This window comes from Mesorhizobium sp. WSM4312 (assembly GCF_002294875.1).
Lineage (GTDB): Bacteria > Pseudomonadota > Alphaproteobacteria > Rhizobiales > Rhizobiaceae > Mesorhizobium.
Genome location: NZ_NSFU01000014.1, coordinates 1 through 111980 on the forward strand (window position 1 = coordinate 1; position 111980 = coordinate 111980).

General features: G+C 64.1%; 109 protein-coding genes, 1 pseudogene and 1 riboswitch (1 of these 111 running past the window's edge). Of the genes and pseudogenes, 45 read left to right on the forward strand and 65 right to left on the reverse strand.

Annotated elements, in window-relative coordinates; translation table 11 throughout:
• A pseudogene (locus CK228_RS23180) lies at positions 1-184 on the reverse strand (rhizopine-binding protein); the annotation flags it as partial.
• Between the two features lie 295 nt (positions 185-479).
• Complete coding sequence (locus tag CK228_RS23185) at positions 480-1511, reverse strand: LacI family DNA-binding transcriptional regulator (protein ID WP_095789480.1); 1032 nt, start codon at positions 1509-1511, stop codon at positions 480-482.
• Between the two features lie 166 nt (positions 1512-1677).
• On the opposite strand from CK228_RS23185, the gene CK228_RS23190 reads away from it, so the two are divergent.
• Genes CK228_RS23190 through CK228_RS23200 form a run of 3 tightly spaced genes read left to right on the forward strand, consistent with a single transcriptional unit; the run spans position 1678 to position 4352 of the window.
• Positions 1678-2769: a fatty acid desaturase family protein gene (locus CK228_RS23190; protein WP_095789481.1), complete on the forward strand. Its 1092-nt coding sequence runs from the start codon at positions 1678-1680 to the stop codon at positions 2767-2769.
• 33 nt (positions 2770-2802) lie between these two features.
• Positions 2803-3117, forward strand: coding sequence for a MocE family 2Fe-2S type ferredoxin (locus CK228_RS23195; protein WP_095771483.1), 315 nt, complete (start codon positions 2803-2805; stop codon positions 3115-3117).
• The gene (locus tag CK228_RS23200; protein WP_179296020.1) at positions 3114-4352 is read left to right on the forward strand and encodes an FAD-dependent oxidoreductase; all 1239 of its coding nucleotides are present in this window, start codon (positions 3114-3116) and stop codon (positions 4350-4352) included. The genes CK228_RS23195 and CK228_RS23200 overlap by 4 nt, the downstream gene beginning before the upstream one ends.
• A gap of 6 nt (positions 4353-4358) precedes the next feature.
• Here the strand turns inward: CK228_RS23200 and CK228_RS23205 are convergent, their stop codons facing one another.
• The 6 genes from CK228_RS23205 to hslV all read right to left on the reverse strand — a co-directional run bounded on the left by CK228_RS23205 (position 4359) and on the right by hslV (position 9677).
• On the reverse strand, positions 4359-5285 hold the full coding sequence (locus tag CK228_RS23205) for a DUF1402 family protein (RefSeq protein ID WP_245438101.1): 927 nt from the start codon (positions 5283-5285) through the stop codon (positions 4359-4361).
• 214 nt (positions 5286-5499) lie between these two features.
• Positions 5500-6810 (reverse strand): ATP-dependent protease ATPase subunit HslU, encoded by a 1311-nt coding sequence (gene hslU / locus CK228_RS23210; protein ID WP_095771485.1) that lies wholly within the window; start codon positions 6808-6810, stop codon positions 5500-5502.
• Positions 6811-6814: 4 nt separating this feature from the next.
• Positions 6815-7414, reverse strand: coding sequence for a DUF2585 domain-containing protein (locus tag CK228_RS23215; protein ID WP_095771486.1), 600 nt, complete (start codon positions 7412-7414; stop codon positions 6815-6817).
• A gap of 49 nt (positions 7415-7463) precedes the next feature.
• Entirely contained in the window at positions 7464-8624 is a 1161-nt protein-coding gene (locus CK228_RS23220) for a hypothetical protein (protein ID WP_179296021.1), read from the reverse strand.
• Complete coding sequence (locus tag CK228_RS23225) at positions 8621-9136, reverse strand: GNAT family N-acetyltransferase (protein ID WP_095789381.1); 516 nt, start codon at positions 9134-9136, stop codon at positions 8621-8623. The genes CK228_RS23220 and CK228_RS23225 overlap by 4 nt, the downstream gene beginning before the upstream one ends.
• Positions 9126-9677: an ATP-dependent protease subunit HslV gene (gene hslV, locus CK228_RS23230; protein WP_095771488.1), complete on the reverse strand. Its 552-nt coding sequence runs from the start codon at positions 9675-9677 to the stop codon at positions 9126-9128. The genes CK228_RS23225 and hslV overlap by 11 nt, the downstream gene beginning before the upstream one ends.
• Positions 9678-9914: 237 nt before the next feature.
• Between hslV and hisB the strand changes: the two genes are divergently transcribed.
• From hisB to coaA, 8 genes are read left to right on the forward strand one after another with little or no spacing between them, the layout of a single operon-like run.
• On the forward strand, positions 9915-10514 hold the full coding sequence (gene hisB, locus CK228_RS23235; RefSeq protein WP_095789382.1) for an imidazoleglycerol-phosphate dehydratase HisB: 600 nt from the start codon (positions 9915-9917) through the stop codon (positions 10512-10514).
• A gap of 3 nt (positions 10515-10517) precedes the next feature.
• Positions 10518-10994 (forward strand): DUF2628 domain-containing protein, encoded by a 477-nt coding sequence (locus CK228_RS23240; protein WP_095789383.1) that lies wholly within the window; start codon positions 10518-10520, stop codon positions 10992-10994.
• Position 10995: 1 nt separating this feature from the next.
• Positions 10996-11646 (forward strand): imidazole glycerol phosphate synthase subunit HisH, encoded by a 651-nt coding sequence (hisH, locus tag CK228_RS23245; RefSeq protein WP_095789384.1) that lies wholly within the window; start codon positions 10996-10998, stop codon positions 11644-11646.
• A 26-nt stretch (positions 11647-11672) separates the two neighbouring features.
• Positions 11673-12422: a 1-(5-phosphoribosyl)-5-[(5-phosphoribosylamino)methylideneamino]imidazole-4-carboxamide isomerase gene (hisA, locus tag CK228_RS23250; RefSeq protein ID WP_095789385.1), complete on the forward strand. Its 750-nt coding sequence runs from the start codon at positions 11673-11675 to the stop codon at positions 12420-12422.
• Complete coding sequence (locus CK228_RS23255; RefSeq protein ID WP_095789386.1) at positions 12419-13255, forward strand: arginase family protein; 837 nt, start codon at positions 12419-12421, stop codon at positions 13253-13255. The genes hisA and CK228_RS23255 overlap by 4 nt, the downstream gene beginning before the upstream one ends.
• Positions 13252-14046 (forward strand): imidazole glycerol phosphate synthase subunit HisF, encoded by a 795-nt coding sequence (gene hisF, locus CK228_RS23260; RefSeq protein WP_179296026.1) that lies wholly within the window; start codon positions 13252-13254, stop codon positions 14044-14046. Before CK228_RS23255 ends, hisF begins: the two co-directional genes overlap by 4 nt.
• 35 nt (positions 14047-14081) lie before the next feature.
• Complete coding sequence (locus tag CK228_RS23265; RefSeq protein WP_095771495.1) at positions 14082-14405, forward strand: phosphoribosyl-ATP diphosphatase; 324 nt, start codon at positions 14082-14084, stop codon at positions 14403-14405.
• A gap of 24 nt (positions 14406-14429) precedes the next feature.
• Entirely contained in the window at positions 14430-15389 is a 960-nt protein-coding gene (coaA, locus tag CK228_RS23270) for a type I pantothenate kinase (RefSeq protein ID WP_095771496.1), read from the forward strand.
• A 75-nt stretch (positions 15390-15464) separates the two neighbouring features.
• On the opposite strand, the gene CK228_RS23275 is transcribed toward coaA, so the two are convergent.
• The 4 genes from CK228_RS23275 to CK228_RS23290 form a co-directional block, all read right to left on the reverse strand.
• Positions 15465-17009: a DegQ family serine endoprotease gene (locus tag CK228_RS23275; RefSeq protein WP_095789387.1), complete on the reverse strand. Its 1545-nt coding sequence runs from the start codon at positions 17007-17009 to the stop codon at positions 15465-15467.
• Between the two features lie 199 nt (positions 17010-17208).
• On the reverse strand, positions 17209-17925 hold the full coding sequence (locus CK228_RS23280) for an MBL fold metallo-hydrolase (protein ID WP_095789388.1): 717 nt from the start codon (positions 17923-17925) through the stop codon (positions 17209-17211).
• Positions 17925-19091, reverse strand: a complete 1167-nt coding sequence (locus CK228_RS23285; RefSeq protein WP_095789389.1) for a diphosphate--fructose-6-phosphate 1-phosphotransferase — start codon at positions 19089-19091, stop codon at positions 17925-17927. The genes CK228_RS23280 and CK228_RS23285 overlap by 1 nt, the downstream gene beginning before the upstream one ends.
• Before the next feature lie 165 nt (positions 19092-19256).
• The gene (locus CK228_RS23290) at positions 19257-20024 is read right to left on the reverse strand and encodes a L,D-transpeptidase (RefSeq protein ID WP_095789390.1); all 768 of its coding nucleotides are present in this window, start codon (positions 20022-20024) and stop codon (positions 19257-19259) included.
• A 229-nt stretch (positions 20025-20253) separates the two neighbouring features.
• On the opposite strand from CK228_RS23290, the gene CK228_RS36345 reads away from it, so the two are divergent.
• Both CK228_RS36345 and CK228_RS23300 read left to right on the forward strand, forming a co-directional pair.
• Complete coding sequence (locus CK228_RS36345; RefSeq protein ID WP_095771501.1) at positions 20254-20376, forward strand: hypothetical protein; 123 nt, start codon at positions 20254-20256, stop codon at positions 20374-20376.
• A gap of 156 nt (positions 20377-20532) precedes the next feature.
• Positions 20533-21156, forward strand: a complete 624-nt coding sequence (locus tag CK228_RS23300; RefSeq protein ID WP_095771502.1) for a LysE family translocator — start codon at positions 20533-20535, stop codon at positions 21154-21156.
• A 36-nt stretch (positions 21157-21192) separates the two neighbouring features.
• Here CK228_RS23300 and CK228_RS23305 read toward each other — a convergent pair whose 3' ends face one another.
• Positions 21193-24039: an autotransporter outer membrane beta-barrel domain-containing protein gene (locus tag CK228_RS23305; protein WP_095789391.1), complete on the reverse strand. Its 2847-nt coding sequence runs from the start codon at positions 24037-24039 to the stop codon at positions 21193-21195.
• A 228-nt stretch (positions 24040-24267) separates the two neighbouring features.
• Between CK228_RS23305 and CK228_RS23310 the strand changes: the two genes are divergently transcribed.
• Both CK228_RS23310 and xylB read left to right on the forward strand, forming a co-directional pair.
• Positions 24268-25590: a tetratricopeptide repeat protein gene (locus CK228_RS23310; RefSeq protein ID WP_095771504.1), complete on the forward strand. Its 1323-nt coding sequence runs from the start codon at positions 24268-24270 to the stop codon at positions 25588-25590.
• Between the two features lie 82 nt (positions 25591-25672).
• Positions 25673-27127 (forward strand): xylulokinase, encoded by a 1455-nt coding sequence (xylB, locus tag CK228_RS23315; protein ID WP_095789392.1) that lies wholly within the window; start codon positions 25673-25675, stop codon positions 27125-27127.
• A gap of 32 nt (positions 27128-27159) precedes the next feature.
• On the opposite strand, the gene CK228_RS23320 is transcribed toward xylB, so the two are convergent.
• The gene (locus tag CK228_RS23320) at positions 27160-27522 is read right to left on the reverse strand and encodes a nuclear transport factor 2 family protein (RefSeq protein ID WP_095789393.1); all 363 of its coding nucleotides are present in this window, start codon (positions 27520-27522) and stop codon (positions 27160-27162) included.
• Between the two features lie 113 nt (positions 27523-27635).
• Between CK228_RS23320 and xylA the strand changes: the two genes are divergently transcribed.
• On the forward strand, positions 27636-28961 hold the full coding sequence (xylA, locus tag CK228_RS23325) for a xylose isomerase (protein WP_038651459.1): 1326 nt from the start codon (positions 27636-27638) through the stop codon (positions 28959-28961).
• A 420-nt stretch (positions 28962-29381) separates the two neighbouring features.
• A complete protein-coding gene (locus CK228_RS23330) occupies positions 29382-29585 on the forward strand; it encodes a hypothetical protein (RefSeq protein ID WP_095771507.1) in 204 nt (67 codons plus the stop codon).
• A gap of 15 nt (positions 29586-29600) precedes the next feature.
• Here the strand turns inward: CK228_RS23330 and CK228_RS23335 are convergent, their stop codons facing one another.
• Positions 29601-30581 carry a GlxA family transcriptional regulator gene (locus tag CK228_RS23335; protein WP_095771508.1) on the reverse strand — a complete coding sequence of 327 codons (981 nt, stop codon included), beginning with the start codon at positions 30579-30581 and terminating at the stop codon, positions 29601-29603.
• A gap of 136 nt (positions 30582-30717) precedes the next feature.
• Here CK228_RS23335 and CK228_RS23340 point away from each other — a divergent pair, with 136 nt between their 5' ends.
• The 7 genes from CK228_RS23340 (at position 30718) to CK228_RS23370 (ending at position 38534) form a co-directional block, all read left to right on the forward strand.
• The gene (locus CK228_RS23340) at positions 30718-31641 is read left to right on the forward strand and encodes a 3-keto-5-aminohexanoate cleavage protein (protein ID WP_095771917.1); all 924 of its coding nucleotides are present in this window, start codon (positions 30718-30720) and stop codon (positions 31639-31641) included.
• Positions 31642-31654: 13 nt separating this feature from the next.
• Positions 31655-32287, forward strand: a complete 633-nt coding sequence (locus tag CK228_RS23345; protein WP_095771509.1) for an HD domain-containing protein — start codon at positions 31655-31657, stop codon at positions 32285-32287.
• The gene (locus CK228_RS23350; protein ID WP_027061900.1) at positions 32284-33378 is read left to right on the forward strand and encodes a carnitine 3-dehydrogenase; all 1095 of its coding nucleotides are present in this window, start codon (positions 32284-32286) and stop codon (positions 33376-33378) included. The genes CK228_RS23345 and CK228_RS23350 overlap by 4 nt, the downstream gene beginning before the upstream one ends.
• 4 nt (positions 33379-33382) lie before the next feature.
• Positions 33383-34546 carry an acyl-CoA dehydrogenase gene (locus CK228_RS23355; protein WP_095771511.1) on the forward strand — a complete coding sequence of 388 codons (1164 nt, stop codon included), beginning with the start codon at positions 33383-33385 and terminating at the stop codon, positions 34544-34546.
• Between the two features lie 83 nt (positions 34547-34629).
• Complete coding sequence (locus CK228_RS23360) at positions 34630-36708, forward strand: acetate--CoA ligase family protein (protein ID WP_095789394.1); 2079 nt, start codon at positions 34630-34632, stop codon at positions 36706-36708.
• Positions 36701-37483: a carnitinyl-CoA dehydratase gene (locus tag CK228_RS23365; RefSeq protein WP_095771512.1), complete on the forward strand. Its 783-nt coding sequence runs from the start codon at positions 36701-36703 to the stop codon at positions 37481-37483. Before CK228_RS23360 ends, CK228_RS23365 begins: the two co-directional genes overlap by 8 nt.
• A 112-nt stretch (positions 37484-37595) precedes the next feature.
• Complete coding sequence (locus CK228_RS23370) at positions 37596-38534, forward strand: alpha/beta hydrolase (protein WP_095771513.1); 939 nt, start codon at positions 37596-37598, stop codon at positions 38532-38534.
• Between the two features lie 39 nt (positions 38535-38573).
• On the opposite strand, the gene CK228_RS23375 is transcribed toward CK228_RS23370, so the two are convergent.
• The 5 genes from CK228_RS23375 to CK228_RS23395 form a co-directional block, all read right to left on the reverse strand.
• On the reverse strand, positions 38574-40232 hold the full coding sequence (locus CK228_RS23375) for an FAD-binding dehydrogenase (RefSeq protein ID WP_095789395.1): 1659 nt from the start codon (positions 40230-40232) through the stop codon (positions 38574-38576).
• A gap of 40 nt (positions 40233-40272) precedes the next feature.
• Positions 40273-41259, reverse strand: coding sequence for a Gfo/Idh/MocA family oxidoreductase (locus CK228_RS23380; RefSeq protein WP_095771515.1), 987 nt, complete (start codon positions 41257-41259; stop codon positions 40273-40275).
• A gap of 80 nt (positions 41260-41339) precedes the next feature.
• Positions 41340-41915 (reverse strand): YceI family protein, encoded by a 576-nt coding sequence (locus tag CK228_RS23385; protein ID WP_095789396.1) that lies wholly within the window; start codon positions 41913-41915, stop codon positions 41340-41342.
• Between the two features lie 68 nt (positions 41916-41983).
• Positions 41984-42553, reverse strand: coding sequence for a cytochrome b (locus CK228_RS23390; RefSeq protein ID WP_095789397.1), 570 nt, complete (start codon positions 42551-42553; stop codon positions 41984-41986).
• Positions 42554-42624: 71 nt separating this feature from the next.
• Positions 42625-43515, reverse strand: a complete 891-nt coding sequence (locus tag CK228_RS23395; RefSeq protein ID WP_095789398.1) for a LysR family transcriptional regulator — start codon at positions 43513-43515, stop codon at positions 42625-42627.
• 96 nt (positions 43516-43611) lie between these two features.
• Here CK228_RS23395 and CK228_RS23400 point away from each other — a divergent pair, with 96 nt between their 5' ends.
• Positions 43612-44607 (forward strand): aldo/keto reductase, encoded by a 996-nt coding sequence (locus CK228_RS23400; protein ID WP_095789399.1) that lies wholly within the window; start codon positions 43612-43614, stop codon positions 44605-44607.
• A 264-nt stretch (positions 44608-44871) separates the two neighbouring features.
• On the opposite strand, the gene CK228_RS23405 is transcribed toward CK228_RS23400, so the two are convergent.
• The 7 genes from CK228_RS23405 to CK228_RS23435 form a co-directional block, all read right to left on the reverse strand.
• Positions 44872-45474, reverse strand: a complete 603-nt coding sequence (locus tag CK228_RS23405) for a nucleotidyltransferase family protein (RefSeq protein WP_095789400.1) — start codon at positions 45472-45474, stop codon at positions 44872-44874.
• Between the two features lie 94 nt (positions 45475-45568).
• A complete protein-coding gene (gene pheT, locus CK228_RS23410; RefSeq protein WP_095789401.1) occupies positions 45569-47977 on the reverse strand; it encodes a phenylalanine--tRNA ligase subunit beta in 2409 nt (802 codons plus the stop codon).
• The gene (locus CK228_RS23415) at positions 47974-48396 is read right to left on the reverse strand and encodes a GFA family protein (RefSeq protein WP_095789402.1); all 423 of its coding nucleotides are present in this window, start codon (positions 48394-48396) and stop codon (positions 47974-47976) included. The genes pheT and CK228_RS23415 overlap by 4 nt, the downstream gene beginning before the upstream one ends.
• On the reverse strand, positions 48393-49490 hold the full coding sequence (pheS, locus tag CK228_RS23420) for a phenylalanine--tRNA ligase subunit alpha (RefSeq protein WP_095789403.1): 1098 nt from the start codon (positions 49488-49490) through the stop codon (positions 48393-48395). Before pheS ends, CK228_RS23415 begins: the two co-directional genes overlap by 4 nt.
• Before the next feature lie 147 nt (positions 49491-49637).
• Positions 49638-50039 carry a 50S ribosomal protein L20 gene (rplT, locus tag CK228_RS23425; protein WP_006201247.1) on the reverse strand — a complete coding sequence of 134 codons (402 nt, stop codon included), beginning with the start codon at positions 50037-50039 and terminating at the stop codon, positions 49638-49640.
• Positions 50040-50131: 92 nt separating this feature from the next.
• The gene (gene rpmI / locus CK228_RS23430; protein WP_006201248.1) at positions 50132-50335 is read right to left on the reverse strand and encodes a 50S ribosomal protein L35; all 204 of its coding nucleotides are present in this window, start codon (positions 50333-50335) and stop codon (positions 50132-50134) included.
• 181 nt (positions 50336-50516) lie between these two features.
• Positions 50517-51143, reverse strand: a complete 627-nt coding sequence (locus CK228_RS23435) for an isoprenylcysteine carboxylmethyltransferase family protein (RefSeq protein ID WP_095792089.1) — start codon at positions 51141-51143, stop codon at positions 50517-50519.
• A 68-nt stretch (positions 51144-51211) separates the two neighbouring features.
• Here CK228_RS23435 and CK228_RS36350 point away from each other — a divergent pair, with 68 nt between their 5' ends.
• Positions 51212-51337 (forward strand): hypothetical protein, encoded by a 126-nt coding sequence (locus CK228_RS36350; protein WP_262928143.1) that lies wholly within the window; start codon positions 51212-51214, stop codon positions 51335-51337.
• A 26-nt stretch (positions 51338-51363) separates the two neighbouring features.
• On the opposite strand, the gene infC is transcribed toward CK228_RS36350, so the two are convergent.
• Entirely contained in the window at positions 51364-51900 is a 537-nt protein-coding gene (gene infC / locus CK228_RS23440) for a translation initiation factor IF-3 (protein WP_010912915.1), read from the reverse strand.
• A 220-nt stretch (positions 51901-52120) separates the two neighbouring features.
• Between infC and CK228_RS23445 the strand changes: the two genes are divergently transcribed.
• From CK228_RS23445 to CK228_RS23460, 4 genes are all read left to right on the forward strand, one after another.
• Positions 52121-52906 (forward strand): alpha/beta hydrolase, encoded by a 786-nt coding sequence (locus CK228_RS23445; protein WP_095789404.1) that lies wholly within the window; start codon positions 52121-52123, stop codon positions 52904-52906.
• Positions 52907-52908: 2 nt separating this feature from the next.
• Complete coding sequence (locus CK228_RS23450) at positions 52909-54051, forward strand: benzoate/H(+) symporter BenE family transporter (RefSeq protein WP_095789405.1); 1143 nt, start codon at positions 52909-52911, stop codon at positions 54049-54051.
• Positions 54052-54168: 117 nt separating this feature from the next.
• A complete protein-coding gene (locus CK228_RS23455; RefSeq protein WP_027047647.1) occupies positions 54169-54651 on the forward strand; it encodes a DUF2852 domain-containing protein in 483 nt (160 codons plus the stop codon).
• A gap of 202 nt (positions 54652-54853) precedes the next feature.
• Positions 54854-55612, forward strand: a complete 759-nt coding sequence (locus tag CK228_RS23460; RefSeq protein WP_095789406.1) for a M48 family metallopeptidase — start codon at positions 54854-54856, stop codon at positions 55610-55612.
• A 111-nt stretch (positions 55613-55723) separates the two neighbouring features.
• Here the strand turns inward: CK228_RS23460 and CK228_RS23465 are convergent, their stop codons facing one another.
• A complete protein-coding gene (locus tag CK228_RS23465; RefSeq protein WP_095771527.1) occupies positions 55724-55942 on the reverse strand; it encodes a hypothetical protein in 219 nt (72 codons plus the stop codon).
• A gap of 125 nt (positions 55943-56067) precedes the next feature.
• On the opposite strand from CK228_RS23465, the gene CK228_RS23470 reads away from it, so the two are divergent.
• The 6 genes from CK228_RS23470 (at position 56068) to CK228_RS23495 (ending at position 61979) form a co-directional block, all read left to right on the forward strand.
• On the forward strand, positions 56068-56727 hold the full coding sequence (locus tag CK228_RS23470; RefSeq protein ID WP_095771528.1) for a phosphoribosylanthranilate isomerase: 660 nt from the start codon (positions 56068-56070) through the stop codon (positions 56725-56727).
• 153 nt (positions 56728-56880) lie between these two features.
• Entirely contained in the window at positions 56881-58101 is a 1221-nt protein-coding gene (gene trpB, locus CK228_RS23475) for a tryptophan synthase subunit beta (RefSeq protein WP_095771529.1), read from the forward strand.
• 62 nt (positions 58102-58163) lie between these two features.
• On the forward strand, positions 58164-59003 hold the full coding sequence (trpA, locus tag CK228_RS23480) for a tryptophan synthase subunit alpha (RefSeq protein WP_095789407.1): 840 nt from the start codon (positions 58164-58166) through the stop codon (positions 59001-59003).
• 95 nt (positions 59004-59098) lie between these two features.
• The gene (accD, locus tag CK228_RS23485; RefSeq protein ID WP_095789408.1) at positions 59099-60025 is read left to right on the forward strand and encodes an acetyl-CoA carboxylase, carboxyltransferase subunit beta; all 927 of its coding nucleotides are present in this window, start codon (positions 59099-59101) and stop codon (positions 60023-60025) included.
• A gap of 178 nt (positions 60026-60203) precedes the next feature.
• On the forward strand, positions 60204-61529 hold the full coding sequence (locus CK228_RS23490; RefSeq protein ID WP_095789409.1) for a folylpolyglutamate synthase/dihydrofolate synthase family protein: 1326 nt from the start codon (positions 60204-60206) through the stop codon (positions 61527-61529).
• A gap of 30 nt (positions 61530-61559) precedes the next feature.
• Positions 61560-61979, forward strand: coding sequence for a VOC family protein (locus tag CK228_RS23495; RefSeq protein WP_095789410.1), 420 nt, complete (start codon positions 61560-61562; stop codon positions 61977-61979).
• Positions 61980-61989: 10 nt separating this feature from the next.
• Here CK228_RS23495 and CK228_RS23500 read toward each other — a convergent pair whose 3' ends face one another.
• The 15 genes from CK228_RS23500 to CK228_RS23570 form a co-directional block, all read right to left on the reverse strand.
• Entirely contained in the window at positions 61990-62403 is a 414-nt protein-coding gene (locus CK228_RS23500; protein ID WP_095771533.1) for a type II toxin-antitoxin system VapC family toxin, read from the reverse strand.
• The gene (locus CK228_RS23505; RefSeq protein WP_095771534.1) at positions 62400-62648 is read right to left on the reverse strand and encodes a type II toxin-antitoxin system VapB family antitoxin; all 249 of its coding nucleotides are present in this window, start codon (positions 62646-62648) and stop codon (positions 62400-62402) included. Before CK228_RS23505 ends, CK228_RS23500 begins: the two co-directional genes overlap by 4 nt.
• 95 nt (positions 62649-62743) lie before the next feature.
• A complete protein-coding gene (locus CK228_RS23510) occupies positions 62744-63025 on the reverse strand; it encodes a cupin domain-containing protein (RefSeq protein ID WP_019862676.1) in 282 nt (93 codons plus the stop codon).
• Between the two features lie 135 nt (positions 63026-63160).
• On the reverse strand, positions 63161-63484 hold the full coding sequence (gene trxA, locus CK228_RS23515) for a thioredoxin (protein ID WP_095771535.1): 324 nt from the start codon (positions 63482-63484) through the stop codon (positions 63161-63163).
• A 76-nt stretch (positions 63485-63560) separates the two neighbouring features.
• The gene (gene addA / locus CK228_RS23520) at positions 63561-67073 is read right to left on the reverse strand and encodes a double-strand break repair helicase AddA (protein WP_095789411.1); all 3513 of its coding nucleotides are present in this window, start codon (positions 67071-67073) and stop codon (positions 63561-63563) included.
• The gene (addB, locus tag CK228_RS23525) at positions 67070-70204 is read right to left on the reverse strand and encodes a double-strand break repair protein AddB (protein WP_095789412.1); all 3135 of its coding nucleotides are present in this window, start codon (positions 70202-70204) and stop codon (positions 67070-67072) included. The genes addA and addB overlap by 4 nt, the downstream gene beginning before the upstream one ends.
• A complete protein-coding gene (locus CK228_RS23530; RefSeq protein ID WP_280951040.1) occupies positions 70201-70926 on the reverse strand; it encodes a nucleotidyltransferase family protein in 726 nt (241 codons plus the stop codon). The genes addB and CK228_RS23530 overlap by 4 nt, the downstream gene beginning before the upstream one ends.
• Positions 70923-72434, reverse strand: coding sequence for a tRNA (adenosine(37)-N6)-threonylcarbamoyltransferase complex ATPase subunit type 1 TsaE (gene tsaE / locus CK228_RS23535; RefSeq protein ID WP_095789413.1), 1512 nt, complete (start codon positions 72432-72434; stop codon positions 70923-70925). The genes CK228_RS23530 and tsaE overlap by 4 nt, the downstream gene beginning before the upstream one ends.
• Positions 72435-72442: 8 nt before the next feature.
• On the reverse strand, positions 72443-74998 hold the full coding sequence (locus CK228_RS23540; protein ID WP_095789414.1) for a PAS domain-containing sensor histidine kinase: 2556 nt from the start codon (positions 74996-74998) through the stop codon (positions 72443-72445).
• Positions 74999-75196: 198 nt separating this feature from the next.
• Positions 75197-76597 (reverse strand): adenosylhomocysteinase, encoded by a 1401-nt coding sequence (gene ahcY / locus CK228_RS23545; RefSeq protein ID WP_010912937.1) that lies wholly within the window; start codon positions 76595-76597, stop codon positions 75197-75199.
• A 181-nt stretch (positions 76598-76778) separates the two neighbouring features.
• Positions 76779-77075: an HPr family phosphocarrier protein gene (locus CK228_RS23550; RefSeq protein WP_095771540.1), complete on the reverse strand. Its 297-nt coding sequence runs from the start codon at positions 77073-77075 to the stop codon at positions 76779-76781.
• Positions 77072-77473, reverse strand: coding sequence for a PTS sugar transporter subunit IIA (locus tag CK228_RS23555; RefSeq protein WP_010912939.1), 402 nt, complete (start codon positions 77471-77473; stop codon positions 77072-77074). The genes CK228_RS23550 and CK228_RS23555 overlap by 4 nt, the downstream gene beginning before the upstream one ends.
• Positions 77474-77637: 164 nt before the next feature.
• Positions 77638-78099, reverse strand: a complete 462-nt coding sequence (locus CK228_RS23560) for a serine kinase (RefSeq protein ID WP_095771541.1) — start codon at positions 78097-78099, stop codon at positions 77638-77640.
• Positions 78100-78119: 20 nt separating this feature from the next.
• Entirely contained in the window at positions 78120-79904 is a 1785-nt protein-coding gene (locus CK228_RS23565; RefSeq protein ID WP_095771542.1) for a sensor histidine kinase, read from the reverse strand.
• A gap of 130 nt (positions 79905-80034) precedes the next feature.
• Entirely contained in the window at positions 80035-80736 is a 702-nt protein-coding gene (locus tag CK228_RS23570; protein ID WP_010912942.1) for a response regulator transcription factor, read from the reverse strand.
• Positions 80737-81079: 343 nt separating this feature from the next.
• Here CK228_RS23570 and CK228_RS23575 point away from each other — a divergent pair, with 343 nt between their 5' ends.
• The 3 genes from CK228_RS23575 (at position 81080) to CK228_RS23585 (ending at position 83929) form a co-directional block, all read left to right on the forward strand.
• Complete coding sequence (locus CK228_RS23575; protein WP_095789415.1) at positions 81080-82690, forward strand: phosphoenolpyruvate carboxykinase; 1611 nt, start codon at positions 81080-81082, stop codon at positions 82688-82690.
• 81 nt (positions 82691-82771) lie between these two features.
• On the forward strand, positions 82772-83209 hold the full coding sequence (gene arfB, locus CK228_RS23580; protein ID WP_095771544.1) for an alternative ribosome rescue aminoacyl-tRNA hydrolase ArfB: 438 nt from the start codon (positions 82772-82774) through the stop codon (positions 83207-83209).
• A 90-nt stretch (positions 83210-83299) separates the two neighbouring features.
• The gene (locus CK228_RS23585) at positions 83300-83929 is read left to right on the forward strand and encodes an alpha-ketoglutarate-dependent dioxygenase AlkB (RefSeq protein WP_095789416.1); all 630 of its coding nucleotides are present in this window, start codon (positions 83300-83302) and stop codon (positions 83927-83929) included.
• A gap of 95 nt (positions 83930-84024) precedes the next feature.
• Here CK228_RS23585 and CK228_RS23590 read toward each other — a convergent pair whose 3' ends face one another.
• Positions 84025-85119, reverse strand: a complete 1095-nt coding sequence (locus tag CK228_RS23590; protein WP_095789483.1) for a hybrid-cluster NAD(P)-dependent oxidoreductase — start codon at positions 85117-85119, stop codon at positions 84025-84027.
• A gap of 20 nt (positions 85120-85139) precedes the next feature.
• Entirely contained in the window at positions 85140-86387 is a 1248-nt protein-coding gene (locus CK228_RS23595) for an aromatic ring-hydroxylating dioxygenase subunit alpha (RefSeq protein WP_095789417.1), read from the reverse strand.
• 113 nt (positions 86388-86500) lie between these two features.
• A riboswitch (cobalamin riboswitch) is annotated at positions 86501-86702 on the reverse strand.
• A 493-nt stretch (positions 86703-87195) separates the two neighbouring features.
• Between CK228_RS23595 and CK228_RS23600 the strand changes: the two genes are divergently transcribed.
• From CK228_RS23600 to CK228_RS23610, 3 genes are all read left to right on the forward strand, one after another.
• The gene (locus CK228_RS23600; protein ID WP_095789418.1) at positions 87196-87393 is read left to right on the forward strand and encodes a DUF680 domain-containing protein; all 198 of its coding nucleotides are present in this window, start codon (positions 87196-87198) and stop codon (positions 87391-87393) included.
• Positions 87394-87465: 72 nt separating this feature from the next.
• The gene (locus tag CK228_RS23605; protein WP_095771548.1) at positions 87466-87669 is read left to right on the forward strand and encodes a DUF680 domain-containing protein; all 204 of its coding nucleotides are present in this window, start codon (positions 87466-87468) and stop codon (positions 87667-87669) included.
• A gap of 67 nt (positions 87670-87736) precedes the next feature.
• Positions 87737-87988: a DUF680 domain-containing protein gene (locus CK228_RS23610; protein ID WP_095771549.1), complete on the forward strand. Its 252-nt coding sequence runs from the start codon at positions 87737-87739 to the stop codon at positions 87986-87988.
• An 84-nt stretch (positions 87989-88072) separates the two neighbouring features.
• On the opposite strand, the gene ugpC is transcribed toward CK228_RS23610, so the two are convergent.
• The 5 genes from ugpC to CK228_RS23635 form a co-directional block, all read right to left on the reverse strand.
• Positions 88073-89185, reverse strand: a complete 1113-nt coding sequence (gene ugpC / locus CK228_RS23615; RefSeq protein ID WP_095789419.1) for a sn-glycerol-3-phosphate ABC transporter ATP-binding protein UgpC — start codon at positions 89183-89185, stop codon at positions 88073-88075.
• 31 nt (positions 89186-89216) lie between these two features.
• Complete coding sequence (locus CK228_RS23620; RefSeq protein WP_095771551.1) at positions 89217-90881, reverse strand: alpha-glucosidase family protein; 1665 nt, start codon at positions 90879-90881, stop codon at positions 89217-89219.
• 4 nt (positions 90882-90885) lie between these two features.
• Complete coding sequence (locus CK228_RS23625; RefSeq protein WP_095771552.1) at positions 90886-92040, reverse strand: carbohydrate ABC transporter permease; 1155 nt, start codon at positions 92038-92040, stop codon at positions 90886-90888.
• Position 92041: 1 nt separating this feature from the next.
• Positions 92042-93055: a sugar ABC transporter permease gene (locus tag CK228_RS23630; RefSeq protein WP_095771553.1), complete on the reverse strand. Its 1014-nt coding sequence runs from the start codon at positions 93053-93055 to the stop codon at positions 92042-92044.
• A 177-nt stretch (positions 93056-93232) separates the two neighbouring features.
• Positions 93233-94588 (reverse strand): ABC transporter substrate-binding protein, encoded by a 1356-nt coding sequence (locus CK228_RS23635; RefSeq protein ID WP_095771554.1) that lies wholly within the window; start codon positions 94586-94588, stop codon positions 93233-93235.
• A 361-nt stretch (positions 94589-94949) separates the two neighbouring features.
• Here CK228_RS23635 and CK228_RS23640 point away from each other — a divergent pair, with 361 nt between their 5' ends.
• Both CK228_RS23640 and CK228_RS23645 read left to right on the forward strand, forming a co-directional pair.
• Positions 94950-95972 carry a substrate-binding domain-containing protein gene (locus CK228_RS23640; RefSeq protein WP_095789484.1) on the forward strand — a complete coding sequence of 341 codons (1023 nt, stop codon included), beginning with the start codon at positions 94950-94952 and terminating at the stop codon, positions 95970-95972.
• 106 nt (positions 95973-96078) lie between these two features.
• Entirely contained in the window at positions 96079-96453 is a 375-nt protein-coding gene (locus CK228_RS23645) for an avidin/streptavidin family protein (protein WP_095771555.1), read from the forward strand.
• Between the two features lie 43 nt (positions 96454-96496).
• Here the strand turns inward: CK228_RS23645 and CK228_RS23650 are convergent, their stop codons facing one another.
• The 14 genes from CK228_RS23650 to puuE all read right to left on the reverse strand — a co-directional run bounded on the left by CK228_RS23650 (position 96497) and on the right by puuE (position 111503).
• Positions 96497-97936: a S8 family serine peptidase gene (locus tag CK228_RS23650; RefSeq protein ID WP_095789420.1), complete on the reverse strand. Its 1440-nt coding sequence runs from the start codon at positions 97934-97936 to the stop codon at positions 96497-96499.
• A complete protein-coding gene (locus tag CK228_RS23655) occupies positions 97926-98594 on the reverse strand; it encodes an anti-sigma factor (RefSeq protein ID WP_095789421.1) in 669 nt (222 codons plus the stop codon). Before CK228_RS23655 ends, CK228_RS23650 begins: the two co-directional genes overlap by 11 nt.
• Positions 98591-99157 (reverse strand): sigma-70 family RNA polymerase sigma factor, encoded by a 567-nt coding sequence (locus CK228_RS23660; RefSeq protein WP_095789485.1) that lies wholly within the window; start codon positions 99155-99157, stop codon positions 98591-98593. Before CK228_RS23660 ends, CK228_RS23655 begins: the two co-directional genes overlap by 4 nt.
• A 278-nt stretch (positions 99158-99435) precedes the next feature.
• Complete coding sequence (locus CK228_RS23665; RefSeq protein WP_095789486.1) at positions 99436-100275, reverse strand: alkaline phosphatase family protein; 840 nt, start codon at positions 100273-100275, stop codon at positions 99436-99438.
• 65 nt (positions 100276-100340) lie between these two features.
• On the reverse strand, positions 100341-102011 hold the full coding sequence (locus CK228_RS23670; RefSeq protein WP_095789422.1) for an ABC transporter ATP-binding protein: 1671 nt from the start codon (positions 102009-102011) through the stop codon (positions 100341-100343).
• The gene (locus tag CK228_RS23675; RefSeq protein WP_095789423.1) at positions 102011-102835 is read right to left on the reverse strand and encodes an ABC transporter permease; all 825 of its coding nucleotides are present in this window, start codon (positions 102833-102835) and stop codon (positions 102011-102013) included. The genes CK228_RS23670 and CK228_RS23675 overlap by 1 nt, the downstream gene beginning before the upstream one ends.
• Positions 102836-102845: 10 nt before the next feature.
• Positions 102846-103805 (reverse strand): ABC transporter permease, encoded by a 960-nt coding sequence (locus CK228_RS23680; protein ID WP_095771558.1) that lies wholly within the window; start codon positions 103803-103805, stop codon positions 102846-102848.
• 16 nt (positions 103806-103821) lie between these two features.
• Complete coding sequence (locus CK228_RS23685; protein ID WP_095789424.1) at positions 103822-105408, reverse strand: ABC transporter substrate-binding protein; 1587 nt, start codon at positions 105406-105408, stop codon at positions 103822-103824.
• Between the two features lie 154 nt (positions 105409-105562).
• Positions 105563-107548 (reverse strand): CocE/NonD family hydrolase, encoded by a 1986-nt coding sequence (locus CK228_RS23690; RefSeq protein ID WP_095789425.1) that lies wholly within the window; start codon positions 107546-107548, stop codon positions 105563-105565.
• 80 nt (positions 107549-107628) lie between these two features.
• Positions 107629-108042, reverse strand: coding sequence for a type II toxin-antitoxin system MqsA family antitoxin (locus tag CK228_RS23695; RefSeq protein ID WP_095789426.1), 414 nt, complete (start codon positions 108040-108042; stop codon positions 107629-107631).
• 71 nt (positions 108043-108113) lie between these two features.
• Positions 108114-108707: a nucleoside deaminase gene (locus CK228_RS23700; RefSeq protein ID WP_095789427.1), complete on the reverse strand. Its 594-nt coding sequence runs from the start codon at positions 108705-108707 to the stop codon at positions 108114-108116.
• A 15-nt stretch (positions 108708-108722) separates the two neighbouring features.
• A complete protein-coding gene (locus CK228_RS23705) occupies positions 108723-109214 on the reverse strand; it encodes an ureidoglycolate lyase (RefSeq protein ID WP_095771562.1) in 492 nt (163 codons plus the stop codon).
• A complete protein-coding gene (locus CK228_RS23710; protein WP_095771563.1) occupies positions 109211-110074 on the reverse strand; it encodes a bifunctional allantoicase/(S)-ureidoglycine aminohydrolase in 864 nt (287 codons plus the stop codon). The genes CK228_RS23705 and CK228_RS23710 overlap by 4 nt, the downstream gene beginning before the upstream one ends.
• Positions 110075-110084: 10 nt before the next feature.
• Positions 110085-111503, reverse strand: coding sequence for an allantoinase PuuE (puuE, locus tag CK228_RS23715; protein WP_095789428.1), 1419 nt, complete (start codon positions 111501-111503; stop codon positions 110085-110087).
• A 183-nt stretch (positions 111504-111686) separates the two neighbouring features.
• Here puuE and uraH point away from each other — a divergent pair, with 183 nt between their 5' ends.
• Positions 111687-111980, forward strand: the 5' portion of a protein-coding gene (gene uraH, locus CK228_RS23720) for a hydroxyisourate hydrolase (RefSeq protein ID WP_095771565.1). 81 nt of this gene lie beyond the right edge of the window; only the first 294 of its 375 coding nucleotides appear in the window; the start codon lies at positions 111687-111689; the stop codon falls past the right edge of the window.

Consider the following 111980-nt stretch of genomic DNA (forward strand, 5'->3'; position numbering starts at 1 on the left):
CGTTCTGTGCGTCTTCGACCTGCAGTTCGACGCCGCTCATGCCCTTGGCCTGCGCGATCATGCCGTTGCGCAGCACGGTGAGGAAGTTGTCGTCGAACTTGGCCATCGATACGCCGATCTTGGCGGCAAAAGCCGATGAACTCATCAGCGCCGCGAAGGCGACGCCCAAAAGCAGTTTCTTCATTGTATCTCTCCTCCACTTTTGGTGTCCGGTTGCACCGATTTATCCGGAATCCCCGATCTCCCCGGGGAATCTCTCCCTGATATCGCTTCGCTCCGTGGGCATTCCCTGCTTGGGCTGGAACCCAACCCTCTGTCTGAAACAGACGTTCCGGAACGAAAGAACCAAAATGTACAGTGGGTGAAATATTTATTCCATTCCAGCGGAACGTCAAGGGCGATTCCGCGGCCTGCCGCCGGATTTTCGGATCGCTCTGATGGATTCTATCATTCTGGCGGTTGCTCCCGCCCGGGAAAGCTCAGATATTTTCCGGCAGATAGATGTCGAAGGGCAGGAAGGTCTGGCCAGGCGCGTTGGCCGCGCCGGTTTCGATGGCATGCACCATCCGATCGACCAACTCGCGGCACAGAGCGGCCAGCGGCGTCGAGATCACCATGGTGAGGATGTTGTCGGCGAGTGCCGCGCGCGACTCGGCGTTGATCTCGTTGCAGACCACCACCGGCATATTTACGGGCCTTGCTGCCCGCAGCGCCGAGACCGCGCCTTCCATGCCGCCGCCCGCGACGTAGCAGCCGACAAGATCCGGATAGCGCGCCAGAAGATCGATCATCGCATCATGGGTTACCTGGTTCGCTTCCAGGTTGACCAGCGTTTCCAGCACGCTGAAGTCGGGTGCATGCTCGCGAAAGAAAGAGCGGAAGCCGATCTCGCGCAATTCGTGGCCATGGAAGCGATGGCTGCCGACGAAGAGGGCGACTTTGCCGGGCTGCCGCGCTGCTTTGGCGATCATCCAGGCCGCGGTACGACCGACCTTGCGGTTGTCGAGGCCGACATAGCCCTCGCGGATACCGGCGGCAAAGTCGGACAGCAGCGAGAAGACCGGTTGTCCCCGCGCCTTCAACGCCTCGACGGCCGCCGTCAGGGTCGGGTGGTCCGGGCCGACAACGGCGATGGCCCTCGATTTCGCCGCCAGCTTGCGCATCTGGGCGGCGATCTCGTCGGGGACCAGGGAACTGGCGAAGTCGATGGTTGCGGCGCCGCGGAACCTCTGCGACTGCGACACCGCCAGTTCGAGCTCCGCTGCGAAATCGCCGTAGAAGACATCGTTGCCTCGCAAAAGCAGGAAGCCGAGCCGGTACTCCGGCAGTTCATGGCGCATCCGCTGCTTGATCAGGCCGGCCGCATGGTAGCCGATCTCGGTCGCGGTCTCATAGACGCGCCGCGCGGTCTCCTCGCGCACCGGCAGGCGATTGTTGAGTACGCGGTCCACCGTGGCGACGCTGACGCCGGAGATGCGCGCCAGATCGGATATAGTCGGCCGTTTCGCCATGATCGTCCTCGTTCCACTGCCGAGCATTGATACATCATTCTGATAGGAAATGATAGAAACTATCTTTGTGAGATTGAGTCTATCACGAGCAAACGGTATTTTCAGGCTGGAAGGCATATGGGCAACCGGCATTCGCTTGGACGAGTGCCTTGCCGAGGAGGCAATCATGACCACTGCGCCGTCCCGGCGGGACTACAGCCTGATCGGCCGCGACGCCAAACTCGCCGTGGAAAACGGCCTGTCGGCGGCCGAGTGGTATCACACCGACGTGCCCCGCAAGCAGATGAAGGAGCTGATGCAGCGCTCCGACGGGCCGGCGATCCGCGACACCGCGATCTGGCTCGCCGCGCTCATCGCCAGCGGCGCCGGCGGCGCCTGGTTCTGGGGCAGTTGGTGGTGCGTGCCGTTCTTCTTCGTCTATGGCGTCCTCTACGGTTCATCGACGGATTCCCGCTGGCACGAATGCGGGCACGGCACGGCGTTCCGGACGCAGTGGATGAATGATGCGATCTATCAGATCGCCTGCTTCATGATCATGCGCAATCCGGTGACCTGGCGCTGGAGCCACACGCGCCACCACACCGACACCATCATCGTCGGCCGCGACCCCGAAATCTCGGTCATGCGGCCGCCGGACCTGGTGCGCGCGCTCCTCGGCTTTGTCGGTGTCCTCGACGCCTGGCATGCGATGTCGGACATGCTGCGCAACGCCGCCGGCAACATCAGCGCCGCCGAAAAGACCTTCATTCCCGAGCAGGAACAGGGCAAGGCGATCCGCATCGCCCGCATCTGGACGGCGATCTATGCCGCAACCATCGGCTTGGCGCTCTATTCCGGCTCGTTCCTGCCTTTGATGCTGGTCGGCCTGCCCAGGCTCTATGGCGCCTGGCATCACGTCATGGTCGGTCTGCTGCAGCATGGCGGCCTGGCCGACAATGTCATCGATCACCGGCTGAACAGCCGTACCGTCTACATGAACCCGATCAGCCGCTTCATCTACTGGAACATGAACTATCATGTCGAGCATCACATGTTCCCGATGGTGCCCTACCATGCGCTGCCGAAGCTGCACGAACTGATCAAGCACGATCTGCCGGCGCCGACACCGTCGATCCTGGCCGGCTACCGCGAGATGATCCCGGTCTTCCTGCGCCAGTTGCGCAACGAGGACTATTTCCTCAAGCGTGAACTGCCGCCGACCGCCCGGCCGTACCGCGAGGAATTCCACAGCGATGCCGTCGCCGCCGCAGCGGAATGATCGCGGCGAATCCATTTTTACGGGGAGGACCGAATGAGCGACTGGGTCGAGGCCTGTGCTGCCGACGACATCGATGAAGAGGATGTGATGCGCTTCGATCATGGCGGGCGCACCTTCGCCATCTATCGCAGCCCAGACGACGAATATTTCGCCACGGACGGGCTTTGCACGCATGAGAAGGTACACCTCGCCGACGGTCTGGTGATGGACGACATCATCGAATGCCCCAAGCACAATGGCCGCTTCAACTACAAGACCGGCGCGGCCAGGGGCGCCCCGGTCTGCGTCAACCTGAAAACCTATCCGGTCAAGGTCGACGCCGGCAAAGTCCTCGTTCAGGTCGGATGATGGGGATGGCGCGGGGAATGGTCATCATCGGCGCCGGCGAATGCGGCGGGCGGGCAGCTCTCACGCTGCGCGATCTCGGTTATGAGGGGCCGGTGACGCTGGTCGGCGACGAACCGCATCTGCCCTACGAGCGCCCGCCTCTGTCCAAGGAGGCGATGGCCAGCGATGCGCCCGAAATCAAGGCGATCGCCAGCGACGCGGTGCTGGCCGAGAAGTCGATCCGGCATACCCATTCCGTCCAGGCCGTGGCGATCGATCGTGTGGCGCATAGGGTGCGCCTGTCCAACGGTTCGGTACTGCCATACGACAAGCTCCTGCTGGCCACCGGCTCGGCCCCGCGCAAACTGCCGATGCCGGGCCTTGGCGCGCGCTGCGTGTATCTCAGAACCTTCGCCGATGCGCTGGCCATTCGCGCCCATCTCAGCGCCGGCAACCGTATCACCATTGTCGGCGGCGGCTTCATTGGCCTCGAACTCGCCGCGGCGGCCCGCAAGCTCGGCGCTGCGGTCACCGTCATCGAGGCGCAGCCGCGCATCCTGATGCGCGGCGTGCCGGCCGAGATCGCCGAAATCATCCATCAGGCGCACATCGCCGAAGGCGTCGACATACTGTGCGGCGATGGCATCGCCTCCATCGCCGACGACGGCAAGGAGGTGCGCGTGACGCTCGCCGGCGGGCGCGAAATATCAGCCGACCTCGTCATTATCGGCATCGGCGCAGTGCCGGTGACCGGGCTCGCAGCCGAAGCCGGCCTGACCATCGACAACGGCATTGCGGTCGATGCCGAGCTGCGCAGCAGTGATCCCGACATCTTCGCTGCCGGCGACTGCTGTTCGTTCCCGCTTGCAGTCTACGGCGGCCGCCGTGTGCGGCTCGAAGCCTGGCGCAATGCGCAGGAGCAAGGTGCGCTGGCGGCAAGGAATATGCTCGGCGCCGGCGAGGCGCATGCGGCCGTGCCTTGGTTCTGGTCGGATCAGTATGGTCTCACCTTGCAGATCGCGGGGCTTTCGGACGAAGGCAGCGGCACAGTGCGACGCGATCTCGGTGAAGGCGCCTTCATCCTGTTCCATCTGGATGAGGACGGCAGGCTCGTGGCGGCCAGCGGCATCGGCCCAGGCAATGCGGTCGCCCGCGACATCCGGCTGGCCGAAATGCTGATCGGCAAGCGCGCCAGCCCGGCACCGGAAGCACTGGGATCACAGGCCGTCAAGCTGAAGTCGCTGCTGGCGGCGTGAAACGATCTAGAACAGCGCCTTCAGTTCCGGCAGCTTGTCGTTGACCAGCCAGCCGTAATAATTCTCCTCAGGCAGTTTTTCCGGCTCGCCTGCGGCGCGACGCCTGCCGTTTTCCGCTTTCAGCGCTTCGGCGCGCTGCTCCGGATTGCCGACATTGTAGAGTGTCGCGGTCAGACCCGGATTGCCCGAAATGTCGAAGCCGGCAATGCTCTTATAGGCATCGATCGATTTCCTGATCGTCGCGGCGACATAAGGCAGCGTCAGGTCCGGATCCATGATGGTCTTGTAGACCGAATTGGGATCGCCGACATCGAGCTTCGGCAGGCCCGACACCTTGTGCACGAGATCGCTCATCTGCAGTGCGGTCAGCGGGTTGAGCTGGCCGAGCCCAAAAGTCTGGCCGGCATAATAGGGCTGGAAGAAGGTGGCGCCGAATCGGTCGTCGGGAAAGTCCTCGCCGCCGACGTTCTTGCCGCGAAACGCATGGTTCCACACCTGCTCGCGGCATTCCCAGAGGTCGTAGCTGTCGGACATCCCTGCGCATTTCTTGAATTCCGGTCGCTGCACGAAATCGGTGATGTCCTCGCCGTCATAGGCGAAGGACAGCTTGCTGGAGAGATAGGAGATCGCCTTGACGTAATAGGTCTGCAGCCGGTCATAGGCGTCGACATTGTAGGTGTGTTCGCCGACGATGGCGCCTACGATGTGCATCGGATCGATGCCATAGGCGGCCGCGGCCTTCTTGATCTTGCCGCGCAGCTCGGGGTCGTTCTGCAGCAAGGCATAGACCTTGCGGTATTTCGCCTGGAAGGTGGTGTTGGTCGCCTGCGTGCGCCGGCTCGAGGCGCCGGGAATGTCGGGCTGCTCGGCATTGCGGTTTCCAGGCGGCACCAATGTCGCCGCATCGGCGGCGAACAGCGTCGCCGCCAGCATCAAGCCGAGAATGACTGGCCTGAGAATGATTGGGATGAATTTTTTCATGCGCCGCCGCCTAAAGGTATTGCCGCGCAAACTAGGGTAGTGCTCTGGGTCGAGTCGAGAGCCCCTTCACCCGGCAAGTCGAAAGGTGGCCAGATGGTACCATCTGGCCACACATGATTGTTCTGCCGGCTGCCTGAACCGGCGCCGGATCAACCGGTGCCGTGCTTTAAAGGATGAATCGCGACAAATCTGTGTTTCGCGACAGGTCGCCGACATGCTTTTCCACATAGGCGGCGTCGATCGTGACCGACGTGCCGTTGCGGTCTGGCGCGTCATACGAAATTTCGTCCAGCACCCGCTCCATCACCGTCTGCAGCCGCCGGGCGCCGATGTTCTCGACGCTGTCATTGAGGTCGACGGCAATGCCGGCCAGCGAATCGATGGCGTCGTCGGTGAAGGTCAGGTCGACACCCTCGGTCTTCATCAGCGCGATATATTGCTTGATCAGGCTCGCTTCCGTCTCGGTCAGGATGCGGACGAAATCTTGCTTCTCCAAGGCCCGCAGTTCTACGCGAATCGGCAGGCGGCCCTGCAATTCCGGCAACAGGTCGGATGGCTTCGAGACGTGGAACGCGCCCGAGGCGATGAACAGGATGTGATCCGTCTTCAACGGCCCGTATTTGGTCGCCACCGTGGTGCCCTCGACCAGCGGCAGCAGGTCGCGCTGCACGCCTTCGCGCGAAGGGCCGCCGGAAATGTCGGACCTGGCGGCGATCTTGTCGATTTCGTCGAGGAAGACGATCCCGTCGTTTTCCGCGGCATCGAGCGCCCGGCGCACCACCTCGTCCTGGTCGAGCAGCTTGTCGGACTCGTCGCTGACCAGGAGATCGTAGGACTCCTTTACCGTCGTCTTGCGCAGCTTGGTCTTCTTGCCGCCCATCGCCTTCGACAGCATGTCGTTGATGTTCAGCACGCCGATATTGGCGCCAGGCATGCCGGGAATCTCGAAGCCGGGCATGCCGCCATTGCCGGTGTCGGCCACTTCGATCTCGATTTCCTTGTCGTCCAGTTCGCCGTCGCGCAGCTTCTTGCGGAAAGAGTCGCGCGTCGCCGGGCTGGCGGTCTTGCCGACCAGCGCTTCCAGAACGCGTTCCTCGGCATTGATGTGGGCGCGCGCCTTGACGTCCTCGCGCATCTTTTCGCGGACGAGCCCGATGGCGATCTCGACGAGGTCACGGATGATCTGCTCGACGTCACGGCCGACATAGCCGACCTCGGTGAACTTGGTCGCCTCGACCTTGACGAAGGGCGCGCCGGCAAGGCGCGCCAGGCGGCGCGAGATCTCGGTCTTGCCGACGCCGGTCGGGCCGATCATCAGGATGTTCTTCGGCATCACCTCTTCGCGCATCTGGCCTTCCAGCTGCTGGCGGCGCCAGCGGTTGCGCAAGGCGATGGCCACGGCGCGTTTGGCGTCCTTCTGGCCGATGATGAAGCGGTCGAGTTCCGAAACGATTTCGCGGGGGGAGAATGTGCTCATATCACTAAATTCCACTTTGCCACTGCTTGATGGCCTCGAACGGATGCAGCAGCATGATCACGTTGAGTGTCAGATTGTCCCGGATAAGATAGCCGGTACCCAGTTCGAAGAGGATGGCGAGGCTGACGATCACCCATATAGGTAGCCTTCGCGCCATCACAAATCCCAGCACCATGGCCAGTGTGTCGGACACCGAATTGATGATGCTGTCGCCATAATAGTCGAGCGAGATGGTGCCGGCGCGGTAGCGGTCGATGATGAACGGGCTGTTCTCCAGCAATTCCCAGCCGCCCTCGATGAGGACGGCGAAGGCCAGCCGCAAGCCGATCGGCGAACGCGGAAAGAGGAACCTCGCCAGGGCATAGAACAGGAAGCCGTGGATGATGTGCGAGAAAGTGTACCAGTCGGAAATGTGCTGGGAATTCTCGGAGCTGTTCACCACGCCGTGCCACAGTTTGACATAGCCGCAGGTGCAGATCGGCGGGTGGCCCATCAAATAGAGCGTCACGGCCTGGACGATGATCAGGCCGGCAACGATCAGCAACCCCATCCGCCAGCTGTTTTCGTAGGCCGAGAGCTCTTTGTCCCCGACGGATGCGATCATGCCCTATTGCCCCTCTTCCGCGTCGCCGTCTCGACCATCACAAAGCCCGTCACGCCTTCAGCGGCGGTAGCCGGCGGATCACGGCCGCCGGCAAAGTGGGTTTGACGACAATCCGCCGGATACGCTGCCAGCCAGCCCCGAAAAGAATAATCAGCGCGCCGACAACGACCAGGATCAAGGCAAAAGGCGGGATACCCGTCGAATCGGAGGCTGAATTCACCAGATAATAGATACCCAGCGAGCCGAAGTAAGCCAATGTAGGAACCAGAAGCGAACGGCGGTCTATGGCGAGCGCGACATAGAGGAAGCCGAGGATCAGGACCGCCAGCATGATGGTTGCATTGGCGTCCGGCGCGATATGTCCGAATACGACGTTCTGCCCGGTTGCCATGATAAAGAGCGGATGCACCAGCATAGGCGCCGAGACGACATGCAGCCAGAAGGCGCAATCGGACCAGATCTTGCGTCGATCCCTGTCGTAAATGTCAAAAGCCACACCCGTCGCGAACACGATCAGGCCGCAGACCAGCGGCATGTAGAGTGCCGCGCGGAGCAGTTCGGGAACATCCTCAAGGCGTGGCGGCGCAATCGCGCCCGTTGTCACACTGTCATACAGGATTATCGCCGTTTGCAGGAAGGCAAGCAGTGTGAAGGCGATGGCGATAGCCCCGGCAATGATGGGGACGCGAAAGCGCCAGAAATAGATCGCCGCCGCAATTATTCCTCCGCCCAGGAACAGATATCCGGCCCGGGACGCCGTCTGGCGCAACGCCAATAGCTGCCAGATCGTCTCCGGCTTGCGTATGCCGAAGCTGGCCTCCACTCGTAGCGCCAGAGCGACCAGCATGGCGGCCATGAAAATCAGGGCAAGCACGGACGACGATAATTTCATCCGGTGCTGACGCGTGACAATTTCGGCGAGCCCCCAGGCGAAAACCGCGAGGATGCCAGCGATCCCGAATGTCTGGCCTGGAAGCAAGGTGGTGAGGACAAAGAAGAAGCCGGCGCTAAGCAGAACGGTTCCCACGGTGACGAACAGATCGTTGCCGCCGCCGACCAGCCGCAGGTTTTCCTCGTCACCCTCGTCATCGGCGCGCCCGGCCTCGGGGGCGAGAGCGCCCGCGCGTTCCATGGCCTCCAACTGATCCCGCAGGGTCTGCGAGATCAAACCTTTCGCGACTGCTTTGTCGAGTGTTTCGGCGCTGATCAATCGGGCTCCTGCGGCGCGTCGCGCGCCATCATCAACGCCGGGCCGAACTCCGATGTTCTGATGTCAAAGGCAACAAAGCCAGCCTTTTCATAGGCCCGGATGGCCCGAGCATTGCCCGGGTCGGGGTCGATGATGACGCGCGGCACGCCTTCCTCGAACAGCTGCTCGACGAATTGCCGCACGATCGCCGAGCCGTGGCCGAGGCCGACCAGTTCCGGCGGGCCGATCGACAAATCGATGCCGAGCGTGCCGAACGGCTGGTCGGCATAGGGATGGTCGTCTTCCAGATGCGGGTCGTAGCTCTGCAGATAGGCGATCGGCTGGCCGTCGAACTCGACGATCAGCGGTTCGACGGAAATCGAGTCGATATGATCGCGAATCTCGGCGATTTCCGTCTCGGGGTCGTTCCACCATTCCGCGACATGCGGTTCGGCAAGCCAGCCGGCGATCATCGGCAGGTCTTTTTCCGTCACCGGCCGAAAATCGTAGAGCACGGCCTGCTCAAGCGGCATCGAGCGTTTCGACGACGAAGTTGTTGTTGGTGTAGACGCAGATGTCGGAGGCGATCTGCATCGCCTTGCGGGCGATCTCCTCGGCATCCTTGTCGGAGTCCATCAGCGCCCGCGCCGCGGCCAGCGCGTAATTGCCGCCCGAACCGATGGCCATGACGCCATGTTCGGGTTCGAGCACGTCGCCGGTGCCGGTCAGCGCCAGCGAGACCGACTTGTCGGCCACCAGCATCATCGCCTCCAGCCGGCGCAGATAGCGGTCGGTGCGCCAGTCCTTGGCGAGCTCGACGCAGGCGCGCGTCAGCTGGTCGGGATATTGTTCGAGCTTGGCTTCCAGCCGTTCCAGCAGCGTGAAGGCATCGGCGGTAGCGCCGGCGAAACCGGCGATCACATTGCCCCCCTTGCCGATGCGGCGGACCTTGCGGGCATTGCCCTTCATGATGGTCTGGCCAAGGCTGACCTGGCCGTCGCCGGCGATCACCACCTTGTTGCCCTTGCGCACCGTCACGATGGTCGTGGCGTGCATGGTCAGATTATCAGACATTTATTGGCTCCGATTCGCGCGATCCCAAAAGGCGATTGGCGCGGTACGAGTGATTTTATCGGCCATATGTATGCATGGGACCAATGATTGCAAATCGCCCCTCCGGCAAGGCCGATACCTCTGTCCGAGGCAACTGGCAATCGCCGGATCATGCTGATAGAAGGCTTTCGTTTTCAAGCCGGTGAATGTTCGAAGCTCGTCCGCGGAGCTTTGAAACCCTGAGACAAGGACAAGGTCATGGCGCCCCGTTCCGCCGAAGCCAGCCGCAAGACCAAGGAAACCGACATCTCGGCGTCGGTCCATGTCGACGGTTCGGGCAAATCCGATATCGCCACGGGCGTCGGCTTCTTCGACCATATGCTCGACCAGCTTTCGCGCCATTCGCTGATCGACATGACGGTGAGGGCCAAGGGCGACCTGCACATAGACGACCACCACACGGTCGAGGACACCGGCATCGCGCTCGGCCAGGCCTTGACCAAGGCACTGGGCGAGCGGCGCGGCATCATGCGCTATGCCTCGATCGACCTTGCCATGGACGAGACGCTGACGCGCGCGGCGATCGACGTGTCCGGCCGGCCGTTCCTGGTCTGGAACGTATCTTTCTCGTCGCCCAAGATCGGCACCTTCGACACCGAGCTGGTGCGGGAATTCTTCCAGGCGCTGGCCCAGAATGCCGGCATCACGCTGCATGTCACCAACCATTACGGCGCCAACAACCACCACATCGCCGAGACCTGCTTCAAGGCGGTGGCGCGTGCGCTGCGTGCCGCACTCGAGCCCGACCCGCGCCAGCCGGACGCGGTTCCCTCCACCAAGGGATCGTTGAAGGGATAGGCCATGGCCACCTATGTTGTGATGCAACCGCCCGGCCGCAGCGAGAAGGTCGATGCAACGGCCTTGATCCGCGACGGCTTCACGTGGCTCGGCCTGCTGGTACCGCCGCTATGGCTCGCCTGGCACCGGCTGTGGATCGAGGCCGGACTTGCCTTCGTCGTCATGGGCCTGCTTTCGATGGCAGGGGAAAACCTTGGCCTTGGATTGGCAAGTTCGCTGCTGTCGCTCCTGGTTTCGTTCTATGTCGGCCTGGAAGGGCAGGGGTTGCGCGTCGCGGCCCTTCGCCGGCGCGGCTGGCATGAATGGGGCGTGGTTCAGGCCGGCCGGCTCGACGATGCCGACATCCGCTATGCGCTGGAGGTCGAGGGGCACGCTGAGGAAATCACGCCGCCGCCGCGCATCGTCCCCGATGCCGCCCTGGCGCGCCCGGCGCAGCCGGGCATGGCGCTGGGCCTGACCCACATACCGGGACGGCACTGACATGCGGGTAGCAATCATCGACTACGGCTCGGGCAATCTGCGCTCGGCCACCAAGGCCTTCGAGCGTGCCGCGCGCGAAGCCGGCATATCGGCCGAGATCGACCTGACGGCCGATGCCGACCGGGTGCGCAGCGCCGACCGCATCGTCCTGCCCGGCGTCGGCGCCTATGCCGACTGCGCGGCCGGCCTGCGTGCCGTCGACGGCATGTGGGAGGCGGTCGAGGACGTCGCGATCGCCAAGGGCCGGCCCTTCCTCGGCATCTGCGTCGGCATGCAGCTGATGTCTGAGCGCGGCCTGGAAAAGACCGTCACCCATGGCTTCGGCTGGATATCGGGCGACGTCAAGGAGATCACGCCCACTGATCCCGCGCTGAAAATCCCGCAGATCGGCTGGAACACGATCGAGCTCAGGCGCCAGCACCCGCTGTTTACCGGCATCCCGACCGGGCCAGCCGGGCTGCACGCCTATTTCGTCCATTCCTACCATCTCGACGCGAAAAAGCCGGACGAGGTTGTGGCCGTCGCCGACTATGGTGGTCCGGTGACGGCGACCGTCGCCCGCGACAATCTCGTTGGCACGCAGTTCCATCCCGAGAAGAGCCAGGCGCTCGGCCTGGCGCTGATCACCAATTTCCTGCGCTGGAGGCCCTAGAGCATGAGCAAGAAGGCGCTTGAATCATGATCCTGTTTCCTGCCATCGACCTCAAGGACGGCCAATGCGTGCGCCTGAAGCACGGCGATATGGCGACCGCCACCATCTACAACGATGATCCCGCCGCCCAGGCAAAAGCCTTCGAGGACCAGGGTTTCCAATGGCTGCACGTCGTCGACCTCAACGGCGCCTTCAAGGGCCAGAGCGTCAACAGCGCGGCGGTCGGCGCCATCCTCAAGGCGACGAAGAACCCGGTGCAGCTCGGCGGCGGCATCCGCACGCTGGCCCAGATCGAGGACTGGCTCGACCGGGGGCTGGCCCGCGTCATCCTCGGCACGGTGGCGGTGCGCGATCCCGACCTGGTCAGGCAGGCCTGCAAGGCTTTCCCGGGCAAGGTCGCCGTCGGCATCGACGCGAAGGGCGGCAAGGTGGCCGTCGAGGGCTGGGCCGAGGCGTCGAGCCTCGGCGTCGTCGAACTGGCGAGGAAATTCGAGGGCGCCGGTGTGGCCGCCATCATCTACACCGACATCGATCGCGACGGCGTGCTGACCGGCATCAACTGGGACGCCACCATCGACCTCGCCGAGGCCGTGTCGATCCCGGTCATCGCTTCGGGCGGCCTCGCCTCGATCGCCGACATCGTGCGCATGACGATGCCCGATGCACGGAAGCTCGAAGGCGCAATTTCCGGCCGCGCGCTCTATGACGGCCGCATCGATCCGGCCGAGGCGCTGGCGATCCTGCAGGGCCGGCCCGCGGCGGAGGCGAAATCGTGAAAATCACCCTCATCCTGGCCTCCTATGACAGCGGCCACTATCATGGCGGCATGGGCCAGGGCCCGGACGCGCTGATCGCAGGCGGCCTGGTCGACGCCCTGACCATTGCCGGCCACGAGGTCGCGGTCGCGGATATCGGCAGGGTCGGTGACGACCAGGAACGCGAGATCGCCACCGGTTTCGCCGTCTGCAATGCCGTCTCGGGCGAGGTGCGCATTGCCATCGACAGGGGACGGTTCCCCATCGTGCTCGCCGGAAATTGCCTGACATCGGCCGGTGCGATCGCCGGTGCGGGCGCCGATGCGATCATCTGGGCCGACCAGCATGGCGACCTCAACACGCCCGAGACCTCCGTCTACGGCTTTCTCGACGGCATGGCGCTGGCGACCGTGCTTGGCCTGTGCTGGCGCCCGATGGCAGCGGCCATTCCAGGCTTCAAGCCGATCGATCCCTCGCGCTGCGTGCTTCTCAACGCCCGCGATCTCGATCCGGCCGAGGAAGAGCTCCTCAAGACCTTGCCGGTGGTCCGCACCGAATGTCCAGGCGTGGGGCCGGCAACCGCGAAGCTGAAGGCCGCAGGCGCCAAAAGCGTGCACATGCATCTCGACCTCGACGTGCACGACCCCAAGGAGCTGCAGGCCAACCGCTACGCAATTTCAGGCGGGCCAAGCCCGGAACAATTGCGCGACGCTGCCTGCGCCATGGCCCTTGCCGTTCCGGTCGTCGGCATCACTATTTCCGCCTACGATCCGGCCTTCGACGCGCAGGGCGACGTCCCGCCGCTGGTCGGCGAGCTGCTCAACGATCTCATCGCCACTATAGAGGGCCGCTGATGCTGAAAGCCCGTGTCATCCCATGTCTCGACGTCAAGGACGGCCGCGTTGTCAAGGGCGTCAACTTCGTCGACCTCATCGATGCCGGCGATCCGGTCGAGGCGGCCAAGGCCTATGACGCCGCCGGTGCCGACGAGCTCTGCTTTCTCGACATCACCGCCTCGTCCGACAACCGTGAAACCATCTTCGATGTCATCGCCCGCACCGCCGAGCAGTGCTTCATGCCGCTGACTGTCGGCGGCGGCGTGCGCCAGGTCGCCGACATCAGGAAGCTGCTTCTGGCCGGCGCCGACAAGGTGTCGATCAATACGGCGGCGGTGAAGAACCCGGATTTCGTCGCCGAAGCCGCCGACAAGTTCGGCAACCAGTGCATCGTTGTCGCCATCGACGCCAAGAAAGTGTCCGGTATCGGCGAGGCCGACCGCTGGGAGATCTTCACCCATGGCGGGCGCGAGAAGACCGGCATCGACGCGGTCGAATTCGCGCGTCAAATGGTCGATCGAGGCGCCGGCGAGATCCTGTTGACCTCGATGGACCGCGACGGCACCAAGGCCGGCTACGACATCGCGCTGACACGTGCGATCGCTGATGCGGTGCGCGCGCCGGTCATCGCTTCGGGCGGCGTTGGCACGCTGGATCACCTGGTCGAAGGCATTCGCGACGGCCATGCCGGCGCGGTGCTGGCGGCCTCGATCTTCCATTTCGGCACCTACACGATCGCCCAGGCCAAGGCGCATATGGCCGCCGCGGGGCTGCCGATGCGGCTGGACTCCTCGGGCGATCGGCCCTAGAGGCTGTTCCGGCTAAGAAAAGGGCCCCAGGCGCCATGGCTGAATTTTCGTTCTCCGATCTGGAGACAACCATCAGGGACCGCGCCCATTCCGGCGACCCGGATTCCTGGACAGCGAAACTGTTCGCGCGCGGTATCGACAAGGCCGCCCAGAAACTCGGCGAGGAGGCGGTCGAGACGGTGATTGCCGCCGTCAAGGGCGACAGACAGGGGCTCGTTTCCGAAAGTGCCGATCTTATATATCATTGGCTCGTCGTCCTCGGCCTCTCGGGTGTTCCGCTGAGCGACGTGCTCAAGGAGCTTGAAAGCCGCACCGGGCGTTCGGGCATCGCCGAGAAGGCGTCACGGCCCAAGGGCTGACCGCGAGGGAGGGCAGGAATCTCGATGGATCAGCTCGCGCCAACCGAGAAATATTCCCCCTTTCGCTTCTTCTCGGCCGAGCAATGGTCGCAATTCCGCGCCGACACGCCACTGACGCTGAGCGAGGACGAGTTCCGCCGCCTGCGTTCGCTCAACGATCCGGTCGACCTTGAGGAGGTCAAGCGCATCTATCTGTCGTTGTCGCGGCTTCTGTCCGCCCATGTCGAGGCGAGCCAGCTCTTGTTCCGGCAGCGCCAGGCCTTCTTCAACGCCGTCGACATCGTCAAGACGCCGTTCATCATCGGCATCGCGGGCTCCGTCGCCGTCGGCAAATCGACCACCGCACGCGTGCTGAAGGAGCTTCTGGCGCGCTGGCCGTCGAGCCCCAAGGTCGATCTCATCACCACCGACGGTTTCCTGCTGCCCAATGAGGTGCTGCGCCGCGAGAACCTGATGGAACGCAAGGGCTTTCCCGACAGTTACGACGTCGGCGCGCTGCTGCGTTTCCTCTCGGGCATCAAGTCGGCGCTGCCGGATGTCCGCGCGCCGGTCTATTCCCACCTCACCTATGACGTCATTCCCGGCGAGTTCGTCACCATCGACCGGCCCGACATTCTGATCTTCGAAGGCATCAATGTCCTGCAGCCGGGCAAGTTGCCGCAGGACGGCAAGATCGTGCCCTTCCTGTCCGACTTTTTCGACTTCGCCATCTATATCGATGCCGACGAGAAGCTGATCCACGAATGGTACATCTCGCGCTTCATGCGGCTGCGCGAGACCGCCTTCCGCAATCCGGACTCCTTCTTCCACCGCTACTCGCAGCTTTCGGAGGAAGCGGCGCGCGCCATCGCCGAAGGCCTGTGGTCCAACATCAATCTGAAGAATTTGCGCGAGAACATCCTGCCGACCCGCGCCCGCGCCGACCTCATCCTGCGCAAGGGCGCCGACCATCTGGTCGAGGAAGTGGCGCTGCGCAAACTTTAAAGCAGTTCCAGGAAATGTGGCGGGCCTGTCACCGACAACCCCGCCACACGGCATTCATTTCATCCGCATCGCGGCTCAGCCATTGGCGAACGGCACCGCGACATAGATCTGGCTGCCGTCGCGTTCGACCAAAAGCAGCACCGACTTGCGGCCCGATTTGCTCGCCTGCGCGATCGCCTGCGTGACCTGCCTGGCACTCTTTACCGGAGCCTGGTTGACGGCGACGATGATATCGCCGGGTTGGACGCCGGCGGCGGCCGCCGCCTTGTCGGGATTGACGCTGGCGACCACCGCGCCGCGCTCGTCGTCGGCGAGGTTCAGCTGCTGGCGAATGTCGGGCGTGATGTCCAGCAGGCCGAGGCCGATCGCGGGTGCGCGCGCGCCCTGCTCGGCGTTCGGCGCGCCGGAGTCACCGGCCGATGCCGTCTTCACATCGTCGCTGTTTTGCCCGACGTTGACGGAAATCTGCATGGCCTTGCCCTTGCGCCAGACATCAAGCGTTTCCTTGGCGCCCGGCGAGACGTCCGCGACGGCCCGCGACAGGTCCTTGGGGTCTTTCACGTCCTGGCCGGCGAAGCCGGTGATGACGTCGCCGGTTTCGATGCCGGCCTTGGCCGCCGGCGAGCCGTCATTGACCTGCGAGACCAGTGCGCCGCCTGCATGATCGAGCCCTACGGCGGCAGCCACGTCCGGGGTCACCGGCTGGATCTCGACGCCGAGATAGCCGTATTCGATGTTGCCGCCCTTCATCAGCTTGGCGACCACCTTCTGGGCCTGGTCGGACGGAATGGCGAAGCCGACGCCGACGCTGCCGCCATTGGGCGAATAGATCGCCGTGTTGATGCCGACGACGTTGCCGTTCACATCCACAAGCGGGCCACCGGAATTGCCATGGTTGATCGGCGCGTCGATCTGGATGAAATCGTCGAACGGCCCGCTGTGCAGGTCACGGCCGCGTGCCGAAACGATGCCGGCGGTCACCGTGGTGCCGATGCCGAACGGGTTGCCGATCGCCAGCACCTGGTCGCCGGTCATCAGCTTGTCGGAATCGCCCCATTTGACGGTCGGCAGCGGCTTGTCGGCCTTGATCTTGAGCACCGCAAGGTCGTTCTTGGCGTCGCGGCCGACAAGCTTGGCGGGAAGTTCGGTGCCGTCGTCGAGCGTCACCTTGATCGAAGAGGCGCCGTCGACGACGTGATTGTTGGTGACGATGGTGCCGTCTGTGCCGACGATGAAGCCGGAACCGAGGGCTTCCTGGCGCGGTGCCTGCTGCGGCGGCGTCTTGGGCATTGGGGCGCCCTGATTGCCGAAGAACTGGCGGAAATAGTCGTCGAAAGGCGAACCGCCGTCGAAAGGCGAGGTTTCGCCCATGGTTTCAGCCTGTGCCTTCATGACCGTTGTGACCGTCACTACGGCCGGCTTGGTGGTGGCCACGACCGGCGCGAACGAGCCGTTCGGCGCCTTGATCCCCACGATTGGGGTCTGAGTCGTCGCAACGGCGTTGCTCAGGCCGGCGTTGCCGCCGCTTTGGGCAAACGAGACGACGACAGGGGAGATAATCAGCGCAGCGCCCAGCAGGGCGGCGACGCGATGTCTGCGAAGAATACCAAGAGGTGACATGGTCGTTCTGTCCGGGCGAGGGTTGATCCGGCGCCGCGGGTGGCTCTTGGGAGAAGCGCCCGTCGGCGTGTCGACGGCCGGGCTTGCCTGTCTCGCCGTACATGGCGGTCGGCCGGATCGACACCGAGGTATCTAGGGTGCCGATCGGCCCGAATTAGGGTTTTTGGCCGACCTTACGAAGATTTAATTCAGGGAGCGCTTACGGATTGTCATGCCGATGCAGATAGTCGGTCGCAATCTCGCGCATACGCTTGCCGTCGAAGCTCGGTCCGTGGCCGCCATGGCCGATGCGGATCGGCAGGTCGAGTAGGCGCTGCATGGTGCTGGCATAGGCGGCCCGATCGGAATCCGGCAGCGAGTCGATCAGCGTGTCGTCGTAGATGGCATCGCCGCTGAAGAACAGTCCGTCGGCCTCGTCGAAAAGCGCGATCGAATCCGGCGAATGCCCGGGCAGGTGCAGCACGCGGAATTGCCGGTCGCCGAGATCGACCACGTCGCCCTCGTCAAGCGTCCGCGTCAGCGGTGCCGAGGGGATCTTGTAGTCGGCGGCCTTCCAGCCTGGCGCCGGCAATTTCGACACGGCGCCTTCGAGATCATGGAACATGTAGGCATAGGTCGCCGCCTCATCCATGCTCTCGAACTGCGCGGCGCTCATCCTCGGCCCGGCCCGCCACGGAAATTCATGCAGCGAGCCGACATGGTCGAGATGGATGTGGGTGGCGACGACCAGCAGCGGCTTGCCCTGCGGCGTCTCGATCTGCGGCGCCAGCGGGCAGATACCCATGCCGGTGTCGACCAGGAGGTCGGCGTCGCGGCCTCGCAGATGCCAGATGTTGGCGCGCACGTAGTCATGCACGAACGGCTCGGTCAGCATCGTCGTCCTGTCGTCGACAATGCTCTTGCTGAACCACTCCATTAAACGAAAGGCTTCCCGACCTTGTACTTTTCCGGCACCAGCCGCTTGAGATAGGCCATGCCGGCCTCGGACAACTGGTTGACGTCGGGCTTCATGAAATCGTCAGGCATGTGACGGGTCTTGCCGGCGACGTTCTTCAGCGGCACCTTCTTCAGAACGGTCTTTGCGCCGTCATATTGCAGCGCCACGGAGCCGCCGCCCTGTTCGGCGACGGACACGGCGAAGGCGCCGGCATCGAACGCCTCTTGTGCGTCGACGGCGCTGATGGCGCCGACGTAGCCGCGCGGCATATAGCCGAGCGCGTCGACGCGGGCCCGCTTGCCCGGCAGGCCTTCGGCCAATGCGCGCTCGAGGGCTGCCGGCAGGTCACTGCCCGACAATTTGACGTTGCCATGCGCGTCGCGCTCGAGCTTGTCCGGCGGTACCAGGCTTTCGACCAGCGCCTTGCCGTCGGCGGTGCTCACCCCTTCCGACACGGCGACGATGCAGCGCTTGTGGCGGTCGAGCGTGGCGCGCACATCATCGATGAAGCCCGCGGCCGAGAATGGCCGCTCCGGCACGTACACCAGATGCGGGCCGCTGTCGGGATCGAGCTGCCAGGCGGCCGCCGCTGCGGTGAGAAAACCGGCATGCCGGCCCATGACGATGCCGACATAGATGCCGGGCAACGCGCGGAAATCGAGATCGACCGAGAGGAAGGCGCCGGCAACGAACTCGGCCGCCGAGATGAATCCCGGCGTATGGTCGTTCTCCTCCAGATCATTGTCGATGGTCTTCGGCGCATGGACGAAAGCGATCGAGCCGCCGGCGGCGTCGGTCAGGATCTGCTGTGTGCCCGACGTGTCGTTGCCGCCGATATAGATGAAGGCGTCGGCGCCGGCCTTCTTCAGGCCGTTGAGGATGACGTCGCAATAGGCCGCATCCGGTTTGTCGCGCGTCGAGCCGAGTGCCGCGCTTGGCGTTCCGGCGATCAGCCGCAGCCGATCCTCGGGGATGGCCGAAAGGTCGACATAATTGCCGTCGCGAATGCCGCGCACGCCATGGATGGAGCCCAGGACCTTGGCGCCCGGATGCCGCTTGCGGATCTCCAGCGTGGCGCCGACCACCGTCTGATTGATGACGGCGGTCGGGCCGCCGCCTTGCGCGATGACAAAAGTTCCGGCCATTCCTGACGTCTCCCGAGCGATGGTTTTCAAGGCACCTTGGCCTGTCTTGCCGCATCACGCAACGGGAGAGTCGCGAGCATGATCCCGAAAAGTGGAAACGGGTTTTCGGCAAAAGTTCATGCTCGAACAGGAAGATGGAAGCGGCAGCGTAGGCCGCCCAAACAATCAGATGACGACGACCGGGTTTTTCTTCGAAACGCGGCTGTAGAGGTCGATGATGTCCTGGTTGATCAGGCGCACGCAGCCCGACGACATTGCCTGGCCGATGCTCCACCATTCGGGCGAGCCGTGGATGCGGTAGCCGGTGTCCCTGCCGTCCTGGTAGATGTAGAGCGCGCGCGCGCCGAGCGGATTGGTGAGGCCGCCGGGCTGGCCGCCCTGCCACTTCACCAGTTCGGGCTTGCGCTGGATCATCTCCGGCGGCGGCGTCCACGTCGGCCATTCCCGGCCATACTGGATGTTGGCGCGGCCGGACCAGCGGAAGCCGTCCTTGCCGATGCCGACGCCGTAGCGGATGGCGTCGCCGCCCGGCTGGACGAGATAGAGCATGCGCTCCTTGAGATGGACGACGATGGTTCCGGGCGCCTCGCCGGTCGTGTCGACGACAATCTGGCGGCGGAATTCCGGCTTGACCTTGAGATAAGGCACTTCAGGCACGTTGAAACCATTGTCCGTCAAAGAGGCGTACATCAGGTCGGGGCTGGTGATGTTCCTGTCGACGCTGATTGCCGGCCGCATCGGCGGTACGGAACCGGTGACCGTATTGTCGAGTTCGAGCGCCGGCATGCCACCGCCGGAAGTCGAGCAGCCGGCCGCACCGAGCAGCGCGAGCGCGCCTGCCCCGGACAGGAGGGCGCGGCGGGAAAGATGACGATCGGTTTCGATTGCGTCGCCGTTTCGTGGCGGCGTCGGACCTTGCGGCAACTCACGCATATACCCAAACCCTACGCTGTCGGCGGGAAGCACGGTCCGGCCGGATAGCGGGCATTTTCCTCATTCATGGTTGATAAAGCGTGAATGCCTTGCTCTGCCTGCATTTGCGCCTGGCATGGCGGCATCGGGCCGTCCCGAATGAACTGGCAATCGGGCGTTCCGACCGAGGTCGGGTCATAATCCCGGCGCCGGCCTTTCCTACGCATCAGGCGGTCAGCGAGGGGCCTGCATGTGCAAGACGCTAAAAACCGACATCACGCTTGTTGCCGCTGCCATTGTCGCGGCCGCCTTGGTTCTCGGTGCCGATGTCAGCCTGGCCGATATCGTGAGCACGCTGGGCGGCGCGAACTGACGCCGACCTGCCTTTGGCGCAATTGATAGCACGGCAATTCCAGGGAAAGTGCGTGGCGGTCTTCCGCCCGAATGTTCGTAAAAACAAAAATCAGGCCTCTTTACATTGCCCCTAGGCTGAGGATTTATCCTTCTCCTTAACCCAAGGGAGACAGACATGTCCTTCGAGAACTGGGCCGCTTTCGCCGCCGCGTCGACCATCCTGCTCATCATTCCGGGTCCGACCATCCTGCTGGTCGTGTCCTATGCGCTGGGCCAGGGCTGGCGCACCGCTTTGCCGATGGCGGTTGGCGTGGCGCTCGGCGATTTCACCGCCATGACCTTGTCGATGCTCGGCATCGGCGCGCTGCTCGCCGCTTCGGCAACCGTCTTCACCATGCTGAAGCTGATCGGCGCCGGCTATCTGATCTATCTCGGCGTGAAACTGTTCCGCGCCGGCGGCGCGCTGAAAGCCGAGCCGCGCACCGACGCGGTGTCTTCGGCCAAGATGATGGCGCATGCCTGGCTGGTCACCGCGCTCAACCCGAAAAGCATCACTTTCTTCGTCGCCTTCCTGCCGCAGTTCCTCGACCGGCACGCCGATTTCTGGACGCAGATGCTGATCTTCGAGACGACTTTCCTGGCGCTCGCCTTCGCCAATGCCTTCGGCTATGCGCTGATTGCGGCCCGCGCCCGAAACGTCGTGCGCAATCCCAAGGCGATCCGCATCTTCAACCGCACCGGCGGCACGCTGCTGGTCGGCGCCGGCATCGCCACGGTGGCGATGCGTTCGGGTAATTGATGTCCCGACGGGGACGCAGGTGAGGCCCCGAGGGCCTCACCATTTGACGCTGATACCCACATTGCCCTCGAGGATGCGGCGCTTGTCGCCGCCCAGATTGGTCGTGTAGTCGCCGGTGGCAAAGAGGCTGACCTTGTCGGTCACCTCAGCGACCACGCCGCCGCCGAACTCGAAGGAGGTCGACCGGCCCTCGGTCGAGATGTCGGTGGTGTCGAAATTGACATGGCTGGTGCCGCCGAAATCGTGCCAGATGTTGGCTTTGAGGTAGGGCTGCAGCGCCACGCCGTTGATGGTGGTCTCGCCCTGCAGCCGCGCACCCAGCCGGCCGCTGACGCTGTCGTCGGTATCGAAGGAAACCGACGAGAAGCGGTCGTTGGTGTCGTCGAGCGACAGATGCTGCCAGACCAGTTGCGCCTGCGGCTCAAGCGTCCAGCCCTGCGCCAGCGCGATTGGGTAGCCGCCTTCCAGGGAAGCGGTGACGCCTGTTCCGCCGACATCGATGCCGATGTCGCGCGACGATGTCGCGTCGCCGCCGAAGAAGGTGGCCATGAGGACGCCGTCAAGGTACCAGCCGCTTTGGCCGATCCGGGTCCAGTAACCGCCGATGCTGGTGCCGGTGACGTCGAGGCTGCCGACGGACAGATCGTTCCATCCCAGCGCCTGGCCGCGCAAATCGCCCTTCATGCTGGCATAGGCGACGAACAGGCCGGCGCGATCGATTCCGCCCGAGGCGGTGTCGCGGCCGAACACGTCGAAGCCCGCCTGGAGGCCGTACAGCGTGCCGTCGAAGGAGGGCGACACCGTTCCCGACCAGCCCATCTTGGCGTCCTGGCCATAGATGCGGCCCCAGACCGGCGATAGCTCGGGGTTAGACAGCAGTCTTTGCTCACCCCGCCGCTCGTGGAAGGTGCCGAGCGTCGTCATCGCCAGGTGTTCGGCCACCGGCGGCAAGGCCGAATAGACCGGCACCTCGATGCGGTAGAGCGGGATCACGGCTGCCTGCACCGCCGTCGCTCCGGGTGTCGGCGGCGCCGGCTGGACAGGCGGCGGGCCAGGCAGTGTCGGCACTGGAAGCGCCGGCGCTTCGGTCGGCACCACCGGCGGTGGTGGTGGCGGATCCGCCGGAGGCGCCGGTGGTGGTGGCGGCGGTGGTTCGGGTTGCGGGTCGCTGGCCTGCACGGGCGGTGTCGGGTCGACCGGCGGATTGTTGATGTCGCCCTCGCTCGGCGGCGGGGTCGGCGGCAGTTCGGAGGGCGGCGGCGGTGGCGGCTCGGCCGCCGGCGGCACCGGTTCCACCGGCGGAGGGGGCTCGACCGTCGGTGGCGCCGCGGCCGGCGTCGTCGGTGTTATCAGCGTCGAGCGCAGATACCAGTTCTCCTCGCTGCCGGCGCTGACGCCCCCCTTGAAAAGATAGTATTCGAAGGCGCCGGCGGCGACCGGCCCGTCAAGCGCGAAGGTCGAGGCGCCCGAAGTGGCGCCGTTGACCGCCTGGACGAGCATGATGCCGTCCTGGGTGGTCGCGGCACCCGCGCCGCCGGCGTTGAGCACGGAAATGCCGGTCGAGCCGGAAGCCGTGCCGCCCGAAAGCACCAGCCTGTCGGACGCGGAAGAATCGTCGCCGAGTTCGGTCTGGACAAGCAGCACGCCGCCGGCGCCGACATAATTGCCCGAAATCGTCAGCCGGTCGGTTGCGCCCGTGGCGCCGTTGGTCAGGTCGATGCGCCCGGCATTGGTCACTTCCGCCAACTGGCCTGCCGTGAAGGCCTGGATCGTCGAGTTGAAGCCGCCGCCATAGAGCGTGCTCGAAGCATCGACGCTGAGCGAGCCCGTGCCGGTGCCACTGTCGCCGAGCTTGAGATTGCCGTCGAGCATCAGCTGTGTGTCGTCGGTGGCGCTGATGCTTTCCCAGTTCTGGACCCGGCTGATCCCCTCCAGCTTGACGTTGTCGAAGGTCAGCGCATCGGTACCGAGGCCGCCATTCAAGGCATCCGTGCCGCCGAGATTGGCGTTGGTGAGGTTGCTGAGCTTGGCGGTATCGTTGTCGGCGCCGAGATCGACGGCGCCATAGATGATGCCGCCGCCATTCCAGACGAAACTGTCGGAGCCAAAGCTCATCAGTACATCGCCGCCGACCGTACCGCCTGATATCGTCACGCTGTCATTGCCGCCGCTGACGCTGATGTTGCCGCCGATCGTGCCGCCCGACAGGATGACGGTGTCCTGGTCGAAGCCGGTGACGAGGTTGCGGTCGATGGTGCCGCCGGACATGTTGAAATAGTTCTTGTCGAGCTTCATGTTGACCCGACCGATGCGGCCGCCGGTCATCACGGCGTTGTCGCCATCGTCGAAGAAATCGACGATGCGCCCGCCTGTCATGGTGAATGTGTCCAGCCCGTCGCCCTGGTTGAGCGATCCGATCTGGCCGCCGCTCATGTTGAAATCGTCGATGCCGGCGCCCTGCTGGACATTGCCGGCGACGGTGCCGCCGCCGATGGTGAAGAAATCGGTGCCGTCGCCCTGGTCGACCGTGCCGGTGATGGTGCCGGACTGCATGTCGATGCGATCCATACCGGCGCCGAAGATGACGTTGCCGCTCACCTGCCCGGTGCCGCCTGCGGGAAAGGTCAGCGTGTTGTTGCCGCTGGTATCGGTAAGGCTGCCGCCGGAATCGCCGCTGTCGCAGGTGAAGGTGGTGTTTCCGGCCGACGGAACCAGAATGCAGGCCGCCAGGGCCGCGGAATTCTGCAGCAACACAAGTGCTGTAGTTGCAAATAAGCTAATAAACCATGGATGGATTTGCTGCGGCTTTCGCCACGACAAAGAATTCGACTCATCGACGTTTTCCGAACGGCCGTTCGGACGCTGTATTTCAAAATGCTGCATCGCGTCCCCCTCTCAGATCGCGATTACAAGCCCTTCGCCGCGCCGCAATGAAGCCACAATTCGTTCGCTTTTACAAAGCCTAATCTGCATTCGATGGTTGATGAACTGCAAAGGCAGCTGGCATGAACCTTGTGCAGTGCATGGATTGGCACGTCCGTGGCCCATGATTTAAGATCGCCTTGGCCCGAAGGGTCTGGGGCTTGTCCCAGGTCGATCAGAGGATGTTGCATGGCAATCAGGGACGCATTCGGCCTGACATTTTCGGGCGCCACCGAAGCGGGATTCACGCCCTACGGCCAGGCCGTGCGTGAATTGCTGTGCTTCATCGGCGATCCCGTCGCCTCCGTCGACCGTGCCATATCGGAGGATCCCGGTTTCGTCATGGCGCATGTTTTCAAGGGCTATCTCTTCGGCCTCGCCACCGAGCGCGACGCGACGGCGGTGGCCAGGGCTTGCCACGAGGCGGCGCTGCCGCTTGCCGCGACGACGCGCGAAGAGGCGCATGTCTTGGCCCTTGGCCACCTCGCCAACGGGCGCTGGCATGACGCCGCCAGGATCCTCGAGGATATCGCCATCGAGACCCCCCTCGACGCGCTGGCGCTGCAGGTCGGGCACCAGATCGACTTCTTCACCGGCAATGCCCGCATGCTGCGTGACCGCATCGCCCGTGCCTTGCCGTCATGGCAGGGCGGCATGCCGGGCTACCACGCTATTCTCGGAATGCAGGCCTTCGGGCTGGAGGAAATGGGCGACTATGCCAGGGCCGAACAGCTCGGTCGCGCGGCGGTCGAGATCGAGCCGCGCGACGGCTGGGCGCAGCATGCGGTCGCGCATGTCATGGAAATGCAAAGCCGGCAAAGGGACGGGATCGCCTGGATGCGCGCCAATCCCGAAGCCTGGACAAAGGAGAGCTTCCTGCAGGTGCATAATTGGTGGCACCTGGCGCTGTTCCATTACGATCTCGGCGAGATCGACCAGGTGCTGGCGCTCTATGACGGACCGATCTATGGCGCGCCATCGGCGATGGCGCTGAACATGGTCGATGCGTCGGCAATCTTGTGGCGGCTGCATCTCGGCGGCATCGATGTCGGTGACCGCTGGACGGCGCTCGCCGCCAATTGGCCCAAGGCCGGCGCCGGCGATTATGCCTTCAACGATGCGCATGCGATGATGGCCTTCGTTGGCGCCGGGCTCGACACCCCGGCGCGGACCTTGCTCGATGCCCAGCGCGAGGCCATGCGCGGCAATGGCGACAACGCCGCTTTCACGCGCGATGTCGGCCATCCGCTGACGCTGGCAATCAAGGCGTTCGGCGAGGGCAACTACACAGAGGCCGTGCACCTGATCCGGCCGATCCGGACGATCGCCAACCGCTTCGGCGGCAGCCACGCACAGCGCGACGTCATCGACCTGACGCTGATCGAAGCGGCCTTGCGGGCCGGTGACCGCGCGCTCGCCGGGGCGCTCACGGCCGAGCGTTCGATGGCGCGGCCGGATAGCCCACTCTCCGTGCTGCTTGCGCGACGCGCGGCCGATTTGTCAGAGAATTGACCGCAAGCCGATCTTGCCTTAAAAACTGGCTCAGCCAGATTTTTTCGAGATCCGAAAAAAATAATTGGCATGGGAGGATGACATGTATCTCGGCCTCGACCTGGGCACGTCGGGCGTCAAGGCGCTGCTGATCGATGCCGGACAGACCGTCGTCGGTTCCGGCCATGGCTCGCTTGACGTCTCGCGGCCGCATCCCGGCTGGTCCGAACAGGATCCGTCCCACTGGATACGCGCCTGCGAAGATGCGATCGCCGAACTCAAGGCCTCCCATCCCAGGCAATTCGCGGCGGTGAAAGGCATCGGCCTGTCCGGTCAGATGCACGGCGCGACCTTGCTCGATTCAGCTGACAAAGTGCTGCGCCCCTGCATCCTGTGGAACGACACGCGCAGCCATGTCGAGGCGGCGGCGCTCGACGCCGATCCGCGCTTCCGCAAGCTCACCGGCAACATCGTTTTCCCCGGCTTCACCGCGCCCAAGCTCGCCTGGGTTAAGAACAACGAACCCGCCGTCTTCGCCAAAGTGGCGCAGGTGCTGCTGCCGAAGGATTTCCTGCGGCTTTGGCTGACCGGCGAGCACATTTCCGAAATGTCCGACTCCGCCGGCACGTCCTGGCTTGATGTCGGGGAGCGCCGCTGGTCGCCCGAATTGCTGGCGGCAACGTCGCTCGACGAGAAGCAGATGCCGTCGCTGGTCGAAGGCACCGAGAAGGCTGGCGGTTTGCGCGCTGAATTGGCATCGAAATGGGGCGTCGAGGCCGGCATCCCGATTGCCGGTGGCGCCGGCGACAATGCAGCCTCGGCCTGCGGCATGGGCACGGTCGGCGCTGGCCATGCCTTTGTCTCTCTCGGTACGTCGGGCGTGCTGTTTGCCGCCAACGCGTCCTATCTGCCCAACCCGGCAAGTGCTGTCCACACTTTCTGCCATGCGCTGCCCAACACTTGGCACCAGATGGGCGTGATCCTGTCGGCGACCGATTCGCTCAACTGGCTGTCGGAGATCACTGGAAAGGGCGCGGGTGAACTGACCGCCGAACTCGGCGACGCGCTGAAGGCGCCGACCGGTGTATCCTTCCTGCCCTACCTCTCTGGCGAGCGCACGCCGCATAATGATTCCGCCATCCGCGGTTCCTTCACCGGGCTGGCGCATGAATCGAGCCGCGCAGTGCTGACGCAAGCGGTGCTCGAGGGCGTCGCCTTCGCCTTCCGCGATAGTCTCGAAGCCCTGAAGACGGCCGGCACCACATTGACGCGGGTGACGGCGATCGGCGGCGGCTCACGCTCGCGCTACTGGCTGAAATCGATCGCCACCGCGCTGCAGGTGCCGGTGGACATTCCCGCCGACGGCGATTTCGGCGCCGCCTTCGGTGCCGCCAGGCTCGGTCTGATCGCGGCGACGGGTGCCGCTCCGCTGGCCGTCTGCTCCGCCCCAAGGACGGATGCCACGATCGAACCGGATGCCAAGCTCGGCGGCGCCTATGCGGACGCCTATCATCGCTACCGGGCGCTCTATCCGGCAATCAGGAGTGCCACGGCGTGAACGATTTCTCGCCCACGCCGCGACTTCCGGCCTCACTGCGCCGGCACTTTGTCCAGAAAACCGGTGATGCTCTTCAGGCGGCCGTTTTCGATGACGCCGATGTCGGTGCCTTCGATCACCGAAGGAACGCCTTCAGGCCCGAGGTTCCAGGAGAAGCGGATCTTGTCGGCGAAGCCGTCCGGCGTGCCCTTCAGCGAGAAGCGGAAGCCGGCAAAGCGTTGCTGCACGCCGTCGATGAGCGCCGCGACACCGTCATGGCCGTCGCCCTGCATGACCGGATCGCGATAGCTGACGTCTTCGGTGAAGGTGGCGTTCAGCAATTCGGCGCGGCGGCCGGCATCGCTTTCGTTCCAGGCGGTGATGTAGCCCTCGGCGATCTTGTTGAGGTCGGTCATGGTCTGTCTCCTTTGTTTGATGGCTTTGACATCAGCCTTTTCGACCAGCCTGGGACCGAAACCAATTACGCCTGAGGTAATCAGGGCGAACTATTCGAGAGAGGACGGAAATCATGAGCAGCGGATTTTTCGGCGACATCCAGAAGATCAAATATGAGGGGCCGGATTCGACCAATCCGCTGGCCTACCGCTTCTACAATCCTGACGAGGTGGTGGCCGGCAAGCGGCTGGAAGACCATCTGCGCTTCGCCGTCGCCTACTGGCACTCCTTTGCCTGGCCGGGTGGCGACCCGTTCGGCGGCCAGACCTTCGACCGCCCCTGGTTCCCCAAGGCGGGCGGCATCGACACGATGGAATTGGCGAAGCTCAAGGCCGATGTCGCCTTCGAGATGTTCTCGCTGCTCGGCGCGCCCTATTTCTGCTTCCACGACGCCGATGTCCGGCCCGAGGGCAAGGACTTTTCAGAAAGTGCCGCCCGCCTCGACGAGATCGCTGACTATTTCGCCGGCAAGATGAAGCAGACCGGGGTCAAGCTGCTCTGGGGCACGGCGAACCTTTTTTCGCATCGCCGCTTCATGTCGGGCGCCGCCACCAATCCCGATCCGGATGTCTTTGCCTATGCGGCGGCGACGGTGAAAAGCTGCATCGACGTCACCAAGCGGCTGAAGGGTGAGAACTATGTGCTGTGGGGCGGGCGCGAAGGCTATGAGACGCTGCTCAACACCGACCTTGCCCGCGAGCAGGAACAGGCCGGCCGCTTCCTCAGCCTCGTCGTCGACTACAAGCACAAGATCGGCTTCAAGGGCACCATCCTGATCGAGCCGAAGCCGCAGGAGCCGACAAAGCATCAGTACGACTATGACGTCGCAACCGTTTACGGCTTCCTCAAGCGCTTCGGCCTGGAGAAGGAGGTCAAGCTCAACATCGAGCAGGGCCACGCCATCCTCGCCGGCCACTCCTTCGAGCACGAACTGGCGCTCGCCAATGCCCTCGGCGTCTTCGGTTCGATCGACATGAACCGCAACGACTACCAGTCGGGCTGGGACACCGACCAGTTCCCCAACAACGTGCCGGAAATGGCGCTGGCCTACTACCAGGTCCTGCAGGCTGGTGGCTTCAAGACCGGCGGCACCAATTTCGACGCCAAGCTGCGCCGTCAGTCGCTCGACCCGCAGGACCTGCTGATCGGCCATATCGGCGGCATGGATTCTTGTGCGCGCGGCCTCAAGGCCGCGGCCCGCATGGTCGAGGACAAGGCGCTGTCGGCGCCGCTGGCCGAGCGCTATGCCGGCTGGAACACGGCAGAGGGCAAGGCAATGCTGTCGGGCAAGCGCACGCTGGAGGACATCGCCGAGCGCGTGGTCAAGAAGAAGATCGAACCGCAGCCGCGCTCCGGCCGTCAGGAATTGCTGGAAAACATCGTCAACCGCTACGTGTAAGGTGTCTTGCGGTGCCCGATTCGGGCGCCGCAGAGCTGAAAATTGCATTCCGCGCGGGGTGGAGCCACACGAGCATGATAGAGCTCGGCGAGGCGTTGACCACCTCGCCGGCGATCGGCGCCGGGCGTGGACGCGTGGGGACGAGCCTGTCGCCGGAAAACGGCGCTGAGGGTTGCGCCGGCCTTGTAGCACTGCGCCGCGTCGGGGAATTCCGCCAGTGCCGGAATGCGTGTCATTGCGTCTTCTCGAGGCATTGTCCGCCCGCGGGCCTGCGCCGGAATGTCCGAAGTCAATGTAGCGCAATACCAAAAGTTTTGCCCGCGCCGCCCCTCAATGACCTCGCTCTTGCCTTCAAACTGCCGTCACGTATCTCGTATAAAAGGGACCTGTGGCGGGTGAAAAGGAAGGAGGCGAACCGATATGCAGCACGAACGCGAAATCGACGCCCTGCTCTCATCCGGTGAGACCGGATCGATCATCGACGGGCTGATGGCGCTGCCGCGGCCGACCGACGACGTGAAAAACCAATGGGATCGCGCCGTCAGCAACCGCTTTGAAATCCGGCTGGTGCGACAGATGCGCTCGCAGATCGACGCCGGCAGCGATCGCCAGAACGCCGCCTGATTCCCCTGAACTGACTTAGCCCCGGCGCAACCTCACCGGGGCTTCGCCAAACGCTCTTGAAAACGCTCTGGAAAATGCCGCGGCGGACGAGAATCCGGTCCGCCCGGCAATATCCGCCATGGCCACGCGCGTGTCGACCACCAGCCGGCGCGCGGCCCCCAGCCGCAGCCTCAGATAATAGGCGCCCGGCGTCTCGCCGATCGACTTGCGAAAGATGCTTTCCAGGGTCCGTGCCGTCACGCCGGCGCGCTTGGCGATGGCTTCTATGGTCAGCGGCTGGTCGACATGCGCTTCCATCAGCCGGATGGCCTGCGCCAGGCGCGGATCGTAGCCATCGAGCCGGCCGAGCGAGACCAGCGGCTGCGCATCGGTCGCCACGCGCGCCTGGTCGTAAATGAACGCGCTTGCCACATCGAGCGCCACGGCCATGCCGAGCCGGGTGCGGATCAGGTGCAGCATCAGGTCCAGGGTCGGCGACGCGCCGCCCGTGGTGAAGACGGGCCCATCGATGATGTATCGGTCGGGGCGCACGTCGACGCCCGGAAATGCGGACGAAAAATCCTCCATGTCCTCCCAATGGGTGGTGGCGCTGCGCCCTTCCAGCAGGCCGGCGCGCGCCACCAGCCAAGTGCCCGCCTCGACGCCGCCGCAGGCGCGGGCCGACCGCGCCGCGCGGCGCAGCCCGGCGAGCAAGGCCGACGTCGCATAGTTCTGCGTACCGAAGCCCGCGACCACGACCAGGACATCGGTCGGTTCCGTGGCATCGAATCGGCCGCTGACCGCCACGGGCAGGCCGCATGTTGTGACCGGCGCCTCCCCGGTTACCGAAACCAGCTTGAAGTCGAACAGGGTTTCGCCGGCGATGCGGTTGGCGGCCCGCAGCGGATCGACGGCGCACGCCACGCACATGATGGATGCCCCGGAAAACACCAGCAGCGTCACCTTGAGCGGCGACTGCTCGGCGCGAAAGATTGTCGCTTTTTCGTTTTTTGTCATTCAGCCTTCGTAAAGCGCAAAGCAGCCGCCTGCAAGTCGCGCAATGTTATGCGGGTCCCTGTGCATGTCGTTGTCCCAAAGCCGGTTCCCATTTTTGGGCGACATGCATGGCTGTTCGAATTGGGAGGAGAATTCCATGCCGCTCGCGATGAACCGTGAGGTCTTCATTACCTGTGCCGTGACCGGATCCGGCGGCTCGCAGGATCGCTCTCCGCATGTGCCGCGTTCGCCCAAGCAGATCGCCGATTCGGCCATCGACGCCGCCAAGGCCGGCGCGGCCATCGTCCATTGCCATGTCCGCGACCCCGAGACCGGCAAGCCGCGCCGCGATGTGCATCTCTACCGCGAAGTGACCGAGCGTATCCGCGACGCCAACGTCGACGTCGTGCTGAACCTCACCGCCGGCATGGGCGGCGACATGGTGTTCGGGTCGCCGGAAGCGCCGCTGCCGCTCAACGAAAAAGGCACCGACATGGGCGGCGCCACCAACCGCATGGAACATGTGCGCCAGTGCCTGCCGGAAATCTGCACGCTTGACTGCGGCACCATGAACTTCGCCGAAGCCGACTATGTCATGACCAACACGCCCGGCATGCTGCGCGCCATGGGCGGCATGATGACGGCCCTCGGCGTCAAGCCCGAGATCGAGGCTTTCGACACCGGCCACCTCTGGTTCGCCAAGCAGCTGGTCGAGGAAAAGGTGCTCAACCCCGACGCGCTGGTGCAGCTCTGCATGGGCGTGCCGTGGGGCGCGCCCGATGACCTCAACACCTTCATGGCAATGGTCAACAACGTGCCGTCGACCTGGAACTGGTCAGCCTTTTCCATCGGCCGCAACCAGATGGCCTATGCCGCGGCGGCCGTGATCGCCGGCGGCAATGTCCGCGTCGGTCTTGAGGACAATCTCTGGCTCGACAAGGGCGTGCTCGCCACCAATGCGCAGCTCGTCGAGCGTGCCGCCAGCATCGTCACCAATCTCGGCGCCCGGATCCTGGGGCCGGAGGAAGTGCGCAAGAAGCTCAACCTGACCAAGCGGGCGCCGATCGCGGCCGCGGCATAGGTGGGGGCTGGCGATGGCTACTACCGTCAAATTCACCGCGATGAAGGATGGCGACAGGCAAGACTACGAGTTCCTGACCGCCCATGAGACCGACTATGCCGCCAGGACCGGCGAGCGGCTGCTCGACGCGCTGGTCCAGCTCGACGAGGGTCTGTCCGGCTACAAGATCACCCGGCTCGGCCATTCGTTGCAGGCGGCGACGCGCGCCTGGCGCGACGGCGCCGACATCGACTGGATCGCCTGTGCGCTGCTGCATGACATTGGTGACATCTACGCGCCGTACAATCACGACGAATACGCCGCTTCGATCCTGAAGCCCTTCGTGCGCGAGCAATGCACCTGGGTCGTCGAGAAACACGGCGACTTCCAGCGGCTCTATTACGCCCATCATCTCGGCGGCAACCGCCATGCCCGCGACCGCTTTGCCGGCCACGCCTATTTCGACGATTGCGACCAGTTCTGCGAGCGCTGGGACCAGTCGAGCTTCGATCCCGATTATGAGACGCTGCCGATCGACTTCTTCCGGCCCTTCGTGCTCGAGGTTTTCGCCCGCAAGGCCTACGACGCATCCGTGATCCGCGCCGGCGAGCGCGTGCCTCTCATTGATCCCGAAACAGCCAGGACAAGAACCGGAGCTTGCGCATGAGCATCATCAACAAGGCGGCCGCCATTGGCGGCGGTGTCATCGGCGCCGGCTGGGTGGCGCGGCTGCTGCTCAACGGCATCGACGTGTCGATCTTCGATCCCGATCCGGAAGCCTCGCGCAAGGTCTCGGAAGTGATGAAGGGCGCGCGCCGCGCCTACAAGCAGATGGTGCCCGGCGGCTTGCCGAAAGAGGGCAAGCTCACCTTCGCCAAGACCATCGCCGAGGCGGTCGCGGACGCCGATTTCATCCAGGAAAGCGTGCCGGAGCGGCTCGACCTCAAACACAAGGTGCTGGCCGAGATCGACGCCCATGCGCCGGCCAACGCCATTGTCGGCTCCTCGACCTCCGGCATCAAGCCGACCGACATGCAGGTGGCGATGAAGAAGCACCCGGAGCGGCTGGTCGTCGGCCATCCGTTCAACCCTGTCTATCTCCTGCCGCTGGTCGAAATCGTCGGCGGCGAGCAGACCTTCCCCGAGGCGATCGAGGTCGCCAAGGAGATCTATGCCTCGATCGGCATGAAGCCTGTCGTCATCCGCAAGGAGATCGAGGCCTTCGTCGGCGACCGCCTGCTGGAGGCCGCCTGGCGCGAGGCGCTGTGGCTGATCAAGGACGGCATCTGCACGGTCGAGGAACTCGACGACATCATGCGCTACGGCTTCGGCCTGCGCTGGGCGCAGATGGGGATGTTCCAGGTCTATCGCGTCGCCGGCGGCGAGGCCGGCATGCGCCACTTCATGGCGCAGTTCGGGCCATGCCTGAAATGGCCGTGGACCAAGCTGATGGACGTGCCGGAATTCAACGACGAACTGGTCGACCTGATCGCCACCCAGTCGGACGACCAGGCGCATGGCCTGTCGATCCGCGAACTGGAAAAGATCCGCGACGACAATCTGGTCGCGATCATGGATGCGTTGTCGAAGCAGAACAAGGGCAAGGGCTGGGGCGCCGGCGCCTTGCACAAGGATTACACCAAGCAGTTGGCCAAGCTGGCGGCAAAGAAGCCGGCTGCTTCCAAGGCCGCCGAAAAAGCCAAGGCCTCCAAGCCGGTGAAGAAGGCGGAAAAGCCGAAGAAAAAGAAGAAGGGCTGATACGATGGATTTCGGTCTTTCGGAGGAACAAAAACTGATCGTCGAGACGACGCGCGCCTTTGTCGAGAATGAGCTTTACCCGCATGAGCGAGAGGTCGAGCGCACCGGTGTGCTGCGCCGCGAGCTGATCGAGGAACTCAAGGCCAAGGCGATCGCGGCCGGGCTCTATGCCGCCAACATGCCGGCCGATGTCGGCGGCGCGGGGCTCGATACGGTGACCTGGCTGCTCTACGAAAAGGAACTCGGCCGCGCCAATTACGCGCTGCACTGGACCTGCGTGGCGCGGCCTTCCAACATCCTCCTGGCCGGCACGCCCGAGCAGCGCGAAAAATATCTGTTTCCTTGCATCCGCGGCGAGAAATGGGACTGCCTGGCGATGACCGAGCCGGGTGCCGGCTCCGACCTGCGCGGCATGAAGGCGTCAGCCGTGCAGGACGGCGACGACTGGGTGCTCAACGGCACCAAGCATTTCATCAGCCACGCCGATCTCGCTGATTTCGCCATCGTCTTCATGGCGTCCGGCGAAGAGGATTCGCCGCGTGGCAAGCGCAAGAAGATCACCGCCTTCTTCGTCGACAAGGGCACCAAGGGTTTCACGGTGCGCGATGGCTACCGCAACGTCTCGCATCGCGGCTACACCAACGCCATCCTCGAATTCGACGATTGCCGGCTGCCGGCCAGCCAGGTTCTCGGCGAAGTGCACAAGGGCTTCGACGTCGCCAATTCCTGGCTTGGCGCCACCCGCCTGCAGGTCGGCGCCACCTGCCTCGGACGCGCCGAGCGGGCGCTTGGCCATGCGGTGGAATATGCCGCGCAGCGCCAGCAATTCGGCCAGCAGATCGGCAAGTTCCAGGGCGTGTCGTTCAAGCTCGCCGACATGGCGACCGAGTTGAAGGCCGCCGACCTCATGGTCTTCGAAGCCGGCTGGAAGTACGATCAGGGCACCGTCACCGACCAGGACATGGCCATGGCCAAGCTGAAGGCCACCGAAATGCTGGCATACGTTGCCGACGAGGCCATCCAGATCCATGGCGGCATGGGGCTGATGGACGACCTGCCGCTGGAACGCATCTGGCGCGACGCCCGCGTCGAACGCATCTGGGAGGGCACGTCGGAGATTCAGCGACATATTATTTCGCGGGCGCTGCTGCGTCCGTTCGGTGCTTAGAGCATGATCGCCCAAAGCCGAGATTCGGTTTTGTCGGGCAAACGAGATCGTTTGTCTTGAGATGCTCAAACGAAAAGAAGACCATGCATAAACTCGAACGTCTCCTGCGCCCGAAATCGATCGCCGTCTTCGGTGGCGTGCAGGCCGCCGCCGTCGTCGCACAATCGATCAAGATGGGTTTTGCCGGCGAGATCTGGCCGGTGCACCCGACCAAGGACGAGGTTGCCGGACGCAAGGCCTATCGGTCGGTCGCCGATCTGCCCGACGCGCCGGATGCCGCCTTTGTCGGCGTCAACCGGCATCTGACCATCGAGGTCGTCAAGGCGCTGGCCGAACGCGGCGCCGGCGGCGCCGTCTGCTTTGCCGCCGGCTTCCTCGAAACCGAAGCCTATGACGATGACGGCGAGCGGCTGCAGGCCGAATTGGTCGTGGCCGCCGGCGAGATGCCGATCATCGGGCCGAATTGCTACGGCCTCATCAACTATGCCGACGGCGCGCTTTTGTGGCCCGACCAGCATGGCGGCATCCGGCTGGAGGACGGCGGCAAGGGCGTCGCCATCATCACCCAATCCTCCAACATCGCCATCAACATGACGATGCAGAAGCGCGGCCTGCCGATCGCCTTCCTGATGACCGCCGGCAACCAGGCGCAGACCGGCCTCTCCGAAATGGCGCTCGGCCTGATCGAGGATGAGCGGGTGACATCGCTCGGCCTGCATATCGAGGCCTTCGATTCGGTAGCCGGCTTCGAACGGTTGGCTGCGCGGGCACGCGAGCTGAAGAAGCCGATCATCGCCATGAAGGTCGGTCGCTCCGAACAGGCGCGGCAGGCCACCGTCTCGCACACCGCGTCGCTGGCCGGCTCGGACGCGGCGTCCGGCGCTTTCCTGAGGCGGCTCGGCATTGCGCGCGTCGATTCCATTCCGGCCTTCATCGAGGCGCTGAAGCTGCTGCACATCACTGGTCCGCTCCCGGGCTATCGCCTGTCGTCGATGAGCTGTTCTGGCGGCGAGGCTTCTGTCATGGCCGACAGCGCCGAAGGCCGCTGGGTCAATTTCCCGGTTTTGACGGAAAAACACCGCGCCCATGTCAAGTCGACGCTCGGGCCGCTGGTCGCGGTCGCCAACCCGCTCGACTACCACACCTTCATCTGGAACAATGAGCCGGCGATGACCGCCACCTTCACCGCCATGGTGTCGGGCGGCTTTGACTTGAACATGCTGGTGCTCGACTTTCCGCGCCCGGACCGTTGCTCGGTCACCGACTGGTGGGCGACGCTGCGCGCCTTCGAATCGGCGCTGAAGACCAACAAGGCGCATGGCGCGATCGTCTCCTCGCTGCCGGAGAACCTGCCGGAGGAATACACCGCGGAGCTGATGGCGCGCGGCATGGTGCCGCTGTTCGGCATTTCCGAGGCCATGGATGCCGCAGGCGCAGCGGCCTTCATCGGCTGGGCATGGGCCGAACCGCAGGCGCAGCCGGTCGACACCTCCGCTGCTGGCGCCGCCGGCGGCGCGCATGTCACGCCCGACGAAGCCGAAGCCAAGGCGCGGCTGATCAAGGCCGGGCTTCCCGTGCCCAAGGGCGAGCGCGCCGGCAATGCGGTCGAGGCGGTGATTTCCTCGATGGCGCTCGGCTTTCCCGTCGCCCTGAAGGCGCTGGGCGTCACCCATAAATCCGAGGTCGGCGCCGTCAGGCTCAACCTCAAGGACGCCGAATCCGTCAGCACGGCGGCGCATGATCTGCTGCCGCTCGGCACCGGCCTCTATGTCGAGCGCATGGTGCGCGACGGCGTCGCCGAACTGATCGTCGGCTTCACCAGGGATCCGATGTTCGGCGCTGTCATGACGCTGGGCACTGGCGGCGTGCTGGTCGAACTGCTGCGCGACAGCGTCACCTTGATGTTGCCGGCGACCCGCGACGACATCGAGGCGGCTTTGCGCGGCCTGAAGCTGTTCCCGCTGCTCGAAGGCTATCGCGGCCGGCCGAAGGCCGACGTCGCGGCCGCCATCGACGCCATCGCGGGCATTGCCGACTTCGTGCAGAAGAATGCCGGCGAGATCGAGGAACTCGACATCAACCCGTTGATCGTCTGCGTCGAAGGCAAGGGCGCCTGGATCGCAGACGCGCTGCTGGTGCTGGGAGAGAACAAGAATGTCTGACGTCATTTCCACCCGCCGCGAAGGCTCGATCCTCGAGGTCACCCTCGACCGGCCCAAGGCCAACGCCATCGACCTGAAAACCTCGCGGCTGATGGGGCAAACCTTCAAGGCGTTCCGCGACGATCCGGAATTGCGCGTCGCCATCGTCAAGACATCCGGCGACAAGTTCTTCTGCGCCGGCTGGGACCTGAAGGCGGCCGCCGGCGGCGACGCGGTCGACGGCGACTATGGCGTCGGCGGCTTCGCCGGCCTGCAGGAATTGCGTGACTTGAACAAGCCGGTCATCGCTTGCGTCAACGGTATGGCGGTGGGTGGCGGCTTCGAACTCGCGCTGTCCTGCGATCTCATCTACGCCTCCGACCACTCCTCCTTCGCGCTGCCCGAAATCCGCGCCGGCACGTTGGCCGACGCGGCGACGATCAAGCTGCCGAAGCGCATTCCCTATCATGTCGCCATGGACCTTCTGTTCACCGGCCGTTGGATGGATGTCGCGGAAGCGCATCGCTGGGGCCTGGTCAACGAAGTGCTGCCCAAGGAAAAGCTCGAGGACCGCGTCTGGGAGATCGCGCGCCTGCTCGCCAGCGGCCCGCCACTGGTGTTTGCGGCGATCAAGGAGACCGCGCGGGTGGCCGAAGCCCTGACCTTCCAGGACGCCATGAACAAGGTGACGCGCCGGCAGTTGGCAACGGTCGACGCGCTCTATGGGTCGGAAGACAATATGGAAGGGTTCCGCGCCTTCGCCGAAAAGCGCGATCCGGTGTGGAAGGGGAAGTGATTTACCCTTCCCTTGATGGAGAGGGTCGGACCGAGGGTCCGGGGTGGGGTGAAGCGCGCCGCCCGCCGCTCCGCGGCGCTCTCCCGCATCAAGGGGGAGGTAAAGGAGCTCCATGACCGACTACACAAAACTCATCGACGCCGAGACCTGGGCCTTCATCGAGCGGACCAATTCGTATTATCCGCCCGATACGATCGACTACACGATCGCGCAGCAGCGCGAGATATATGACCGCATGTGCCGGGAGTTCTTTGCCGGCTATCCCCAGGGTGTGACGGTCGAAACCTCGGCCATTGCTACGCCCGCGCACGACATCCCGATCCGCATCTACCGAAGCGCCCCGCAACCGGCGGCGACTGTGCTCTACATCCACGGCGGCGGCTTCATTCTTGGCGGGCTGGACAGCCATGACGACGTTTGCGCCGAGCTCTGCGCCCGCACCACCTACGAAATTGTCTCCGTCGATTACCGGCTGGCACCGGAGCATCTGCATCCGGCCGCCTTTGACGACGCGATGAGCGCCTTTGCATGGGCCGCTTCCACGCGCGACCGACCCATCCTGCTTTGCGGCGACAGCGCCGGCGGCAATCTCTGCGCCGCCGTCGGCCACGCCACGCGCGGCCATGCGAAACGGCCGGCGGGCCAGTTGCTGATCTATCCCGGCCTTGGCGGCGACCGCTCGAAGGGCTCCTATGTTACGCATGCCGAAGCGCCGATGCTGACCATGCGCGATCTCGAATTCTACAAGCACATCCGCACCGGCGGGCAGGATCGCGGCGGCGATGCGACGCTGGCGCCGCTTGCCGATACCGACTTCGCCAAACTGCCGCCGACCGTGCTGATCACCGCACAGTGTGACCCGCTGTCTTCGGACGGCGAGGCCTATCGTGACCGCATCATCGAGTCGGGCGGGCGAGCCACCTGGTTCGAGGAACCGGGTCTGGTGCACGGCTATCTCAGGGCCCGCCACACGGTCGGTCGCGCCCGCGAAAGTTTCACGCGGATTGTCGACGCGGTGGCCGCTCTTGGACGGGGCGCTTGGCACTGGTGAGCGGTTTCCCGTCTCACGACGGGCCCCGGTGACGTCGTTTCACGCCACCGAGCGTCCCGCCGCCCGGCCGGCGCTGCGGCCGGAGAAGATGCAGCCGCCGAGGAACGTACCTTCCAGCGCGGCATAGCCGTGCACGCCGCCGCCGCCGAAGCCGGCGGCTTCGCCCACCGCATAGAGCCCGGCGACCGGCTGGCCATCCGCATCCAGCACGCGGCTGTCGAGATCGGTCTGCAGGCCGCCCAGCGTCTTGCGGGTCAGGATGTTGAGACGCACCGCGATTAGCGGGCCGTTTGCCGGATCGAGCATCTTGTGCGGCTTGGCCGTGCGGATGAGCTTGTCGCCGAGATAGGCGCGGGCGCCGCGCAGCGCGGTGACCTGCATGTCCTTGGAGAATGGATTGTCGAGTTGGCGATCGCGGGCGCGGATCTCACGTTCCACCTGCGCGAGCTCGAGCAGCGGCTCGCCGCCGGCCAGCGCGTTCATGCGCGCCACCAGCTTCGAAAGGTCGGCCTCGACGATGAAATCCTCGCCCTTCTCCATGAAGGCCTTCACCGGACCCGGAATGCCTGACGTCGCGCGGCCGAGCACCTGGCGCCAGCTCTTGCCGGTGAGGTCCGGGTTCTGTTCGGAACCCGACAGCGCGAACTCCTTCTGGATGATCTTCCTGGTCAGGATGAACCAGGAATAGTCGAAGCCGGTGCTCATGATGTGGCTTAGCGTGCCCAGTGTGTCGAAGCCGGGATAGAGCGGTACCGGCAGGCGCTTGCCCCTGGCATCGAGCCAGAGCGACGACGGGCCGGGCAGGATGCGGATCGCGTGTTCGGTCCAGATCGGCGCCCAGTTCCTGATGCCCTCGACATAGTGCCACATGCGGTCACGGTTGATGATCGAGCCGCCGGCCCGTTCCGTGATCGCCAGCATGCGGCCGTCGACATGGTCGGGCACGCCGGTGATCATGCGCTTGGGCGCCGTGCCCAGGCGCTTGGGCCAGTTTTCCCGCACCAGCTGGTGATTGCCGCCGATTCCGCCGGAGGCGACGATCACCGCTTGCGCATGCAGCTCGAAATCGCCCGATATGTCGCGCGAGCTCTTGTGGCCGCGCTCGACGGTGCTGGGTTCGAGGATATCGCCGCGCACACCGGTCACGACAGCGCCCGTCCGCGTCAGTTCGTTGACCCGGTGGCGGAACTTGAAGCTGACCAATCCACGCTTTTGCGCCTCGCGCACGCGCTGCACGAACGGCTCGAGCACACCGGGGCCGGTGCCCCAGGTGATGTGGAAGCGCGGCACCGAATTGCCATGGCCGATGGCATTGCCGCCGCCGCGCTCGGCCCAGCCGACCACGGGAAAGAATTTCAGGCCGCGCTGCAGCAGCCAGGAGCGTTTCTCGCCGGCGGCGAAACCGACATAGGCTTCCGCCCATCTGCGCGGCCAGAAATCCTCCGGCCGGTCGAAAGCGGCGGTGCCCATCCAGTCCTCGAGCGCCAGATCATGCGAATCGCGGATGCGCATGCGCCGCTGCTCGGGGGAATCGACGAGGAAAAGCCCGCCGAACGACCAGAATGCCTGGCCACCCAGCGACTGCTCGGGCTCCTGGTCGACGATGATGATCCTCTTGCCGGCCTCGGCAAGCTCGGCGGCGGCGACCAGCCCGGCAAGGCCGGCGCCGACAATGATCACGTCCGCTTCGTCAGCCATTTTTCCTCCCAGAATTAGCCGGCTACTTTATTGCAAAGACCTAGACAGCCTCCCAGCCGTCCTTGCCGCCGGCGCGGAAGATGGCGTCGATGACCTTCTGGTTGAGCACGGATTCCTCCAGCGTGAAGACACGCTCCTTGCCGCCCTGTGCCGCGCGCGCGAAAGTCTCGACCTCCAGCCGGTACTGCTGCGTGCCGGGAAAGCGGAACACCTGCGCCTCGGTGTGGTTCTGGTTGTGCAGTTCAACGCGGTGATGATCGTAGAGCCCGGCATTGAAGGGCGAAAAGACCTCGATGAAACCCTTCTCGCCGTGGAACACCATCACCTGACGCGCAGCCATCTGCGTCGACAAATAGAAGGACAGTTCGAAATCGCCGAAATCGGCGCGGATCGAGGAGTAGATGTCGGTGCCGAATTTCTTGTCGCGCTCGATCGTCGCCTGCACGCGGCTGGGCTCCTTTCCGGTCGAGAAGCGCGTCGACACGGTCGGGTAGACGCCGATGTCGGGCAATGCGCCGCCGCCGAGGTCGAGCTGGTTGCGCATGTTGTTGGGGTCGACATTGTAGTAGGAGAACGCGCCCTGCACATGGCGCAGCCGGCCGATGGCGCCGCTGGCGATGAGATCGCGCACCTTGATCCATTGCGGATGGTAGATGACCATGAAGGCTTCGCAGACCAGCACCTTCTTGGCATCGCGCAGCTTGATCAGGGGGAGAATATCCTTGGCGTCAAGCGCGAGCGGCTTCTCGACCAGCACATGTTTTCCCGCCTCGATCGCCTTCGCCGTCCATTCGACATGCTGCGAGGTCGGCAACGGGATGTAGACGCCGTCAATATCCTTGGAGGCCAGCAGTTCCTCGTACGATCCGAACGCATGGCGCGCGCCGAACCGCTCGGCCAGGGCCTTGGCTTTCGACAGGTCTCGGCTGGCGATCGCCGACAGCACGCCGTTCTCCGCCTCGACGATTGCCGGCAACAACTGCTCGCGGCCGATCTTGGCCGTCGACAACACACCCCATCGGAACATCACGCTTCTCCATGTCGGTTACATCAGGCGAGGTTTGCCCGAAATCGACGGAAAAGCCAATGACCGGGGCTGACCCTAGCTCAGCCCCGCTTCCCCATCAGCGTCATGTCGAAGTTGACGACGTTGGAATAGAGCGGTGTGCCGACATCCATGCCGTAGCGCGACCGCAGCACCTTGCCGGTGACATGGAATTTGATTGTGCCGCCCTTCAAGCCGTCGAGTTCGGCGGTGAACTTTTCCGCAAACGTCTTGCCGCGCGCTGTCAGCCTGCCGGTGACAAGCGCTGACGTATCGCCGGTGCGGGTCACGCTGGTCGAGCGGAACTGGATCTCCGGGCTGTTGGCCGCATCGAACACCGCGTCGGAACGCAGGAAGGCATCGATGCGGCCCTGGCCGGTGCCGACGCTTTCGGGATAGATGGTAAGGTCGACCTTCGAGCGCCCGACATCGCCATTGTCGATGCGGATCGTGCCCTTGAAGCGGGCGAAGGCGCCGTCGAAGCCGCCGCCGCCGGCCTTGCCTATGGTGAAACGGATGCTGGAGCCTGCCGGGCTGACCGTGTAGCTGCCGGCGGCGTCGCTCAACGCCACCGCCGCGGCTGCGGGCACGGCAAGGCATGCGGCAAAAGCCGCGAATCCAAGGATGCGCGCATGCATGGGATTGTTCCTTTCCTGGAGGCAACGCGTTTGGCGTCCTCACCTCACAAACGCGGGAGGTCCCCGCTCTATTCCCCTTCTGACGAAGGCGTGATCATGCGCGTGAGCACGCTGTCGTGAAGCAGGAAGTGGTGGCGCAGGGCGGCCGCGATATGCAGCGCGACCAGTGCGATGCCCAGATAGGCGAGATACCAGTGTGCGGTCGCCCAGAAGCTTTCGGCGGCATCGGATTCGGCGAGCGGCAGATTGGGCATCACGAACAGGTTGAACGGCATGGTCGGGATTTCCAGCGTCGAGACCGAAACCAGCGCCCAGCCGGACAAGGGCAGGGCCACCTGGAATGCATAGAGCGCCAGATGTGCGAGCGGCGCCGTACGCCGTTCCAGCGTGCCGACCGAAGGCGGCAGAGGCGGCGTCGCATTGCCAATCCGCCAGGCGATGCGCAGGATGATGAGGCCAAGCAGCAGAAAGCCCAACGATTTGTGCAACTGGATAAGCTCGAAAGCGGTGCGCTGGCTGGTCAGCCGCACCATGATGAAGCCGAGGGCGAACTGGCCGATGAAGATGATGCCGATCAGCCAGTGAAGGAGGATCGTCGCCCAGCCGTAGCGGGTCGCGGTGTTGGTGATCGGCTGCATCGTGTGTGAACGACGCTGGACAGAACTTTCTTCCAACGCCCCTCACCCTCCCTACAAGGTGGAAGGGTAAGCTAACCGCTCACCTTGAAGAAATCCACAAATGCCCTGAGCGCTGGGCGCATCTGCCGGCGGCTGGGGTAATAAACGAAGAAACCCTCGAAAGCCGGACACCAGTCCTCCAACACGCGGATCAGCCTGCCGTCGGCGAGCGGGGCCTGCACATAAGGCTCAAAGACGAAAGCGAGCCCGGTGCCGTCGATCGCCGCTTGCGCGATCAGATGGTCCTCGTCGAGAATCAGCGGCCCTTGCGCCGCAATCTCGATCTCCTCTCCGTCTTTCTCGAATTCCCAGCGGTAAAGAATGCCGCTCGAGAAACGGAAGCGGATGCAGCGATGATCGGCAAGGTCGCGCGGGTGGCTGGGGCTTGGCATCGTCGCGAAATAGGATGGCGCGCCGACCACCGCGCCGCGCATGTCCGGCCCGATGCGCACCGCGATCATGTCGCGCTGCAGGCTCTCGCCGAGCCGCACACCGGCGTCGAAACCGCCTTCCACCACATCGGTGAAACGATCCTCGATGAGGATCTCCAGCACGATGTCGGGATAGGCCTTGGCAAAGGCGCCGAGCCGTGGTGTCAGCACCAGATGCGCCGCCGTGCGCGGCACGCTGAGCCGCAAATTCCCGGCCGGTCGGTCGCGCGCCTCGAGTGCCGTCTCCAGCGCCAGGTCGATTTCGGAAAGGGCAGGACGCAGCCGCTCCAGCAATTGCGCACCCTCTTCCGTCGGCGCGACGCTGCGCGTGCTGCGCGCTAGCAGCCGCACGCCGAGCCGTGCCTCCAGGCTGGATACCGCATGGCTGACCGCCGACGGCGCGATGGCCAATTCCCTGGCGGCGCCGCGAAAACTGCCGCATTGGGCAACGGTCGCCAGCACGGCCAGCTGTGAGAGATGCGCTCGGTTCATTGATCTATTTCTTGGAACAGCCCGTGCAAATGAGAGCCTATTATCGAACAGACTGCAAGGCGCTATTTCTGCCGCATCGCAACAAGGAGACGCGTGATGCAAACCCGCAAGCTGGGAACTGAATTGAACGTTTATCCCGTCGGCCTCGGCTGCATGGGCATGAGCTTCGCCTATGGCGGCCAGCCGGAGGCAGAGGCGATCGCCACGCTGCACCGCGCCGTCGAGATCGGCGTCAACTTCTTCGACACGGCGGAAGTCTATGGTCCTTACGAGAACGAGATCCTGCTCGGCAAGGCGCTGAAATCGGTGCGCGACAAAGTCACCATCGCCACCAAATTCGGCTTCAAGATTCTGGAGGAAGGCACCGGCCTCGACCGCATGGCCGGCGTCGACAGCCGCCCCGAGCACGTCAAGGCGGTGGCCGAGGCCTCGCTGAAGCGGTTGGGCACCGATGTCATCGACCTCTATTACCAGCACCGTGTCGATCCCAACGTGCCGATCGAGGATACGGTCGGCGCCATGGCAGAGCTGGTGCGCGAGGGCAAGGTGCGCGCGCTCGGCCTGTCGGAGGCAAGTGCGGCGACCATCCGCCGGGCGCATGCCGTGCATCCGATCGCTGCCGTGCAGAGCGAATACTCGCTGTGGAGCCGCGACCCGGAAGAGGAGGTCTTCGCCGTCTGCCGTGAACTCGGCATAGGCTTCGTCCCCTACAGCCCGCTCGGCCGTGGTCTTTTGACGGGCAAGATCGCCAGGCCCGAAACACTTGACGATGGCGACTGGCGCCGGACCTTGCCGCGCTTCCAGGCCGAGGCCATGCAAGCCAATGCCAAGGTCATCGCCACGCTGGAAAGGATGGCGGCGGAAAAGGGCGTAACCTCGGCGCAGCTGGCGCTGGCCTGGGTGCTGCACCAGGGCGATTTCATCGTACCGATCCCGGGTGCGCGAAAAATCCGCCACCTGGAGCAGAACACGGCGGCGGCCGGGATTGAACTGAGCGCGGCCGAAGTGGCGGCGATCGGCGATGCGCTGTCGCCGGATAAGGTGGTCGGCAAGCGCTACACCGAGGAGCTGCTGGCGTTGGTGAATGGGTGAATTGCAATTCAGAATTCGGAAAGGGGCGCTTCGGCGCCTCTTTTTGCAGCGTTGAAGGAGGGAGACGTCGGCGCGAGGCGCCCCCCTCTGTCCTGCCGGACATCTCCCCCACGAGGGGGGAGATTGGGTGCCGTCCCGGCTTTCGCTAATCGCTGACGTTGGAGAATGGGCGGGGCGCCGAAGCTGCTGATCTCCCCCCAAGTGGGGGAGATGTCCGGCAGGACAGAGGGGGGCGCCTTGCGCCGACATTTCTATGTCTGCACCCTACCAAGGCACCACAATAATCTCAGGCCAGTTCTCCTTTGCCCGCTTGCCCTTCGCCTCATGCGTTCGCTGGTTGTCCGTCACCCGGTTCGGCGTGATGCGAAACGAGAAGACGTCATCAAGCCCGAACGGCGCCACCAGCTCCATCTGCCCACCGGCGTCGTAGCGAACCCCGACCCCATGCGTCTTGGAGGCAAAATAGCTGATGGGTTCGCTGGAGCTCGTATAGCGTGGGCAGGGCTGCCCGAATTTCTGCGGATACCACAGATGCACCCGCGCCTGGTTGCGCACCTCGACCGGCAGCGCCAGCCTCTCGAAATGCCGCGCCGCCCGGCGGATGACAGCATCCTCGGCCTCATAGGACAGGTCGCTGTCGTCGAAATAGAACAGGTCGACATCCTTGATGCCGTAACCCGACGGCTTGCCGGTCAGATGGTTCCAGACTGTATTGTAGAGCGCCCCAGAAACCACCAGCCAGTCCGGCAGCTCAAGCGTGCGGGCCCGCGCCAGCGCCTCATGGACGAGCGGGTCCCCCAAGATGATGTCGAGGAACGCCGCGCGCTGTGCTTCGAACGGCAGCCCGGAATAGCGCAGATGATCCATCGCCCTTTGGAGGACGATTCGCCATCTGCCTGCAAGCCGTGGTTCCAGCGCAATTCCGGACGGAAAACCGCCAAGCACTTTTCCTGGAATTGCTTCAGCCGCGCAGCACGCCACCCGTCTGCTTGCCGACATTCTCGACGATGCGCTTGGCCAGCGCCTCGAAATCCTCGTCGGTCAGCGTCTTCTCGACCGGCTGGATCGACACTTCGATGGCGATCGATTTTTTGTCGGCGCCGAGCGACGCTCCTTCGAAGATGTCGAAGACCGTGACGGCTGTGATCAGCTTCTTGTCGGCGGCAAGTGCTGCGCGCACCAGCGCGCCGGCCTCGATCGCTTTGTCGACGACGAAGGCGAAGTCGCGCTTCACCGCCTGGAAGGCGGAGAGTTCCAGCTTCGGCTTGGTCTTCGTCGGCTTGGCTTTCGGCTCCGGCACGGCGTCGACGAACACTTCGAAGCCGCAGAGCGGGCCGGAAACGTCGAGCCCTTCCATCGTCTTGGGATGGAATTCGCCGAACGTGCCGAGCACGGTCTTCGGCCCGAGCTTGATCGTGCCGGACCGGCCGGGATGGTACCAGGCTGGACCGCCCGCCTCGATCTGCAGCCGCTCGACCGGCGCGCCGCAGGCTTCGAGCGCCGCGATCGCATCGGCCTTGGCGTCGAACACGCCGACGGGGCCGGAATTGCCGGCCCAGCTGCGGCCCGAGCCGTCGAGCTTGGCGGTGCCGCGGCGCACGCCGGCGGCGACGCGCCGCTGCTGGTCGGCGCCGTCGCCCTCATAGGTGCCCGAGACCTCGAACAGCGCGACGTCGCCAATGCCCTTGTCGGCATTGCGCTGCGCGGCGGCGATCAGCCCCGGCAGCAGCGACGGCCGCATGTCGGACATGTCGGCGGCGATCGGGTTGGCAAGCTTCAGCGCCTTCTGGCCGCCGCCGAACAGCTCGGCATGCTTGGCCGGGATGAACGACCAGGTGACGGCCTCCATCATGCCGCGCACGGCAAGCGCGCGCTTGGCGGTGCGGGTGCGGACCTGCAGCGTGGTCAGGATCTTCGAATTGACCGCGTCATGCGCGCCGAGCGGCTGCGGCGCGATGTTGTCGACGCCGTGGATGCGCATCACCTCCTCGACCAGGTCGGCCTTGCCGTCGACATCGGGACGCCAGGACGGCACCGCCACATCGACGACATCGCCCGAACCCTGCGGCTTGAAGCCGAGGCGCGACAGGATGTCGAGGCTTTCCGCCTCAGGCACCTCGATGCCGGTCAGCCGCGTCACTTCCGACAGCGGGAAGGAGACGATCTTGGGCTTGTGGCCGGCATAACCGACGACTTCGGTCTCGGCCGGCTCACCGCCGCAGAGATCGAGCACCAGCCTCGTCGCCAGCTCGATGCCGGGGACCATGAATTCAGGGTCGACGCCGCGCTCGAAACGGTAGCGCGCATCGGTGATGAGGCCGAGCGTGCGGCCGGTGCGGGCGGTGGTGATCGGATCCCAAAGCGCCGATTCGATCAGCACGTCCGTCGTGTTCTCGTCGCAGCCGGAATGCTCGCCGCCCATCACGCCGGCGATGGATTCGACGCCATTGTCATCCGCGATGGCGCACATGTCGGGCGTCAGCGTGTATTCGCGACCGTCCAGCGCCATCACCTTCTCGCCGTCCCTGGCGCGGCGCACGACGAGATTGCCGGCGACCTTCCTGGCGTCGAACACATGCAGCGGCCGGCCGCGATCGAAGGTGACGTAGTTGGTCATGTCGACCAGCGCGCTGATCGGCCTGAGACCAATGGCGATCAGCCTTTGCTGCAGCCATTTCGGCGAGGGGCCGTTCTTGACGCCGCGCACCAGCCGCAAGGCAAAGCCCGGACAAAGTTCCGGCGCCTCGATCACCACTTTGACCGGCGTCTGGCCCTTGCCGGCAATCTTTTCGACCGCAGCGCTTTTCAGCGTGCCGAGCCCGCTTGCCGCCAGATCCCTGGCAATGCCGTAAACGCTGGTGGCATCCGGCCGGTTCGGCGTCAGGTTGATCTCGATGACCGGATCGTCGAGATGGGCGTAGGACGCGAAGCTGGCGCCGACCGGCGCGTCCTCGGGCAGGTCGATGATGCCGTTGTGCTCATCGGACAGTTCCAGCTCGCGCTCGGAACACATCATGCCATGGCTCTCGACGCCGCGGATCTTGCCGACCGTCAGCGTGACGTCGATGCCGGGCACATAGGTGCCGGGCGCGGCGAAAGCACCGATCAGGCCGGCGCGGGCATTCGGCGCGCCGCAGACGACCTGGACGGGGGGCTTGCCGTCGCCGGTATCGACGGTCAGCACCCGCAGGCGGTCGGCATCGGGGTGCTGCACCGCCGTCAGCACCTTGGCGATGACGAAGGGTTTCAGGCTCGACTTGTCGTCGACATGCTCGACTTCGAGGCCGATCGACGTCAGCCGCTCAACGATCACGTTGAGCGTGGCGTCGGTCTCGAGATGATCCTTGAGCCAGGAGAGGGTGAATTTCATGGGGCTGTTCCGTCTGGTCTTTTGACGCTTGATTTCGGATGTCTCGGCAGATCGTCGGACATATGCAGGAAGGGAAGCTGCTCGCTGACATAGGCATGCAGCGTCGGCTTGAAATCGGCCGGCGCGTCCATGGCGCCGAGCATGAAATAGATGTCGTCTGCCAGCCGCTCGTCGACATAGGTGATGGGCGAGCCGCAGACGCCGCAAAACGAGCGCGTCACCGGGCCGTTCTCGTACATCATCAGCGCCTTGCCGGTGAACGCCACTTTATCGGCCAGGAAGCCGACAAAGGCCGAGACCGGCGCGCCGCTGGCCCGCCGGCAATCGCCGCAATGGCAATAGCCGACGTGATGCGGCTCGGCCGAGGCCTCGAACCGCACGGCGTCGCAGCGGCAGCCGCCGATGTGGAGCGCTGTCATGCGCTCAAGCCGCCGAACAGCGTCGGCATGTCGAGGGGCCGGAACCCGTAATGCGACAGCCAGCGCACATCCGCGTCGAAGAAGGCGCGCAGGTCCGGCATGCCGTATTTGAGCATGGCGATGCGGTCGATGCCCATGCCCCAGGCAAAGCCCTGATACTCGTCGGGATCGAGCCCGCCGGCGCGCAGCACATTGGGGTGCACCATGCCGCAGCCGAGGATCTCCATCCAGTCGGAGCCTTCGCCGAAGCGCACTTCGCCGGGCCGTGAGCGGTCGCACTGGATGTCGACCTCGAGGCTTGGCTCGGTGAACGGGAAGAAGGACGGCCGGAAGCGCATCTTGACTGACGGCACCTCGAAGAACGCCTTGCAGAATTCCTCCAGCACCCACTTCATATTGGCGACATTGGCCGTCTTGTCGATCACCAGACCCTCGACCTGATGGAACATCGGCGAGTGCGTGGCGTCGGAATCCTGGCGGTAGGTCTTGCCCGGAATGACGATGCGGATCGGCGGCTTCTGCTTCTCCATGGTGCGGATCTGCACGGGCGAGGTGTGCGTGCGCAACAGCTTGCGCTCACCCTTCCCGTCCGGCTGGAAGAAGAAGGTGTCGTGCATCTCGCGCGCCGGATGTCCTTCCGGGAAATTCAGCGCGGTGAAATTGTAGTAGTCGGTCTCGACATCGGGACCTTCGGCGATGGCGAAGCCGAGATCGCCGAAGATTGCGGCGATCTCGTCGATGACCTGGCTGATCGGATGGATGCGGCCGCGCTCGGCCGGCGACTGCCGCACCGGCAGCGTCACGTCGACCTTCTCGGCGGCGAGACGTGCTGCGATCGCCACATCCCTGAGTTCGGCCTTGCGGGCCGTCAGCGCCTCGGTGACGCGGTTCTTGAGGCCGTTGATGACGGGCCCCTTGAGCTGGCGCTCCTCGGCGGTCATGGCGCCAAGCGTTTTCAGCATCTCGGACACGGTGCCCTTCTTGCCGAAGGCGGCGATGCGCACGGCCTCGATGGCCGGCTCATCGGCGGCAGATGCGATATCGGCCAGCAGTGAATCTTCCAGGGCTTCAAGATTTCCAGCGGTGGCGTTCACAGTGAAGCTCTCTCGATAGGGTGACCGACACCATTTTGGTTCGTCGTCACCATTTTGGTTACATCAGGGTCAAAAAAGAACCCGCGCCAGCCGTGCCAGCGCGGGTTCCCCATAATCAGAATTGCGAATGCTTGGGAAGCGCTGGTCTTAGGCGACAGCGCTTTCAAAAGCGTTCGGCGTGGTGTTCTTCAGATATTCGAGCGCGACCTTGGCCTTGGCCACGAGCGCGGCGAAAGCCTGCGGCTCATGGATGGCCATGTCGGACAGGATCTTGCGATCGATCTCGATGCCGGCCTTGTTGAGGCCGTCGATGAAGCGGCCATAGGTCAGGCCATGCTCGTGGGTCGCGGCGTTGATGCGCTGGATCCACAGCGCGCGGAACGAGCGCTTGCGGTTCTTGCGGTCGCGGTAGGCGTACTGCAGCGACTTTTCCACCGCCTGCTTGGCGATGCGGATGGTGTTCTTGCGACGGCCGTAGAAGCCCTTGGCGGCTTTCAGGACCTTCTTGTGCTTGGCGTGCGAGGTGACGCCTCTTTTTACGCGTGCCATGTCATGATCTCCTTAAAAGCAATTCCTGGAAAAGTGTCTTGCGGTTTTCCGTTCGGAATTGCGTAAAACTAATGCGTGTCCAGACCGAATGCTCAGAGGCCGTTCGGCAGAAAATTCTTGATGACCTTCTTGCCATCCGGTTCAGCCAGAACCATCGTGCCGCGGGCATTTCGAATGAACTTGTTGGAACGCTTGATCATGCCGTGACGCTTGCCGGCCGCAGCCGACAGGACTTTACCCGTACCTGTGATCTTGAACCGCTTCTTGGCGGCCGACTTGGTCTTCATCTTGGGCATTTTGCTACTCCGTCTTGTTGGCGCACTATCGCGCTTCTTGTTCGCTCCGGGCCGACCAAAGCCCGAAAAGCAAATGAAACCGCCACGGCATGCCCTGCCGGGCGGTTTTCTTGAACGGCGGTCCTATACGTCAAAGCCGGCCTGTACGCAACACCTGAAGCCGTGCGGCGCTCTGTCCCGATCAGGGCAGCGTAAACCACACAGGCAGCACGCCCGACTGCTGCGCGCCGTCGATCAGTTCGAAGGCCGGCAGCGCGATCAGGAACACCAGGCCGTCGAGCAGCGTGGTCAGCAGCAGGCGCGGCTTGAAGCTGCCGGTGTCGCCCTCCTGATAGAGGGAAAGTTTCGGAAAGAAGCGCGGCACCTTCTCCAGATAGGCCTGATAGGGCGCCCCAAGTGCCTCCTTGAGGAATTTCTCTTCGCGCAGGATGACGATGTGGAAGGCCCCCGCGCATAGCAGTGCGAACAGGATAATGCCCGAGAACGAACCAATCTGCGCGCCGACGCCGGCCGCGGCCACGGTCGAGAACACATAAAGCGGGTTGCGGGTGATCGAGTAGGGCCCGCCCGTCACCACCTCGGAGGACTTGCGCCCGCCAATATAGAGCGTCGCCCAAAGGCGGCCGACGATGCCGAGGAAAATCAGCAGCACGCCGAACATCTCGACTGTTTCATGCACAGGCGTGTCGGGTGGGAAGGTCGATTGACCGAACAGCAGCGCCAGAAACAGCACCGCCACGAGGACGGCAAGCACCAGCCGACGCATCTGCTGGTAATTGCCCAGCCCGTATTTGAGTTCGTTGTCCAAGGGGATATCCGATCGTCGAGGAGCTATTGCATGTCGCCCAAAAGTGGGTCCGGTTTTGGGAGGACGACATGCATAAAAACAAAGCCGGCGATCGCAGCTTTAGCCGAGAAACAGGCGTCCCGCCGATCGCCGGGACGCTCTGCAAGACAATTCAGGCGGATTTGGAGCGCTGGTCGCGCCTGACTTTATCGTGATCTCAGGTGTTGATATTCAGCCCACCTTAGCGCGGCGCCAGCACCATCATCATCTGGCGGCCTTCGAGCTTCGGCTCCGCCTCGACCTTGGCGATGGTCGCCACTTCCTCGCGCACCTTGTTCAGAAGCTGCATGCCGAGTTCCATATGCGCCATCTCGCGGCCGCGGAAACGCAGCGTCAGCTTGACCTTGTCGCCTTCCTCGAAGAAGCGGCGCACCGCCTTCATCTTGGTCTCGTAGTCATGGCTGTCGATGTTCGGGCGCATCTTGATCTCCTTGATCTCGATGACCTTCTGATTCTTGCGCGCCTCGGCCGCCTTCTTCTGGTTGGCGTACTTCAACTTGCCGAGATCGAGGATCTTTACGACGGGCGGCACCGCATTGGGCGATATCTCAACGAGATCGAGCCCGGCCTCTTCGGCGAGCAGCAATGCGTCGTTGATGGAAACATCGCCGCGGTTCTGGCCTTCGGCGTCGATAAGCTGGACCCGGGGAACCCGGATGTCACGGTTGGAGCGCGGCCCATCCTTGGTTGGCGCCGCTGCTTTGAAAGGTCTGCGAATGGTCGTGGTCTCCTTGGCCGTTTCGTTCAGGATTTGTCAGTCTTGATGCGTGGACGCGCCAATGTGGTGAGCGCGCGGGCGGAGTCAATAGCACAGCGTTGACAGAAAATCACCCTGATCACCGCCTGCACCAAACAAAGAAGCAGCGCGAGCACTTTTCGCCACGCCATTGGCTGTGCCACAAGAGCCCGAGCCAGAAGAGGGGCCTGAGGAAAAAGCCATGACCGTCACGCCCCCAACCTTTCTCCCCCCGACCTTTCTCAACGTCGATGGATCGCGCATAGCGGTGCGCCATACGACAGGCGCCGTGCCCGGCATCGTCTGGCTCGGCGGCTACAAGTCGGACATGCTGGGCACGAAAGCGCAGACGCTGTCTGACTGGGCGGCGAAAGAGGGCCGCGCCTTCCTGCGCCATGACTATTCCGGCCACGGCGAATCCGGCGGCGCCTTTGCCGACGGTACGATTTCGACATGGCTTTCGCAAAGCCTTGTTGTGTTCCGGAAGTTTGCCAAGGGCAATCAGATCCTGGTCGGCTCGTCGATGGGCGCCTGGATCGCGCTGCGCATGGTGCAGGAATTGCGCAAGGCGGGCGACGCAAGCGTCGTCGGCCTGGTGCTGCTGGCGCCGGCGCCGGATTTTACTTCTGATCTGGTCGAACCGGCGCTGACCGAGGCGCAAAAGCGTGACCTCGCCGAGAAGGGTTTCTTCGCCGAGCCCTCCGATTATTCAGCCGAGCCCTACATCTATACACGCGCTTTGATCGAGGACGGGCGCGCCAACCGGGTAATGACCGGTCCGATCGACACGCATTGCCCGGTCCACATTCTGCAGGGACTGGCCGATCCGGACGTACCGTCGAGCCACGCGCTGAAACTGGTCAGCCTGCTGCCGGCCGACGATGTCACGCTGTCGCTCATTCCGGACGGCGATCACCGCCTGTCGCGGCCGCAGGATCTCGACATGCTGGTGCGGGCGGTCGGCGACATGGCCGGGCGGGGCAAGTGACGATGCGCCTTTCCATTCCGATCTCGGCCTTCGTCGCGGCAATCGTCGGCTTCGGCGGCACGCTGGCCATCGTCATCGCCGCCGCCCACGCGGTCGGCGCGTCGCAAATTCAGACGGCAAGCTGGGTGACGGCCATTTGCCTGGCCATGGCGATCGAGAGCCTGTGGCTGTCGTGGCGCACGAAAATGCCTGTCATCACCGCCTGGTCGACACCAGGCCTGGCGCTGATGGCGGCGTCGACCGGCTTTTCAATCGGCGAGGCCGTCGCCGCCTTCATCGCCACGGCCATCCTGCTGATCGCCACCGGCCTGTTCCGGCCCCTGACGCAATTGATCTCCAGGATACCGCCCTCGGTCGCTTCCGGCATGCTGGGCGGCATCGTCGTCACCTTCGCCCTCAATGCGGTCAAGACCGTTCCCGTCGACCCCTGGCTGATCCTGCCGCTGATCGCGGCCTTCTTCTTGATCCGCGTGTTCCACCCGGCGCTGTCGGTGCTGTCGGTGCTGGTCGGCGGCGGTCTCGCCGCATTTCTCACCGGCCGTGTCGGCGGCCTGCCGACACCGGAACTGTCGACGCTGACGCTGATCGCGCCTGATTTCACCGCCAAGGCGATGATCGGCCTGGCGCTGCCGCTTTATCTCGTCACCATGGCCTCTCAGAACCTCTCCGGGCTGGCCGTGCTGCGCGCCGCCGGCTACCATCCCGAACCCGGGCCGCTGATCGGCGTCACCGGACTGTTTTCCCTGTTGTCGGCGTCATTCGGTGGCTCGACGACCAATTTGGCGGCGATTTCGGCGGCGATCTGCACCGGGCCGGACGTCCATCCCGACCCCGCCGAGCGCTGGAAGACCGGCCCCTTTTATGCGCTCGCCTATCTCATCTTCGCGATTTTCGGCGCCTCGCTGGTGGCGATATTCGCCGTCCTGCCGCAAAGCCTGATCGTGCTGGTGGCGGGTCTGGCGCTGATGGCCTCGCTCGCCAATGCGCTGGCGATCGCACTGAAGCACGAGGGCGATCGCATGGCCGCCACCGTCACCTTCGTCGTCACCGCTTCGGGGTTGACCCTGTTCGGCGTTGGCGCCGCATTTTGGGGCCTCATCACCGGGCTGGTCGTGCTTTTCCTCGACAGTCTCAAAAAGCGATAATCATTTCAGGCCCTTGTCCGGTTTTGGCGGATATTGCCTTGAATCGCCGTTTTTGCCTTCCCATTTCGATTCCACGCAGCCGGTCTTGGCTGTCTCCAACCGAAGGAATGGGAGAAAATGAACACATCTGCATTGATCCGCCCGGCCTGGACGCCGGCAACCATCGCGTTGATGGTGATCGGCTTCATGGTGTTCTGGCCGCTCGGCTTCGCCATGCTCGCCTACATCATCTGGGGCGACCGGCTCGACGGCTTCAAGCGTGACGTCAACCGTGCGACCGACGGCATCTTCGCCGGCTGCCGCCGCGGTTCCGACAAGGCCGCGCGCTGGGGCAATGGCTCCGCCCGCACCGGCAACGTCGCTTTCGACGACTGGCGCGAAAAGGAGCTTGAGCGCCTCGCCGAGGAACGCCGCAAGCTCGATGACATGCTGACCGAGTTCGACGACTATGCCCGCGAACTGCGTCGCGCCAAGGATCAGGACGAGTTCGACCGCTTCATGGCGAAGCGCAACAAGTCGACCGCTCCGGCGAAGACCGATCCGAGCACCGGCACGACCCCCACCAAGCGTGGCAAGGGCTCGAACCTGCTTGACGACTGAGGCCGAGCGCATGGCCCCGAAAACCGGAACCGGTTTTCGGAAAAGGTCATGCGCCTACTTGAAGTGCTACAGCGTCCTCTGCGCGTCCCGGAGGACGCGCGGCGCTGTAGGGCAGGCCCGATCGTGAAAAAACGGCGTCGCGCGAGCGGCGCCGTTTCTTTTTTGTTCTAGTCGTTTTTCTCGAATCGCGTATCGTCCCGCCATGACCATCGGATTCTTCCGCAATCTGACGAAGCCCAAGGCCACGCCAGTCGTGGAGCGCGAATATTGCGTCGCCGGTCGCACGCTGCCGCTCAAGATCGTCGAGAGCGCCCGCGCTCGGCGCCTGACGCTGCGCATCGATTCCGGCGGCCAGGGCCTGCGCATCACCGTGCCGCCCGGCCTGCGCCGCGGCGAGGTGGACAGGTTCCTCGACCGCCATCAGGACTGGCTGGAGCAGCGGCTGGCCAAGGTGCCGGCGCGCCCGCAAGTGCGGCCGGGCATCAAGATCCCGATCCGGGGCGTGCCGCACCGTATCGTCCATGAACCGTCGAAGCGCGGCACCGCGACGGTATCGCGCGACGAGCGCGGCCCGCTGCTGATCGTTCATGGTGACCGTGTGCATCTGCCGCGCCGCATCGCCGACTTCTTGAAGCGCGAGGCCAAGAAGGAGATCGAGAAGCTGGTGATCAAACACACCGAGGCGCTCGGCAAGCGGGCCAAGGCGATCCGCTACAAGGACACGTCCAGCCGCTGGGGCTCCTGCACCTCGGAGGGCAATCTCTCCTTCTCCTGGCGCATCATGATGGCGCCGCAGCCTGTGATAAACTACCTCGTGGCACACGAGGTGGCGCATCTCAAGGAGATGAACCACGGCCCGAAATTCTGGAAATTGTGCGAAAAACTTTGCCCCGACACCGACCGCTGCAAGGACTGGCTGAAGCGCAATGGCGGCGCGCTGCAGGCGATCATGTTCGAGTAGGCGCGGATGTTGGCAGTGCGAAGAAGGCCGCCGCCGCTGGTGTAGGCGCGGGAGACTGGCCGGGCACTACGCCGCTTCGCCCTAGGATGACGGAAATCAGGGGCGCTCTACTCAATCGTCATTGGCTGCATTCAACTCCTCCGGCCGCAGCCCTTCATCGCCATGATGCGGCCAGGGCAGGAAATTCCGGTCGAATTCATCGCCGCCGAAATAATCGAGCGCCCGATGCGCCTCGGCGCCGTTGAAGGCGGCCTTGTCCATCAGATGGGCGATAACTTCGCGCGCCTGCGCGATCTTCTGCTTCAGTTCGGCAACCGTTCTGTCGGCCATGATCGTTCTCCCGCCCTGCATCCTGCCAATTAATCCCGTCCATCAATAGGTAGCGCCTTTGGGCTTGCCGGCAAACGGTATGCTTTTTCTCGACTCTGCCTCGATTTCATGCCAATTCCCGCACCATGGCGCTCGACATCAAAATCTGCGGCTTGAAGACCGACCAGGCAATGGCCGCGGCGCTCGGCGGCGGTGCCAGCCATGTCGGTTTTATCTTCTTCGCGAAGAGCCCGCGTTATGTCGAGCCGGCGGAAGCCGGGCGGCTGCGCGAAGCGGCGCGCGGCAAGGCCTTGGCGGTTGCTGTCACGGTCGACGCCAGCGACGCCTTCCTGGACGCGATCGTCACGGCGATGCAGCCCGACATGTTGCAGCTGCACGGCTCGGAAACCCCCGAACGGGTGGCGGAACTGAAAGCCCGTTCTGGCTTGCCGGTGATGAAGGCGTTGCCGCTCAGCGAGGCAGCCGATCTCGACCGGATCAAGCCGTTCATCGGCATAGCCGACCGCTTCCTGTTCGATGCCAAGCCGCCGAAAGGCTCCGAACTGCCGGGCGGCAATGGCGTCGCCTTCGACTGGCGCATCCTTGCCGGCCTTGACGCCGGCGTCGATTACATGCTTTCCGGTGGGCTCAACGCCGCCAATATCGGCGATGCCCTTCGGCTTGCGAACCCGCCCGGAATAGACATTTCCTCCGGTGTGGAAAGCGCGCCGGGCGTCAAGGATCCGGCGTTGATCGAACAATTTTTCCGGGCCGTCCGGGCAGCACGCGACAACCGCGCCGCCTGAGTGTGGTTCCAACCAGAGCATGTCCCGGAAAAGTGGAATCCGGTTTTCCGATAAGGACATGCTCTAGAACTTGATAGGCAGCATGTCCCGGAAAAGTGGAATCCGGTTTTCCGATAAGGACATGCTCAAAACATAAGATTTAGGAGATCGGCGATGGATCAGCCGGCGACACCCAATTCCTTCCGCACCGGACCCGACGAACAGGGCATGTTCGGCATTTTCGGCGGTCGTTTCGTCGCCGAAACGCTGATGCCGCTGATCCTCGACCTCGAGCGGCACTGGAACGAGGTCAAGAACGATCCGGACTTCAGGGCTGAGCTGACCGATCTTTCGACCCATTATGCCGGACGGCCGTCGAAGCTGTATTTCGCCGAGGGTCTCACGAAGCATCTCGGTGGTGCAAAAGTCTATTTCAAGCGCGAGGACCTGAACCATACCGGCTCGCACAAGATCAACAACTGCCTCGGCCAGATCCTGCTGGCCAAGCGCATGGGCAAGAAGCGCATCATCGCCGAGACCGGCGCCGGCCAGCATGGCGTGGCATCCGCCACCGTCGCTGCGCGCTTCGGCTATCCCTGCGTCGTCTATATGGGCGCCACCGACGTGGCCCGGCAGAGCCCGAATGTGTTCCGCATGAAGCTGCTCGGCGCCGAAGTGCGGCCGGTCACCGCCGGCCACGGCACGCTGAAGGACGCCATGAACGAAGCCCTTCGCGACTGGGTCACCAATGTCGAGGACACCTATTACCTGATCGGCACCGCCGCCGGCCCGCACCCCTATCCAGAGCTGGTGCGCGACTTCCAGTCGGTGATCGGCACCGAGGCGCGCGCGCAGATCCTCGAACAGGAAGGCCGGCTGCCCGACACCATCATCGCCGCTGTCGGCGGCGGCTCGAACGCCATCGGCCTGTTCCATCCCTTCCTCGACGACAAGGATGTGCGCATCATCGGCATCGAAGCGGGCGGACGCGGTCTCGACGGCATCGAACACTGCGCCTCGATGAATGCCGGTTCGCCAGGCGTGCTGCACGGCAACCGCACCTATCTCCTGCAGAACGCCGACGGCCAGATCATGGACGGCCATTCGATCTCGGCCGGCCTCGACTATCCCGGCGTCGGCCCGGAGCATTCCTGGCTGCGCGACTCCGGCCGCGTCGAATATGTGCCGATCCTCGACGACGAGGCGCTCGAAGCGTTCAAGCTGACGACGCGCGTCGAAGGCATCATCCCGGCACTGGAATCCGCGCACGCCATCGCCCACGCGGTCAAGATCGTGCCCGCCATGGACAAGGACCAGATCGTCATCGTCAACCTGTCCGGCCGTGGCGACAAGGACGTGCACACGGTGGCCTCGATGCTGGGCATGGAGATCTAGGCCCTTTGGATAGTTTCGACTTGGGAGTTGATTGTGAGCAAAATTCGTCCAAAGGGCCAGACATGACCACCCGCATCGACCGCCGCATGGCGAAGCTGAAGACCGAAGGCCGCCCGGCGCTCGTCACCTATTTCATGGGCGGCGACCCCGACTACGACACCTCGCTGTCGATCATGAAGGCGCTTCCCGGCGCCGGCTCCGACATCATCGAACTCGGCATGCCGTTTTCCGATCCGATGGCCGACGGCCCGGCGATCCAGGCGGCGGGCCTGCGGGCGCTGAAAGGCGGCCAGACGCTGGTCAAGACGCTGAAGATGGCGTCCGAGTTCCGCGCCGGCGACAATGAAACGCCGATCGTGCTGATGGGCTACTACAACCCGATCTATATCTACGGTGTCGACCGCTTCCTGAAAGACGCGCTGGCCAGCGGCATCGACGGGCTGATCGTCGTCGACCTGCCGCCGGAAATGGACGAGGAACTCTGCATTCCGGCGCTGAAGGCCGGCATCAACTTCATCTGCCTGGCGACGCCGACCACCGACGACAAGCGCCTGCCCAAGGTGCTGCAGAACACGTCGGGCTTCGTCTACTATGTCTCGATGACCGGCATTACCGGCTCGGCGCTGGCCGACACCGGCAAGGTGGCCGCCGCCGTCAACCGGATCAAGGGCCATACCGATTTGCCGGTCTGCGTCGGCTTCGGCGTCAAGACCGCCGAGCAGGCGCGTGTCATCGGCGCCAATGCCGATGGCGTCGTCGTCGGCACGGCAATCGTCAATGCGGTGGCCAATGTGCTGGGACCGAAGGGCGAAAAGACCGCCGACCCGGCCGAGGCCGTCGCCACGCTGGTCAGCGGCCTGGCGCAAGGCGTGCGTTCGGCCCGCCTTGCTGCCGCCGAATAGTTTTCCTACCTCTGGTCTTGTGCATGTCGTTATCGCCCGGTCCCCTTATGGACGGCATGCACTAACTCTTCTTCGTCAGGACAGGAGCCGAAGCGATGAACTGGATCACCAATTACGTTCGCCCGAAGATCAATTCGATGCTCGGCCGGCGCACCGACATGCCCGAGAATCTCTGGATCAAGGATCCCGAGACCGGCGAAATGGTGTTCCATAAGGATCTGGAATCCAATCAGTTCGTCATCCCGTCTTCCGGCCATCACATGAAGATTTCGGCCAAGGAGCGGCTGAAATACTTCCTCGACGACGGCAGGTACGAGCAGCTCGAAAACCCCAAGGTCGTGCTGGATCCGCTGAAGTTCCGCGACGAGAAGCGCTATACCGACCGGCTGAAGGACGCCAAGGCCAAGACCGGCCTGGAAGACGCCATCGTCAACGCGCTGGGAACCGTCGAAGGCCTGCCGGTGGTGGTGACGGTGCAGGACTTCGCCTTCATGGGCGGCTCGCTAGGCATGGCGGCGGGCGATGCCATCGTGCACGCTTTCGAGGTTGCCCTGCAGCGCAAGCGGCCGCTGATCCTGTTCGCCGCTTCCGGCGGCGCCCGCATGCAGGAAGGTATCCTGTCCCTGATGCAGCTGCCGCGCACCACGGTCGGCGTCGACCGGCTGAAGGAAGCCGGCCTTCCCTATATCGTCGTGCTGACCAACCCGACCACCGGCGGCGTCACCGCCTCCTACGCCATGCTGGGCGACGTGCACATTGCCGAACCCGGCGCGCTGATCGGCTTTGCCGGGCCGCGCGTCATTGAACAGACCATCCGCGAGAAACTGCCGGACGGCTTCCAGCGCTCCGAATATCTGATGGAGCACGGCATGGTCGACATGGTGGTGTCGCGGCTGGAGATGCGCCAAACGATCGCGCGGCTGCTGAAGATGCTGCTCAAGATGCCGGGCGAGCAAAAGCCGCTGGAGCCGGAAATCCTGCCGCAAGCGGTCGTTGCCGCCGAAACCAGGCCGCAAGCCTGACGCACACTGTGCATGTCGCCCAAAAATGACCTCGGTTTTGGGAAAACGACATGCATAACGCGGCGTTGGCCGCCGCGAACAGCGATTGCGCCATGTCCATGGCGCGCTGTAGCCTTTTGATTGCCATGGCCATTCCGGGATTGATTCTGGTGCTCGGGCCATGCGCCGGGATTCTGCGATGACAACGCTTGCCGCCGACCGCGAAATCGAAGCCCTGATGGCGCTTCATCCGAAAGGTTTCGACCTTTCGCTCGACCGCATCACGCGGCTCCTGGAGCGGCTTGGCAATCCGCAGGATCTGCTGCCGCCGGTCATCCACATCGCCGGCACCAACGGCAAGGGTTCCTGCGCCGCCTTTTCGCGTGCGCTGCTCGAAGCCGCTGGCCACCTTGTCCATGTCCACACGTCGCCGCATCTGGTGAACTGGGCCGAGCGCTACCGGCTGGCCGCCGAAGGCGGCGGCAGGCTGGTCGATGACGATGTCTTCGCCGAAGCCATTGCCCGCGTCGCCAAGGCCAATGACGGTCAGAAAATCACCGTCTTCGAGATACTCACCGCCGTCACCTTCATCCTGTTTTCCGAACATCCGGCCGAAGCCGCCATCATCGAGGTCGGCCTTGGTGGCCGCTTCGACGCCACCAATATCGTCGCCAGGCCCGCCGTCTCGGTGATCATGCCGGTGTCGATGGACCACGAAGCCTATCTTGGCGACCGTGTCGAACTGATCGCCGCCGAAAAGGCCGGCATCATGAAGCGCGGCTGCCCGGTGGTGATCGGCGCGCAGGAAAGCGAGACAGCGCTGCAGGTGCTGATCGAGACCGCCGAGCGGCTGGAGTGCCCGACCTTCGTCTATGGCCAGGATTTCCTCGCCTTCGAGGAAAACGGCCGCATGGTCTATCAGGACGAGGATGGCCTGATGGATTTGCCGCCGCCGCGTCTGCCCGGGCGCCACCAGTTCGCCAATGCCGCCGCCGCGATCGCCGCGGTCAAGGCGGCCGGCTTCGAGATCAGCCACCGCGCCGCCGAAAAGGCGATGACCCACGTCGCCTGGCCCGGCCGCATGCAGAAACTGATGCAGGGCCGGCTGACGGATCTGGCGCCGAAGGGCGCCGACATCTGGCTCGACGGCGGCCACAATCCGGGCGCCGGCGTGGTCGTCGCCGAGGCGCTGGCCGAGCAGGAGGAAAAGAACCCGCGCCCGCTCTTCATCATTTCGGGAATGATCAACACCAAGGACCAGAGCGGCTATTTCCGCGCCTTCAAGGGTCTCGTCCGGCATGTCTACACCGTGCCGGTGAGCCTGAGCGATGCGGGCGTGCCGAACGACGAACTGGCGGTCCGCGCCACGGAAGCCGGGCTGACGGCCGAGCCGGTGAGTTCCGTCGCCAACGCGCTGATGCTGCTGCGCGACACCTGGGATGGCCCGCCGCCGCGCATCCTGATCGGCGGGTCACTTTATCTGGCCGGCGCGGTGCTGGCCGAGAATGGCACGCCGCCGACGTGAGCGCTTGATGACCGGCGCAGGGAGCCCGTGATGATCAAGATAAAGCAGCTGGCCCATGTCTGCATTTTCGCCCATGACCTGGAAGCGACGCGCAGTTTCTACCGCGACGTGCTCGGCATGGACACGCGGTTCAATTTCCTGCGTGACGGCGAGATTTTCGGCTTCTACCTCGACTGCGGCGGCCGCAGCCATGTCGAGGTGTTCCAGAAGGATGCCGCCACCTACAGCGAACTCAACCAGATCAACCATTTCTGCCTGGAAGTCGAAGACATCGACGCCGCGATCGCCCATATCAAGTCGAAGGGCATCGACGTGACCGCGAAGAAGCATGCCTGCGACGACACCTTTCAGGCCTGGATCCGCGATCCCAACGGCGTGAAGATCGAGCTGTTCGAGTACACCGACAAAAGCGCGCAGTTCATCGGCGGCGACCGCATCGCCGACTGGTGACAGACATGCTCTAGAAATCCCAAGGCGAGACCAGCTCAAGCTTGGCCGGAGCGAAGTCGTTGAGATTGCGCGTTGCCAGCCGGCCTCCATTCACGCGCGCTATCGCCGCGATCATGCCGTCGGGAGCCGACATGCCGCGACCTTGGCGCGTCGCGGCCCCCATGATCTCGCCGTAAGCCAGGGCAGCCTCTTCCGTCAGTCCAAAAATCCGGTCGGCAAATCGATGCCGCCATCGGGAAAGTCCCTGTTCCAGCCGATCCGCACGCTCGTCAGGTCGTATCTTTTGAATACCGAAGGCGATTTCAGCAATCGTCACCGTGGGAAGGGCCAGTTCGGCGTCATTGCGGACAAGCCACGCCAGCACGGCTGGATCCGGCGTCTTCTTCAGAGACTCCGAAATCACGTTGGTATCGACGAAAATCAAAGCTCAATCCCGGAATGAGGCTCGCGACCCCCGCGAATAACTTTCTCCAGATCGATGTCAACGCCACTGCTTGCGGTCAGGCTCGCATAGAAGGTGGAGGCGGGTTCGCGGCCAGCTTCACGAATCTCGTAGGATTCAAGCGCGCGTTCGACCACGTCGGCTATCGAGCGGTTCTCGCGACGAGCAAGCCTATGAGCCAGGTCACGTGCTTTCGCGCTGCGGACTGAGAGCTGTGGTTCGGCCATTTCAAAACTCCCTTTGGAAGAGAAATATAAGCCGACTCGCCTCTGCCATCAAGATGGCACTTGATGGCGTGCCATCTCATGCGCGGTGAGCCCTTTCACTTCAGCTCGATCTCGATAAAGGCATATTCGCCGTCGTTGGCGCTGATGACGTCGTGTTCCACACCCTCCTTGCGGAAATAGGGCGCGCCTTTCTTCATCTCGGCGAAGGTCTCGCCGTCCTTGGTCACCAACTTCAGCTTGCCGTCCATCAGCGGCACCACGACATAGTCGTGGCCATGGCGATGCCAGCCGGTGTTGTCGCCGGGCTGGAAGCGGTATTCGGTGACGATGACGCGCTCATTGTCGATGAAGACGGTGGCCTTGGCGGATCCGGTCATGTCGCTCTCCTGTTTCTGCTGCCAGCAGAAGACATGGCGTGCCCCGATGTGAGGGCCAGAGCGGACTAGCCGATGGCGCCAACAAAAAAGCCCGGCGCGATGGCCGGGCTTTTGATATCGGGAAATTCAGTCGGATCAGAGGCTGCCATTGATCCAGTGCGACAGCGCGGTCTTCGGCGCGGCGCCAACCTTCATGTCGGCCACTTCACCGCCCTTGAAGATCATCAGCGTCGGGATCGAGCGCACGCCGAACTGCGCGGCCAACTCGGGATTCTCGTCGATGTTGAGCTTGGCGATCTTGATCTTGCTGCCGAGTTCGAGAGCGATGTCCTCAAGCGACGGCGCGATCTGCTTGCAGGGGCCGCACCATTCCGCCCAGAAATCGACCACCACCGGTACGTTGGCGTTGAGCACGTCAGCCTGAAAATTGTTCTTGTCGACCTTGACGGTTGCACCCATGCGGAAAATCCTTTCGAGAGTTCTTTGTCGCACCAAATGTGGTGGTTATCTAGCCCTTCTTCAAGCAGGTCTTGTGTCACGCTCCTGTGAGTCGGGCAAGGGCGACATCCATGGCCCGGGCCGGCAGTTCGATCAGCCTTGGCGTTTCGGTAAACAGAAGGGCGGCTTTCACCTCGCGCCCGGGATAAAGCGGCTGCAGCAGCGCGCGATAGAGCGCCAACTGCAAAAGATAGGCCGGGGGAACCTCGGCAAGAGAGGCGGGCGCCGGCCGGTTGGTCTTGTAGTCGACGATCGAAATCGTGTCCGCTGTCACCGCCAGCCGGTCGATCTTGCCGGAAATCGAGCGCGTTTTGCCCCTCACCTCCAGGCTGCCCATGATCGCCACCTCGGCGCGCGAGGAGGGCGCGAACAATTGGCCGAGGCTCGGGTCGTCGAGGATGGCGATGACCGATGCCAGGGCCTTGTCCCGCTCCGACGGCGGCCATGCGGCACCCGTTCGCGCGAGATAACGCTCGGCGGCACCTTGGCGTTCACCCTCGGCAATGCCGGGCAGCATCTGCAGCAGCTTGTGCAAAGCCAGCCCACGCAGCACGGCAAAGCTCGGTTCGGCGTCGGCGTCCAGCACCGGCGAAGCCTTGTCGATGACCGCTTCCTTGCCTTCATCGATCAGCGCCGAGGCGCCGGATGGCGACAGCGGCCGCGGCAGGTCCTCGAAGGGCGGCAAGGGGCGGAACAGCGTCCCCGGCAGCGGACCGAAAGCATCGGCCCGCCGCGCCTGTTCATCGGCGCTCGCCGCGACGGGCGGCAGCTTGGTGACGTGGAAACGGTGCACCGGCTCGCCGCCGGCGGGATGCGCGCGCTGTTCGCTTTCCGGCGCGCCGGTGAGCGCGCGACTGACGATCGAATGCCAGGTGCCGGTGCTTGGTGCCCGCTTGCCGTGATAGCCGCAGACGATCAGCCGGTCCTCGGCGCGGGTCATGCCGACATAGAGCAGCCGGCGGTATTCGTCGTCGGCGAGTTCGCGGGCGCGGGCGGCTGCCGCCTTCGAGAAGCCGTTGGCGACATCGCTGGCCGAACGCCAGAGATAGCCCTTGCCGTCCCAGAAGGTGCCCGAGCCGTCGAACGGCATCAGCCGCGGCAGATGCTGGTCGCTGAACGGGGCGGAGCCGCCATCGACCAGGAACACCACCGGCGCCTCCAGGCCCTTGGCGGCGTGCACGGTCATGACGCGGACCTCGTCGCGGGTCTGGTCCATCTCGCGCTTGATCTCGGGTCCGGCATTTTCCAGCGTCGACAGGAAGGCTTCCAGTCCGGGGAGGCCGGTCCGTTCCTCGGCAAGGCAGAAGCTCAGGAATTCATCGAGAATATCGCCGGCTTCGGGCCCAAGCCGGGCGATCATTTTTCGGCGCACGCCGTCGCGCGCCAGCAGGCCGGCATAGAACTCGAACACCGGCTTGAAGGCGGCCTCGCCAGCCCAGACGTCGAGTTGCGCGACAATCTTCGCCAGGCGCTGGTTTTCTTCGGCATGCTGGCGCAGCGACGTGGCCACAGACAGGCCCGGCGGCCTCTGCGCGGCGAGCGTGAACAGCGTCTCCTCCGGCAGGTCGAAGATCGGGCTGCGCAGCACGGCCGCGAGCGACAGATCGTCCTGCGGCTGGAGCAGGAGATGGCCGAGCGCGATCAGGTCCTTGACCGCGATGTGACCGGGCAGGCTCAGCCGATCGGCGCCGGCAACCGGGATGTCGCGGCGCTTCAAGGCGCGGGTCAGCGCATGGACAAAACTGTCGCGCTTGCGCACCAGCACCAGCACGTCGCCCGGCCGCAGCCGCTTGCCGCGGCCTTCGATGACCTCGCTTTTGCTGATCCAGCCGGCAATGGTCGCCGCGACGTTCTCGGCGACGCGCACCGCCGGCGCATGGGCATGGTCGATGGCCTGCGTCCAGTCGTCGGGTTCGTCGACGACGTCGGCGCCGATCGATGGCCAGACCTCGACATAGCCCGGCGCATCGGTGCGGATCGCCTTGTGGCTCAGCGGATCGGGGTCATGGCTGATGCCGCGCCGCACGAGGGGATCGGCAAAGACGCGGTCGACGGCGGCCAGGACGTCGTCGGTCGAGCGGAACGACCAGGTCAGCTTGAGGTCGGCGAAGGACGCTTCGGCGTCGCGCACCCGGCCGGCGAACAGCAGCCGGCTGTCGGCGAAGGAGTCGGGCGCAGCCCCCTGGAAGGAATAGATCGACTGCTTCTCGTCACCGACGGCGAAGACCGTGCGGTGGACCCGGTCGCGCGCGCTGAAGCCGGCGAAAAATTCCTCCGCCAGCCGCTTCACCACCTCCCATTGATCCGGGCTGGTGTCCTGCGCCTCGTCGAGCAGGATGTGGTCGATGCCCTGGTCGAGCTTGTATTGCACCCAGGGGCCGGCATCGGGCCGCGCCAGGAGGTTGACCGTGCGGGTGATCAGATCGTTGAAGTCGAGGAAGCCGCGGCTGCGCTTCAGCACGTCGTAGCGGGCGATCAGCCAGTCGGCGATGGTCAGTGCCGCGCGTGTGCCTTCCAGCATGCGGAACAGCGCCAGCCGGTCGACGGTTTCGATGATAGCGCTTGCCGTTGAGACATAGCGCTCGGCCAGGTCCGGCAGCCGGTCGGTCAGGGCTTTCTTGAAGGCCTTTGCCGGGTCGTAGGGATCGCCATCGGTCTTGAGGAAGGCTCTGGCCAGCAATTGCAGGCGGCGAATGGGATCGCTCTCGGCGAAAGCCTGGCGCGCATAGGGCAGTATGTTGTTCAGCACCGATCTGGCATCGGTGGATTCGGCGGCCTGGGCGAAGCCGGCGAAATAGTCGGGCAGGAAGCCGGGCAGCGGCCAGGCCGATGCTGCAATCCCGTCGGCGGTCTGGCCAGGGCGGAAATGGAATTCATCGAACAAAGGCTGGAAGCCGTCACGCCCGACCGCGTCGAGGAACTGCCTCAGCCCGTCGCGCTTGCGCACAATCTCGCCGAGCAAGGCATCGAGACCGGCCTCGCCGCCGCGTTCCAGCACGGTGGCGAAGGCGTCGGCCAGGTCCGGGTTGCCGGCAGCCGTGCCGGAGATCATCTCGCGCCGCGCGGCGGCGAAAAGCGATGCCTCCATCTGGCCGTCGAGCATCTCGAAATGGGCCGGAATATTGGCTTCCAGCGGGAACTGGTGGAGCACCGATTCGCAGAAGGCGTGGATGGTCTGGATCTTCAGTCCGCCCGGCGTCTCCAGCGCCTCGGCGAACAGGCGCCGGGCCCGGCGCATGGTGTCGCGGTCGGGCCGCCGCCCTTCAAGCGCCCTGATCTTCGCGGCCAGCTCGGCATCGCCGAGCACCGTCCAGTCCGACAGCGTGGAAAAGACCCGGTTCGACATGTTGGCGGCGGCGGCGCGCGTATAGGTCAGGCACAGGATCTTCGACGGGTCGGTGCCGTTGAGCAGCAGCCGGATGACGCGCTGGGCCAGCACATGGGTCTTGCCGGAGCCGGCATTCGCCGACACCCAGGCCGAATTCTGCGGATCGGCGGCGCTGGCCTGGCTGTTGGCGGTATCGCTCGGGATGGGATAGGCCTTCTTCATGCCTCCCCTCCCTCGTCGCCGGCATCGCCACTGGCCGACCATTCGAGCACACGGGCGAGATGGTCGTAATCGCCATCTGTCTCGCCCTCGCGAAACGGCAGCGCGCGCGACAGATAGCCGGTCTGCGGGTCGGCATAGTGGATCAGCAGCTTTTCCAGCCGCGCCCAAGCCTCTTCGGCAAGATCTGCGGCGGTCCGTGGCTGGCGGTTGTGCTCGAGAATGGACTCCTCGAACACCTCGCCATTCGGCTTCAGCCTGATGAAGGCCAGCTGCGACGGCTCGCGCGCCCCCAGATCCTTGAACGCGCCGCGCCGCAGCAGCGCGCCTTCCAGCGCCAGCTGCGGCGCCAGCAGCGTGTGCGCCTGCGCCTTGGAGGGCGAGGAGCCCGTCTTGTAGTCCAGAATATCGGCCATGCCGCCGGCCAGCAGATCGACGCGGTCGGCATAGCCGGACAGCGTCACGCCGGACTGGCCGACGAGGGTCTTGCCGGCACGCTCCTCGGCATGGCGCCGGACCACCGCATCGGCACGCGTGCGCTCCCATTCGACGATGTTGGCGGCGAGCTTTTCGAAGCGCGGCCACCACACCGCCTCGACATCGGCCGGAAGGGCGGCTTCGGCAAAGCAGGCGCGGCCGGCGGCAATGAGACCGGCCAGCGCGTCGGGTGCGCGCGGATCGGCAACGCGCGACGAGAACAAATGCAGGATGGCGTGGAACAGCGTACCGCGCTCGGCCGCGCCGGGATCACGGATGAGCGCATCGAGCGGCATCAGGCCGAGGATACGTCTGGCATAGACGGCATAGGGATCCCGGCGCAACGTCTCGATCTCGGTGACCGAGAAATGCGTTGGGCGCACCGCCAACGGCGGCTTCGGTTGCGGCCGCGGCGCGAAATCCTGCTTTGGGCCGGTGTCGAGTGCGCGTGCCCAGGCGAGCAGTTCGTCGCCACGCCGGCGCAGGGTTGCCGCCTGGTCGTTGCCGGTGAAGGTAAGTAGCCGCTGCAGCCAGCGCGACGGCACGGCGGGCGCGTCGCCGGAACGCGCCGAGCGGGCCAGAACGACGTGCATCGCGCCCATCGCCATCTGGAAATCATGCGCGGCAAGGCCGATGCGCCGCTCCGGCGGTTCGAGATCGATGCCGGTCTTCATCAGCCGCGACATGAAGCGGTCGCTCTCCGGCTTGCGCGGCCACACGCCTTCGTTGAGCCCGCCAATGACCAGCGTGTCGACATCCTGCAAGCGCGCTTCCAGCGCCCCCCAGATGGCGATGTTCCTGTCGGTGCCTTGCGCCGGCTTGACCGTCTCGGGCGCGATCAGCGCGTTCATCACATCGGGCCACTCGCTGGTAGCGAACGACAGCGATGCCGAAGCGGCGACCAACCCGCGCAGCAGCTCGGCGAGCTTTTCACCGGCATCGCCGGCATAGAGGTCGCCCAGGCCGCCATCGGCGGCGCGCCCGAGGCTTTCCAGGGCCACCACGCTGGCTTTGACCAGCGCGGCAAGATCGGCTTCCGCTTGGTCGCGAAACGCCGAAAGCGGAGCCAGCGCTTCCGTCAGTCGTACGAGGAGGGTTCGAGCATCCTCGATGGAGCGCACGGTGAGACGGGAAAACCAGAAGGGCGGCCGGCTGTCATCGCCGAGGCTCGTCAGTCGGGCCTCGAACAAGTCCGGCAGCGAAACGATGTCGGGGCGACCGGTGCCGCCGCGCAGCGCCACCAGTTCGACCAGTTCCGCCGCGTGGCGCACATCGGCGCGTTCGAGGCCGAGGCCGAGCAGCGGATGCTTGAGCAGCGACAAAAGGCCGACCGGATCGCCCGGCCGGAACACTGCTTCGAGCGCCAGCCGGAGCAGGCTGGCCGCCGGGCTGTTGGCGAGCGGCGTGCCGCCGGAATCGTCGGCGACCACGCCGAAGCGCCTGAGCTCCACCGCAACGCGCCGCGCCAGCGCGCGGTCGCCGGTGACGAGCGCGGCCCTTTGGCCGGGCTGTTCGACGGCCTGCTTAAGCGCGACGGCGATGGCGACGGCTTCGTCGCGCTCACTGGCGGCTTCCAGCAGCGTCACCTCGGCAAAGGCACCGGCAATATCGGACGCCGAAAACCCGCTGCGTGTTTCGGCCCACAATTCGGTGGTCTCGGCCGGCCGCAGCGCCTCGCCGACAAGCGCGGCGCGAAGCGCAAGGTGCGGCTCGGCGGTGCCGATTTCCTCGATATCTGAGCGCAGCACGCCGATCTTGCCGATCAGCCTGGCCAGGCCATATTGCGGGTGGCCAAGCACGGCCGGTCGCGCGCCGGGGGCGACAAGCGCCTGGAAGGACGCTTCGTCCAGCGTCCGGTCGAGCCCGGGCAGCACGATGGCGCCGCCGGGCAGGCGGGCGATCGCCGCAAGCAGCTCCGCCGTCGCCGGGATGGAGCCAGTCGACCCCGCGGCGATGACCGGCCCGGTTGGCGGATTGCGCCGCAGCCGCGCCGCCTCGGAGCGGATCAGCGCGCTGCGATGCGCGGCCGGATTGGAGCGGTCGCTTTCCCTGAGGAATTTCGGCCAGGCATCGGTGACGATGCCGAGGAATTCGAGCGTCACCTGCCACCAGCCGGCAAGGTTGCCGGTCACCAGATCTGCGAGCTTGGTCCAGTCGGTGCCTTCCGTCTCGATCTCGTCCATCAGCCCTGCGAGATCGCGCGCCAGCCAGATTGCGTCGGCGGTGGAGGCCGGGATGACGATTTCCTCGGCGAAAAGCTTGGCCACATGCTCCGGCAACCGGCGTTTCCAGGCACGCACCAGCGGCGTCAGCAGCAACAGGCGTTCGGTCGCCGAGATCGGCGGCGCGAGATCGATCGCCGCCGCTGGCTCGGCCTCGAACAGGGCTTCGTCCTCGTCGAATTCGCCGAGCGGGCGGATGATCGGCAGGATCGCCGAACCGCCGCCGCCGCGTGCCCTCAAGCTGTCGACGAAGACACCGCGCAAGGCGCGCGCGGCGCGGCGCGTCGGCACATAGACGGTGACATCGGCCAGCGCGAGCGGATCGCCGTCGAAACGAAATCCCGGGACCAGGCGACCGGCAAGCAGCGCCTCGGCCAGCGTCGGCAGGAACGGCGCTCCGGGGGGGATAGAGAAAACGCGGCTTGAGCCGCTCATTGCATCTCGGCTAGCGCGCCCGCGACGGCTTCTTCCGCCAGCGGAATGGCATCGGGCGTGCCGACGGTAATCCAGTGGCCGTGCATCGGCATGCCGAACAGCCGGCCGGCGGCGATGGCTTTGTCGAAATAGGCGTTGAGCGAATGCGGTTCGGCCGTTGCATCCTTGAACAGGTGCGGATGAACGATCGCGGCACCGGCATAAATCAGGCCGGCCGGATCGCCTTTCGAGCGCCGCAACGCGCCGTCCGGCGCCACCAGGAAATCGGTGCTGCCACAGTGACCTGTCGCCTGATGGAGATCCGCCAGCATCAGCAGAATATCCATTTTCGCGGCGTCCCACGCAAGGGCAAGCCGGCCGAGATTGAGCGGACCGTGGTCGATCCAGAACGTGTCGGCATTGAGGATGTAGAAGGGTTGCTGGCCCAATTCCGGCAGCGCCTTGACGATGCCGCCGGCCGAATCGAGCAGCCGGTCGCTCTCATCGGAAATGATGATCCGCGGAGCGCTGCGCGCCGCGACATGGGCGACGATCTGCTCGGGAAGATAGTGGACGTTGACCACCGCCTTGGCGACGCCGGCGGCGGCGAGACTGTCGAGCCCCCAGTCGAGCAAGGTCTTGCCGGCGATCCTGACCAGCGGCTTGGGGATCGTATCGGTGATCGGCCGCATGCGCTTGCCGAGCCCGGCGGCAAGGACGATGGCAGTGTTCGGTCTTGTCACAGCGTTCGTTCCTCGAGCAGCCCGTGCGCCTCGTAGAATTCCCGCAGGCTGGCAAGTGCCGGGTGGGACAGCGCCCGGCGCAGATAGTCGCGGATGCGCGGCAGGTGCTTCAAATAATAAGGTTTGCCGTCGCGCTTTTCGAGACGCACGAAAATGCCGAGGATCTTGGAATTGCGCTGTGCGGCCATGATTGCGTAGGCTTCCAGGAAGCTTGCTTCGTCGAAGGCTCCTGCCGCATGGCGCGCCGCGACATAGGCATCGAGCGTTTTCTTCTCGATCTCAGGCGAGATGGTGACACGAGCGTCCATGGCCAGCGAGGCGACGTCATAGGCTGAAGGCCCGATCAGCGCATCCTGGAAGTCGACGACGCCCAGCCGGTCGTGGCCGGCGCGGTCGTCGCGCCAGATGATGTTCGGCGAATGGAAATCGCGCAGCATCAGCGTGTATTCGCTGCCTTGCAGCCGGTCGAAAAGCGCGTTCCATTCCCTGGCGTAGCCCGAGCGCAGATCGTCGCTTGGCGGGCCGCCCGATATCGCCGGCACATACCAGTCGACCAGCAGATCGGCTTCGATCATCATCGCGTCGCGGTCGAAGGGCGGCACCTCGTGGAAGCTGCCGGGTCCGGCTTGCAGGCGCTGCGGCCAGCTCCTGCCATGCATCATGGCCAACAGCTCGGCCGCCGCTGCATAGCGCTCGGCCACCGGCTCGCCGTCCTTGCCGAGAAACCCCTCGGAACCGAGATGTTCGAGCAGCATAAAGCCCTGGTCCTGGTCCTCGGCATGGATTTGCGGAACGCTGACGCCACCGGCCCTCAAGGCGCGGTCGATGGCGACGAAGGCGGTGACCGACTGGGCGGTGTGGGCAATCACGGCATAGGGTTTGCCGTCTCGCACGGCGGGGCCGAGCACCAGCCGCGGCGAGTTCATCAGCACGCGCGGCTCCTGGCCGGCGAGCGTCACGATCTCGTAGGAGCGGGCGGAGGCATCGCCGATGAAATGGCGCCGCCGCGCTTCTCCCCAGCCGGCATTTTCGAGAAAACCGCGCATGGCCAGCGACCGCGCCGCGCGGTCGAAGGCAGTGCCTTGCCCCGACAGCCGCGCCAGCCGGCCCTCGCCATGCTGGACGAGTTCAATCGAGAGCGTCGTCTTCGGCAGATAGTCCTCCGCCCGCTCGGGCCATTCGACCAGGGCAGCCCCTTGCGTCAGCGCCTCGTCGAAGCCGAGTTCGTCGAGCTCGGCTGCCGAGGCCAGGCGGTAAAGGTCGAAATGGTGCACCGGAATGCGCGTGTCGTAGCTCTGCACCAGGGTGAAGGTCGGGCTCGGCACGTCGAGGTTGGCATCATCGGCCAGCGCCCTGATCAGTGCCCGCGCCAATGTCGATTTGCCGGCGCCGAGATCGCCCTTGAGCGCCAGCACGTCGCCGGCGCGCAGGGACAGCGCCAGATCCTCGCCCAGCCGCGCTGTCTGTGTCTCATCCGCGAGCAAACGCTCCAGCACAGGTCCCGTCATCGAGCGCGCTACTCGGCCGCGGCGCGGATGCCCGGCATGTCGGGGAAGGTGCAGATGACGGTCGTGCCCTTGTCCTTGCCGGTTTCGATGCGAACATTGCCGCCATGCAGTTCGACAAAGCTCTTGACGATCGACAGGCCGAGGCCGGCGCCCCGGCGGCGGCCGCCATTGGTGCGCGGTTCGAAGCGGCGGAACACCGAGTCCAGCACGTCCGGCGGCATGCCGGGTCCATCGTCGTGAACGGAAAATTCCACCCCGTCCGCCAGATGGCGGCAGGCAAGCCGGATGGTGCTGGCTTCCGGCGCGTAATTGGCGGCGTTGCTGAGCAGATTGTAGAGGATCTGGCGGATGCGGGTCTCGTCGCCGTGGAACGTCTTCGGCGCGGCAGCGGCATCGACCTCGAGCCGGATCGAATGCTCCTGCAGCCGGTCGGCGACCAGTTCCGCGGCCGCCGCGATGGTGCGGTCGACATGCACCTCGGAAATGTCGAGCTGCATGATGCCGGCATCGACGGTCGCAAGGTCGAGTATGTCGTTGACGATGGTCAGCAGCACCGAGGAGGACGAACTGACATGCTCGACATATTCGCGCTGCTTTTGGTTCAGCGGCCCGGTCGTCGGCAGTGAAAGCAGTTCGGTGAAGCCGATGATGTTGGTCAGCGGCGAACGCAGTTCGTAGGACACGTGCTGGACGAAGTCGTTCTTGAGCTGGTCCGACTTCTCCAACGCCTCGTTCTTGTCCTTCAGCGCACGTTCGACATGCACGCTGTCGGTGACGTCGACGAAGGTCATCATCACTTGCCCGTTGGGCAGCGGGATCACGGCGTAGCGCAGCACCGTGCCGTTGTTGAGCTCGCTCTGGCCGTGCCGGTCGCGGCGTTCGTCGTCGAAACCGGTGATGGCGGCGACGAAGCCCGGCCAGGGGCTGTCGACCGCCTGGCGGTCGCAAAGGTCGCGTATGGTAGAGACGTGCACATTGGGCTTGGCGGCTTCGCCGCTCAATCCCCAGAGCGTCGCAAAGGCCGGGTTCGACAGGCGCAGCCGCCCATCGGGGCCGAACACCGCCACGCCTTCGGCGAGATTGTCGAGCGTTTCGCCCTGGACGCGCACCGCGGTGCGGTAGCGGCTTTCCAGGTCCATCTTTTCGGTCAGGTTCTCGAACACCCAGGTGACCCCGCCCTTGGGCTGCGGGTTGGCGACGACGCGGATGGTTTTGCCGTCGGGCAGATGCCACCAATGTTCCTGCGATTCGACCGCGCGATAGGCGCCGAGCAGGCCTTCCTTCCAGCGGCGCCATTCGGGTTGCTCGGCAATCTTGCCTTCGCTGCGCAGCCGGTCGAGCAAAAGCGCATTGTCGGGCGCGCTGTGCAGGAAGCCGCTGTCCAGGCCCCACAGTTTCTGGAACGCCTGGTTGAAGAAGCGCAGCTTCTCGTCAGTGTCGAAGATGGCGACGGCGGTGTTGAGCTGGTCGAGCGTGTCGGCGTGGCTGCGCACCGTCCGCTCATATTCGCCGCGAATGGTCTCGATGGCGCTGGTGTCGGCGGCAAGGCCGGCCGAACCGTCGGCGCCGGCGAAGTCGGTCACCGCGAAGACGCGGCGGTCGCCTTCGATCACGGTGGAGAGCGACTGCTCGAAGACCGGATGCGTCTTGTGCTGGGCGTCGATTGCCTCGCGTGCCTGGCCCCCGAGGAATTCCTTGGCGTCACGGACGGCGTCTTCCGCGCTTTCGGCTTCGACCGCGTCGGCATAGGCCCGGTTGACCCATTTCAGGCGTCCATGCTCGTCGCGCAGCCATGCCGGCATCTTCAGCGCTTCGAGCAGGCCGATCATCGTGTCGTGGTCGGCGGCCAGCCGCTGGTTGTCGATCTTCAGCCGGGCCTGGCTGCGCTGGGTCTCGGAAAGCGACACAAACCGCACCAGTATGTGCGCGGCGCTCTTGCGGCCATGCACTTCGAGCGGGGCGCCGGCCTGCGATTCGATGACCAGGTCGAAGGGCCTGGCCTTTTCGCGCAAGCCCGCGATGGCGTGCTCGAGCGCCGCCGCCGAGCGCGGCATCAGCCAGCGGCCGAAGGCGAGGAAAGCCGCTCGCTCCTCTGGCGCGCCGCTTTCGACCGGCAATGTGCCGATGAGTTCGGGTTTCTTGTTCTCCGAGGCCCAGACCACCACGCGCTGGTCGCGCAGATTGAGCAGCGCTTCCGAACGGCGCAGCGCCGCATTGACGTCGGCGACACGGCTTCTCAGTTCGACATTCTCCGCCGAGGTGCGGGCCCGTTCGCGGATGAGAACGATGGCCGACAGGAATGCCGCGCCGGTCACGCCGACGAACACGGCAAGCTGCATGACTTCGACCGTATTGATCGACAGGCCGGCGGTGGCCACGGCGGCGCTCTCGGCATGCGCCACCGCGCTGGCCAGGGGGCCGGCCAGCGCGGAACTGGTCAGGAACAGCCCGGCGCGGACACGCCATGAAAGGCGCCCGCCCTGAATGGTCGAGCCTGTGGTCCCCGAATCGTCATGGCCGCCGGAAACGGCCGATCCCGCTCCGTGCGGGTTTTGCCCCGGCATGTCTTGGTCCTCTCCGCCGCCTGAATGCAAGACCGCCCTGATACGCGCTTCTCTTGATCCTCTCGGGCCGGAAGCGTCGCGAATCACCCGACAATAAACCCTCGCCGAATCGGCGTGAAGGCTGATCGCGCGCAAAAATAAAGCCGGGCGAAAAGTCAATCGCCCGGCCTCAATATATGGTAGCAAATTTAGCTTTGGTTAATAGCGGTAGTGTTCCGGCTTGAACGGGCCCTGCGGCGTGACACCGATATAGGCGGCCTGCTCACCCGACAGTTCGGTCAGGCGTGCGCCGAGCTTGTCGAGGTGCAGGCGCGCGACCTTCTCGTCGAGATGCTTGGGCAGGACATAGACCTGGTTCTGGTACTGTTCGCCCTTGGTGAACAGCTCGATCTGGGCCAGCACCTGGTTGGTGAAAGACGCCGACATGACGAAGCTCGGATGGCCGGTGGCGTTGCCGAGATTGAGCAGGCGGCCTTCCGACAGAAGGATCATCCGCTTGCCGTCCGGGAAGGTGATCATGTCGACCTGCGGCTTGACGTTGGTCCATTTCAGGTTGCGCAGCGAGGCGACCTGGATCTCGTTGTCGAAGTGGCCGATATTGCCGACGATCACCATGTCCTTCATCGACCGCATATGGTCGAGGGTGACGACATCCTTGTTGCCGGTGGTGGTGATGACGATGTCGGCGGTCGGAGCCGCGTCTTCCAGCGTCACCACTTCAAAGCCGTCCATCGCCGCCTGCAGCGCGCAGATCGGATCGACCTCGGTGACCTTGACGCGGGCGCCGGCGCCCTTGAGCGAGGCCGACGAGCCCTTGCCGACGTCGCCATAGCCGCAGACGACCGCGACCTTGCCGGCCATCATCGTGTCGGTGCCGCGACGGATGCCGTCGACCAGCGATTCCTTGCAGCCATACTTGTTGTCGAACTTCGACTTGGTGACGGAATCGTTGACGTTGATGGCGGGGAAGGGCAGCAGGCCCTTCTTCTGCAGCTGGTAGAGCCGGTTGACGCCGGTGGTCGTCTCCTCGGTGACGCCGCGGATCGCTGCCTTCTGCTTGGTGAAGAAGCCGGGCGAAGCCTTCAGGCGCTTCTTGACCTGGGCGTAGAAATATTCCTCTTCCTCGCTCTGCGGGTTGGACAGCACGTCCTCGCCGGCCTCGGCGCGGGCGCCGATCAGGATGTACATGGTGGCGTCGCCGCCATCGTCGAGGATCATGTTGGAGAGGCCGCCGTCGGCCCACTGGAAGATCCGGTCGGTGTAGTCCCAGTACTGTTCGAGGCTCTCTCCCTTGACGGCGAAGACCGGAATGCCGGCCTCGGCGATGGCCGCGGCGGCGTGGTCCTGGGTCGAGAAGATGTTGCAGGAGGCCCAGCGGATGTCGGCACCGAGCGCCTTCAGCGTCTCGATCAGCACCGCGGTCTGGATGGTCATGTGCAGCGAGCCGGTGATGCGCGCGCCCTTCAGCGGCTTCTTGGCGCCGAATTCCTCGCGACAGGCCATCAGGCCCGGCATTTCGGTTTCGGCGATATCGAGTTCCTTGCGGCCCCAGCCGGCAAGCGAGATGTCGGCGACCACATAATCCTTGCTACCCGTCATGGTAGTGCTCCCTGCGAATTGTTATGCTGCGAATTGGTTGCGGATGCGCCCGCGCCCGGTCGGCGCGTCGAAGGACGCGAATTGCCGGCCTGACTAGCAGATCAGGCTCAAGTCGACAATGGGATATAAAGAAATCTTTATCCCTGCATGTCCTGCGAGCATGCTTGGGCAGCGTCCGGGATCAGCATTCCTCGCCGAAGCGGGAGGCGACAAGCTGTTCAAGCGCGTCCATGACCTCGAGCGCTTCCGGCCCGCTGGCGGTGACGCGGATCGAGTAGCCCGGGCTGGCCGCCAGCATCATCAGGCCCATGATCGACGTGCCGCCGACCTTGACGCCGTCCTTCTCGACATGGACCGCTGCGTCGAAACCGCTGGCGAGCTGGACGAATTTCGCCGAGGCGCGCGCATGCAGGCCGCGTTGGTTGACGATCGGAAACTCCCGGACGATGTGGTCCTTTTCCGGGGATATCGCGTTCATTTGCTGCTCAGAAGCTGGCTGGCGACATTGATGTATTTGCGCCCGGCGGCCTGCGCCTCGTCGAGCGCGGCGGCCATATTGTCGCCCTTGCGGATCGAGGACAGCTTGATCAGCATCGGCAGGTTCATGCCGGCGATCACCTCGGTGCGGCCGGACTCCATCACCGAAATGGCGAGGTTCGACGGCGTGCCGCCGAACATGTCGGTCAGCACGATGACACCAGCCCCGGTATCGACACGGGCCACGGCGTCGACGATGTCGCGGCGACGCTGTTCCATATCGTCGTCGGCACCGATCGCCACGGTTTCGAAATTGTCTTGTGGCCCGACGACATGTTCGACGGCATGTCGGAACTCGGTGGCCAGTTGACCGTGCGTTACAAGCACGAGTCCGATCATTCTTTGGTGGCTCCCGTCATCGCCGCTTCACAGGCGCATTTTATGTTCGCCAGCCATTCCAGGCGGCGGGAGCGCTATCTTGTCGACGCGCGGCCCGTTGACAAGCCCAAAATTGCGCCGACCCATGCCATTTTGACGCATTGCAGCAAAAAACCCAGGGCGGATCATAGAAAAGGCATGATGGACAGCCGCGCCATCACGGCGGGCAGGGCCGTGGCGGCGTTACGCTCGGCAAGGTCGATACGCGGTACCGGGCAGCCTGCGACCGGCTCGCTGATTTCCTCCTGGAAACGGGCCATCTCTGCCTTTGGCACCAGCCTCACATGCAGGTCGATCACTCCGCCCGGTTCGAACGGCAGCGGGCGCGGCATGAACCCAGGGACTTCGGCGAGACCGGCGATAGTCGGCGGCACGCGACAGACCAGCCGCCCGGCGCGGGCCGCGGCAAGCAGCCTGTCGTCGCCGATCAGCCGTGAGAACAGGCCTCGCGCGCGGCAATGGTCCAGGAGTGTCAGCGCCAGCGTCGTCTTGCCGGCGCCGGACGGCCCGGTGATAAGGACGCCGCGGTCGCCGATCAGGATCGCGGTTCCGTGAATGTTTTCAGGCTGCGCGGCGGGTTCGGGCATGGTTATGTTCGAGCTAGAGGTCAGCCTTCGGCCGGCAGCGTCACGACGAAGCGCGCGCCCTTGATCTCGCCGGGCTTGGTGCCGGGAATGTTCTCGGCGGTCAGCGTGCCGCCATGGGCTTCGACGATCTGCCTGGAGATCGACAGGCCAAGGCCCGAATTCTGGCCGAACGCCTCGCCCGCCGGCCGGTCGGTGTAGAAGCGTTCGAAGATGCGGTCGATATTGTCGGCGCGGATGCCGGGACCATTGTCGTCGACGGTCAGGATGTTGAACTTGCCGGCGCGCGCCAGCGACAGGCTGATGTGGCCATGGGCCTCGGGAACGAAGGAGCGCGCATTCTCGATCAGATTGGTGACGACCTGGCCGATGCGCAGGTCGTGGCCGGCGACGAAATAGCCTTTCACGCCCTGCGGCAGCTTGGCGACCTTGAGTTCGATCTCGACCGCCTTCTTGTTGCGCGTGGTCTCGCGCGACACGGCGACGAGGTCGGTGATGAATTTCTTCAGGTCGACCGTTCCCGCATCTTCTCGCGCCAGTTCGGCATCGAGACGGGAAGCGTCGGAAATGTCGGTGATCAGTCGGTCCAGCCGGCGCACGTCATGCTGGATGATGTCCATCAGCCGGCTGCGCGAATTGTCGTTCTTGGCCAGGGGCAAGGTTTCCACGGCGCTGCGCAGCGAGGTCAGCGGGTTCTTCAATTCGTGCGACACATCGGCGGCGAAGCTTTCGATCGCCTCGATGCGAGCATAGAGCGCGTTGGTCATGTCGCGCACGGCGACCGAAAGATTGCCGATCTCGTCCTGCCGGTCGGAAAAGTCGGGGATTTCCTCACGGCTCTTGACGCCGCGCCGGACCCGCACCGCCGCGGCAGACAGCCGGCGCAGCGGATTGGCGATGGTCGAGGCCAAAAGCATCGACAGGATGGCGGTGACCAGTGCCGCGATGCCGAAGACGCGCAGGATCGCCTTGCGCTCTGCCGCGACGATCTTGTCGATGTCGCCGCCTTCGGTCGACAGCATCAAGACGCCGAGGACGGCGCGGAAGCGCTGGATTGGTACCGCCACCGAAACGATCTGCTCGCCCTGCTCGGAGACGCGCACGATGGTCGACGGGCTGCCGGTCAGCGCCTTGACCACTTCCGGGAAGGCGGCGCCATTGCCGCCCGGCTGCTCGCGATAGACCGGCAGGTCGGTGTTGCGGAAGAAGTCGAAGATGAACTTCTGGACGCGTTCGACAAGGTCGGGCTCTTCCTCCTCGACCGGCGGCAGATCGTAGCGCAGGATCTGGCCGCGCGAATAGAGGTGGCGCGAATCGAGCAGCAGATTGGCGTCGCGGTCATAGATGCGGGCCCGCGTGCGGGTCGGCGAGATCAGCCGCCGCAGCACTGGCGCGACACGCTCGGGATTGATCGGGAAGTCGAGATTGTCGAGTTGATCCGAGCCCGGCCCCAGGCTTTCGCCGGCCTGCAGCTCAAGCAGCTTTTCCGGGTCGATGCTGATCGAATCGGTTTCGACCGTCGCCGACGCCGCGATCGCGCCGGCGATGATCTCGCCCTGCGTCATCAGGCTTTCGACGCGGGCATCGATCAGCCCGTCGCGGAAGGTGTTGAGGTAGAGGATGCCGGTGACCAGGACAGCCAGGCCGGCAAGGTTGAGAAACAGGATGCGCCGGGTCAGGCTGGAAAAGATGTGGTGGCCGAGGAAGCGGCGCATCGGCACCGTGATCTTCGAGACGAAGGACGGCATGATGCGCGACGGCCGCCTGGCGGCGCCCGTCGGTCTTGTTCGCTGTGCTTCCACTGCCATCGAATAGCAGGCCCTGCCTAATTAGTGAGTAGCGAGTAGGCAGTAGGGAATAGAGAAGTGGCTGAGATCGCGGTAATGTGGCCGCTCGCACCATTCAAAACGGACTACTGACTATTCCCTACTGCCTATTTCACGCTTCGCGGAACCGGTATCCGACTCCGTAAAGGGTTTCGATCATCTCGAAGTCGTCGTCGACAGCCTTGAACTTCTTGCGCAGCCGCTTGATGTGGCTGTCGATGGTACGGTCGTCGACATAGACCTGCTCATCATAGGCCGAATCCATCAGCGCATCACGGCTTTTTACGACACCGGGGCGCTGCGCCAGCGAATGCAGTATCAGGAATTCGGTGACGGTGAGCGTCACCGGTTCGCCCTTCCAGGTGCAGGTGTGGCGCTCCTGGTCCATGACGAGCTGGCCGCGCTCGAGCGAGCGGGCCTGCTGGCTGGGCGCCTTTGCCGCAGCCTCGCGGGCGCTGGCACGGCGCAGCACGGCGCGCACCCGCTCGACCAGCAGGCGCTGCGAGAACGGTTTGCGGATGAAATCGTCGGCGCCCATCTTGAGGCCGAACAATTCATCGATCTCGTCGTCCTTGGAGGTCAGGAAGATCACCGGCAGGTCGGACTTCTGGCGCATCCGGCGCAAGAGCTCCATGCCGTCCATGCGCGGCATCTTGATGTCGAGGATGGCAAGATTTGGCGGACGCGCCGCCAGGCCTTCCAGCGCGGACGCACCATCCGTGTAGGTCTCGACGCGATATCCCTCGGATTCGAGGGCGATCGACACCGACGTCAGAATGTTGCGGTCGTCATCGACAAGCGCGATTGTTGCCATTTCAAGCGGCTCCCTCATGAGCTGTCCCTTCTTTCGTAGAGAAGGGGCTTTTGCAGGACAAATTAGGTACAAAATGTGGCATAGGCCTTGTCCGCTGTCACGCGCGGGGTGCCGCAGGCCACAATCCTACCTCGACATGGATTGGACGAACGAACATCGCCAATCCTTTGGGCAACCGTGAAACTTTTCGCATATATAAACGATTTAAACAACTTTCAAAATTTTTAAATCGATTAATGATTTGATATCATTTGGCTTTTCTGGTTTTGACCATCTCAGCCCGCTCGGTGGGCGTGCCGGAAATGCGCCGGCAAAGATGCGGCAAATCGTAGAAGGGACACCAATGTCGGAAGTCGGCAAACGCAATCCTGCTTGCCCGATCGATCGTATCGGCCTGAAAACCACCGGTATGGTGCGCTATAATTTTGGCGCGGCCGCCCTTTACGAGGAGGCGATCCGGCGCGGCGAGGCCCGGCTGACCGCGCATGGCGCGCTGGTCGCCGAGACCGGACAGCACACAGGCCGTTCGCCAAAGGACAAGTTCGTCGTCCGCGACGCCAACACCGAGGCGCATGTCTGGTGGGACAACAACAAGGCGATCTCGCCGGCCCAGTTCGAAACGCTGTTCGCCGATTTCCTTGCTCACGCCGCGGACAAGGATCTCTATGTTCAGGACCTCGTCGGCGGCGCCGATGCCGAGCTGAAACTGCCGACGCGCGTCATCACCGAGTTTGCCTGGCACTCGCTGTTCATCCGCAATCTTCTCATCCGTCCGGACAAGGCCGAGCTCGAACAGTTCGTGTCGGAGATGACGATCATCGACCTGCCGTCCTTCCGCGCCGACCCCGCCCGCCACGGCAGCCGCGCGGAAACGGTGATTGCCGTCGACCTTACCCGCAAGATCGTGCTGATCGGCGGCACCTCCTATGCCGGCGAGATGAAGAAGTCGGTGTTCACCATGCTCAACTATCTGCTGCCGCAGAAGGGCGTGATGCCGATGCATTGTTCGGCCAATGAGGGGCCGGCCGGCGAAGCGGCCGTCTTCTTCGGGCTTTCCGGCACCGGCAAGACGACACTGTCGGCCGATCCGTCGCGCACGCTGATAGGCGACGACGAGCATGGCTGGGGCCCGCACGGCATCTTCAATTTCGAAGGCGGCTGCTACGCCAAGACGATCAAGCTGTCGGCTGAAGCCGAGCCGGAGATATTCGCCACCACGCAGCGCTTCGGCACGGTGCTGGAAAATGTCGTGCTCGACGCCGACGGCGTGCCGGACTTCAACGATGGCCGCCTTACCGAAAACACACGCTGCGCCTATCCGCTCGACTTCATCCCTAACGCCTCGAAGACCGGGCGCGCCAGTCATCCCAAAAACATCATCATGCTGACCGCCGACGCCTTCGGGGTGATGCCGCCGATCGCGCGGCTGACCCCGGCGCAGGCGATGTATCATTTCCTCTCCGGCTATACGGCCAAGGTGGCCGGAACCGAAAAGGGCGTCACCGAACCCGAAGCGACGTTTTCGACCTGCTTCGGCGCTCCGTTCATGCCGCGCCACCCCTCGGAATACGGCAATCTGCTGCGCGAGCTCATCGCCAGCCACGGCGCCGATTGCTGGCTGGTCAACACCGGCTGGACCGGTGGCGCCTACGGCACCGGCAAGCGCATGCCGATCAAGGCGACACGCGCTCTGCTGGCCGCCGCGCTCGACGGCTCGCTGAAGACAGCCGAATTCCGCGCCGATGCCAATTTCGGCTTCGAGGTGCCGGTGGCGGTGCCTGGCGTCGATAGCGCCATTCTCGATCCGCGCTCGACCTGGGCCGACAAGCCCGCCTATGACCGCCAGGCGGCAAGACTGGTCGGCATGTTCGCCGTCAACTTCGAGAAATTCGAGCCGCATGTCGATGCAACCGTCATGGGTGCGGCGCCACGCATGCAGGAAGCGGCGGAGTAATCGTCACGTCGCTCAGCACCATTGAAGGCTCGATTTCGATCGGGCCTTTTCTTTTGTCCGCCGCCGCGCCATGACTGCGGCATGCCGATCGACGACGACATCATCATATCGGGCGAAGCCGTGATCCATCCCGGTGACCTGCACGAGGATTTCATCCGCTCGTCGGGGCCCGGTGGCCAGAACGTCAACAAGGTGGCAACCGCCGTGCAACTGCGCTTCGACGCGGCCGGCGCGGCCGGCCTGTCGGAACGCGTGCGTGCCCGCACGATCAAGCTTGCCGGCCAGCGCGCCACCAAGGACGGCGTTATCGTCATCGAGGCCGGGCGCTTCCGCACCCAGGAGCAGAACCGGGCGGACGCCCGGGCGAGGCTCACGGCGCTTGTCGCCAAGGCAGCCGAACCGCCGCCGCCACCCCGCAAGAAGACGCGCCCTTCGAAAGGCGCGGTGGAGCGGCGGCTGAAGAGCAAGGCTGGACGCGGCACGATCAAGAAGCTGCGCGGCCGCGTCGGCGACGACTGATCCGTCTGCCAGAACGTTTTCGGGTCGTTGTCAGCGCCTCCGTGTGGCATTCTTCAAGGTCAAAGCAGCAACCGGATTATCACCGACCTCATGCTCGTTTTGCCCAAAGGCGTCCGTCACATGCCGGCCCATCTCTCCCGCGCTGTTCAGGAGGCGCTGGTCGAAGAGGTGAGAGGCATCGTCCAGCAGGCCCCGCTGTTCGTCCCTGCCATGCCGCGCACCGGCAAGGAGATGAGCGTGCGCATGACCAATTGCGGCCTGCTCGGCTGGGTCACCGACAAGGAGCGCGGCTATCGCTACCAGCCGACGCATCCGCTGACCGGAGAGCCATGGCCGCCGATCCCAGAGGGCCTGCTCAATCTTTGGCGGCAGGTGTCGGGCTATCCGAATCCGCCGGAGGCCTGTCTTATCAATTTCTACACGGCCGACGCGAAGATGGGCCTGCACCAGGACCGCGACGAGGCCGATTTCTCGGCGCCTGTCGTCTCTGTCTCGCTGGGCGACGATTGCCTGTTCAGGGTCGGCCAGACGACGCGCGACGGCGCCACCAAATCGTTCAGGCTGAAGAGCGGCGACGTCGTCGTGCTCGGCGGCGAGGGCCGTCTCGCCTTCCACGGCGTCGACCGCATCTATCCCTCGACCTCGGCGCTGCTCAAGAACGGCGGCAGGATCAATCTGACGCTGCGGCGGGTGACGAAGCCGAACGAGAACGCCTTATAAGCCGATCCTGACGCGCGCCCTACCGAGGTCGCCAGGGTCCTGGAAACAGCCGCAACTGCTTGGCAAGGCTGCCGCGCCGGGGCCGCCCGACGCTGTCACGCCTCTATTTCGAGAGCCGAAAGCGGCTTCGAGCAGCAAGCGAGGATGAAGCCGTCATCGATCTCGTGATCGAGGATGCCGCCATTGTGGCTCATCTCGACGGCGCCGGAGACTTTCTTCACCTTGCAGGTTCCGCACAGGCCGAATTCGCAGGCCGCGGGGATCCGCACACCCGAGGAACGCGCCGTCTGCAGCACGGTCTGGCCGGCGATGCACTCGGCATCGACATCCGAAAGCGCGAAGCGGATCGGTGTTGCCTCGATAGGAACGGCAACGTCTTCCCCAGGCGATGCGGACGGCGCCGGGACTTCCTCAACCGCGGGGGCGGCAAAGCTCTCCTGGTGGTATTTCGTCATGTCGAAGCCGGCGGCTTCAAGCATGCCGCGCACGGCGCGCATGAAAGGATCCGGACCACAGCAGAAGATCTCGCGTTCGCGGAAATCGGGCGCCAGCAGCGGCAGCCGGATCGCGTCGATGCGGCCCATATGGCCATACCAGCCCTCGCGGCTCGACCGCTCCTCGATCATGAAGCCGAGCGACAGGCCCGGCATATGGCCGCCGAGCAGTTCGAGTTCCTTGCGGAAGATGATCTCTTCGGCGCGCCGCGCGCAGTTGACGAAGCCGACATCGGTCCATGGCGCGCAATCGTTCAGCCAGCGCAGCATCGACATCATCGGCGTCACGCCGGAACCGGCCGAGATGAACAGATATTTGGCCGCCGGGTGGCTGTGCAGCGAAAAGTCGCCGCTCGGCCCATAAGCCTTGACGTGCGAACCGGGCACAAGGTGTTCGAACATCCAGCGTGTGCCGATGCTGCCGGCCTGCGCCTTCACCGTCACCGCGATCGAGAACGGCCGTGACGGCGACGACGACAGCGTATAGGTGCGCATCAGCGGTCCGTCCGACGTCGGCAGTTCCAGCGTCACGAACTGGCCCGGCTTGTAGCGGAACCAGGTCTGGTTGTCGGAGCGGAAGGTGAAGGTCTTGACGTCAGGCGCCTCGTCGCTGACGCCGATCACTTCCAGCACCTGCAGCCTGTCGTTCCAGGGCGCCATCTGATCGAGATGGCGATAGAGGCCAAGATCCGTCATCGCGTTCATCCCCAAACCTCTCAGGCGACACTGCGCAAAGCCGGCCGGCCGTCTTGGGCAAGCCGTGGGCCGATGAAGGACGCGTACCATTCGACAAACTGGATCACGCCGCCCTCGTGCAGCTCCGAATAGGGGCCGGGCTCATAGGCCGGCGACAGAATGCCGAAGGCGTTTTCCTCGACGATGCGGCGATCCTGGTCGTTGGTCTCGGTCCAGACATGGGTGAGTTCGGCAAGATCGTAGTCGACGCCCTCGACTGCGTCCTTGTGCACCAGCCATTTGGTCGTCACCGCGGTTTCCGTGGCGCTGATCGGCAGCACGCGGAAGGTGACGGCATGGTCGCCGAGGATGTGGTTCCACGTCGTCGGATAGTGATAGAGCAGCAAGGAGCCGATGCGGTCGGCCGAGACGCTGTCGGACAGGTTCTTCTTCACCGCCCGCTTGCCCGTCATCGTGTAGCTGACCGCATCGCGCAGCAGCGGCGCGCGGGTGGCGCGGTATTGCCCGGCCGGATCGATGCGGAACTTGCTCGGCAGCCCGGCCGCCTCGCATTTGGCCCAGTGTGCCAGCATTTCCGGATCGCTGTCGGCGCCTTGCACGCCGGTCACCGTCGGGGCTTCCGGGAAGGTCTTGCACAGTTCCGGGTGATTGCCGGCGCAATGATAGCACTCGCGGTTGTTTTCCCAGACGAGCTTCCAGTTGCCCTTCTCGACGATCGTGCTCTCGAAGGCGATCTTTGCTTCGCTGAGCCGGTGCGGCTTGAGATAGGGTTCGATCATCGCCCGCATCGGCGCGAAGTCGGCGGGTTCCTTGGCCAGGCAGATGAAGATATAGCCGGCCACGCTTTCGCAGGCGACCGGCTTCAGGCCGAACTGGCTTTTGTCGAAGCCGTCTGCCATCTGGCGGGCAAACAGCAGCCTTCCGTCCAACTCATAGGTCCATTGGTGATAGGGGCAGACCAGCTTGGCGGCCATGCCCTTGTCGGTGTTGCAGACGCGGCTGCCGCGGTGGCGGCAGGAATTGTGGAAGGCGTTGATCTTGCCCTGCTGATCGCGCACCAGCACGACAGGGTAGTCGCCGATCTGTACGGTGATGAAGCTGCCGGGCTTGGGCAGTTCGCAATCATGGCCGACGAACAGCCATTCGCGATACCAGATCAGCTCCATGTCGAGCTTGAAGAAATCGGGATCGGTATAGAAGGGCTGCTCGAGCGAGAAGCCCTCTCTGCGGCCATTCAACAGCCTCAGCATATCGTTGCGCGCATCCATGTCCTGTCCTCATACTTCAAGGACTGAACTGGTGGTGATTGAGGAAGGATGAGACGCAACTCGGCGAAAGCCGGGCACGCGCGATCCGCCTCTTGACCGCCCACCGCGATCAGTCGAGTTCAAAAATCTCGGGCTGGTTTCCGGGCTCTGGAGTGTCCTTGCGGACGGTCGCGACACCTTCCCAGGCTTTTGCCCAGTGGTCTCCCGTTGCGACTTGAACTCCACCACCGTTGCGGGGGCAGCGCCGGATTTTGACCGGCTTCCCAATTCTCCGCCCCGTCGTCACGAAGCGGCACCTGAGATGACATGATCTAATCACGACAGCGTTTGCGACATCGGCATGAAAGCGACATCGTATCCATGCGGCGCGACACGCATGCGCAACGATCAGGTCACGGGCAGCGGTCACGAAAATCGCCTCCGCCGATAGCTGTGCCGGCTGTCAAAATCGACCCGGAACTGGGGCAAAAGAGGTTAACGGTTCGAAAAGTGACTATTAGCAGACTCTAAAATCGAACCGAACGGTTCGTTTCTGTTGACGGTGCGTGCAGGACGGTGTGAACGATGGACCTCCGATACAGTCTGTGACCTTGCGGCTGGCGTTTACTAAGTGGTTGATATCAACAAGAAAAATGCATGGCTCGGAAGCCCTGGCACAATTTCAAGTGGTGGATTCTTGGTCCACACGGAACAACTTCGTGATTGGAAACGGCGAACTGGCTTTCCCACATCGGGCCTGTCCGAACGACGCGATTTCAATCCCAAGACACGCCGCTAGACGGACGGAAAAAATACTGGAGTACCAAAAATGAAAAAGATTGTTCTCACTGCCGCCGCCCTTCTGGCTATTTCCGGCAGCGCCTTTGCTGGTAGCGACCACTATGGTTCGAATGCCGCCGCAGCCGCGGCTGTCGACAGCTCGTACACCGCTTCGACCAACAAGTCGGAGCCGGCTGCTCAGACGCCTGCCCAGGGCGCCGATCGCAACCTCTTCGGCAACAACTAACAACAGATCCCGGCCGACAGCGGGCTTTTCGCCCGCCGCTCTGGCCGACCTTGAGAAATTCAGGAGACTAACATGAGCAAGATCATCCTTGCTGCCGCCGCCGTTCTGGCCATTTCCGGCAGCGCCTTCGCTGGCAGCGACAACTACGGTTCCAACGGTGCCAACCAGTCGGCCGCTGCGGCCGACCATTCCTACACGGCTTCGGTCGACAAGTCGGCTCCGGCCACCCAGCTGCCTGCTCAGCAGGGCGCTGACCGCAACCTCTTCGGCAAGTAATGCCGGTTTACGGGAATGGCGGCGATGCCGGCCATTCCCGTGAAATCCAGAAATTCAGGAGACTAACATGAACAAGATCATCCTTGCTGCCGCCGCCGTTCTGGCCATCTCCGGCAGCGCTTTCGCGGGCAGCGACAATTTTGGTTCCAATGGCGCCAACCAGCCCGCCGTGACTTCGCCCGCCGCAACTTCGATTGACAACTCGCGTACGGCTTCGATCCGCGAGAGCGGCTCGCCTGTCTACAAGCTGCTCAATTCGTCGGGCGACGCGCAGAAGTCCGCTCCTCAGGGCAGCGACCGCAACCTCTTCGGCCGTTAACAGCCGTAGCTGATTTCCAAAAAAGAGCGGCGGGCCTGGCCCGCCGCTCTTTTTTGTTGCCTTGACCCAGCAGGACCGGCGGCCTCAAGCCGCTTTTGCTTCCGGCTTTTGCAGCGCGAAGGAATGTCCGTCCGCATCGAAGATATGCAGGTCCTCGGCATTGGCGCTCAGCCGCAATGTCGAACCGCGCTTGACCTCGACATTGCCCGGCAGTTTGGTCACCAGCGGCAGGTCGGCGCGGCCGATATCGACATAGACCAGCTGGACCTCGCCGAGCTGCTCGACATAGTCGACCGTTCCCTCGAACAGATAGTCCGCGCCGCTGGCGATCATCAGGTCTTCCGGCCGCACGCCGAAACTGACCGCCGCGCCCTTGGCCGAGGCCGGCGTGGTGATCGGCACCGCCGCCTTGCGGCCGCCGACATGGCTGACGACGGTCGGGTTGCCGGTCTTGTCGATGGTTGCCGGCAGGATGTTCATGGCCGGTGAGCCGATGAACTGGGCGACGAACAGATTGCCGGGTTTCTTGTAAAGGTCCATCGGCGTGCCGACCTGTTCGACATGGCCGTCCTTCAGCACCACGATGCGGTCGGCCAGCGTCATCGCCTCGACCTGGTCGTGGGTGACATAGATCATCGTCGTGTTGGGCATCGATTCCTTGAGCTTGGCGATCTCGATGCGCGTGGCGACGCGTAGCGCGGCGTCAAGGTTCGACAGCGGCTCGTCGAACAGGAACACTTTCGGATTGCGCACGATGGCGCGGCCGATGGCGACACGCTGGCGCTGGCCGCCCGACATCGCCTTGGGCAGCCGGTCGAGATACTTGGTCAATTGCAGGATTTCCGCCGCCTGGCGCACGCGGCGGTCGATCTCGGCCTTGTTCTCCTTGCCGATCTTCATCGAGAACGCCATGTTGTCGTAGACCGTCATATGCGGATAGAGCGCGTAGGACTGGAACACCATGGCGATGCCGCGCTTGGACGGCGGCACGTCGTTGACAACGTCGCCATCGATCTTGAGTTCGCCCGACGTGATTTCCTCGAGCCCGGCGATCGAGCGCAGCAAGGTCGACTTGCCGCAGCCCGATGGACCGACGAAGACGATGAACTCGCCCGATTTGATATCGAGGTCGATGCCGTGGAGAATGTTGAGATTGCCGTAGGACTTCTTCACTTGTCTCAGATTGACATCGGCCATTGGTGTCCTCCCAGTGATTTCCTCAAAGATTTCAGTCTATGCGCCCGAACCAGGCGCCGTAGCCGCCAAGCTCGATCGAACCGGTGCTCGCCTGCCCGGAAAACCCGTGTCCCGGCAAAGGTTGCAGTGATCGGCTGCCAAGGTCAACCTTGGCCGGCTTGGCGCCCAGGTTGAAGACGCAGACAACCTGCTCGTTGCCGGCGCGGCGCGTGAAGGCGACGGTGTCGCCCTCGCTTTCGATGAAGGTGATGTCGCCCTTGGCCAGAGCCGGATGGGCGCGGCGGAAGGTCAGGAAGCGCCGATAGTGCTCGAGCAGCGAAGCCTGGTCGCCTTGCTGGACATTGACGGCCTGCGCCAGATGCTTGGCCGGCACCGGCAGCCAGGGCTTGGCCTGGGAAAAGCCGCCATTCCTGGCGCCGCCATCCCACACCATGGGCGTACGGCAGCCGTCGCGGCCCTTGAACTCCGGCCAGAAGCGGATGCCATAGGGGTCCTGCAGGTCCTCGAAGCGCAGTTCGGCCTCGCCCAGCCCGAGTTCCTCGCCCTGGTAGATGCAGACCGAGCCGCGCAGCGACATCAGCAATGCCGAGATGACCTTGAGATAGGCGACAGGGTCGGCTTCGCCGGCGGCCCAGCGCGAGGCCGGGCGCATCACGTCATGGTTGGAAAACGCCCAGCACGACCAGCCGTCGCTGGCGACCTTGCCAAAGGCTTCCAGCACCGAGCGCACCTTGGCGGCGCTGATCTTTTCCGGCGCCAGGAAGTCGAAGGAATAGCACATGTGCACGCGCTTGCCGCCGGCCGTGTAGGCGGCCACGACTTCCAGCCCGCGCTGCGAATCGCCGACCTCGCCGACGGCGGCGGTTGCCGGATATTCGTCGAGCAAAGCGCGGAAGCGTTCGAGGAAGCCGAGATTTTCCGGGCGGCTCTTGTCGTAGAGATGGTCCTGGTAGTTGTAGGGATTGACCGCCGGCGCGGTCTGGTCGTTGCGTTCTTCCGGCGGCAGCGGCGGATTGTTTTCCAGGCCCTGACTGTGGAAGTAGAAATTGATCGTGTCGAGGCGAAAGCCGTCGACGCCGCGTTCCAGCCAAAAGCGGGTGACGTCGAGCAGCGCATCCTGGACTTCACGGTTGTGGAAATTGAGGTCGGGCTGCTCGGCCAGGAAATTGTGCAGGTAATATTGCTGGCGGCTGGTGTCCCACTGCCAGGCCGACCCCCCGAAGATCGACAGCCAGTTGTTGGGCGGCGTCCCGTCGGGCCTGGCGTCCGCCCAGACATACCAGTCGGCCTTGGAATTGCTACGGCTCGACCGGCTTTCCTTGAACCAGGGATGGATGTCGGCCGTATGCGACAGCACTTCGTCGATCATCACCTTGAGACCCAGCCGGTGCGCCTCCGCCGTCAGCGCGTCGAAATCGGCCAGCGTGCCGAACATCGGGTCGACGTCGCAATAGTCCGAGACGTCATAGCCGAAATCCTTCATCGGCGATTTGAAGAAGGGCGAGATCCAGATGGCGTCCGCGCCGAGCGCGGCGATGTAGGGCAGCCGTCCGATGATGCCCTTGAGGTCGCCGATGCCGTCGCCGTTCGAATCCTGGTAGCTGCGCGGATAGATCTGGTAGATCACCGCGCCTCGCCACCAGTCGCGATCGATGGCGAGGTCGGGGTTCGAACTGGCTTTCAAAGCGGATTGCATGGTTTCAGCCTCCTTTCACCGAGCCGGCGAGCAGCCCGCGGACGAAATAGCGCTGCAGTGAGAAAAAGACGATTAGCGGCACGATGATGGTGATGAAGGCCGATGTCGTCAGGATCTCCCAGTTGCCGCCGCGAGAGCCGAGCAGCGCGTTGAGCTTGGCCGTCAACACGATCTGGTCGGGTGCCGTACCAAGGAAAACCATCGCCACCAGGAGATCGTTCCATACCCACAGGAATTGGAAGATGGCGAAGGAGGCCAGCACCGGGAAGGACAGCGGCAGCACGATCTTGACGAAGATCTCGAAATCGCTGGCGCCGTCGATGCGGGCCGATTCCATGATCTCGCGCGGCAGGCCGGCGATATAGCTCCTCAGCAGGTAGATGGCGAAAGGCAGGCCGAAGCCGGTATGCGCCAGCCAGATGCCGAGATAGGTCTTCGACGGCACGCCGAAGAAAGTACCGACACCGTTATAGAGCTTGAGCAGCGGGATCAGCGACATCTGCAGCGGCACTACCAGCAGGCCGATGATGACCGCGATCAGCAGCGCACGGCCGGGAAACCGCATCCAGGCCAGCGCATAGGCGGCAAAGGCGGCGATCAGGATCGGGATGACCGTCGCCGGTATGGTGACGGTCAGCGAATTCATGAACGAGCGGCCGATGCCTTCCGAGAACAGCACCGTCTGGTAGTTGTCGGGGGTGAATTTCGGCGGCGCCGACGAAGCATAGTAGAGACGCTGGCCGCGGTCGCCTTCGAACGCCTTGGGCGAGGTCATGACGAAGCTGCCGTCGGCATTGACCTGCAGGGTGACGCCTTCACCCAGGTCGGCCGATGAGCCGGCCGGATATTGCGTCGGAGCGGCCGCCTTGACGCCGAAGGCGCTGATGTTGCGCTTGGCGCCATCGCCGAAAATGTTGCCCTCGAGAACGTACTTGCCGTCCTTCTGGGTCTGCGCCGTGGCGGGCGGCAGCCGCCCGGCCTCGGTCTGGCTGGAGCTGGCGAATGAATTCCACCAGCCCGAGGCGACTATCTGGTCCTTGTCGCGCAGCGACGAGACCAGGATGCCGAGTGTCGGAATGGTCCAGATGGCAACGAAGACCAGCACCGCTATGTGGACGCCGAAACGGCTGGCGAAGGATTTTCCGGTCGCGACGGCCATCTCAATGTCCTCCCGTCTCTTTGTTCGCCTGGCGGATGTTCCAGACCATGATCGGGATGACCGCTATCATGATGATGATGGCGATCGTTGCGCCGCGGCCGAAATCGCCGCCGCCTCGGAACATCCAGTCGAACATCAGATTGGCCAGCACCTGGCTGTTCCACTGGCCGTTGGTCATGGTCAGCACGATGTCGAAAACTTTGAGCACCAGGATGGTGATGGTGGTCCAGACAACGGCGATGGTGCCCCAGATCTGCGGCACCATGATCTTCCAGAAGATCTGGAACGGGTTGGCGCCGTCGATGACCGCGGCCTCCAGCGTCTCTTCCGGAATGCCGCGCAACGCCGAGGACAGGATGACCATGGCAAAGCCGGTCTGGATCCAGATCAGGATGATCATCAGGAAGAAATTGTTCCAGAACGGCAGCGATATCCACACCTGCGGCTGGCCGCCGAAATGCTGGATGATGGCGTTGAGCAGGCCGATCTGCACTTGGCCCTCGCCGCGATACTCGTAAATGAACTTCCAGATCACGCTGGCGCCGACAAAGGAGATGGCCAGCGGCAGGAAGATCAGGCTCTTGGCGATCGTGCCCCACCAGATCTTGTCGGTGAGCACGGCGATGATCAGGCCGAGGAAGGTGCAGGCCGCCGGCACCACGGCCAGCCACAGCAGGTTGTTCAGGATCGAGCGTCGGAGGTCTGGATCGCGCAAAGCCCACTCATAGTTGGCGAGCCCGACGAAACTGCTGCCGCCGCGGTCGAGGAAGGAGAGCCATAGCGTCGCGATCACCGGGTAGATCAGGTAGATGGTGAGAATGATCAGCGCCGGGCCGACGAACAGCCATGGCCGCACGAGGCCCTGCCGGCGCAGATTGTTGACGGCAGCCGTGCCGGTGACCCCGCGCGAAGGGAAGGTCAGGTCCAGCAGTTTGTTGGCGCCCCAGAAGTAGGCGACACAGCCGCCGACGCCGATGATGATGACGAAAATGGCCGAGAAAATCTGAGCCGCCATGGGTCCCTCTCCCTGCGCATGACCAGCCAGGCAAGCTGGCGGTCGGATGCACCGACTTTGTGAGTCATTCGGAACAATCGAAACGCGAAGGCTTCCGGCGTATGCCGCCGGTCGGACCCGGGCCGTGGCCCGGATCCTGCAGGAGGATCAGTAAGGTTCCAGCTTGCCTGTTGCGATCTACTTGATTGCGTCCCAGCTCTTCTGGATGTCGGCGGCCACGTCCTGGGCGGACTTGCCGCCGACCAGATCGATCATGCCGGTCCAGAATGAGCCGGCACCGATCTTGCCGGGCATCAGGTCGGAGCCGTCGAAGCGGACTGTCGTCGCTCCGACCAGGATCTCGCCCTGCTTCTTCAGCGCATCGCTGCCATAGGCATCCTTGTTGGCGCTCTTGAAGGGGGTGACGAAGCTCTTCTGTGCCATCCACAATTCATGCGCGAGCGGCATTTCGAGGAACTTGATGAACTCGCGCGATGCCTTGGAATCCTTGGTGATCATCACCAGCGTTCCGGCGACCTCCAGCGGCGTTCCGAGTTCCGGCTTGGAGGCGTAGGGCGGGTAGGGGAAGAAGTCCGCGTCCTGGCCGAGCTTCACGCCCTCCGGGAAGAAGGACGGGATGAACGATGCCTGGTGGTGCATGTAGCACTTCGGCGGCACGGTGAAGAGCCCCTTGGGGCTGTCGCGGAAATCGGTCGCCGCCACTGCCTTGGCGCCGCCATCCACCATCTTGTCGTCCGTGGCGATCTTGCCGAAGATGTCGATGGCGCTGACCACCGCCGGGTCGGTGAACGGGATCTCGTTCTTGACCCACTTGTCGTAGACTTCCGGCGGCTGCGTCCTGAGCATGATGTCCTCGACCCAGTCGGTCGCCGGCCATCCTGTCGCACCGCCGGAACCAAGCCCGATGCACCAGGGCTTGCCGCCATCGGCGATGATCTTCTTTTCGAGCTCGGCCAGTTCCTCTTGCGTCTTCGGCACCTTGTAGCCGGCTTCCTCGAAATTGTCGGGCGAGTACCAGACCAGCCCTTTCACGTCGATCTTGTAGGGAAAGGCATAGAAGGCCGACTTGCCGTCCTTGCCGGTATAGGTGCCGAGTTTGGCCCAGGAGTCGCCGGCGGCGTAGTTTTCCTTGATCCAGGCGGCGACGTCGTCGCCCAGCGGGGTCAGCACGCCCTTGGAAGCGAGGTCCTGGATCAGGCCCGGCTGCGGCAGGACGGCGATGTTCGGCGGGCTCCCGGCCTGGGTATCGATGACGATCTGCTGCTCGTAGTTTTCGGACGAGGAGTATTTCACCTCCGCGCCGGTCGCCTCGGAGAAATAGTCGAGCACCGAACGGACAAGCGTCTCATCCTCGCCGCGCCACGGCCCGAAGATGGTCAGCGTCTCGCCCTTGAGGTCGACCTTCTTGAGGTCTTCAAAGTTTGCCCAGTTGAAGCGCTTGTCCTCGCCTGGCTTGAACTTCAGTTCGGCATGCGCGGGCGTATTCAGGGCGAGCGCACCAAACGCAACACCCAGCAAAAGCATTTTCTTCATCGGTATTCCTCCCAGTGGGTCACACACACCGGACGGAACCTCCATTCCGCCCGCCGACGCCGCAGGACTGTGACTCAGTCGCAAGGGAACCGCAACCTTTCGAAGAGCCTTCCAAAGCGCTTTGGCTTTTTGGATCACGCCATTGAATCATCTGAAAGTCAAGAGGCTCGGTAGCTAATCGATTTAATTTTGCAGATTATGCCGCCGAAAAGTGCACCGCAGCATGCTTTTTTGGCAGCGCAACAGCAATTTTCGTTTCAAACTGACTCCAACCCCGACTATGGTCATCTCGATACCGTCGCGCCTTTGTGGCGATTGGGTCGATTCAATTTAAAAGCGCTTTGAGGGAATGGAGGCCGTTGTGAACCTCAAGCAGCTCGCGCATATGCTGGCGCTTTCGCAGACCACGGTAAGCCGGGCACTGAATGGCTATCCGGAGGTCAACGAGGAGACGCGCAGGCGCGTCATGGACGCCGCCAAGCGCCAGGGTTATCGCCCCAATCCGAGCGCGCGGCGGCTGGCGACCGGCAAATCCGGCATGATCGGCTATGTCCTGCCGACGGGTGCGGCCGTCGACATCGATCCGCATTTTGTCGAGTTTCTGTCAGGCCTCGGCGACTATGCCCGCTCGCACGAGCTCGACCTCGTGCTGTCCCCGGCCGACGCCGACGACCAGGAGACGACCTATCGGCGCATCGTCGCCAACCGGCAGGTCGATGCCGTCTATATCTCTTCGCCGCGGCCGCAGGACAGTCGGGTGGCGCTGGTCAGCACGCTCGGCATTCCCTTCCTCGTCCATGGCCGCAGCGAGGGCTTCGATTTCGACTATCCCTATCTCGACATCGACAATGAGGGCGCCTTCCACGAAGCGGCGCGGCTGCTGGTCCAGCTCGGCCACCGGCGGCTGGCGCTGATCAATGGCGACGACCGCGAGACCTTCGCCATCCATCGCGAGCGCGGCGTGCGCCGCGCGCTCGCGGCAAGCGGGCTAAGCCTGGGCGAACGCCATGTCTGCTCCGTGGTCATGACCGAAGAGAACGGTTATCGCGCCACCAGGCGCCTGCTCGAGGAGGGCGACGCGCCGACGGCGATCGCCTGCTCCAGCCTGATCATGGCGCTGGGCGTCGTGCGCGCGGTGCGCGACCTCGGCCTCACCATTCCCGGCGATGTCTCGCTGATCGCTCATGACGACGTCTTCCCCTGGTTGAAGCCGGAGAATTTTTCTGTGCCGCTGTCGACGACGCGCTCATCCATCCGCCTTGCCGGCGCCCGCGTCGCCGAGCGGCTTGCGGCGCGGATTTCGGGGCTGGAAGAAGGCGCCCGCGGCGAAGTCTGGCCGGTCGATCTGGTGGTCAGGGGATCGGTTGCGGGAGCGCCGGCCTAGCGGTCGAAACGCAATCACTCTGAGCGAGGGGGGGCGGCCCGGTAATCGTGCGGAACGGTAAGCCGCCCCCCAACGTTAGCGCATGACGGGGTGAGAGGAGGCAGACATGGTTTCGTGGAAAGGCACTTGGCGCAATCAATACGGCTCGGTTGTGATTATCGAAGATGATAGTGGTGGCATGATCCGGGGTGTCTTCAGGACAGCGTTGCCGGACAGCAGCTTCTCCGGGATGGTGGTGCCATTCTATGGCGCCGCTCATGGAGATGTGATTGGCTTCACGTCTGCGGCGTCGGGAAAGGCGGGGCCTGCCGCTGTCAGCTACACCGGCATTGTTCGAGACGGCAAGATCGAGATGTTGTGGCACACGGTGGCCGGACAGGTGCTCTCAGCCGAGGCGGAAGGTGAGCCCGCAAAGCTGACCACGGTTGGAGCATGGCGCGCCTTCGGGACGAGCCTGGACACCTTCGAGCGTATTGACTGAGCGATCTCACTGGTTCGCAGCCACGTTAAACTCCAAGCTAACCTTAGTCGCTTGCCGCCCCGGCGGCCTTGATGTCCAACAAGCCGTAGCCGAAATCATTGTCTCTGCCCTTGGGGCCGAGATCCTTGGCGGTGGCTGCCAGCGCTTTCTCGATGTCGTCGGCCGAGCGGTCGGGCGAAGCATGGAGGAGATTGGCGATGGCGCCGCTGACGATCGCCGCGGCGAAAGAGGTGCCGGTGACGACGTCCGAGCCGGCGCCGCTCGGCGCCACCATCTCGACGCCGGGCGCCGAGATGAAGACATAGGCGCCGCGATTGGCCTGCGGCATCAGTCCGTCCTCGGCGTCGGTCGCGGTCACCGCGATGACGCCGTCGAAGGCGGCCGGATAGCCATAGGGCGCCTTCGGCCCGTTGTTGCCGGCGGCGGCGACCAGCACCATGCCGAGCGTGCGGGCATTGCGGCAGGCGGCGCCGAGCAGGTCGTTCTTCGGCCCGACGAAGCTCATATTGATGATACTGACATTCTGCTCAGCCGCCCAGTCGAGCGCCGACAGGATGACGTCCATGGTCGACTTGCCGCCTTCGAAGGCGCGCGCGTGGTAGATCCTGGCGCCCGGCGCCATGCCTTCCAGCGCGCCGACGCCGGCGATCAGCCCGTCGATCGAGGTGCCATGGTCGCGCTTTTCGACCGGTACGTCGGGCATGGCGTCGAACTGTCCGGCGATGACACCGGCCAGTGCCGGATTGGTGTCATCGATGCCGGTATCGATGACGGCGACGCGGACGTTTTGACCGCTCGCCTGTTTGGCATCGAGCGCGATACGGTCAAAGGCATAGTTGACGATGCCGGCGGCCTGCTGCAGCGAGTAGATGTGGTTGGGCTCGCGCCGCTGCGTCCGGCCGTCGGCGGCAAGCTGCGCCAGCACGACGCCGACGGGGCGACCATCGGGAATACCGAAGCGTACCAAAGTGGTGCCGAGCAGGCGTGACTGGCGCTGCGAGCGCAACTGGAGGCCGAAGGAGGCGGCGATCTGCTGCACGGCGCCGGCATCGCCGTCGACCGTCACCAGCACCTCATCGGGCACGAAATCGCCGGCCACGGCATGCGGCGGCTGGACGGCGACGAGATCGGTCGGCGAGACGATCGGCCCGCCGGCCGGAGGGCCGGCCTGATTGTTGCCGGGCGGCGTGACCGGTTCCGGCGTCGGCACCGGTGCCGGAGGCGCGACCGGATTGGGAAACAGGTCGACGATCAAGGCGGGAAGAAAGACGGCGGCCGCCTGGGCAGGACCCGCACCGCTGGCATTGCCGCTGGCGCTGCCGTCCTTGGCGCAATCTGCGCCGGCCGCGTTGGTGCCGTTTCGGCAGTCGATTTTCGTCTGGTCGCTCTTGGCGGCATTGGTCTGTGCCGACGCAGGCACGGCGGTGATTGTCATCGCCGCCGCCACGATTGCCGCAAATCGAAGGGCCGCCTCAGCCGCCATCAACCGGTTTCCTTCCCTCGATCACAGTGTCGGCGAATGGCTGGGCTGCAATAAGGCCAAGCTGCTTGGCATAGTCGGCTGCGTTGGCGGCGGGAATGCCGATCCGGAACACGCTGTCTGCGGTCGGTCCACCGATGACCTTCAGCCCGTTGCTGCCGAGGAATGCCGAAATGTCCGACATCTTCGCATCCGGTTTGAACTTGACCAGGGCGAACGGCATTTTTGCCAGATCGTCTTGCGCGCCGGCAATCTCGAAATCCTTGCCCTTGCCACCGGGCTGCACCAGGGACTGCACAGCGATCAGCGCCAGCAGGACCGCGGCCGTCGCCCAGGCGACGCCGACCGGCACAGCCATGAAGCGGCTCCAGGCCTGCGCCAGCCAGGACGAGCCAGCCGGCTTGCGTGCAGGGCCGGCCTCGGCATCGAGCGCCTTGGCGAAGCGGCTGAGCGCATCGGCTGGCGGGCGGATTGCTTCATTGGCGGCCGATGTGCCGGAGAATTCGGCCTCGGCCTCGCCAAGGGCTGCCATCGCCGCCGGATCGGTCGCCAGCCACTCCTCTACGGCTTCGAGGTCGGAGCCTTCCAGCGAGCCATTCAGATAGAACGGCAGCAGCGTTTCCATTTCGTCGCGACGCGACATTTTTTCAGCGGCGCTCATGGCCACCCCCTGTCGTAACCGGCGGCCTTGAGGGCCTCGCCGAGTTTCTTGCGGGCGTAGAACATCCGGGTCTTGACCGTCGCGACCGGGATGGCGAGCACCTCGCCGATCTCTGCCACCGACTGCCCGTGATAATAGGCAAGATCGATCACCGTGCGGTGTTCTTCGGGCAAGGCGTCGATGAAGCGGCGTAAGGCGGCGGCCTTGTCCTCTTTCATGGTGACGACCTCCGGCGTGTCGGCGCTGTCCGGCACCGCGGCGGCCGCCTCGTCGTCGATCCAGTCTTCCTTCTTCTTGCGCAGCAGCGACAGCGCCTTGAACCGGGCGATGCCCAGCAGCCAGGTCGAGACTTCGGAGCGCCCTTCGAAGCCTGGCGCCTGGCGCCACAGCTCAAGGAACACCTCGTTCGCGATATCGTCAGCCATCATTTCCGATCCCGTCTGGCGCGCCACGAAGCGGTAGACCCGCGCGTGGTGACGCATGAACAGGAGCCGCACGGCGGCATGGTCGCCCTTCGCGACCCGGTCGACAAGCGCACGATCTGTCTCCGTCGCCGCCGTCATGGCCGGTCGAGCCGCCTGGCTCCTGCCTGCTCTGTCGCCGATCGGTCCAAAAAGGTTCATCCTCCGCCAAGGAATTTGCGGAGGCTAACCGAAGAGCGGGGCGGTTGCCAGTAGGGACGCCTTCCTTCCCCCCTTGTGGGGGAAGGTGGATCGGCGCGCAGCGCCGAGACGGATGAGGGGTGGTCCAGCGGAGTGAGACGTTGGCGTTCCCTGGAACACCCCTCATCCGTCGCCTTCGGCGACACCTTCTCCCACAAGGGGAGAAGGGAAAGCCGCCCTCACCCCAAGAAAGGCTTCGCTTTCATCGTCGCGGGCACCGGCACGCCGAGCCGGCTCAGCACCGTCGGCGCCAGCTGCAACTGGTCGAGCAGCGTATCGGCCTCAGGCCCTTGGCCTTGTCCGAAATAATACAGCGCGAAATCCTGCATCTCGTCATCATGGCCGCCATGGTGGCCGCGGTCGGTCTGGCCGTGATCGGCGGTGACCATGACCTCGTAGCCGGCCGCGATCCAGCCCGGCAGGAAGGCGGCCAGCATGCCATCCATCGCATAGACCGCATGGTCCATCTCGTGGCAGTCATGGCCGAAGCGATGGCCCATCGAGTCCAGTGTGCAGGTGTGCAGGATGCCGTAGTCGATGCCGTGGCGTTTGGTCAGCATGGTCAGCGTCGCGAACAGATCGACATCGCTCGGCGTCATCTGGTTGCGGGCGTTGTAGCCGGTCATGGTGTGGAACCGGCCATGCGTGATCGGCCCGCCCGGCTCGTCATATTCCATGTCCTCGACCAGGTCGAACGGGTGGGAGCGGAAGAATTCCGACCAGTAGGAATGGGTGACTGCCCCGGTCTTGCCTCCGGCCTTGCTGACTTCCGAGAAGATGTCGGGCTGCGCGACGCGGAACCGGTTCTCGTTGGAAAGAATGCCATGCACCTGCGGCGACACGCCGGTGTGGATGGAGGCATAGCAGCAGGCCGAGGTCGACGGCAGCACCGAGCGCATCTTCCAGACCCGCGCCTCGCCCGATTGCACCCAGCCTTCGAGATTGCCCATCAGCCGGCGCCAGTTGCGATAGGGAACGCCGTCGAGGATGATCAGCAGAAGCTTGGATTTGAGCGCCATGGGCTGCTCCATGCAGTCCTGTCATAGAGGGCAGGGATGGGGTCCCGGGCCCGACCAGCAGGTCGTTAGTTCCCCGCGCTGGCCATGCGCCGCCCCTTGATCGCCTTTTCCAGCCAGCCGATCTCCATCTCAGGGACCGACGACAGGAGAAGGTCGGTATAGGCGTCGAAGGGCGGCGTCAGAACCTTGCTCTTCGAACCGTAGCGGACCACTTCGCCGCGATACATCACCGCGATCGAATCGGCGATCGACTTCACTGTCGCCAGATCGTGGGTGATGAAGAGATAGGCGACCTTCTCGTGCTGCTGCAGGTCGAGCAGCAGCTTGAGGATGCCGTTGGCCACCAGCGGATCGAGCGCCGAGGTCACCTCGTCGCAGATGATCAGCTTCGGCTTGGCGGCGAGCGAGCGGGCGATGCAGACGCGCTGCTTCTGGCCGCCTGAAAGTTCCGCCGGATAGCGGTCGACAAAGCCCTTACCCATTTCGATCTCGTCGAGCAGTTCGGCGACGCGCTTGTCGCGTTCCCTGCCGCGCATGCCGAAATAGAATTCGAGCGGCCGGCCGATGATGGTGCCGACGGTCTGGCGCGGGTTCATCGCGACGTCGGCCATCTGGTAGATCATCTGCAGCTGGCGCAGATCTTCCTTCGGCCGGTCGGCGAGCCGGTTGGCGAGCGGCCGCCCATCGAAGGTGACAGTGCCTTGCTCGGGCGGCAAAAGGCCGGTGATGGCGCGCGCCAGCGTCGACTTGCCGGAGCCGGATTCGCCCACCACTGCCAGCGTCTGGCCGGGGTAGATGTCGACCGACACGTTCTTCAGCACCTTGACGTGGCCGCCGCCATAAGCGGCGGTGACGTTCTTCACCGACAGGAACGGCGTGGCGCCGGGGTTCTGCTCCTGGTGCTCGATCTCATGCACCGAGACCAGCGCGTTGGTGTATTCCTGGCGCGGCTCCTTGATGATCTGGCGGGTACCGCCCCATTCGACCAGCCTGCCATGGCGCAGCACCATGATCTCGTCGGAGACCTGGGCGACGACGGCAAGGTCGTGGGTGATGTAGAGCGCCGCCACATGGGTGTCGCGGATGGCGTCCTTGATCGCCGCCAGCACGTCGATCTGCGTCGTCACGTCGAGCGCCGTTGTCGGCTCGTCGAAGACGATCAGGTCGGGTTTCGAGCACAGCGCCATTGCCGTCATCACGCGCTGCAACTGGCCGCCCGAGACCTGGTGCGGAAAGCGTTCACCGATGGTTTCCGGGTTCGGCAGGCTGAGCTTCTTGAACAGCGCGACGGCGCGCTTTTCGGCCTCGGCGCGTGTCGCCGTGCCATGCAGCAGCGTGGCTTCCACCACCTGGTCCATCAGCCGGTGCGCCGGGTTGAAGGCGGCCGCCGCCGACTGCGCGACATAGCAGACCTCGCGGCCGCGCAGTTTGCGGAAACCTTCCTTGCCGCCCTTCAGGATATCGCGGCCGTTGAGGATCACTTCGCCGCCGGTGATGCGCACGCCGCCACGGCCATAGCCCATCGACGACAGGCCGATGGTCGACTTGCCGGCGCCGGATTCGCCGATCAGGCCCAGCACCTTGCCCTTTTCCAGCGTCAGCGAGACATCGTGCACCAGCACGATGTTCTTTGGCGCTTCGCCGGGCGGATAGACCGTGGCCTCGATGCGCAGATTCCTGATATCGAGCAGCACGCCTGGCTTGGGTTGTCCGGGCTTCGCGTTGCTATCAGCCATCACCCGCGTCCTCCCTTCAGGCTTGTCGTGCGGTTGAGGATCCAGTCGGCGACAAGGTTGACCGAGATGGCGAGCGCGGCGATCGCCCCCGCCGGAATGAGTGCCGCGGCAATGCCGAAGACGATGCCGTCCTTGTTCTCCTTGACCATGCCGCCCCAGTCGGCGTCCGGCGGTTGCACGCCAAGGCCGAGGAAGGACAGCGTCGACAGGAACAGCACCGCATAGATGAAGCGCAGGCCGAGTTCGGAGACCAGCGGCGACAGCGCGTTGGGCAGGATCTCGCGGAAGATGATCCAGGCGCTGCCTTCGCCGCGCAGCTTGGCCGCTTCGACATAGTCCATGACGTTGATGTCGACGGCGACCGCGCGCGAAAGGCGGTAGACGCGGGTCGAGTCGAGAATGCCCATGACCAGGATCAGCGTCACCAGGTTCGTCGGCAGCACGGAGAGCACGACCAGGCCCATGATCAGGGTCGGGATCGACATCAAGAGGTCGACGAGGCGTGACAGGATCGTGTCGAACCAGCCGCCAAACACCGCTGCCGAGAAACCGAGTATGGCGCCGAGCGAGAAGGACAGAGCGGTGGCCAGCACGGCGATGAACAGGGTGATGCGGGCGCCGTAGATCATGCGCGACAACAGATCGCGGCCGAGATTGTCGGTGCCCAGCCAATGCGCGGCCGACATTGGTTCCCAGACGTCGCCGACGATCTCGGCATTGTCGTGCGGCGAGATCCACGGCGCGAAGATCGCCGCCAGCACGAACAGGGCGGTCAGCACCAGGCCGATCAGGGCAGGGATGGGGATGCGTCTTATATCGAGCATGCCCGCCCCCTCACTTTGGATGTCTGAGACGCGGATTGGCGACGATCGCCGCAATGTCCGCGATGATGTTGAGGCTGATATAGACGGCGGCAAAGATCAGGCCGACCGCCTGCACCACCGGCACATCGCGCTTGGTGACGTGGTCGACCAGATACTGCCCCATGCCGGGATAGACGAAGATCACCTCGACGACGACAACGCCGACGATGAGATAGGCGAGGTTGAGCATGACGACGTTGATGATCGGCGCGATCGCGTTCGGGAAGGCGTGCTTGCGGATGACGGCGAAGGCCGAGAGCCCCTTGAGCTCCGCCGTCTCGACATAGGCCGACTGCATGACGTTGAGGATGGCGGCACGCGTCATGCGCATCATATGGGCCAACACCACCAGCGTCAGCGCCGTCGCCGGCAAGGCGATGGCCTGCATCCGCTCGCCGAAGGGCATGCCGTCATAGACGGTCGAGATGGCGGGGAACCATTGGTGCTGAACCGCGAAGTAGAAGACGAGCAAGTAGCCGATGAAGAATTCCGGGAAGGAGGTCGAGGCGAGCGCCAGCCCGGAGATCAGCTTGTCGACCCAGCCATTGCGGAAACGCACCGCTATCAGGCCGAGCGTTATGGCCAGCGGGATGGCGACGATCGCCGCCCAGAAGGCGAGGAACAGCGTGTTCCATAGCCGGCCCTTGATCGAGGTGGCGATATCCTGGCCGCTCGACATGGCGGTGCCGAGGTCGCCGGTCAGCACGCCGCCGAGCCAGTGGAAATACCTGACATAGGCCGGATCGTTCAGCCCGAGCTGTTCGCGCAGATTGGCGAGCGACTCCGGCGTCGCCGATTGTCCCAGAATGGCTTGCGCGACGTCGCCGGGCAGGATTTGCGTGCCGGCGAAGATCAGGACCGAAATGGCCAGCAGAAGGAGGATGCCCAGCGCGATGCGCTGGGCAATTAGCTTCAGGATGGGTGAGGACATCTCCGCAAAGCCGGACTCAGGCCTGCAGCCAGCACTTCGCCAGGGCGTAGCCGTTCATCAGTTCCTGGTGCGGATCGTCCACCCAGCCATCGACCTTGGCGCCGGTGGCGTCGATGAACTGGTTGAACATCGGCAGGATCAGGCCGCCTTCGTCACGCACCATGACGGCCATGTCGTGGTACATCTGCTTGCGCTTGGCCTCGTCGAGCTCGGCGCGCGCCGCCAGCACCATCTTGTCGAAGTCCGGGCGCTTGAAACGCGTGTCGTTCCAGTCGGCGGTCGACAGGTAGGCGGTCGAGTACATCTGGTCCTGCGTCGATCGCCCGCCCCAATAGGAAGCGCAGAAGGGCTGCTTGTTCCAGACCTCGTTCCAGTAACCGTCGCCGGGCTCGCGCTTGAGCTCGATCTTGATGCCGGCCTTGGCCGCGCTCTGCTGGAAGAGCTGCGAGGCATCGACCGCGCCGGGGAAGGCGACGTCCGAGGTCCTCAGCAGAACGGTGCCGTCATGACCGGACTTCTTGTAGTGGAACTTGGCCTTGTCGGGATCGTACTTGCGCTGCTCGATTTCGGTGAACAGCGGATAGGACGCGTTGATCGGGAAGTCGTTGCCGAGCGAGCCATAGCCGCGCAGCACCTTGGTCAGCATCTCTTCGCGGTCGATGGCGAGCTTCAGCGCCATGCGCAGGTCGTTGTTGTCGAAGGGCGCCGTGTTGCAATGCATGATGAAGACATAGTGGCCCGGACCCGCATGGTTGCGGATGGTCACGCCCGGCACGCGCTTGATCAGGTCGACGATCTTCGGCTCGACGCGGTTGATCATGTTGACCTGGCCGCCCTGCAGGGCCGCCGTGCGCGCCGTCGCGTCATTGATGACGATGACTTCGATCTGGTCGGCATGGCCCATCTTGTCGCCCTGCCAGTAATTGGCAAACCGTTCGGCGCCATGGCGCACGCCGGGCTCGTTGGTCTTGACCACATACGGGCCGGCCGAGATGCCGGCATCGGGCTTGTCCTTGCCGCCATTGGGCTGGACGATCAGGTGATAGTCGCTGAGCAGGTAGGGCAGGTCGGCATTGGCCTCCTTCAGCGTCAGCACCACTTCCTTGCCGCTGGCCTTGATGGTGTCGATGCCCTTCATGTAGCCGAGCGCGCCGGACTTAGATTTCTCGTCGGAATGGCGCTCGAGCGTGGCGGCCACGTCCTCGGCGGTCACGGTCTTGCCGTTGTGGAATTCGACCCCGTCGCGGATTTTCAGAGTCCAGGTCTTCGCGTCGTCGGACGAGCCGATCTCTTCGGCGATGCGGTTCTCGAGCTTGCCCTCGGGCGACAGCTCGACGATCATTTCGCCCCAGCACTTGCCGAAGGCGAACGGCACCTGCGTCATGAACAGCGCCGGATCGAGACTGTTGGTGGATTCGCCGCCGACCAGGCCGGCCTTCAGCGTGCCGCCCTTGACCGGGCCTGCCGCGCGCGCCGCGCTTGAAAGCAGCGAATTGGCGAAGGGCGCGGCGATGCCGAGCGCTGCCGCGCGACCGAGAAAATCACGACGGCTCAGCTTGCCTGCTGCGACACGCCGGCTAAGGAATTCCAGTTCGTTCGACATGTTGAGTTCCTCACTCTGTTGGTTCGACTCTACGGTCGATTTTTGTTGTTAATTCTCCCTGAATAATGAGGGTAAGCTAACGCCGTAAGCAAGACCGAATGCGACATGCCGTGGCGTAAATCGTACGTCGCATTTGGACCAAGGGCGTCAGCGCTCAGACAAGCGCACGTGGAATTTTCTCCTCGAAATTGCGCTCGAAGACGATTTGTTCGCCCTCATAGGCCTCGATTCTGGCGCTGACGATGAAGTTTTGTGCGTCCGATCGCATCTCTGCCCATGTCTCGGTTCGCACCGACCATCCATTTCGCGACAATGTCTGCGTCCAGTGTGTTTTCCCAGAGGCCGACAATGGATTGTCAGGATGGATCGTCCATGTTTCGCGGGCGATGCTGCCATTGACCAGGCCGTGGTCGAGATCGCGCACCTCGCCGAAATCATCCGCAATGGAAAGCGTGACGATTCCGGTCTTTTCGTCGCGATCGACATGGCGTTCGGAATTCGCTGCACGGGTCGTCTCGGTGGCCCAGGGCGCAGCACCTTCCGGCTCGGCGAACGTCGCTTCGCCGCCTTTCGCCAGCGGCCGCAGCGGCAAGGCAAGTGTCGCCGCCGACAAGCTTAACTGCACCGGCTCCGGCGACGGCCAGATCATGGGCCAATAGGCGTTCGACACGGCGACGCGCAGGCGGTGGCCGGCCGGCACGCGGTAGGCGCATTGATCGAGCACGACGCGCGCCGACACGGTCTCGCCCGGCGCCAGTGCCTGCGGGAATTCGTGCGAGTCGCGATGTGTCAAATTGAGCACACCATAGGAGATCAGTTCGGAAGCGCCGTCGGGATGGACGTCGCAGAGCCGCACCGCGATGTTGGCCTGCGGGCGATCGGAAGCGAACGTGACCTCGACTTCCGGCGCGCCGACAATGTCGATGGTCTCGGCGAGTTCCGGTTGGTCGAAACACACCGACAGTGCATCGTCGGGACGCTGGTCGCCCGGCAATTCCGGACCGAAGGTGAACGGAAAATATTCGCCGCCGGCGAGCCCACAATTCTGCGGCGAGGCGACAATGGTTGGTTGGCTCCCCTTGGGCAGCAGTTCGATGGCCTGGGTCTTGATCGCGGGTGACGGCCATTGTTGCTCGGCCACCCAACGGCCGGGCCGCTCGGGGTGCCAGCGCGCCGGACGCACGCTGTCCATCACATAGGCGCGGTAGGCGGGATCGCCCTCGACGCCGGTCTCGGTGCCCTTCAGCCAGCGGTCCCACCAGCGCAGCGCCTCCTGCAGGAAGCCGATGGCCGGCTGGGGTCCGGCATAGTGCGGATATTTGTGGATCCAGGGGCCGACAATGCCCCTGACCGGCGCCTCGATGTTGGTGACCAGGTGCGAGATCGTGTTGCGGTAGCCGTCATGCCAGCCGCCGATCGACAGAACGGCGGCCTTGACGGCCGAAAAATCCTCGCAGATCGAGCCGCGCTTCCAATAGGCGTCGCGATGCTGGTGGCTGAGCCACAGCGGCAAAAGGAAGGGCTGGTTCTCCAGTCGGGTCAGCCACAGATCGCGCCATCTGTTGTCGCCGGCGATCAGCGGGTCCGGCGGCCGCGACGAGTAGGAGAGCATGGTCGAGGCCCAGCCGAAATTCTCGATCAGCAGGCAGCCGCCCTTGTAGTGGATGTCGTCGGCGTAGCGGTCGACGGTCGAGCACAGGCTGATCACCGCCTTCAGCGCCGGCGGCTGCTTGGCCGCAACCTGCAGGCAGTTGAAGCCGCCCCACGAGATGCCCATCATGCCGACATTGCCGTTGCACCAGGGCTGAGCCGCCGCCCAGGCGATGACGTCGCAGGCGTCCTGCAATTCCTGCTCGGAATATTCGTCGTCCATCAGCCCTTCGGAATCGCCATTGCCGCGCATGTCGACGCGGATCGAGGCGTAGCCGTGGCCGGCGAAATAGGGATGCGTCAGCTGATCGCGAAAAATGGTGCCGTCACGCTTGCGGTAGGGCAGGTGCTCGAGGATGACAGGCACCGGATCGTCGCCGGCATCCTCCGGCATCCACACCCGCGCGGACAGCCGGCAGCCATCCGGCATGATGATGCCCATATCGGGGAATTCAACGACCTTGCGGGGAAATTCGGTGACGGTTTTCATGGGTGCGCATAACGCCCCGAGGCGCGGCAAGTTTCAATCGCCATTCGCGACTGGAGCAGCGAATTATGCGACCTGTGCCGTTACCGCAATTCGTCCAGCAATTCGGGATGTCTTTCCAGCAACGTCATCAGTTGGATGGTCGGACCGCTAGGCTCGATCAGGCCTCTTTCATACTTGTCGAAGGCATTCTCGCCGACCTTGAACAGCGATCCCGCCTCGCGCTGTGACAGTTTGAGCTTTGTGCGCATCCGCCGGATGGTTGCTGGAGCGGGAACGCCATCGATCTTTTCCTTGAGGGCACGAAGAGCTGCGTCGACAGCAGTCATGTCGTCTCCAACATGCACACCTTCGCCCTGCGAAGCCGGATAGTAACCTGGCAGGTCGACAATCATGCTCTCGCCCTTATAGGTCACGGTGAATGGACGCACTTGACGCGTCAGGGTTTCCCCGGTTTCGGGGGAAATCATCGTTTCACTTCCTTCTCTTGTCGCCATGCGTTTTTTCCATGCTGCAATATGCCACCATAAAGGGGGCAATTCAAAGTGGATGATCCTGCGGCCGAAGGTTAGTCTAGCGGAATGTCGTTCTCGCCCTTGCTCGCCTGGTAGGCGCCGGACAGCGCGTCGTAGCGTGCCGAGATCTTGCCGATGCGTGTCTCCAGCCGCTGGCGTTCCGCCTCGGGCAGCGCCCGCACCATCCTGCGGATGGAAAAACTCTTCCAATAGGCATTCTGGGCGTTGTAGCCGCCTGGGTCGAGGGTGAAGACCTCTTTCAGGATCTTCAGGTCGTGCGGGATCGCAAAGCTGTCGCGCGAATCCTCGTGGCTGAAGAGATAGTAGAAATTGTCGAAGCCGGTCCAGGTGATCGCCGACAGGCAGAGCGAGCAGGGCTCATGCGTGGCGATAAACAGAGCGTCCTTGGTGTCGACGCGCTCGGCTTTCGGCATCTCGTAGAACCGCTTCAGGCAGTGCACCTCGCCATGCCAGAGCGGATTTTCGATCTCGTTGTTGGTTTCGGCCAGCACCAGCGAGCGGTCGTCCTTGCGCAGGATCGCCGCGCCGAACAGCTTGTTGCCATGGGCAACACCCTCGGCCGTCTTCGGCACGATATCGTGCTCGATAACGTCGAGCAGGCGGTCGATCAAGGAAATGTCGGTCATGGGGATCAAAAGCTTTCAGGGGAGATGGATCTCGTAGGCGTGCGAGAAATGAAACTCTTCGAGATTCGAGCCGTCGCCGCCGCGGTCGACGATCAGGAAATCCTGTGGCTCGCCAAGCGGCGTCAGCACGCCGTGCCAGAGATTGCGCGAATAGTTGATGCCTTGTCCGGGCGCGGTGATGAAGGCGTGCGGTTCGCCCGGCCCCTCCTTGCCGTCAAGGCAGACGACGACCAGGAACGGACGCGGCGACAGCGGAATGAAGGCCTGGCTGCCGAACGGATGCCGCTCGACCATGGTCAGTTTCAGCGGCAGTTCGTAAGGCGTGCCGCGCACCATCGAGATCAGCACGCGCGCGTTCGGTCCCGTGGCTTCAGCGGTGGCGAGGTCGTGGTAGCGCTCGGCCTTGCCGCCATTGATCGGGTAATGGTTGTCGCCACCCATGTCGATGACATCGCCGAAGGGGGCAAAGGCCTCCCGGGTCAGCTTCTGTGCTGTGATGCGGGTCACCGCGCGCGACCGCCGATGCCGACGCCGCCGAGCTTGGCGTGCCGGTTGACGTCCTTGTAGAGCAGGTAGCGGAACTTGCCGGGGCCGCCGGCATAGCAGGCCTGCGGGCAGAAGGCGCGCAGCCACATATAGTCACCGGCCTCGACCTCGACCCAGTCCTGGTTGAGGCGATAGACCGCCTTGCCTTCCAGCACGTAGAGCCCGTGTTCCATCACATGCGTCTCGGCGAAGGGAATGACGGCGCCCGGCTCGAGCGTGACGATGGTCATATGCATGTCGTGGCGCAGATCGGCGGGATCGACGAAGCGGGTCGTCGCCCAGCGGCCTTCGGTGCCCGGCATCGGCGACGGAGCGATCTCCTGCTCGTTGGTGAAGAAGGCTTCCGGCACGTCGAGACCGTCGACCACTTCGTAGGCCTTGCGGATCCAGTGGAAGCGAACCGGCGCCTTGCTTTCATTGCGAACGGTCCAGCCGCTCGCCGGCGGCAGGAAGGCAAAGCCGCCGGGCCGCAACATATGCTTCTTGCCGGAAAGCAGAACGGTCAGTTCGCCCTCGACCACGAACAGGGCGCCTTCGGCGCCGGCGTCGGGCTCCGGCCGGTCGCTGCCGCCGCCAGGCTCCACCTCGACAATGTATTGCGAGAATGTCTCGGCAAAACCGGACAGTGGCCGCGACAGGATCCAGACGCGGGTCTTGTCCCAGAACGGCAAGGCGCTGGTGACGATGTCCCGCATCACGCCCTTGGGAATGACGGCGTAGGCCTCGGTGAAGACGGCGCGGCCTGTCAGCAATTCAGATTGGCCGGGATGGCCGCCATGCGGTGCGTAGTAGGTGCGCTCTGGCATCCTGATCGTGTCCATGGGTTCAAGCCTATTGCGGTAGCATGTCTCTGAGGCGGAGCAGCGCGATGCGCTCGACCTGTTTGCAGGCAGTCTCGAATTCGACGCCACGGCTGTTGCCGATGCGCGCCTCGAACTCGGCGAGGATTTCCTCCTTGGTCTTGTCCTTCACCGCGATGATGAAGGGGAAACCGAAGGTGGTGACGTAGGCGGCGTTGAGCTTGGAGAACAGTTCGCGCTCCTTGTCGGTCAGCGCGTCGAGGCCGGCGGAGGCTTGTTCCCTTGTCGATTCCGCCGTCAGCCGCCTGGCCTTGGCCAGCTTGCCGGCAAGGTCGGGATGGGCGTTGAGCACACCCAGCCGCTCGGTCTCGCTGGCAGCGCGGAAGATGCGGCAGAGCGCATTGTGCAGGCCGCCCGCGGTGTCGTGCGCCGGGCCCAGCTCCAGCTCGTAGGCCCGCTCGGCGATCCAGGGCGAATGCTCGAACACGCCGCCGAAAGTGTGAACGAATGTCTCGAATTCCATCTTCGACGGGCGCAGTGCCGCCGGCTTGTAGGGATGGCTCTCTTGCCAGTGCTTGGCGATGTCGATGCGCCGCGCCAGCCAGACCTTATCATGCGACTTCACATAGTCGACGAAGCGCTTCAGCGCCGCCACCCGGCCCGGCCGCCCGACGAGGCGGCAATGCAGGCCGATATTCATCATGCGCGGCCGCCCCGCCTGGCCCTCGGCATAGAGCGTGTCGAAACTATCCCTGAGATAGGCGAAGAACTGGTCGCCTGAATTGAAGCCCTGCGGCGTGGCGAAGCGCATGTCGTTGGCGTCGAGCGTATAGGGGATGATGAGCTGCGTGCCGCCGGCATGCTCGAACCAGTAAGGCAGTTCGTCGTCATAGGTGTCGGAGACATAGTCAAAGCCGCCTTCTTCGGCCACCAGCCGCACAGTGTTGACCGATGTGCGGCCCGTATACCAGCCCGTCGGGCGCTGGCCTGTCACCTCGTAATGCAGCTTGATTGCCGCTTCGAGGTCGCGGCGCTCGTCCTCGGCGCTATGATCGCGGTAGTCGATCCACCGCAACCCGTGCGAGGCGATCTCCCACCCCGCGTCCTGCATGGCCGTGACCTGGTCGGGCGAGCGGGCAAGTGCCGAGGCGACGCCGTAGCAGGTCACCGGAACTTGCGACTCGCTGAATAGGCGCAGCAGCCGCCAGAAGCCGGCCCGCGCGCCATATTCGTAGATCGATTCCATGTTCCAGTGGCGCTGTCCCACCCAGGGCGCGGCGCCGACGATCTCCGACAGGAAGGCTTCCGACGCCTTGTCGCCATGCAGCACGCAATTCTCGCCGCCCTCTTCGTAATTGACGACGAACTGCACGGCGACATGCGCCCCGCCGGGCCATTTCGGATCCGGTGGATTGGCTCCGTAGCCGCGCATGTCTCTTTCGTAACGCATTGCCCCTCCTGCCGGACACTGCCGGAAGTTGTGATCAGGATAGTCGAAAGGGTTGCCGCCGCATTCCCTTGAAATTTTTGAAAGTGTTTTTGTGCCGCTCCGCTCGACCGGGACTTATGCATCGCCTTTAATTGGCGCACAATTCATTGCTTTGTTCGACTGTACCGGGAATGGGAGGCGCCAGTGGCAGAAACGTCGAAAGCCGATGGCGGACGTCTGACGACGCATGTCCTCGACACCGCGACCGGCAAGCCGGCGGCTGGGTTGTCGATCGCGCTCTATCGCCTTGACGGTTCGGCCAGGACACATTTGAAGACAGTCGCGACCAATATCGACGGCCGTTGCGACGCGCCGCTGCTGGCGGGCGCCGAGTTCCGCGCCGGCCAATATGAGCTGGTGTTCGCGGCCGGCGACTATCTGCGCGGCCAGGGCACAGAACTGCCGGAACCGGCTTTCCTTGACAGTGTGCCGATCCGT

Excerpts from the sequence above, each read along its gene's own strand:
- CK228_RS23390 (WP_095789397.1), bottom strand. The coding sequence starts at position 42,553 with ATGCAGCCGATCACCAACACCGCGACCCGCTACGGCTGGGCGACGATC.
- CK228_RS23585 (WP_095789416.1), top strand. The coding sequence starts at position 83,300 with ATGCTCGTTTTGCCCAAAGGCGTCCGTCACATGCCGGCCCATCTCTCC.
- CK228_RS23610 (WP_095771549.1), top strand. The coding sequence starts at position 87,737 with ATGAACAAGATCATCCTTGCTGCCGCCGCCGTTCTGGCCATCTCCGGC.
- CK228_RS23385 (WP_095789396.1), bottom strand. The coding sequence starts at position 41,915 with ATGCATGCGCGCATCCTTGGATTCGCGGCTTTTGCCGCATGCCTTGCC.
- CK228_RS23200 (WP_179296020.1), top strand. The coding sequence starts at position 3,114 with ATGATGGGGATGGCGCGGGGAATGGTCATCATCGGCGCCGGCGAATGC.
- CK228_RS23290 (WP_095789390.1), bottom strand. The coding sequence starts at position 20,024 with ATGCGTGAGTTGCCGCAAGGTCCGACGCCGCCACGAAACGGCGACGCA.
- CK228_RS23510 (WP_019862676.1), bottom strand. The coding sequence starts at position 63,025 with ATGACCGGATCCGCCAAGGCCACCGTCTTCATCGACAATGAGCGCGTC.
- CK228_RS23310 (WP_095771504.1), top strand. The coding sequence starts at position 24,268 with ATGGCAATCAGGGACGCATTCGGCCTGACATTTTCGGGCGCCACCGAA.
- CK228_RS23265 (WP_095771495.1), top strand. The coding sequence starts at position 14,082 with ATGGCTGAATTTTCGTTCTCCGATCTGGAGACAACCATCAGGGACCGC.
- CK228_RS23685 (WP_095789424.1), bottom strand. The coding sequence starts at position 105,408 with ATGTCGAACGAACTGGAATTCCTTAGCCGGCGTGTCGCAGCAGGCAAG.
- CK228_RS23320 (WP_095789393.1), bottom strand. The coding sequence starts at position 27,522 with ATGACCGACCTCAACAAGATCGCCGAGGGCTACATCACCGCCTGGAAC.
- CK228_RS23565 (WP_095771542.1), bottom strand. The coding sequence starts at position 79,904 with ATGGCAGTGGAAGCACAGCGAACAAGACCGACGGGCGCCGCCAGGCGG.
- CK228_RS23555 (WP_010912939.1), bottom strand. The coding sequence starts at position 77,473 with ATGATCGGACTCGTGCTTGTAACGCACGGTCAACTGGCCACCGAGTTC.
- CK228_RS23710 (WP_095771563.1), bottom strand. The coding sequence starts at position 110,074 with ATGGACACGATCAGGATGCCAGAGCGCACCTACTACGCACCGCATGGC.
- CK228_RS23570 (WP_010912942.1), bottom strand. The coding sequence starts at position 80,736 with ATGGCAACAATCGCGCTTGTCGATGACGACCGCAACATTCTGACGTCG.
- CK228_RS23505 (WP_095771534.1), bottom strand. The coding sequence starts at position 62,648 with ATGGCCGAACCACAGCTCTCAGTCCGCAGCGCGAAAGCACGTGACCTG.
- CK228_RS23395 (WP_095789398.1), bottom strand. The coding sequence starts at position 43,515 with ATGAACCGAGCGCATCTCTCACAGCTGGCCGTGCTGGCGACCGTTGCC.
- CK228_RS23650 (WP_095789420.1), bottom strand. The coding sequence starts at position 97,936 with ATGGCGGCTGAGGCGGCCCTTCGATTTGCGGCAATCGTGGCGGCGGCG.
- CK228_RS23460 (WP_095789406.1), top strand. The coding sequence starts at position 54,854 with ATGACCATCGGATTCTTCCGCAATCTGACGAAGCCCAAGGCCACGCCA.
- hisA (WP_095789385.1), top strand. The coding sequence starts at position 11,673 with ATGATCCTGTTTCCTGCCATCGACCTCAAGGACGGCCAATGCGTGCGC.
- CK228_RS23645 (WP_095771555.1), top strand. The coding sequence starts at position 96,079 with ATGGTTTCGTGGAAAGGCACTTGGCGCAATCAATACGGCTCGGTTGTG.
- accD (WP_095789408.1), top strand. The coding sequence starts at position 59,099 with ATGAACTGGATCACCAATTACGTTCGCCCGAAGATCAATTCGATGCTC.
- CK228_RS23455 (WP_027047647.1), top strand. The coding sequence starts at position 54,169 with ATGAACACATCTGCATTGATCCGCCCGGCCTGGACGCCGGCAACCATC.
- CK228_RS23665 (WP_095789486.1), bottom strand. The coding sequence starts at position 100,275 with ATGGCGCTCAAATCCAAGCTTCTGCTGATCATCCTCGACGGCGTTCCC.
- CK228_RS23490 (WP_095789409.1), top strand. The coding sequence starts at position 60,204 with ATGACAACGCTTGCCGCCGACCGCGAAATCGAAGCCCTGATGGCGCTT.
- CK228_RS23600 (WP_095789418.1), top strand. The coding sequence starts at position 87,196 with ATGAAAAAGATTGTTCTCACTGCCGCCGCCCTTCTGGCTATTTCCGGC.
- CK228_RS23695 (WP_095789426.1), bottom strand. The coding sequence starts at position 108,042 with ATGGCGACAAGAGAAGGAAGTGAAACGATGATTTCCCCCGAAACCGGG.
- CK228_RS23405 (WP_095789400.1), bottom strand. The coding sequence starts at position 45,474 with ATGGATCATCTGCGCTATTCCGGGCTGCCGTTCGAAGCACAGCGCGCG.
- CK228_RS23355 (WP_095771511.1), top strand. The coding sequence starts at position 33,383 with ATGGATTTCGGTCTTTCGGAGGAACAAAAACTGATCGTCGAGACGACG.
- tsaE (WP_095789413.1), bottom strand. The coding sequence starts at position 72,434 with ATGACGGGACCTGTGCTGGAGCGTTTGCTCGCGGATGAGACACAGACA.
- rpmI (WP_006201248.1), bottom strand. The coding sequence starts at position 50,335 with ATGCCCAAGATGAAGACCAAGTCGGCCGCCAAGAAGCGGTTCAAGATC.
- CK228_RS23340 (WP_095771917.1), top strand. The coding sequence starts at position 30,718 with ATGCCGCTCGCGATGAACCGTGAGGTCTTCATTACCTGTGCCGTGACC.
- CK228_RS23680 (WP_095771558.1), bottom strand. The coding sequence starts at position 103,805 with ATGTCCTCACCCATCCTGAAGCTAATTGCCCAGCGCATCGCGCTGGGC.
- CK228_RS23635 (WP_095771554.1), bottom strand. The coding sequence starts at position 94,588 with ATGAAGAAAATGCTTTTGCTGGGTGTTGCGTTTGGTGCGCTCGCCCTG.
- CK228_RS23595 (WP_095789417.1), bottom strand. The coding sequence starts at position 86,387 with ATGGATGCGCGCAACGATATGCTGAGGCTGTTGAATGGCCGCAGAGAG.
- CK228_RS23370 (WP_095771513.1), top strand. The coding sequence starts at position 37,596 with ATGACCGACTACACAAAACTCATCGACGCCGAGACCTGGGCCTTCATC.
- CK228_RS23365 (WP_095771512.1), top strand. The coding sequence starts at position 36,701 with ATGTCTGACGTCATTTCCACCCGCCGCGAAGGCTCGATCCTCGAGGTC.
- CK228_RS23185 (WP_095789480.1), bottom strand. The coding sequence starts at position 1,511 with ATGGCGAAACGGCCGACTATATCCGATCTGGCGCGCATCTCCGGCGTC.
- CK228_RS23305 (WP_095789391.1), bottom strand. The coding sequence starts at position 24,039 with ATGCAGCATTTTGAAATACAGCGTCCGAACGGCCGTTCGGAAAACGTC.
- CK228_RS23225 (WP_095789381.1), bottom strand. The coding sequence starts at position 9,136 with ATGCCGCTTGAGCAGGCCGTGCTCTACGATTTTCGGCCGGTGACGGAA.
- CK228_RS23330 (WP_095771507.1), top strand. The coding sequence starts at position 29,382 with ATGCAGCACGAACGCGAAATCGACGCCCTGCTCTCATCCGGTGAGACC.
- CK228_RS23275 (WP_095789387.1), bottom strand. The coding sequence starts at position 17,009 with ATGTCACCTCTTGGTATTCTTCGCAGACATCGCGTCGCCGCCCTGCTG.
- CK228_RS23300 (WP_095771502.1), top strand. The coding sequence starts at position 20,533 with ATGTCCTTCGAGAACTGGGCCGCTTTCGCCGCCGCGTCGACCATCCTG.
- CK228_RS23625 (WP_095771552.1), bottom strand. The coding sequence starts at position 92,040 with ATGGCCGTCGCGACCGGAAAATCCTTCGCCAGCCGTTTCGGCGTCCAC.
- CK228_RS23280 (WP_095789388.1), bottom strand. The coding sequence starts at position 17,925 with ATGGAGTGGTTCAGCAAGAGCATTGTCGACGACAGGACGACGATGCTG.
- CK228_RS23590 (WP_095789483.1), bottom strand. The coding sequence starts at position 85,119 with ATGACGGATCTTGGCCTCTATCGCCATCTCGATCAGATGGCGCCCTGG.
- CK228_RS23350 (WP_027061900.1), top strand. The coding sequence starts at position 32,284 with ATGAGCATCATCAACAAGGCGGCCGCCATTGGCGGCGGTGTCATCGGC.
- CK228_RS36345 (WP_095771501.1), top strand. The coding sequence starts at position 20,254 with ATGTGCAAGACGCTAAAAACCGACATCACGCTTGTTGCCGCTGCCATT.
- puuE (WP_095789428.1), bottom strand. The coding sequence starts at position 111,503 with ATGCGTTACGAAAGAGACATGCGCGGCTACGGAGCCAATCCACCGGAT.
- xylA (WP_038651459.1), top strand. The coding sequence starts at position 27,636 with ATGAGCAGCGGATTTTTCGGCGACATCCAGAAGATCAAATATGAGGGG.
- CK228_RS23470 (WP_095771528.1), top strand. The coding sequence starts at position 56,068 with ATGGCGCTCGACATCAAAATCTGCGGCTTGAAGACCGACCAGGCAATG.
- coaA (WP_095771496.1), top strand. The coding sequence starts at position 14,430 with ATGGATCAGCTCGCGCCAACCGAGAAATATTCCCCCTTTCGCTTCTTC.
- hisB (WP_095789382.1), top strand. The coding sequence starts at position 9,915 with ATGGCGCCCCGTTCCGCCGAAGCCAGCCGCAAGACCAAGGAAACCGAC.
- CK228_RS23550 (WP_095771540.1), bottom strand. The coding sequence starts at position 77,075 with ATGAACGCGATATCCCCGGAAAAGGACCACATCGTCCGGGAGTTTCCG.
- trxA (WP_095771535.1), bottom strand. The coding sequence starts at position 63,484 with ATGGGTGCAACCGTCAAGGTCGACAAGAACAATTTTCAGGCTGACGTG.
- CK228_RS23620 (WP_095771551.1), bottom strand. The coding sequence starts at position 90,881 with ATGCAATCCGCTTTGAAAGCCAGTTCGAACCCCGACCTCGCCATCGAT.
- CK228_RS23495 (WP_095789410.1), top strand. The coding sequence starts at position 61,560 with ATGATCAAGATAAAGCAGCTGGCCCATGTCTGCATTTTCGCCCATGAC.
- CK228_RS23605 (WP_095771548.1), top strand. The coding sequence starts at position 87,466 with ATGAGCAAGATCATCCTTGCTGCCGCCGCCGTTCTGGCCATTTCCGGC.
- CK228_RS23575 (WP_095789415.1), top strand. The coding sequence starts at position 81,080 with ATGTCGGAAGTCGGCAAACGCAATCCTGCTTGCCCGATCGATCGTATC.
- CK228_RS23690 (WP_095789425.1), bottom strand. The coding sequence starts at position 107,548 with ATGAAAACCGTCACCGAATTTCCCCGCAAGGTCGTTGAATTCCCCGAT.
- CK228_RS23655 (WP_095789421.1), bottom strand. The coding sequence starts at position 98,594 with ATGAGCGCCGCTGAAAAAATGTCGCGTCGCGACGAAATGGAAACGCTG.
- rplT (WP_006201247.1), bottom strand. The coding sequence starts at position 50,039 with ATGGCACGCGTAAAAAGAGGCGTCACCTCGCACGCCAAGCACAAGAAG.
- CK228_RS23205 (WP_245438101.1), bottom strand. The coding sequence starts at position 5,285 with ATGCTGGCGGCGACGCTGTTCGCCGCCGATGCGGCGACATTGGTGCCG.
- CK228_RS23630 (WP_095771553.1), bottom strand. The coding sequence starts at position 93,055 with ATGGCGGCTCAGATTTTCTCGGCCATTTTCGTCATCATCATCGGCGTC.
- CK228_RS36350 (WP_262928143.1), top strand. The coding sequence starts at position 51,212 with ATGCATAAAAACAAAGCCGGCGATCGCAGCTTTAGCCGAGAAACAGGC.
- addB (WP_095789412.1), bottom strand. The coding sequence starts at position 70,204 with ATGAGCGGCTCAAGCCGCGTTTTCTCTATCCCCCCCGGAGCGCCGTTC.
- CK228_RS23660 (WP_095789485.1), bottom strand. The coding sequence starts at position 99,157 with ATGACGGCGGCGACGGAGACAGATCGTGCGCTTGTCGACCGGGTCGCG.
- ahcY (WP_010912937.1), bottom strand. The coding sequence starts at position 76,597 with ATGACGGGTAGCAAGGATTATGTGGTCGCCGACATCTCGCTTGCCGGC.
- pheT (WP_095789401.1), bottom strand. The coding sequence starts at position 47,977 with ATGAAATTCACCCTCTCCTGGCTCAAGGATCATCTCGAGACCGACGCC.
- CK228_RS23445 (WP_095789404.1), top strand. The coding sequence starts at position 52,121 with ATGACCGTCACGCCCCCAACCTTTCTCCCCCCGACCTTTCTCAACGTC.
- CK228_RS23375 (WP_095789395.1), bottom strand. The coding sequence starts at position 40,232 with ATGGCTGACGAAGCGGACGTGATCATTGTCGGCGCCGGCCTTGCCGGG.
- hisH (WP_095789384.1), top strand. The coding sequence starts at position 10,996 with ATGCGGGTAGCAATCATCGACTACGGCTCGGGCAATCTGCGCTCGGCC.
- trpB (WP_095771529.1), top strand. The coding sequence starts at position 56,881 with ATGGATCAGCCGGCGACACCCAATTCCTTCCGCACCGGACCCGACGAA.
- CK228_RS23400 (WP_095789399.1), top strand. The coding sequence starts at position 43,612 with ATGCAAACCCGCAAGCTGGGAACTGAATTGAACGTTTATCCCGTCGGC.
- hslV (WP_095771488.1), bottom strand. The coding sequence starts at position 9,677 with ATGTCTGATAATCTGACCATGCACGCCACGACCATCGTGACGGTGCGC.
- CK228_RS23700 (WP_095789427.1), bottom strand. The coding sequence starts at position 108,707 with ATGACCGACATTTCCTTGATCGACCGCCTGCTCGACGTTATCGAGCAC.
- CK228_RS23415 (WP_095789402.1), bottom strand. The coding sequence starts at position 48,396 with ATGACAGCGCTCCACATCGGCGGCTGCCGCTGCGACGCCGTGCGGTTC.
- CK228_RS23380 (WP_095771515.1), bottom strand. The coding sequence starts at position 41,259 with ATGTTCCGATGGGGTGTGTTGTCGACGGCCAAGATCGGCCGCGAGCAG.
- CK228_RS23240 (WP_095789383.1), top strand. The coding sequence starts at position 10,518 with ATGGCCACCTATGTTGTGATGCAACCGCCCGGCCGCAGCGAGAAGGTC.
- trpA (WP_095789407.1), top strand. The coding sequence starts at position 58,164 with ATGACCACCCGCATCGACCGCCGCATGGCGAAGCTGAAGACCGAAGGC.
- CK228_RS23360 (WP_095789394.1), top strand. The coding sequence starts at position 34,630 with ATGCATAAACTCGAACGTCTCCTGCGCCCGAAATCGATCGCCGTCTTC.
- xylB (WP_095789392.1), top strand. The coding sequence starts at position 25,673 with ATGTATCTCGGCCTCGACCTGGGCACGTCGGGCGTCAAGGCGCTGCTG.
- CK228_RS23560 (WP_095771541.1), bottom strand. The coding sequence starts at position 78,099 with ATGCCCGAACCCGCCGCGCAGCCTGAAAACATTCACGGAACCGCGATC.
- arfB (WP_095771544.1), top strand. The coding sequence starts at position 82,772 with ATGCCGATCGACGACGACATCATCATATCGGGCGAAGCCGTGATCCAT.
- CK228_RS23195 (WP_095771483.1), top strand. The coding sequence starts at position 2,803 with ATGAGCGACTGGGTCGAGGCCTGTGCTGCCGACGACATCGATGAAGAG.
- CK228_RS23335 (WP_095771508.1), bottom strand. The coding sequence starts at position 30,581 with ATGACAAAAAACGAAAAAGCGACAATCTTTCGCGCCGAGCAGTCGCCG.
- CK228_RS23190 (WP_095789481.1), top strand. The coding sequence starts at position 1,678 with ATGACCACTGCGCCGTCCCGGCGGGACTACAGCCTGATCGGCCGCGAC.
- ugpC (WP_095789419.1), bottom strand. The coding sequence starts at position 89,185 with ATGGCCGATGTCAATCTGAGACAAGTGAAGAAGTCCTACGGCAATCTC.
- CK228_RS23675 (WP_095789423.1), bottom strand. The coding sequence starts at position 102,835 with ATGCTCGATATAAGACGCATCCCCATCCCTGCCCTGATCGGCCTGGTG.
- CK228_RS23450 (WP_095789405.1), top strand. The coding sequence starts at position 52,909 with ATGCGCCTTTCCATTCCGATCTCGGCCTTCGTCGCGGCAATCGTCGGC.
- CK228_RS23215 (WP_095771486.1), bottom strand. The coding sequence starts at position 7,414 with ATGATCGCATCCGTCGGGGACAAAGAGCTCTCGGCCTACGAAAACAGC.
- CK228_RS23345 (WP_095771509.1), top strand. The coding sequence starts at position 31,655 with ATGGCTACTACCGTCAAATTCACCGCGATGAAGGATGGCGACAGGCAA.
- CK228_RS23285 (WP_095789389.1), bottom strand. The coding sequence starts at position 19,091 with ATGGCCGGAACTTTTGTCATCGCGCAAGGCGGCGGCCCGACCGCCGTC.
- CK228_RS23465 (WP_095771527.1), bottom strand. The coding sequence starts at position 55,942 with ATGGCCGACAGAACGGTTGCCGAACTGAAGCAGAAGATCGCGCAGGCG.
- CK228_RS23540 (WP_095789414.1), bottom strand. The coding sequence starts at position 74,998 with ATGCCGGGGCAAAACCCGCACGGAGCGGGATCGGCCGTTTCCGGCGGC.
- addA (WP_095789411.1), bottom strand. The coding sequence starts at position 67,073 with ATGAAGAAGGCCTATCCCATCCCGAGCGATACCGCCAACAGCCAGGCC.
- hslU (WP_095771485.1), bottom strand. The coding sequence starts at position 6,810 with ATGAGCACATTCTCCCCCCGCGAAATCGTTTCGGAACTCGACCGCTTC.
- CK228_RS23670 (WP_095789422.1), bottom strand. The coding sequence starts at position 102,011 with ATGGCTGATAGCAACGCGAAGCCCGGACAACCCAAGCCAGGCGTGCTG.